100 protein-coding genes, 4 tRNA genes and 1 pseudogene (2 of these 105 running past the window's edge) are annotated in these 115343 nt (G+C 34.6%); 57 read left to right on the top strand and 48 right to left on the bottom strand.

Translation table 11 applies throughout. The annotated features are described in order from the left end of the window. Positions 1–550, bottom strand: the 5' portion of a protein-coding gene (locus tag H3T56_RS02105; protein WP_034901149.1) for a 1-phosphofructokinase family hexose kinase. 371 nt of this gene lie to the left of the window's left edge; only the first 550 of its 921 coding nucleotides appear in the window; the start codon lies at positions 548–550; the stop codon falls past the left edge of the window. Between the two features lie 10 nt (positions 551–560). After that, positions 561–1415 (bottom strand): tagatose bisphosphate family class II aldolase, encoded by an 855-nt coding sequence (locus H3T56_RS02100; protein ID WP_034901151.1) that lies wholly within the window; start codon positions 1413–1415, stop codon positions 561–563. A 335-nt stretch (positions 1416–1750) separates the two neighbouring features. On the opposite strand from H3T56_RS02100, the gene H3T56_RS02095 reads away from it, so the two are divergent. Further along, positions 1751–2569, top strand: a complete 819-nt coding sequence (locus H3T56_RS02095; RefSeq protein WP_065578138.1) for a DeoR/GlpR family DNA-binding transcription regulator — start codon at positions 1751–1753, stop codon at positions 2567–2569. A 5-nt stretch (positions 2570–2574) separates the two neighbouring features. After that, positions 2575–3543 carry a sugar kinase gene (locus tag H3T56_RS02090; RefSeq protein WP_034901154.1) on the top strand — a complete coding sequence of 323 codons (969 nt, stop codon included), beginning with the start codon at positions 2575–2577 and terminating at the stop codon, positions 3541–3543. A 229-nt stretch (positions 3544–3772) separates the two neighbouring features. Here the strand turns inward: H3T56_RS02090 and hemW are convergent, their stop codons facing one another. Further along, the gene (gene hemW, locus H3T56_RS02085; RefSeq protein WP_198191892.1) at positions 3773–4906 is read right to left on the bottom strand and encodes a radical SAM family heme chaperone HemW; all 1134 of its coding nucleotides are present in this window, start codon (positions 4904–4906) and stop codon (positions 3773–3775) included. 189 nt (positions 4907–5095) lie between these two features. Here hemW and H3T56_RS02080 point away from each other — a divergent pair, with 189 nt between their 5' ends. The 21 genes from H3T56_RS02080 to yfbR all read left to right on the top strand — a co-directional run bounded on the left by H3T56_RS02080 (position 5096) and on the right by yfbR (position 27811). Further along, a complete protein-coding gene (locus H3T56_RS02080) occupies positions 5096–5968 on the top strand; it encodes a D-hexose-6-phosphate mutarotase (RefSeq protein WP_065578136.1) in 873 nt (290 codons plus the stop codon). A gap of 186 nt (positions 5969–6154) precedes the next feature. After that, complete coding sequence (rplY, locus tag H3T56_RS02075) at positions 6155–6439, top strand: 50S ribosomal protein L25 (RefSeq protein ID WP_034901157.1); 285 nt, start codon at positions 6155–6157, stop codon at positions 6437–6439. Between the two features lie 191 nt (positions 6440–6630). After that, positions 6631–8091 (top strand): glucose-6-phosphate dehydrogenase, encoded by a 1461-nt coding sequence (gene zwf / locus H3T56_RS02070; RefSeq protein WP_065578135.1) that lies wholly within the window; start codon positions 6631–6633, stop codon positions 8089–8091. A gap of 13 nt (positions 8092–8104) precedes the next feature. Next, positions 8105–8803 carry a 6-phosphogluconolactonase gene (gene pgl / locus H3T56_RS02065; RefSeq protein ID WP_065578134.1) on the top strand — a complete coding sequence of 233 codons (699 nt, stop codon included), beginning with the start codon at positions 8105–8107 and terminating at the stop codon, positions 8801–8803. A gap of 384 nt (positions 8804–9187) precedes the next feature. Beyond that, positions 9188–9634, top strand: a complete 447-nt coding sequence (gene mraZ / locus H3T56_RS02060; protein WP_065578133.1) for a division/cell wall cluster transcriptional repressor MraZ — start codon at positions 9188–9190, stop codon at positions 9632–9634. A gap of 15 nt (positions 9635–9649) precedes the next feature. After that, a complete protein-coding gene (rsmH, locus tag H3T56_RS02055) occupies positions 9650–10585 on the top strand; it encodes a 16S rRNA (cytosine(1402)-N(4))-methyltransferase RsmH (protein WP_199283261.1) in 936 nt (311 codons plus the stop codon). Next, a complete protein-coding gene (ftsL, locus tag H3T56_RS02050; RefSeq protein WP_065578131.1) occupies positions 10578–10958 on the top strand; it encodes a cell division protein FtsL in 381 nt (126 codons plus the stop codon). Before rsmH ends, ftsL begins: the two co-directional genes overlap by 8 nt. Beyond that, positions 10958–12736, top strand: coding sequence for a peptidoglycan glycosyltransferase FtsI (ftsI, locus tag H3T56_RS02045; RefSeq protein ID WP_034901166.1), 1779 nt, complete (start codon positions 10958–10960; stop codon positions 12734–12736). The genes ftsL and ftsI overlap by 1 nt, the downstream gene beginning before the upstream one ends. 13 nt (positions 12737–12749) lie before the next feature. After that, on the top strand, positions 12750–14297 hold the full coding sequence (murE, locus tag H3T56_RS02040) for a UDP-N-acetylmuramoyl-L-alanyl-D-glutamate--2,6-diaminopimelate ligase (RefSeq protein ID WP_065578130.1): 1548 nt from the start codon (positions 12750–12752) through the stop codon (positions 14295–14297). After that, a complete protein-coding gene (murF, locus tag H3T56_RS02035; RefSeq protein ID WP_065578129.1) occupies positions 14294–15658 on the top strand; it encodes a UDP-N-acetylmuramoyl-tripeptide--D-alanyl-D-alanine ligase in 1365 nt (454 codons plus the stop codon). The genes murE and murF overlap by 4 nt, the downstream gene beginning before the upstream one ends. Positions 15659–15662: 4 nt before the next feature. Then, positions 15663–16745 (top strand): phospho-N-acetylmuramoyl-pentapeptide-transferase, encoded by a 1083-nt coding sequence (gene mraY / locus H3T56_RS02030; protein ID WP_065578128.1) that lies wholly within the window; start codon positions 15663–15665, stop codon positions 16743–16745. Positions 16746–16769: 24 nt separating this feature from the next. Continuing rightward, entirely contained in the window at positions 16770–18104 is a 1335-nt protein-coding gene (gene murD / locus H3T56_RS02025) for a UDP-N-acetylmuramoyl-L-alanine--D-glutamate ligase (RefSeq protein ID WP_198191891.1), read from the top strand. After that, on the top strand, positions 18101–19252 hold the full coding sequence (gene ftsW / locus H3T56_RS02020; RefSeq protein WP_081298822.1) for a cell division protein FtsW: 1152 nt from the start codon (positions 18101–18103) through the stop codon (positions 19250–19252). The genes murD and ftsW overlap by 4 nt, the downstream gene beginning before the upstream one ends. After that, positions 19252–20304 carry an undecaprenyldiphospho-muramoylpentapeptide beta-N-acetylglucosaminyltransferase gene (gene murG / locus H3T56_RS02015; protein ID WP_198191890.1) on the top strand — a complete coding sequence of 351 codons (1053 nt, stop codon included), beginning with the start codon at positions 19252–19254 and terminating at the stop codon, positions 20302–20304. Before ftsW ends, murG begins: the two co-directional genes overlap by 1 nt. A 142-nt stretch (positions 20305–20446) precedes the next feature. Continuing rightward, positions 20447–21895, top strand: a complete 1449-nt coding sequence (murC, locus tag H3T56_RS02010; RefSeq protein WP_065578125.1) for a UDP-N-acetylmuramate--L-alanine ligase — start codon at positions 20447–20449, stop codon at positions 21893–21895. Positions 21896–21897: 2 nt separating this feature from the next. Further along, complete coding sequence (locus H3T56_RS02005; RefSeq protein WP_065651599.1) at positions 21898–22806, top strand: D-alanine--D-alanine ligase; 909 nt, start codon at positions 21898–21900, stop codon at positions 22804–22806. A gap of 14 nt (positions 22807–22820) precedes the next feature. Next, the gene (locus tag H3T56_RS02000; protein ID WP_086320946.1) at positions 22821–23654 is read left to right on the top strand and encodes an FtsQ-type POTRA domain-containing protein; all 834 of its coding nucleotides are present in this window, start codon (positions 22821–22823) and stop codon (positions 23652–23654) included. Between the two features lie 21 nt (positions 23655–23675). Further along, a complete protein-coding gene (gene ftsA, locus H3T56_RS01995; protein WP_034901190.1) occupies positions 23676–24929 on the top strand; it encodes a cell division protein FtsA in 1254 nt (417 codons plus the stop codon). Positions 24930–25009: 80 nt separating this feature from the next. Continuing rightward, complete coding sequence (gene ftsZ, locus H3T56_RS01990; protein WP_034901192.1) at positions 25010–26158, top strand: cell division protein FtsZ; 1149 nt, start codon at positions 25010–25012, stop codon at positions 26156–26158. Between the two features lie 64 nt (positions 26159–26222). Continuing rightward, the gene (gene lpxC / locus H3T56_RS01985; RefSeq protein WP_198191889.1) at positions 26223–27137 is read left to right on the top strand and encodes a UDP-3-O-acyl-N-acetylglucosamine deacetylase; all 915 of its coding nucleotides are present in this window, start codon (positions 26223–26225) and stop codon (positions 27135–27137) included. Between the two features lie 80 nt (positions 27138–27217). Further along, complete coding sequence (gene yfbR, locus H3T56_RS01980; protein ID WP_198191888.1) at positions 27218–27811, top strand: 5'-deoxynucleotidase; 594 nt, start codon at positions 27218–27220, stop codon at positions 27809–27811. A 63-nt stretch (positions 27812–27874) separates the two neighbouring features. Here the strand turns inward: yfbR and H3T56_RS01975 are convergent, their stop codons facing one another. The 7 genes and pseudogenes from H3T56_RS01975 to H3T56_RS01945 all read right to left on the bottom strand — a co-directional run bounded on the left by H3T56_RS01975 (position 27875) and on the right by H3T56_RS01945 (position 35385). Continuing rightward, positions 27875–28546 (bottom strand): response regulator, encoded by a 672-nt coding sequence (locus tag H3T56_RS01975; protein ID WP_065578122.1) that lies wholly within the window; start codon positions 28544–28546, stop codon positions 27875–27877. 4 nt (positions 28547–28550) lie between these two features. Continuing rightward, on the bottom strand, positions 28551–30167 hold the full coding sequence (gene dcuS / locus H3T56_RS01970) for a DcuS/MalK family sensor histidine kinase (protein ID WP_255542216.1): 1617 nt from the start codon (positions 30165–30167) through the stop codon (positions 28551–28553). Between the two features lie 118 nt (positions 30168–30285). Continuing rightward, a complete protein-coding gene (locus H3T56_RS01965) occupies positions 30286–31443 on the bottom strand; it encodes an NADP-dependent malic enzyme (RefSeq protein ID WP_198191886.1) in 1158 nt (385 codons plus the stop codon). A 120-nt stretch (positions 31444–31563) separates the two neighbouring features. Continuing rightward, positions 31564–32859, bottom strand: a complete 1296-nt coding sequence (locus H3T56_RS01960) for a 2-hydroxycarboxylate transporter family protein (protein ID WP_065651595.1) — start codon at positions 32857–32859, stop codon at positions 31564–31566. Positions 32860–33322: 463 nt separating this feature from the next. Beyond that, positions 33323–33772: pseudogene (locus tag H3T56_RS01955) on the bottom strand (GNA1162 family protein); the annotation flags it as partial. A 133-nt stretch (positions 33773–33905) separates the two neighbouring features. Then, the gene (locus tag H3T56_RS01950; RefSeq protein ID WP_086320944.1) at positions 33906–34490 is read right to left on the bottom strand and encodes a hypothetical protein; all 585 of its coding nucleotides are present in this window, start codon (positions 34488–34490) and stop codon (positions 33906–33908) included. 190 nt (positions 34491–34680) lie between these two features. Next, positions 34681–35385 (bottom strand): lipopolysaccharide core heptose(II) kinase RfaY, encoded by a 705-nt coding sequence (locus H3T56_RS01945; RefSeq protein ID WP_034902956.1) that lies wholly within the window; start codon positions 35383–35385, stop codon positions 34681–34683. A gap of 271 nt (positions 35386–35656) precedes the next feature. On the opposite strand from H3T56_RS01945, the gene H3T56_RS01940 reads away from it, so the two are divergent. After that, the gene (locus tag H3T56_RS01940; protein ID WP_198191885.1) at positions 35657–35962 is read left to right on the top strand and encodes a GIY-YIG nuclease family protein; all 306 of its coding nucleotides are present in this window, start codon (positions 35657–35659) and stop codon (positions 35960–35962) included. Between the two features lie 13 nt (positions 35963–35975). On the opposite strand, the gene H3T56_RS01935 is transcribed toward H3T56_RS01940, so the two are convergent. The 3 genes from H3T56_RS01935 to H3T56_RS01925 form a co-directional block, all read right to left on the bottom strand. Beyond that, positions 35976–36962 carry a serine/threonine protein kinase gene (locus H3T56_RS01935; protein WP_198191884.1) on the bottom strand — a complete coding sequence of 329 codons (987 nt, stop codon included), beginning with the start codon at positions 36960–36962 and terminating at the stop codon, positions 35976–35978. Between the two features lie 9 nt (positions 36963–36971). Further along, the gene (gene yihA, locus H3T56_RS01930; RefSeq protein WP_198191958.1) at positions 36972–37574 is read right to left on the bottom strand and encodes a ribosome biogenesis GTP-binding protein YihA/YsxC; all 603 of its coding nucleotides are present in this window, start codon (positions 37572–37574) and stop codon (positions 36972–36974) included. Positions 37575–37650: 76 nt separating this feature from the next. Further along, entirely contained in the window at positions 37651–38862 is a 1212-nt protein-coding gene (locus tag H3T56_RS01925) for an aspartate aminotransferase family protein (RefSeq protein WP_198191883.1), read from the bottom strand. A 193-nt stretch (positions 38863–39055) separates the two neighbouring features. Here H3T56_RS01925 and H3T56_RS01920 point away from each other — a divergent pair, with 193 nt between their 5' ends. From H3T56_RS01920 to pflA, 5 genes are all read left to right on the top strand, one after another. Beyond that, complete coding sequence (locus H3T56_RS01920) at positions 39056–39325, top strand: oxidative damage protection protein (RefSeq protein WP_034902970.1); 270 nt, start codon at positions 39056–39058, stop codon at positions 39323–39325. 8 nt (positions 39326–39333) lie between these two features. Further along, positions 39334–40404 (top strand): membrane-bound lytic murein transglycosylase MltC, encoded by a 1071-nt coding sequence (gene mltC / locus H3T56_RS01915; RefSeq protein ID WP_086356858.1) that lies wholly within the window; start codon positions 39334–39336, stop codon positions 40402–40404. 200 nt (positions 40405–40604) lie between these two features. Beyond that, complete coding sequence (gene focA, locus H3T56_RS01910; protein WP_034902976.1) at positions 40605–41453, top strand: formate transporter FocA; 849 nt, start codon at positions 40605–40607, stop codon at positions 41451–41453. A gap of 64 nt (positions 41454–41517) precedes the next feature. Then, positions 41518–43800 carry a formate C-acetyltransferase gene (gene pflB / locus H3T56_RS01905; protein WP_065578112.1) on the top strand — a complete coding sequence of 761 codons (2283 nt, stop codon included), beginning with the start codon at positions 41518–41520 and terminating at the stop codon, positions 43798–43800. A 244-nt stretch (positions 43801–44044) separates the two neighbouring features. Continuing rightward, complete coding sequence (gene pflA / locus H3T56_RS01900) at positions 44045–44821, top strand: pyruvate formate lyase 1-activating protein (RefSeq protein ID WP_232343745.1); 777 nt, start codon at positions 44045–44047, stop codon at positions 44819–44821. A gap of 47 nt (positions 44822–44868) precedes the next feature. Here the strand turns inward: pflA and rarD are convergent, their stop codons facing one another. Both rarD and serS read right to left on the bottom strand, forming a co-directional pair. Beyond that, positions 44869–45765, bottom strand: a complete 897-nt coding sequence (gene rarD / locus H3T56_RS01895) for an EamA family transporter RarD (protein WP_198191882.1) — start codon at positions 45763–45765, stop codon at positions 44869–44871. Between the two features lie 71 nt (positions 45766–45836). Beyond that, complete coding sequence (gene serS / locus H3T56_RS01890) at positions 45837–47129, bottom strand: serine--tRNA ligase (protein ID WP_198191881.1); 1293 nt, start codon at positions 47127–47129, stop codon at positions 45837–45839. Positions 47130–47909: 780 nt separating this feature from the next. On the opposite strand from serS, the gene H3T56_RS01885 reads away from it, so the two are divergent. Continuing rightward, positions 47910–48179, top strand: a complete 270-nt coding sequence (locus H3T56_RS01885; RefSeq protein ID WP_086360210.1) for a DUF4190 domain-containing protein — start codon at positions 47910–47912, stop codon at positions 48177–48179. Positions 48180–48806: 627 nt separating this feature from the next. On the opposite strand, the gene H3T56_RS01880 is transcribed toward H3T56_RS01885, so the two are convergent. From H3T56_RS01880 to recA, 8 genes are all read right to left on the bottom strand, one after another. Then, a tRNA-Arg gene (locus H3T56_RS01880) sits at positions 48807–48883 on the bottom strand. A gap of 19 nt (positions 48884–48902) precedes the next feature. Then, a tRNA-Arg gene (locus H3T56_RS01875) sits at positions 48903–48979 on the bottom strand. 18 nt (positions 48980–48997) lie between these two features. Next, positions 48998–49074: transfer RNA gene (locus tag H3T56_RS01870), tRNA-Arg, on the bottom strand. 17 nt (positions 49075–49091) lie between these two features. Then, positions 49092–49184, bottom strand: a tRNA-Ser gene (locus H3T56_RS01865). A gap of 123 nt (positions 49185–49307) precedes the next feature. Further along, a complete protein-coding gene (gene csrA / locus H3T56_RS01860; protein ID WP_065578109.1) occupies positions 49308–49508 on the bottom strand; it encodes a carbon storage regulator CsrA in 201 nt (66 codons plus the stop codon). A gap of 142 nt (positions 49509–49650) precedes the next feature. Then, positions 49651–52284 (bottom strand): alanine--tRNA ligase, encoded by a 2634-nt coding sequence (gene alaS / locus H3T56_RS01855; protein ID WP_198191880.1) that lies wholly within the window; start codon positions 52282–52284, stop codon positions 49651–49653. A gap of 192 nt (positions 52285–52476) precedes the next feature. After that, complete coding sequence (locus H3T56_RS01850; protein WP_086360208.1) at positions 52477–52977, bottom strand: regulatory protein RecX; 501 nt, start codon at positions 52975–52977, stop codon at positions 52477–52479. Next, positions 52977–54023, bottom strand: coding sequence for a recombinase RecA (gene recA / locus H3T56_RS01845; protein ID WP_034903468.1), 1047 nt, complete (start codon positions 54021–54023; stop codon positions 52977–52979). The genes H3T56_RS01850 and recA overlap by 1 nt, the downstream gene beginning before the upstream one ends. A gap of 435 nt (positions 54024–54458) precedes the next feature. On the opposite strand from recA, the gene H3T56_RS01840 reads away from it, so the two are divergent. From H3T56_RS01840 to H3T56_RS01830, 3 genes are read left to right on the top strand one after another with little or no spacing between them, the layout of a single operon-like run. After that, a complete protein-coding gene (locus H3T56_RS01840; protein WP_198191879.1) occupies positions 54459–55703 on the top strand; it encodes a PqiA/YebS family transporter subunit in 1245 nt (414 codons plus the stop codon). A 15-nt stretch (positions 55704–55718) separates the two neighbouring features. Next, positions 55719–57356, top strand: coding sequence for an intermembrane transport protein PqiB (pqiB, locus tag H3T56_RS01835; RefSeq protein ID WP_198191878.1), 1638 nt, complete (start codon positions 55719–55721; stop codon positions 57354–57356). Next, positions 57356–57940, top strand: coding sequence for a membrane integrity-associated transporter subunit PqiC (locus tag H3T56_RS01830; RefSeq protein ID WP_198191877.1), 585 nt, complete (start codon positions 57356–57358; stop codon positions 57938–57940). Before pqiB ends, H3T56_RS01830 begins: the two co-directional genes overlap by 1 nt. Before the next feature lie 61 nt (positions 57941–58001). Here the strand turns inward: H3T56_RS01830 and pabB are convergent, their stop codons facing one another. Next, on the bottom strand, positions 58002–59741 hold the full coding sequence (pabB, locus tag H3T56_RS01825) for an aminodeoxychorismate synthase component I (protein WP_198191876.1): 1740 nt from the start codon (positions 59739–59741) through the stop codon (positions 58002–58004). A gap of 1 nt (position 59742) precedes the next feature. Continuing rightward, positions 59743–60315, bottom strand: a complete 573-nt coding sequence (locus tag H3T56_RS01820) for an aminodeoxychorismate/anthranilate synthase component II (RefSeq protein WP_065651581.1) — start codon at positions 60313–60315, stop codon at positions 59743–59745. 309 nt (positions 60316–60624) lie between these two features. On the opposite strand from H3T56_RS01820, the gene manD reads away from it, so the two are divergent. The 6 genes from manD (at position 60625) to yccX (ending at position 67002) form a co-directional block, all read left to right on the top strand. Beyond that, positions 60625–61839: a D-mannonate dehydratase ManD gene (manD, locus tag H3T56_RS01815; RefSeq protein ID WP_034902860.1), complete on the top strand. Its 1215-nt coding sequence runs from the start codon at positions 60625–60627 to the stop codon at positions 61837–61839. Positions 61840–61854: 15 nt separating this feature from the next. After that, on the top strand, positions 61855–62871 hold the full coding sequence (locus H3T56_RS01810) for a Zn-dependent oxidoreductase (RefSeq protein WP_198191875.1): 1017 nt from the start codon (positions 61855–61857) through the stop codon (positions 62869–62871). Positions 62872–62923: 52 nt separating this feature from the next. After that, positions 62924–64276, top strand: a complete 1353-nt coding sequence (locus H3T56_RS01805) for an MFS transporter (protein ID WP_198191874.1) — start codon at positions 62924–62926, stop codon at positions 64274–64276. Between the two features lie 12 nt (positions 64277–64288). Continuing rightward, positions 64289–65770, top strand: a complete 1482-nt coding sequence (locus tag H3T56_RS01800) for a mannitol dehydrogenase family protein (RefSeq protein ID WP_198191873.1) — start codon at positions 64289–64291, stop codon at positions 65768–65770. 183 nt (positions 65771–65953) lie between these two features. Beyond that, on the top strand, positions 65954–66637 hold the full coding sequence (locus tag H3T56_RS01795; RefSeq protein WP_198191872.1) for a GntR family transcriptional regulator: 684 nt from the start codon (positions 65954–65956) through the stop codon (positions 66635–66637). Between the two features lie 86 nt (positions 66638–66723). Beyond that, positions 66724–67002 (top strand): acylphosphatase, encoded by a 279-nt coding sequence (gene yccX / locus H3T56_RS01790; RefSeq protein ID WP_065578099.1) that lies wholly within the window; start codon positions 66724–66726, stop codon positions 67000–67002. A gap of 96 nt (positions 67003–67098) precedes the next feature. On the opposite strand, the gene H3T56_RS01785 is transcribed toward yccX, so the two are convergent. After that, positions 67099–67692 carry a CHAP domain-containing protein gene (locus tag H3T56_RS01785; RefSeq protein ID WP_198191871.1) on the bottom strand — a complete coding sequence of 198 codons (594 nt, stop codon included), beginning with the start codon at positions 67690–67692 and terminating at the stop codon, positions 67099–67101. Between the two features lie 412 nt (positions 67693–68104). On the opposite strand from H3T56_RS01785, the gene lptC reads away from it, so the two are divergent. From lptC to H3T56_RS01765, 4 genes are read left to right on the top strand one after another with little or no spacing between them, the layout of a single operon-like run. Next, the gene (lptC, locus tag H3T56_RS01780; protein WP_198191870.1) at positions 68105–68671 is read left to right on the top strand and encodes an LPS export ABC transporter periplasmic protein LptC; all 567 of its coding nucleotides are present in this window, start codon (positions 68105–68107) and stop codon (positions 68669–68671) included. A 3-nt stretch (positions 68672–68674) separates the two neighbouring features. Further along, on the top strand, positions 68675–69229 hold the full coding sequence (gene lptA, locus H3T56_RS01775; RefSeq protein WP_081300035.1) for a lipopolysaccharide transport periplasmic protein LptA: 555 nt from the start codon (positions 68675–68677) through the stop codon (positions 69227–69229). Continuing rightward, complete coding sequence (lptB, locus tag H3T56_RS01770; protein WP_065651575.1) at positions 69230–69955, top strand: LPS export ABC transporter ATP-binding protein; 726 nt, start codon at positions 69230–69232, stop codon at positions 69953–69955. Positions 69956–69961: 6 nt separating this feature from the next. Next, a complete protein-coding gene (locus H3T56_RS01765; protein WP_198191957.1) occupies positions 69962–71377 on the top strand; it encodes an RNA polymerase factor sigma-54 in 1416 nt (471 codons plus the stop codon). Positions 71378–71415: 38 nt separating this feature from the next. Here the strand turns inward: H3T56_RS01765 and H3T56_RS01760 are convergent, their stop codons facing one another. The 6 genes from H3T56_RS01760 to H3T56_RS01735 all read right to left on the bottom strand — a co-directional run bounded on the left by H3T56_RS01760 (position 71416) and on the right by H3T56_RS01735 (position 78954). Further along, positions 71416–72180 carry a class I SAM-dependent methyltransferase gene (locus tag H3T56_RS01760; RefSeq protein ID WP_198191869.1) on the bottom strand — a complete coding sequence of 255 codons (765 nt, stop codon included), beginning with the start codon at positions 72178–72180 and terminating at the stop codon, positions 71416–71418. Between the two features lie 39 nt (positions 72181–72219). Then, positions 72220–72822: a 3-isopropylmalate dehydratase small subunit gene (leuD, locus tag H3T56_RS01755; protein WP_198191868.1), complete on the bottom strand. Its 603-nt coding sequence runs from the start codon at positions 72820–72822 to the stop codon at positions 72220–72222. An 11-nt stretch (positions 72823–72833) separates the two neighbouring features. After that, positions 72834–74243 (bottom strand): 3-isopropylmalate dehydratase large subunit, encoded by a 1410-nt coding sequence (leuC, locus tag H3T56_RS01750; RefSeq protein ID WP_034884246.1) that lies wholly within the window; start codon positions 74241–74243, stop codon positions 72834–72836. Between the two features lie 65 nt (positions 74244–74308). Then, positions 74309–75388: a 3-isopropylmalate dehydrogenase gene (leuB, locus tag H3T56_RS01745; protein WP_198191867.1), complete on the bottom strand. Its 1080-nt coding sequence runs from the start codon at positions 75386–75388 to the stop codon at positions 74309–74311. A 69-nt stretch (positions 75389–75457) separates the two neighbouring features. Next, positions 75458–77005, bottom strand: coding sequence for a 2-isopropylmalate synthase (gene leuA, locus H3T56_RS01740; protein WP_198191866.1), 1548 nt, complete (start codon positions 77003–77005; stop codon positions 75458–75460). A gap of 335 nt (positions 77006–77340) precedes the next feature. Then, complete coding sequence (locus H3T56_RS01735) at positions 77341–78954, bottom strand: hypothetical protein (RefSeq protein ID WP_198191865.1); 1614 nt, start codon at positions 78952–78954, stop codon at positions 77341–77343. A 369-nt stretch (positions 78955–79323) separates the two neighbouring features. Between H3T56_RS01735 and nfsB the strand changes: the two genes are divergently transcribed. Beyond that, positions 79324–79968, top strand: a complete 645-nt coding sequence (gene nfsB / locus H3T56_RS01730; RefSeq protein WP_034902671.1) for an oxygen-insensitive NAD(P)H nitroreductase — start codon at positions 79324–79326, stop codon at positions 79966–79968. Positions 79969–80024: 56 nt separating this feature from the next. On the opposite strand, the gene H3T56_RS01725 is transcribed toward nfsB, so the two are convergent. Then, a complete protein-coding gene (locus H3T56_RS01725; RefSeq protein ID WP_198191864.1) occupies positions 80025–80894 on the bottom strand; it encodes a hypothetical protein in 870 nt (289 codons plus the stop codon). 221 nt (positions 80895–81115) lie between these two features. Here H3T56_RS01725 and ettA point away from each other — a divergent pair, with 221 nt between their 5' ends. Continuing rightward, positions 81116–82783 (top strand): energy-dependent translational throttle protein EttA, encoded by a 1668-nt coding sequence (gene ettA / locus H3T56_RS01720; protein WP_034902677.1) that lies wholly within the window; start codon positions 81116–81118, stop codon positions 82781–82783. 59 nt (positions 82784–82842) lie between these two features. On the opposite strand, the gene H3T56_RS01715 is transcribed toward ettA, so the two are convergent. From H3T56_RS01715 to H3T56_RS01700, 4 genes are all read right to left on the bottom strand, one after another. After that, complete coding sequence (locus H3T56_RS01715) at positions 82843–84465, bottom strand: DUF2813 domain-containing protein (protein ID WP_198191863.1); 1623 nt, start codon at positions 84463–84465, stop codon at positions 82843–82845. A gap of 15 nt (positions 84466–84480) precedes the next feature. Continuing rightward, positions 84481–85284, bottom strand: a complete 804-nt coding sequence (gene rfaP, locus H3T56_RS01710) for a lipopolysaccharide core heptose(I) kinase RfaP (protein WP_198191862.1) — start codon at positions 85282–85284, stop codon at positions 84481–84483. Further along, entirely contained in the window at positions 85277–86398 is a 1122-nt protein-coding gene (locus H3T56_RS01705; protein WP_198191861.1) for a glycosyltransferase family 4 protein, read from the bottom strand. Before H3T56_RS01705 ends, rfaP begins: the two co-directional genes overlap by 8 nt. 386 nt (positions 86399–86784) lie before the next feature. Next, entirely contained in the window at positions 86785–87711 is a 927-nt protein-coding gene (locus H3T56_RS01700) for a TIGR01212 family radical SAM protein (protein ID WP_198191860.1), read from the bottom strand. A gap of 238 nt (positions 87712–87949) precedes the next feature. Between H3T56_RS01700 and glyA the strand changes: the two genes are divergently transcribed. After that, on the top strand, positions 87950–89206 hold the full coding sequence (glyA, locus tag H3T56_RS01695) for a serine hydroxymethyltransferase (protein ID WP_198191859.1): 1257 nt from the start codon (positions 87950–87952) through the stop codon (positions 89204–89206). Between the two features lie 59 nt (positions 89207–89265). Here glyA and H3T56_RS01690 read toward each other — a convergent pair whose 3' ends face one another. Continuing rightward, the gene (locus H3T56_RS01690) at positions 89266–91437 is read right to left on the bottom strand and encodes a MerC domain-containing protein (protein ID WP_198191858.1); all 2172 of its coding nucleotides are present in this window, start codon (positions 91435–91437) and stop codon (positions 89266–89268) included. Between the two features lie 199 nt (positions 91438–91636). Between H3T56_RS01690 and H3T56_RS01685 the strand changes: the two genes are divergently transcribed. Next, positions 91637–93559 (top strand): ABC transporter ATP-binding protein, encoded by a 1923-nt coding sequence (locus H3T56_RS01685; RefSeq protein ID WP_198191857.1) that lies wholly within the window; start codon positions 91637–91639, stop codon positions 93557–93559. Between the two features lie 21 nt (positions 93560–93580). On the opposite strand, the gene H3T56_RS01680 is transcribed toward H3T56_RS01685, so the two are convergent. Beyond that, positions 93581–94744: a sugar transporter gene (locus H3T56_RS01680; RefSeq protein ID WP_198191856.1), complete on the bottom strand. Its 1164-nt coding sequence runs from the start codon at positions 94742–94744 to the stop codon at positions 93581–93583. Positions 94745–95041: 297 nt separating this feature from the next. On the opposite strand from H3T56_RS01680, the gene H3T56_RS01675 reads away from it, so the two are divergent. Next, the gene (locus H3T56_RS01675; RefSeq protein WP_198191855.1) at positions 95042–95782 is read left to right on the top strand and encodes a phosphatase PAP2 family protein; all 741 of its coding nucleotides are present in this window, start codon (positions 95042–95044) and stop codon (positions 95780–95782) included. Between the two features lie 76 nt (positions 95783–95858). Here H3T56_RS01675 and apbC read toward each other — a convergent pair whose 3' ends face one another. Further along, positions 95859–96926 (bottom strand): iron-sulfur cluster carrier protein ApbC, encoded by a 1068-nt coding sequence (gene apbC, locus H3T56_RS01670; protein WP_086357466.1) that lies wholly within the window; start codon positions 96924–96926, stop codon positions 95859–95861. A 253-nt stretch (positions 96927–97179) separates the two neighbouring features. Here apbC and metG point away from each other — a divergent pair, with 253 nt between their 5' ends. Beyond that, positions 97180–99207, top strand: a complete 2028-nt coding sequence (gene metG / locus H3T56_RS01665) for a methionine--tRNA ligase (RefSeq protein WP_198191854.1) — start codon at positions 97180–97182, stop codon at positions 99205–99207. A 1300-nt stretch (positions 99208–100507) separates the two neighbouring features. Here the strand turns inward: metG and H3T56_RS11670 are convergent. Continuing rightward, a complete protein-coding gene (locus H3T56_RS11670; protein ID WP_255542213.1) occupies positions 100508–100633 on the bottom strand; it encodes a hypothetical protein in 126 nt (41 codons plus the stop codon). Positions 100634–100670: 37 nt separating this feature from the next. On the opposite strand from H3T56_RS11670, the gene H3T56_RS01660 reads away from it, so the two are divergent. Then, complete coding sequence (locus tag H3T56_RS01660; RefSeq protein WP_198191853.1) at positions 100671–101807, top strand: hypothetical protein; 1137 nt, start codon at positions 100671–100673, stop codon at positions 101805–101807. Between the two features lie 448 nt (positions 101808–102255). Here H3T56_RS01660 and H3T56_RS01655 read toward each other — a convergent pair whose 3' ends face one another. Then, positions 102256–103035: an SDR family oxidoreductase gene (locus H3T56_RS01655; RefSeq protein WP_198191852.1), complete on the bottom strand. Its 780-nt coding sequence runs from the start codon at positions 103033–103035 to the stop codon at positions 102256–102258. A 232-nt stretch (positions 103036–103267) separates the two neighbouring features. Here H3T56_RS01655 and H3T56_RS01650 point away from each other — a divergent pair, with 232 nt between their 5' ends. Beyond that, positions 103268–104158, top strand: a complete 891-nt coding sequence (locus tag H3T56_RS01650; protein ID WP_086354381.1) for a LysR substrate-binding domain-containing protein — start codon at positions 103268–103270, stop codon at positions 104156–104158. A gap of 112 nt (positions 104159–104270) precedes the next feature. Here the strand turns inward: H3T56_RS01650 and tolC are convergent, their stop codons facing one another. Then, positions 104271–105617, bottom strand: a complete 1347-nt coding sequence (gene tolC, locus H3T56_RS01645) for an outer membrane channel protein TolC (RefSeq protein WP_065650751.1) — start codon at positions 105615–105617, stop codon at positions 104271–104273. 140 nt (positions 105618–105757) lie between these two features. On the opposite strand from tolC, the gene nudF reads away from it, so the two are divergent. Further along, entirely contained in the window at positions 105758–106387 is a 630-nt protein-coding gene (gene nudF / locus H3T56_RS01640) for an ADP-ribose diphosphatase (RefSeq protein ID WP_034902117.1), read from the top strand. 161 nt (positions 106388–106548) lie between these two features. Further along, positions 106549–107379, top strand: coding sequence for a 3',5'-cyclic-AMP phosphodiesterase (gene cpdA, locus H3T56_RS01635; RefSeq protein ID WP_198191851.1), 831 nt, complete (start codon positions 106549–106551; stop codon positions 107377–107379). Between the two features lie 33 nt (positions 107380–107412). Here cpdA and cls read toward each other — a convergent pair whose 3' ends face one another. The 5 genes from cls to fldA all read right to left on the bottom strand — a co-directional run bounded on the left by cls (position 107413) and on the right by fldA (position 111028). Beyond that, entirely contained in the window at positions 107413–108876 is a 1464-nt protein-coding gene (gene cls, locus H3T56_RS01630) for a cardiolipin synthase (protein WP_086361804.1), read from the bottom strand. A 5-nt stretch (positions 108877–108881) separates the two neighbouring features. Further along, the gene (gene yciA, locus H3T56_RS01625; RefSeq protein ID WP_065578536.1) at positions 108882–109340 is read right to left on the bottom strand and encodes an acyl-CoA thioester hydrolase YciA; all 459 of its coding nucleotides are present in this window, start codon (positions 109338–109340) and stop codon (positions 108882–108884) included. 27 nt (positions 109341–109367) lie between these two features. Further along, complete coding sequence (locus tag H3T56_RS01620; RefSeq protein ID WP_034902113.1) at positions 109368–109910, bottom strand: inner membrane-spanning protein YciB; 543 nt, start codon at positions 109908–109910, stop codon at positions 109368–109370. Between the two features lie 68 nt (positions 109911–109978). Next, positions 109979–110437 carry a ferric iron uptake transcriptional regulator gene (fur, locus tag H3T56_RS01615; protein ID WP_034902110.1) on the bottom strand — a complete coding sequence of 153 codons (459 nt, stop codon included), beginning with the start codon at positions 110435–110437 and terminating at the stop codon, positions 109979–109981. Positions 110438–110515: 78 nt separating this feature from the next. Further along, positions 110516–111028, bottom strand: a complete 513-nt coding sequence (fldA, locus tag H3T56_RS01610; protein ID WP_034902105.1) for a flavodoxin FldA — start codon at positions 111026–111028, stop codon at positions 110516–110518. A gap of 177 nt (positions 111029–111205) precedes the next feature. Here fldA and sucC point away from each other — a divergent pair, with 177 nt between their 5' ends. The 4 genes from sucC to cydB all read left to right on the top strand — a co-directional run. Next, the gene (gene sucC, locus H3T56_RS01605; protein WP_198191850.1) at positions 111206–112378 is read left to right on the top strand and encodes an ADP-forming succinate--CoA ligase subunit beta; all 1173 of its coding nucleotides are present in this window, start codon (positions 111206–111208) and stop codon (positions 112376–112378) included. 24 nt (positions 112379–112402) lie between these two features. After that, positions 112403–113269 carry a succinate--CoA ligase subunit alpha gene (gene sucD / locus H3T56_RS01600; RefSeq protein WP_065578539.1) on the top strand — a complete coding sequence of 289 codons (867 nt, stop codon included), beginning with the start codon at positions 112403–112405 and terminating at the stop codon, positions 113267–113269. Between the two features lie 117 nt (positions 113270–113386). After that, positions 113387–114958 (top strand): cytochrome ubiquinol oxidase subunit I, encoded by a 1572-nt coding sequence (locus tag H3T56_RS01595; RefSeq protein ID WP_034902098.1) that lies wholly within the window; start codon positions 113387–113389, stop codon positions 114956–114958. 19 nt (positions 114959–114977) lie between these two features. Beyond that, positions 114978–115343, top strand: partial view of a cytochrome d ubiquinol oxidase subunit II gene (gene cydB / locus H3T56_RS01590; RefSeq protein ID WP_198191849.1) — the beginning only. 771 nt of this gene lie beyond the right edge of the window; the window shows 366 of its 1137 coding nt (coding positions 1–366); it begins with the start codon at positions 114978–114980; its stop codon lies beyond the right edge, outside the window.

The raw sequence follows: 115343 nt of genomic DNA, 5'->3' as shown, positions 1-115343 counted from the left end.
CATTATTAGGTTTGATAAGTAAAGGTTTATAAATTAATAAATCTTTTAATTTAGTATGACTAATATCTAAAATTATTTTGATATTTTTGCTTATGCAAATTTTTAAAATTAATTCCAAATAATCAGGTTCAATGTTATTTGGCAAACTACCACTTATAACTAAATAACTGTTATTGTTGAGTGACTCAATAATAGTTAGCATTTCAGCTTTTTTGTTATCAGGAATAAAAGGTCCCTTAGAGACCAATTTAAATTCATTTTGTTCATCATTAATAAAAACATTAATTCTGGTAATATCATCGATCAAACAAGGGATAGTTTGAATTTGCATCTTAGTTAGTTCATCAATAATATATTTTCCCGAGAAACCACCAAAAAAGCCTAATGCACAAGTAGGTTTATCAAATTTATTTAATACAATTGAAACATTAACTGCTTTACCGTTAGGGCTATATTCTGTATCTAGTGTTCTATTTACTGAATTGGGTTTTAGCCCTTGGCAATGAATATTCATATCAATTGCAGTATTAAGTGTTAAAGTGTAAATCATATGATTTCCTTTATAACTTACCTGCACAGCCACAAGTTGTAATGATTTTTTTGACAATCTCTTTCATTGCTGCTTTAGCTGGTTTCATATAGTGTCGAGGATCATTAGCATCTGGATTTTCAATAAAGTATTGTTTTAGGGCATCAGAAAAAGCAATTTTTAATTCAGTTGCAACATTTACTTTACAAATACCACGTTTGATACATTCGCGAACATCTTTATCTGGAACACCTGAAGCGCCATGTAAAACTAATGGTATATCTACTACTGAACGAATTTCGGATAAGCGGTCAAAATCAAGTTTTGGTTCTGATTTATACATTCCATGTGCTGTACCTATCGCAATAGCCAGAGAGTCTATATTTGTTTTCTTAACAAATTCTATAGCTTGTTGTGGATTTGTATATAATGCATCTTTAGCATCGACAACAAGATCATCTTCAACACCACCAAGGCGGCCAAGTTCTGCTTCAACACTTACGTCATATCGGTGAGCATAATCAACAACACGTTTTACGAGGGCAATATTTTCATCGAAAGGAAAGTGTGAACCGTCAATCATTACTGATCTAACACCAGCATTAATTTTGTTAGTTATATCATTGAATTCTTCATGGTGATCTAAGTGTACTGCTAATGGAACATTATGTTTTCTTGATAATTCATTGGCAATAGCAATGATATTTTCAGTTCCTGCATAGCTATATGTTCCTGGTGTACCAGCCAAAATGACAGGAGATTGACATTCTGCCACGGTTTCAACAATTACTTGCATTGTCTCTAAATTATGAATATTAAAGGCGGGAATAGCATACTGCTCTTTTTGGGCTTTTTTTAACATATTATGACTTGAGATAATACTCATTTTACTGCTCCTTAACTGTAGTGAACCTCATAACCTTAAGTTACTTTCAAATTGGAATTATTTTTTATCAATTATGATTGCAAAATGAAAGTTATACTAGTGTAAATTTTGTGAGATGGATCACAAATACTAACTTTTGTCGCTGAATAAGAAATGTAATTGAGTATTTTTTTTGTCAAAAATTTTTTCCTAACCTAGAATAAGAAATAACGGATCATATATATGAAAATTATATAGTTACAGTTTGAAACAGTTATGGTTCGTTACTAAATATTTATATGACCTGTTTTATGTGTCTTGTACAAAGTATTTACCATTAACATAGGAAGTGAAAATTGGCTAAAGCATCTTCAGCGCTATTGAAACGTCGATTAGATATCGCAAAAATTGTACGCCAAAATGGTGAAGTAAAAGTTGATGAGTTGTCTGATCAGTTAAAGGTTTCTCATGTTACTATCCGACAAGATTTAACTTACCTTGAGCAACAAGGATATTTAAAACGTTCATTTGGCGGCGCTATTTATATTTCTCCAGAAGGGCAAGTGCATAATTCTGCTACAATTAATTCAAGTCAATCCAAAGGCAATTCTGATATTGATTTAGCAAAAGCTTGTTTAAGCTATATTAATGATGGTGATACTATTTTTTTAGGACATGGTTTTTTAACTCGGAAACTAATCCCTTTTTTGCATAAAAAAAAATCGTTACGTATTATCATGAATGACCTAAGAAATGCACAATTAGTACGTGAATTTTCCGATGCAGAAGTCATTTTAATTGGTGGCGTTTTATGTGAAGGAAATATTATTAAAAACTGTAATGACCTAATCAGTATTCGCAATAACTACGCCATTTCCCATTTCATTATCGAATTGGCAGCAATTGATGAAAATAATGATCTAATTATTGAAAATAGTGAACAAAAAGAAACATATCAACAAATCTTAAAAAACTCTAAACATACTATTGGTCTTTTATTAGAAAGATCTTTGCTTACGGATAATCATAGTATTGGTAAATTAAAACATATAGATGTCACAATTTTATCTAAAGCAGCGGTGACTGAATATCATCACCAATTGTTAAATTCTAATTTTAAACAAATTGCAATTAATAAATATTGTATGACTTATCATAATCTATTGGGGACATAACTAAGATGGAATTTAAAATTTGTACTGTAGGTGAATTGCTGGTTGAATTTTTGGCAAAGGAAAGTAATCAACGCTTTGATCAAACAGGTGAATTTATTGGTCCTTATCCAAGTGGTGCTCCAGCAATATTTGCCGATCAAGTCGCTAAATTAGGTTTTCCTGTCATTTTTTTTAGCTGTGTGGGAAAAGATAGCTTTGGAAAAATGTGTATTAATCGGCTTAAAAAAGATGGTGTGATTATTGACGGTATAACTTCACATAGTATGGCTAATACTGGTAGTGCGTTTGTTAGTTATCAAGACCATAGTGATAGAGATTTCATTTTTAATATTCCCAATAGTGCATGTGGTTTATTATCTTTTAATCATATTGATGAAAAATTGTTAAAAGATTGTACTCATTTGCATGTTATGGGCTCTTCGCTTTACTCTTTTCGAGCCATTGATGCCATGAGAAAAGCATTAGATATCATTAAAAATAAAGGAGGAACAATTTCGTTTGATCCTAATTTACGTAAAGAGATGTTTAACATTCAAGAAATGGAGCAATCTTTTGGTTATATTATGGAGTATACTGATATTTTCTTACCTAGCGAAAATGAGGTTTGTTATTTTGCACAAAATAATGATGAGAGTGAACAACAAACTATGTCAACTTTATTAAACAATGGTATTAAGCATATTGTTGTAAAAGGTGGTGCTAAAGGTGCCAATTATTATGGTTTAGATGAACAAAAAAGCTTAAAAATGATTCATGTTGATGGTTTTAATGTCAATCCAGTCGATCCAACAGGCGCTGGTGATTGTTTTGGTGCAACATTTGTCAGTTTATTATTAGCCGGGTATCCTGTTGAAACAGCATTGCAATTTGCTAATGTGAGTGGTGCATTAGCTGTATCAAAACAAGGGCCAATGGAAGGAACATCTTCACTTGTCGAAATCAAACAGTTTTTATCACAACATACAACTGTTTAACGAGGTAATGAAAACTTAATTTTCCTTATTACAAAAAAATCCCAATAACATTGTTATTGGGAAAACATAAGGAATAGGAAAACAATGAAATAAATGCATTGTCGAATCTAGTATGCTCTTTTTTTTAAAAAATGTAAGTAAAGATCTCTATATGTTTGTTTAAATAGTTAGTATTTTTTTTGTTAATTTAGAGTAAATAAAAATTGTTATCTTATTTTAATTAATTTTGTTATAAGAAAATTTCTAGCAATGAATTTAAGAATAATTTGCCATGGTCTGTTATTTGCCAGTTTTTTTCATCTTCAATTAAATAATTCTTTTTGATAGCAAGTGAAATCGATTGTTCAATAGATTGTATAGGTAAAAATGTTCTTTGCTCAAACTCCATTTTAGGTGTTGGTTCAAATAGTCTGAATCTATTCATAAAAAATTCAAAGGCTAATTCATCTTTAGCTACAGTATAAGATCGCTCTAAATAACGTCCTTGCATATATCCCTGCGGGTGTTTTGTTTTTACCGTCCGAATAATGGTACCGTCATTTTGTGTTAGTTTGCCATGAGCACCACAACCAATACCGATATAATCGCCGAATCGCCAATAATTTAAATTATGTTGGCATTGATAATTTGGTTTTGCATAAGCTGATGTTTCATATTGCTGATATCCATGGTTAGTTAGCAATTGGTTGCCTTGTTGATAAATATCCCAGAGCATATCATCATCAGGTAAAACAGGAGGTTTAGAACCAAACAAGGTATTCGGTTCAATTGTTAGTTGATACCAAGATAGATGTGGTGGAGCGATTGCAATCGCCTGTTTAAGATCATGCAATGCATCCTGAATTGTTTGTTTTGGCAAGCCATGCATTAAGTCTAAATTAAAGCTTTTTAAATTTAAATCATGGGCTAATTTTCCTGCATCTATCGCTTCTTGTGGATTATGAACTCGTCCTAATTTCTGAAGTTTATCTGATTGAAAGCTTTGTACTCCAATCGATATACGGTTGATACCAGCTTGCTGATATCCTTTGAATCTTTCCACATCAACGGAATTAGGATTTGCTTCGATAGTAATTTCTGCATCATGATTAATTGGTATTATTTTGTTTATATTTGCCAATAATTTATTAATTAATTCTGCAGAAAATAGGCTTGGAGTTCCACCGCCGATGAAAATTGAATGAATGGAACGATCATGAGTAAGCAATACATCTTGTTTTAAATCATTAATTAGATGATCAATATATGCAGAGTAATCCGGCGCACTCTTCATTTTGTGTGAATTAAAATCGCAATATGGACATTTTTGCACGCACCATGGCATATGTATATATAAACTCAGCGGAATTTTATATTGAAACATATGCCTTTCCTCAAATTTTTTTTACAAAGCGTGAGTAACTGATAAGAAATAGCTGGCTATATTACTCCAATTTAGTAAAAAAAGCTTTTATTGTCTGTATTCCGTTTTTATAATTCGAGTAATATGCGTACAATTAGATCTAGATTATAGGCAGTATTCGCCAAGCAAATTAAATAGTTAGGAGTAAATATGAGTATTATTAAGCAGATTTTAGATAGTTATGCTACCGGTTCGTCATTGAGTTTATCAGTCCATCAAAATATATTTGGTGAATTACCTGTCTTAGTGATTAAACATCCAACATGTTCAGCAGCAGTATCGTTACAAGGTGCTCATTTACTATTTTGGCAACCTTCAACAGAAACTACTCCTGTTATTTGGTTGAGTCAAAAAGCGAATTTTAAAAAAGAAATGGCAATTAGAGGTGGCGTGCCAATTTGTTGGCCATGGTTTGGTAAATTGGGTGATCCTATGCATGGTTTTGCTCGTTTAGTTGAATGGCAATTAGATTCTTGTAAAGAAGACAATAATGGTGTGGATTTAACTCTATCATTAACCAATAACCAACAGACAGAACGTTTTTTCACAAAACCTTTTCAGGCATGGTTAACCATCCATGTGGGACAAACTTGTGAAGTGACATTATCTTGCCAAGGAGATTTTGAAGCAACAAGTGCATTACATACTTATTTTGGTATTAATAATATTGATAATGTTACTGTTAAAGGTTTAGGGGATTTATATCAAGATCGCTTACCAGTTGAAAATAAACCGGCTATTTTAGGACAACTAACCTTTAATCAAGAAGTTGATCGTGTTTATACTAATGCTGATGAAGCAATCACCATTTTTGATGGAAAACGAACCATAAAATTAACTAATACTAATGCAAGTGATGTCGTTACTTGGAATCCTTGGATAGATAAGGCCAAAGCAATGGCTGATTTCGCTGATCAAGAATATCAATCTATGGTATGCGTTGAGACCTGTCGTATTAATAAACCGTTAAAATTATCGACAACACAAAAATCAGTATATGGGTTTAAGATTGAAGTGATTTAAGCATTATATTTTGCTTATTATAAATGCAATCAATATGTGACTTTATCTTTGTAGAGTTGATTATTTGATTGCGTTTACTAACATAACACTTTATAATCCCTAGCGCTTTTTAGAGCACTAATTTTATAACCAACTACTGGGTCGCCTGTAATTGGTTTTTATTTTGAATAAATAAGAGAAATCAATATGTTTACATTTAAAGCTGAAGTAAGAAAAGAGCATGGTAAGGGTGCGAGCCGCCGCCTGCGTCACGCTGGTCAGTTCCCGGCTATTGTTTATGGTGGAACAGAACCTGCAGTTTCTATCGTGTTAGATCACAACCAAGTATTCAATATGCAAGAAAAACCGGAATTTTATTCTGAAGTATTAACTATTGAAATTGATGGTAAAGCAGTTAAAGTTAAAGTACAAGCGGTACAACGTCATCCATTTAAACCAAAATTAGTTCATATGGATTTCGTACGCGCATAATTGCTGATTGTTGAAGTATTATTCAACATATTTTTAGATAAAAGGTCACCATATAGGTGACCTTTTATTTTTTTATTTGAGTCTAAAAAAGACAAATACCTATTATTATGATTTATTCTATTAACTTGATGTATACTGGTAATCAAACATAATAAAATAAATTGTAGATGACACCATTTTAGGAGAACTTCATGTCTGATATCCCAGCTTGCGATTTAGTTATTTTTGGCGCTAAAGGGGATTTAACGAGGCGTAAACTTTTACCGTCTCTATATCAATTAGAAAAATATGGAAAGTTACCAAAACAGACAAAAATTCTAGGTGTAGGCCGTGCTGATTGGGATCAAAAGGCTTATGCTGAAGTAGCTAAAGATGCGTTGACCTCATTTATGTCCGAGCCTTTAGATGAAAGTGTTTGGCAACGATTTAGTCAGCGTCTTAACTTTCATAAATTAGATGTTAATGATATATCCGGGTTTGATTCTTTGAAAAATAAACTTGAAAAATCACATCCTGCTATTTTTTATTTTGCTATGCATCCTAATGCATTTGGAACTATTTGCCAGGGATTAGCCGCAGCAGGTTTGAACCAATCTCAAAGTCGAATTGTCATGGAAAAGCCATTAGGTTTTGATTTACAATCATCGAAAGAAATTAATGATTCAGTTGCAAAATTTTTTAGTGAGTCACAAGTTTATCGTATTGACCACTATTTAGGTAAAGAGTCAGTTTTAAATTTACTTGCATTACGCTTTGCTAATCCAGTTTTTGCTGCATTTTGGGATAGAAATTCAATCGATCATGTTGAAATAACTGTCGCTGAACAAGTTGGAATTGAGGGACGTTGGGGGTATTTTGATAAAGCTGGACAAATGCGTGATATGGTGCAAAATCATTTATTGCAAATTCTTACTATGATAGCCATGTCTCCTCCAGCAAATCTTGACGATAATAGTTTGCGTAGAGAAAAGATTGCAGTACTGAATGCATTACGTCCAATTAATAAAGCTAATATTCGTGAAAAAGTAGTTAGAGGCCAATATACGGCTGGATTTGTTAATGGTATTAATGTGCCTGGTTATTTAGAAGAAGATGGTGCTAATAAACAAAGTAATACGGAAACATTTGTTGCTATTCGTGTGGATATAGATAATTGGCGTTGGGCAGGGGTTCCTTTCTATTTAAGAACGGGTAAACGCTTACCAAGCAAATGTTCTGAAGTTGTGGTTTATTTTAAATCTTTACCGCTTAATTTATTTAGCGAATCTTATTCAGAATTGCCACAAAATAAACTAACTATCCGTTTACAGCCAGATGAAGGTATGGACATTGAAATTTTAAATAAAGTTCCTGGCTTAGATAGTACTCATAATTTACAAACTACTAAGCTAGACTTAAGTTTTAGAGAAACATTTCATCAACATAGTGCTGATGCTTATGAGCGTTTATTATTAGAAGTGATGCGTGGCAGACAAGCTTTATTTGTTCACCGTGATGAAGTTGAAGCAGCATGGAAATGGGTTGATTCAATTATTAGCGCTTGGAATTTAGATAATGAATCACCAAAAACCTATCCTGCAGGTACTTGGGGGCCTGTCGCTTCAGTGGCTTTGATCACCAAAGATGGTCATTCATGGCATGAATTTGAATAGAGGAATTGCGAAAATGTTTACATTAAATAAATATTCAAACAGTCAAATATTGATTGAAGATTTAGCCGCCCATATTGTCAAAGAACTAAAAAAGGCTATTGATAAAAAAGGACATGCTTCTATCGCCGTGTCTGGTGGAAAAACACCTATACCACTATTTAAATTACTAAGCCAACAAGATTTAGATTGGCATAAGGTTTTTATTACATTAGTTGATGATCGATGGGTAGCTGATACTGATGATGCAAGTAATGAGAAGTTAGTATTAACTTATTTACTACAAAATAAGGCTAAATTAGCTAATTTTGTCGGCTTGAAAAATAGTTGTGATAATCCATTCGACGGTGCAGAAATTACCGATAAAATATTAAATAAAATTCCGATGCCATTTGATGTGTTAATTTTGGGAATGGGTGAAGATGGACATACTGCCTCGCTTTTCCCTGGCGCAGCTAATTTAATGGCGGGGTTAGATATGAAATCCGGTCGCAAAGTTATCGGTATGACACCATTAACCGCTCCACTTGATCGTATTACCTTAACATTACCTACTATTTTAGATAGTGAAAATATCTATTTACATTTAGTTGGTGAAAGTAAAATGCAAGTACTTGAGCAAGCAGAACAAGGCGACGATATTAATCAAATGCCTATTCGTGCAGTTTTGCAGCAAAACAAAGTTAATGTTATTGGTTTTTGGACTGCTTCTTAACTAAATCAAGATTGCCAGTTCTGACTGGCAATATTCTAATTTTCAGTCTGGTACTAAAATCTATTGTTACCAAAAATCATTTATCTTTTATATTTATAATGCTCTGATCAACAGCATTTTTTATTAGAAAACATAACGTTTAGTATTTAATAACTACATCCATAATTCCTTTTAATATTTTTTATCACTTTATTCCAGTTGTTAGTATTTACTAGCAGTTATAGACATTTTTTACATTGGTAGAAATAAATTAATTAAACATCTATTATTTTATTAACTTTTGTGGTAAAAAGTGGGGTAAAGTGGTGAAAAATAGGGTTTTAATTAACATATTGATTTTTTTATAAATTAAAAACAATAAAAATTGTTAATTATGGTGCTTTCATGTTTAGTGGTGCAATTTCAATCAATTTAGATAGTAAAGGGCGAATAGCAATTCCTACTCGTTATCGTGATTTTTTGTCTGACGGTTTAGTTTGTACCATTGGTTTGTATCATCCTTGTTTAACGCTCTATTCAATGTCTGAATGGCAAAAAATTGAATTTCAACTGTCAACATTGTCGACTATTGTTGAAGTAGAAAGAAGAATTAAAAGGCTACTATTAGGTTATGCAACGGAATGTAATTTAGATAATGCTGGACGTATTTTACTTCCACCAACTTTACGTACTTATGCAAAACTAGAAAAACATACTATGTTTGTCGGCCAATCTAATAAATTTGAAATTTGGGATGAAGGAATATGGTATCAACAAATTAGTGATGATATTGCTGCGTTACCAACAGATATTGAAAACTTATCAGATAATTTAAAAAATCTAACAATTTAATAAGAGTAAATAACAATGGATTATCAACATAAAACAGTTTTATTAAATGAAGCTGTAGAAGCATTGAATTTAAAAAAAAACGGTATTTATGTTGATGGGACTTTTGGCCGTGGTGGTCATTCTCGTTTGATCCTCGAACAATTAGGTGACAAAGGAAAACTAATAGCAATTGACCGTGATGATAGGGCTGAGCAAGCAGCATGTCAGATAAATGATCCTAGATTTACTTTTGTTAGAGGTGAATTTTCTAATGTATATCAATATATTAATGAATTAGGGTTACTAGGTTGCGTTGATGGTTTTTTGTTAGATTTAGGTGTGTCATCACCTCAATTAGATGATCCAGAAAGAGGATTTTCTTTTATGAAAGATGGACCACTTGATATGCGAATGAATAATCATAAAGGTATAACTGCAAGTGAGTGGTTACTAAATAGTGATGAAAATGATATTGCATGGGTATTAAAAACTTTTGGTGAGGAAAAATTTGCTAAACGTATCGCGCGGGCAATTGTCGAGCAAAATAAGGTAGCACCAATCACTCGTACCTTAGAATTAGCGGGTTTAATTGAAAAAGTGACTCCGAAGAAAGATAAAAATAAACATCCAGCAACACGCTCATTTCAAGCTATTAGGATTTACATAAATAGTGAACTTGAGGAAGTTGAACAAGCATTAAATAGTAGCTTGTCAATACTGGCTAATCAAGGAAGACTTGCTGTGATTAGTTTTCATTCCTTAGAAGATAGAATCGTAAAACAATTTATTAATAAACAGAGTAAAGGTCCAAATTTACCTGCAGGGTTACCATTAACAGAACAACAAATTAAACAATATGGTAATGCTAAATTAAAATCACTTGGCAAAATTAAGCCGAGTAATGATGAAATATATGGTAACCCGCGTTCACGTAGCGCGATATTAAGGATAGCAGAAAGGAAAAATGAATAGTAACCAAAACAATGAAATTTATAACAGAACTAGTGTAGAAATACACAATCAAAAAAGACCAAGCAAAAGTTTATTTGGATTAATCCTTAATGATTTGCTTGGTCATCAAAAGATTTCATTATTGTTATTGTTACTTATTATTATCTCAGCTGGTGCTATATTGATAACAACACAGCAGGTACGTAAACAATTATTTGAACGTGAACAATTACTACTTGAACAAGATGTATTAGAAAGTGAATGGCGTAATTTAGTTATTGAAGAAAACGTGCTTGCAGATCCAAAACGGATTGAAGAAAAAGCTAAAAATCAATTAAGTATGTCGTATGTTACACCTCAAAATGAAACCGTTATTGTGATAAAGAGTAAATAATGAAGTTTGCCAATAAAAATAAAAAAGATAACGTAAGACTTACTACGAAATCGAATAAAGGGAATAAATTAAACAGTAAAAAGCAAGTTTTTACGCTTAATCGATTCTACCTAGTATATGGCTTTATTATTTTAGCCATTATTGGTTTGTTGATTAGATTGGCTATTTTACAAATAATTGAACCCGATAAACTTATTGCTGAAGCCAATAAACGTTCCATTCGTCATCAAGAAATGAGTGCGCCGAGAGCGATGATTACTGATCGTAATGGCAGAGCACTGGCCGTTAGCGTCCCAATGTATGATGTTTGGGCTGATCCGAAAATAGTTGTGCAGAAAGGTGGGGTTGATGCCAATGATATTCGTTGGCAAGGATTAGCGAAAACGTTAAATATTCCAATGTCGACATTAGAACAAAAATTGAGTAATCCATCGATGCGTTTTGTTTATTTATCTAAACAAATTACACCAACTATATCGGATTATTTAAAAAAATTGAAATTACCAGGAATATCGTTTGCTAAGACTTCAAAACGTTATTACCCTGCAGCAGAAAATATCGCCCAATTAATTGGCTTAACAGATACCGATGAAAACGGTACAGAAAAAGGTTCTGAAGGTATCGAAAAAAGTTTTAATAAATGGCTTATTGGTGAATCAGGACAACGTGTAGTAAGACGAGATAGAGTTGGTCGTGTTATTGAGGAGCTAGAAAGAACAGAAAGTGAAATTGCTTCTGATTTAACGTTAAGTATTGATGAGCGTTTACAGTCGCTCGTTTATAGCGAGCTTAGCCAAGCTGTTACTTTTAATAAGGCTGATAGTGGTACAGCTGTTTTAATCGATGTTCATACTGGTGAGATTTTAGCGATGGCAACCAGCCCATCCTATAATCCAAATAATCGTTCTTCAATTGATTATAATTTGTTACGAAATCGAGCCATAACAGATGCATTCGAGCCAGGTTCAACAGTTAAACCTTTAGTTGTTATGGCTGCATTAGAAAAGAAAATAGCTGATTTGAACACTATCATAGATACTAGACCGTTTTTAGTTAACCGCTATGAAATAAAAGATGTTTCTTATCAAAAAGCACTGAATTTGGCTGGTATTTTGGAAAAATCCAGTAATGTAGGGGTAAGTAAATTAGCACTGCAAATGCAATCAGGTGATCTTGTTGAGTTTTATAGTCGTTTTGGCTTAGGCCAACCAACAGAACTTGGTTTAGGCGGTGAAGTTAGTGGTTCTATTGCTGCCGATAGAACAAGAAAATGGGCGGATATAGAGCGTGCAACTTTTTCTTTTGGTTATGGCTTAAGTGTTACCCCATTACAATTAGCTCGAGCTTATGCAACTATAGGTAGTTATGGTGTTTATCGACCGGTTTCAATATTAAAAGTGACAGAACCCGTAGAAGGTAAACGGGTTGTAAGTGAAAAAATAGCTAAAACTGTAGTGCAATTGATGGAAGCTGTGGCAGTAACCGGTGGCGGAACTAAAGCCTCAGTTCCTGGATATAGTGTCGGTGTTAAAACGGGTACAGCTAAAAAACTAGCTGGTGGTCGATATGTCAACCAGTATTTAGCTTATACCGCAGGTATTGCACCGGCAACAGGGCCAAAATATTCACTAGTTGTGGTAATTGATAATCCAAAAGCAGGGCAATATTATGGCGGCTCTGTTTCCGCACCTGTTTTTAGTCGAATTATGGGTGGTGTTCTTAGAACAATGAACGTTAAACCAGACCGCCAAGTAGATGGCCAAATGATCGTATATTAGTAGGTAACAAATAATGGCAACTAACACATTTAAAACGTTATATAAATTATTAGGTGGGAGTGATCTAGAACTAGATGATTTTCCGCTTAATCATTTGATAATTGATAGTCGAAAAGTAAATAAAGATGATGTTTTTATTGCTATTAAAGGTTATACCGTTAATGGTCGGGATTTTATTCCGCAAGCTATCTCATCTGGTGCTGCTGTAGTTTTAATTGAAACAAATAGAAAATCAAATGATTTGAAAATTGATTATCTTAAACAAAAAAATAAGAAAGCTATTCCACAAATAAGTATATTTCAGCTTTCTCAAAAATTATCAAAAATTGCAAACGACTTTTATTGTTCACCATCAAAAAACTTATCGGTTATTGGTGTAACAGGAACTAATGGTAAAACAACAGTAACTCAGCTTATTGCACAATGTGTAACTTTGTTAAATAAAAAAGCCGCATTATTGGGTACGATAGGTAATGGTATTTATAATCAACTTGAGCCTTCATTAAATACGACTTTATCGGCTATTGAAGTTCAATCTGCTTTAGCCGAATTTATCACGCAACAAGTTCAAGTTGTCACCATGGAAATTTCGTCCCATGGTTTAGCGATGAATCGAGTAAAAGCATTAAATTGTGCTGCAACAGTGTTTACTAATTTAAGTCGTGATCACCTTGATTATCATAAAACCATGAATAAATATGCTAAAGCAAAATGGTCATTATTCAGCGGTGATGAACACGAAAAGCAAGTTGCTAGTTCAGGTAAATCAATTATTAATTATGATGATGAATACGGACGGCGTTGGATTGACAAATTATCAAGTGTTACGGTTGTGTCATGTCAACCTAAATCATTGCGCCGTTTAAAAACATTGGATAAGCCTTATGTTGGCGTATCAATGATTGAATATCATGATAAAGGGGCCAAAATTCATATGGAATCGAGTTGGGGTAATGCTATTATTCACAGCCGATTATTAGGTGAATTTAATGTATCAAATGTATTGTTAGCAATTGCGACCTTGTTGACTCTTGATTATCCATTTTTTGCTGTTGTTAATATGGCATCATATCTTAAGCCGATCTGTGGTCGTATGGAAGTGGTACATGTAAAAAATAGTCCAACAGTCATTATTGATTATGCACATACCCCAGATGCATTACAAAAAGCATTACAAGCAAGTCGTATTCATTGCAAAGGCCAATTATGGGTGATTTTTGGTTGTGGTGGCGATAGAGATACAGGTAAAAGACCTTTAATGGCCGAAGTCGCGGAACAATTTGCTGATAAAATTGTATTAACAAATGATAATCCACGTACTGAAGATGAAGCTAAAATTATTCATGATATAGAGCAAGGTTTAAGCAATATTAAAAATACACAAGTTATTACTGATAGAGTTACAGCTATCCGAGAAACGCTTGCTCAGGCTAAAGCTGATGATGTGATCTTAATTGCTGGAAAAGGACATGAAGATTACCAAATTATTGGTAAAACTAAACATCATTATTCAGATCAAGAAACGGTAAAACAGATTTTAGGAGTAGAGAATCTATCATGATTCCTTTAGTTATTAAACAAATTGCAACAATCGTCAATGGTACATCTTATCATCTTCCAGATGAAGAATTGGCTATTAATGAAATATGTACTGATTCACGAAAAATTACTGATCAATCACTATTTATTGCATTGGTAGGTGAAAAATTTGATGGTCATTTATTTGCTAAACAAGCTATTGACGATGGTGCTATTGCGGTAATTGTAAATCGTAAAATCGATGATGATATTCCTCAAATAGTGGTCAATGATACTTATATAGCCTTAGGTCAACTAGCTGAATTTGTAAGAGATAAAAGTTCAGCAAAATTTGTTTCGTTAACTGGTTCATCGGGCAAAACCTCCGTCAAAGAAATGACTGCTAATATTTTACAACAATGTGGTGAGACTCTTTATACTCAAGGTAATTTTAATAATGATATAGGTGTGCCACTAACATTACTACGATTAAAGAAGCAAGACCAATTTGCAGTTGTTGAATTAGGTGCCAATCATATTGGTGAAATTGCTTATACTACACGCTTAGTTAAACCAAACAGTGCGCTGATTAATAATATAGCTTTGGCGCATATTGAGGGATTTGGTTCTCTTGAGGGTGTAGCAACAGCTAAAGGTGAAATTTTTGAAGGATTAGCTGATAACGGAATTGCAATTATTAATTTGGAAAGTTGTTCTGATAAATGGTTAGCTATGCTCAAAAATAAAACTGTCTGGACCTTTTCGATACATAATTCAGCTGCTGATTTTTATGCTAGTAATATTGAAATTATGGATCAGACTACTTTCACATTACATACACCAATTGGTGATAGTGAAATTACCTTACCGTTAGTTGGTGAGCATAATATATCAAATGCCATAGCTTCATCTGCTTTAGCAATATCTGTAGGAGCAACGTTAACACAGGTTAAAAAAGGTTTAGCTGCGTCAAAATCGGTAAAAGGGCGATTATATCCTGTTAGATTAAATCAAACGCAGTTAATTTGGGATGATTCTTATAATGCTAACGTAGGCTCAATGTCTGCTGCTATTCAGGTTTTAGCAACACAGCCCGGATATAAAGTATTAGTCGTTGGTGATATGGCTGAATTGGGTAACGATGCAAACATTTATCATCAACAAATCGGCGAGTTAGCTAAACAACAAAATATTGATTGTGTTGTTAGTGTCGGCCAGTTAAGTGAATTAATCAGTCAATTTAGTGGTGTTGGCCATCATTTTATTGATAAACAAAGTGCTGTAGATTATTTATTAAACTTACTACGTCTACATCCAACTTTAACTATGCTAGTCAAAGGATCACGTAGTGCAAAAATGGAAGATCTTATCGTGGAAATTCAAACAAAAATAGGTCAGGATTAAAATTATGTTGGTGTGGATATCAGAATATTTAGTTAAATATTTTACTTTCTTTAATGTTATTTCTTATCTTACGGTAAGGGCTATTTTAGCGCTATTAACTTCATTGACCATTTCGCTAATTATGGGGCAAAAAGTCATTGATTGGTTGCAAAAATTGCAGATTGGTCAAGTTATCCGTAATGATGGTCCGGAATCTCATTTAAGTAAAAAAGGAACACCAACAATGGGGGGAACGCTTATATTGGCCTCCATTTCAATTTCAGTATTTTTATGGGCTGATCTGCGAAATCCTTATGTTTGGGTAACATTATTTGTATTACTTGGTTATGGTATTGTTGGCTTTGCAGATGATTATTTAAAAGTTATACGTAAAAATACAGCGGGTCTAATTGCTCGATGGAAATATTTTTGGCAGTCAGTTATTGCATTAATTGTTGCTTTTGGTCTTTATGCTTATGGAAAAGATAGTTCTGTTACAGTACTAGTTGTACCATTCTTTAAAGATGTTATGCCGCAATTAGGATTGTGGTTTATCTTATTGACTTATGTCGTCATAGTTGGCGCTGGTAATGCAGTGAATTTGACCGATGGTCTCGATGGATTGGCAATCATGCCAACAGTTTTTGTTGCTGCTGGTTTTGCACTTGTTTCTTGGGCAACTGGTAATGTTAATTTTGCTGCTTATTTACATATTCCATATATTAAATTTAGTGGCGAATTAATGATTGTTTGTACAGCTATTATTGGTGCTGGTCTTGGTTTTTTATGGTTTAACACTTATCCGGCAATGGTCTTTATGGGCGATGTTGGTTCATTAGCTTTAGGTGGTGTGTTTGGGATTATTTCTGTTTTACTCAGACAAGAGTTCTTATTGTTAGTTATGGGTGGTATTTTTGTTATTGAAACCTTATCTGTAATTTTACAAGTAGGATCCTTTAAATTAAGAGGTAAACGAATTTTTCGAATGGCACCAATTCATCATCACTATGAATTAAAAGGTTGGCCAGAACCAAGAGTTATTGTTCGGTTTTGGATTATTTCACTGATGTTAGTGGTAATTGGTTTATTAACTTTGAAATTACGCTAAATAATATTAGAGCAGGATTAAATCATGGTTGATTATCAAGGTAAAAAAATTGTTATTATCGGATTAGGTATTACAGGACTTTCCTGCGTTAACTATTTTCTTGCTCAAAATGTTATACCGAAAGTAATTGATACTCGTTCATCTCCTCCAGGATTAGAGCAATTAGATAAGCGAGTTATTTATCATTTAGGTAATTTAAATACAGATTGGCTATTTGAGTCTGACTTGATTATTGCTAGTCCAGGTATTGCTTTATCAACACCTGAATTACAAAAAGCTGCTGAACTCGGTATTGAGATTATTGGGGATATTGAACTTTTTTGCCGTGAAATTAATCAACAAACAAATAAAAAAGTTATTGCCATTACCGGGGCAAACGGTAAAACGACTGTCACTACTTTGGTTGGCGATATTATAAAAGCAGCTAGTATAAAAGTTGGTGTAGGTGGCAATATAGGTGAACCCGCTTTATCATTATTGCAACAAGACTGTGATGTTTATGTCCTTGAACTATCAAGTTTTCAATTAGAAACAACATCAAGTTTACAAGCTTCAGTGGCAACAATTTTGAATATTTCTGAAGACCATATGGATCGTTATCCACTAGGATTGTTGCAATATACTGAAGCGAAACAACGCATTTATCATAATGCAAAATGTTGTGTTATTAACTATGATGATAAATTGACTAAACCGTTTGGTAAACAACAACATTGTGTCTCTTTTGGATTAAACAATGGAGACTATCATTTAGATGAGAAGTATGAACATTTAATTGCACAAAATCAGCCTGTTTTATCAACTAAATCAATGAAACTAATCGGCTGTCATAATTATCTGAATGCTTTGGCTGCTTTAGCTATTGCTGATAATTTACAGATCCCACGAGATTCAAGCTTACAAACAATTTCTAATTTTCAAGGTTTACCTCATCGTTTTGAATTAGTATTTGATAACAATAATGTCAAATGGATTAATGATTCTAAAGCCACTAATGTCGGTAGTACTGAAGCGGCATTGAAAAGTGTTATATGTAATGGAAAACTATTTTTATTGTTAGGTGGTGATGGTAAATCGGCAGACTTTACCCCTTTGATTCCTTATTTAAAAAGTAGAAATATTGAAATTTTCTGTTTTGGCCGAGATCGAGATTTGCTTGCTAATTTAGCCCCTGAAATCACAACTGTTACGTTAACTATGTCTGAAGCCATTCAGTGTATAGCTAAAAAAGTAGTCGCAAATGATGTCGTGTTGCTCTCTCCAGCTTGTGCGAGTTTAGACCAATTTAAAAACTATATTGAGCGTGGAAATCTATTTGCACAACTTGCCAAACAGTATGGTTCAAGGAGTGATACATGACATTCTTCTGGATAAAAAAACAAGTTAATCCCAATATTCCATTTGATAATCAACTACTTTGGACTGTAATTGGTTTAATAGTATTTGGTTTAATTATGGTGACATCTTCATCAATGGCGTTTAATGAGAGTGATCCATTTTTCTATACGCAACGAGAGTTGATTCAAATCGGAATGTCGCTCTTTTTAATGGGTATCACGTTATATATTCCGATGCAACGTTGGCAACAATTTGGATCAGTTTTATTAATCCTTTCAATTATTATGTTGATAGTGGTTTTAGGGATTGGTTCTTCAATCAACGGTGCGTCTCGTTGGATCCCATTAGGTGTTTTTAATTTTCAGCCAGCTGAACTTTCTAAATTATCGTTATTTTTATTTTTAGCAGGTTATTTAGCCCGTAAGTCAGAAGAAGTCCAAAGCGGCTTTTGGGGCTTTTTCAAACCTATGGTGGTTATGGCAGTTTTGTCAATTTTGTTACTTAAACAGCCTGACTTAGGTACTGTAATTGTATTATTTATGGTAACAATAGGTATTTTATTTATTGCTGGCGCTCAATTATGGCAATTTATTGCGATTTTACTAACTGGAGTCGGTGCTGTAGTTTGTCTTATTTTATATGAGTCTTATCGTTTAACGCGTTTAATGACATTCCTTGATCCGTGGCAAGATGCAACTGGTGCTGGTTATCAGCTCGTTGCATCATTAATGGCAATTGGTAATGGTGGTATTACTGGACAAGGAATTGGTAATTCTATTTTTAAATTACGCTATTTACCTGAATGTCATACCGACTTTATTTTCTCAATTATTTCAGAAGAGTATGGATATATTGGTGTTGCTGCGTTATTGCTATTACTCTTCTTTCTAACTTTCAAAGCATTAGCAATCGGCTATCGAGCTTTGAATGAAGGTTCTCAATTTTCGGGCTATTTGGCTTGTGAAATTGGTATTTGGTTTGGATTTCAAACTTTTGTTAATGTTGGTGTCACCTCCGGTATGTTACCGACAAAAGGTTTAACTTTGCCATTTATTAGTTATGGAGGCTCAAGCCTTATTGTGATGAGTATTGCGGTTGCAATATTACTGAGAATAGATTTTGAGTTTAGACAACAACAAACTCAAGCAAGAATAAGGTCGATAAAATAATGAAAAAATTATTAGTCATGGCTGGTGGAACCGGTGGTCATGTATTTCCAGGTATTGCCGTTGCTCATTATTTAATGAAGCAAGGTTGGCAAGTGAGATGGCTAGGCACTGCAGACCGTATGGAAGCACATTTAGTGCCAGAAAATGGTATTGATATTGATTTTATCCAAATATCAGGTTTGCGAGGTAAAGGTAAAATGGCGTTATTAAAAGCGCCTTACAAAATATTAAAAGCGGTTTTGCAAGCAAGAAAAATCTTAAAAAATTATCGTCCTGATGTCGTTTTAGGTATGGGAGGATATGTTTCCGGACCGGGTGGTATTGCTGCTAAATCTTTAGGCATTCCGGTTGTATTACATGAACAAAATGGTATAGCAGGTTTAACTAACAAATCTTTAGCTAAAATTGCGACCAGAGTTTTACAAGCTTTTCCAACAGCATTTCCTAATGCAGAAGTTGTTGGAAATCCTGTTCGTAGTGATTTATTAACGATTAAAGAACCAAGCGAAAGATTTAAAGATCGACAAGGCCCAATTAGAGTCTTGATTATGGGCGGAAGTCAAGGAGCCAAAGTCATTAATGATGTTGTACCTCAAGTAATTACAAGATTGTCTGATAAGTATGTTGTTTGGCATCAAACAGGCAAAGGTATGTTAGATGATGTACTTAAATCATATCAGCATTGTGATATGACAAATAATCGTGTGACAGAATTTATAACAGATGTCAAAGAAGCTTATGATTGGGCTGATATCGTAATTTGCCGTAGTGGGGCATTAACTGTAAGTGAGATTGAAGTTGTTGGTATTGGAGCTATTTTCGTACCATTTATGCATAAAGATCGCCAACAATTTTGGAATGCGAAATCTTTAGCAGATATTGGTGCAGCAAAGATAATTGAACAACCAGATTTCAATATTGACTCACTATTTACGTTACTTGAAAATTTGAGTCGCGAAGATTTAGTTGAAATGGCTATTAAAGCAAAAAGTTTATCAATTATAAATTCGACGGAAAGAGTAGCCGAAACGCTTATTTCGGTGGTAAAATAGTGAATTTTATATATAATTTTAAGTAATGGTCTTATTGATGTGTTTGATATTTAATCTTAATTTGTTTGACAAATGATTGTCCAATAAATTTTTAAATACCGAATACTAAATAAGAAGTAACTAACTAGCTAGGGGTTTAAGTGTGAATACTAAGGAATTAGCTGAATTAAGAGCAATCATTCCAGAAATGAAACGAGTCAAACATATCCATTTTGTTGGTATTGGTGGCGCGGGCATGGGCGGTATTGCCGAAGTTCTTGCTAATGAAGGATATCAAATTAGCGGTTCAGATATTGCTGAAAATCCTGTAACTCAGCATTTAGAAACATTAGGTGCTAAAATTGTTATTGGTCATGCTGCTGAAAACGTCCTGAGTGCTAGTGTTGTGGTTATCTCTTCGGCTATTTCTCAGGATAATATAGAAGTTATTGCAGCTAGAGAGGCTCGGATACCAGTGATTCAAAGAGCTGAAATGTTAGCTGAGTTAATGCGTTTTCGATATGGTATTGCTATCGCTGGTACCCATGGTAAAACAACCACTACAGCAATGGTTACTTCTATATATGCTGAAGCTAAACTTGATCCAACTTTTGTTAATGGTGGATTAGTAAAAGCGGCAGGAACACATGCTAGATTAGGTAGTAGCCGTTATTTTATTGCTGAAGCAGATGAAAGTGATGCTTCATTTTTACATCTACAGCCTATGGTCTCTATAGTCACTAATATCGAACCTGACCATATGGATACCTATCAAGGAAGTGTAGAAAATCTTAAACAAACCTTTATCTCTTTTTTACGCAATCTTCCTTTTTATGGTTTAGCCGTCATGTGTTATGACGATCCGATTAATCGCGAGTTGTTACCGGTTGTTGGTCGTAAAATTATAACCTATGGGTTTAGCGAAGAAGCCGATGTTGTGATTAAAAATTATCGCCAAGAAAGAGGTGTTAGCTATTATACAGTTTGCCGTCCAGATAGAGATGATTTACAAATTGAATTGAATGCTCCAGGTAAACATAATGCTTTAAATTCCGCAGCAGCGATTATTGCAGCAACAGAGGATGGTATTGATGATGATTCAATTGTACGCGCGCTGGCAAAATTTGCAGGTACTAGTCGACGTTTCGATCTTCTAGGTATTTTCCCTTACGGCAATGATAAAGATATAATGATGGTTGATGATTATGGGCATCATCCTAGTGAAGTCAATGCTACAATTCAAGCGGCTAGAAATGGTTGGCCAGATCGGCGTTTAGTTATGTTATTTCAACCACATAGATATACGCGAACTAGAGATTTATTTGATGATTTTGCCCAAGTACTTTCTCAAGTTGATGCATTAGTTATGTTAGATGTTTATTCTGCTGGAGAACAACCTATTGCTGGTGCTGATAGTCGTTCACTTTGTCGTTCAATTCGTAATCGAGGAAAAGTGGATCCAATTTATGTTTCAGATTTAGATCTGGTACCGGAAATTATGAAAGAAATATTACAAGGTGGAGATTTGTTATTAACACAAGGCGCTGGTAGTGTTGGTCGGATTGCCCGTCAATTAGCTGGTAGTCAATTATTTTCAAAAGGGGTTTTATAATAATGGTTGATAAAGTTGCTGTATTGTATGGTGGAACCTCTGCTGAACGTGAAGTATCACTAAAATCAGGACAAGCTGTTCTAGCAGGATTAAAAGAAAATGGTATTGATGCCCATCTTGTTGATACAAAAGAGTATTGTATAACTAATCTAAAACAAGATGGTTTTTCAAAAGCATTTATTATTTTGCATGGGCGTGGTGGTGAAGATGGTATTACTCAAGCCATTTTAACTTATCAAAATATTCCTTATACCGGAAGTGATGTTTTATCGTCAGCATTAACTATGGATAAGTTAAAAACCAAACTAGTGTGGAAATCTCTTGGTTTACCTGTTGCTGATTATGTAATGGTTGATAAATCACAATCAATTGATGTTGATAATATTATTAAACAACTTGGCTTACCATTGTTTGTTAAACCTAGCCATGAAGGTTCAAGTGTCGGTATGTCTAGGGTTAATCAAGCAGACGAATTAAAAGCAGCTGTTGATATTGCCTTTAAATATGATAATACCGTGATGATCGAGTCATTTTTAGCTGGACCAGAGTTTACTGTAGCTATTGTTGGTGAAGATGTTTTACCTGCAATTTACATTAAACCTGCTACCAATTTTTATGATTATGATGCAAAGTATTTGTCAGATAAAACCCAATATTTTTGCCCTAGTGGATTAAGTGATGCTAAAGAACAAGAAATTCGTAAGTTAGCTCTAGATGCTTATAAAGCTGTAGGATGTAGAGGTTGGGGAAGAGTCGATATTATGTTTGATGAAAATGAAAAGCCATATTTACTTGAGGTAAATACTGCCCCTGGAATGACAGATCACAGCTTGGTACCAATGGCGGCAAAAGAATATGGCTGGTCATTTAGTGAATTGGTTAAACGTATTTTACAATTAGCAACCATATAATTGGCTTTATTTTTATGAAAAAAGTCCGACAAGCAGCGCATAAACATCAAAACCAGAATAAAAGAAAGTTGCTTGTTTTTCGCAATGCAGAACAAATGTTAGGTTTTTTGTTCTTAGTAGTAATAGTTGTTATTTGTGGATGGGTCGTCAATTCTATTCGAGACTGGATGGAAGATCCCGATCAGATGGTATTATCACAATTGACCTTAAGTGGTGATTATACTTATACGACTGAAGATGATCTTAGACAAGCAATTCTAGGATTAGGTTTGCCAAATACCTATATTGGACAAGATGTGGATGATATTCAGCAAGAAATTATGCGATATCCTTGGGTAAAACAAGCAAGTGTTCGTAAACAATGGCCCGACAGATTGATTGTAAACATTGAAGAATATAAACCTGCATTTTACTGGAATGATTTATATTTACTTGATAAAAATGGCAATACTTTCAGTGTGCCATTGGATCGTTTGAACGATTTATCATTGCCAAGGCTTTATAGCCCTGAAGGTAAAGCCAAGTCAATGTTAGAAACTTATTTTAGATTAGAGGAACTCTCTAAAAAATGGGCTAACAATAAGTCTACTTTGATAATTCAGGCAGCAATATCGGATGAACGTAATGCATGGCAATTAATGGTAAAGCAATGTAAAGTTGATTTGTGTTCTGAAAATGAGGAAATAAAATTGATATTAGGTAGCGAAAAAATAGAACAACGTTATCAACAATTTATCAAATTATTTCCAGAAATTCAGTCAAGAATACCGGATGGTGAAAAAATAACGGCTGCTGATTTACGTTATGAAAATGGTATTTCAGTGCAACGAGAAAAAATCTCTCAATAAGGAATAAATAAAGGCTGAAGTATGAAAGCAACAGAGAAAAAATTGGTTGTTGGACTTGAAGTTGGCACCTCGAAAGTTCTTGCCCTCGTTGGTGAAGTTCTTCCTGATGGTATTGTCAATATTATTGGTGTTGGCCATTGTCCATCAAAAGGTGTTGATAAAGGTGGTGTGAACGATCTTGAATCAGTGGTTAAATCAATCCAACGAGCTGTTGATCAAGCTGAATTAATGGCTGATTGCCAAATATCTTCTGTTTATTTAAGCCTGTCAGGTAAACATATTCGTTGTCAGAATGAAATTGGAATGGTGCCGATTGCAGATGAAGAAGTGACAGCAGAAGATGTTGAAAATGTTGTTCATACTGCTAAATCTGTACGTATTTTAGATGAACATAGAATCTTACATGTTATTGCCCAAGAGTACTCTATTGATCTACAAGAAGGTATTAAAAACCCAATTGGATTATCTGGTGTAAGAATGAAAGCGAAAGTTCATTTGATCACCTGCCATAATGATATGGCGAGAAATATAGTTAAAGCAGTAGAGCGTTGTGGATTGAAAGTTGATCAGCTTATTTTTTCTGGTTTGGCATCGAGTTATGCTGTATTAACTGATGATGAAAAAGAGTTAGGTGTTTGCGTCATAGATATTGGTGGCGGAACAATGGATGTCTCAGTTTATACTGGTGGAGCATTACGTCATTCTGTGGTTATTCCTTATGCTGGTAATGTTGTTACCAGTGATATTGCTTACGCATTTGGCGCACCACCAATGGATGCAGAAAATATTAAAATTCGTTATGGATGTGCTGTTGGTTCACTAGTCGGTAAAGATGAAGTTATTGATGTTCCAAGTGTAGGTGGACGTCCGTCTCGTTCATTACAGCGACAAACATTAGCTGATGTTATTGAACCTCGTTACTCAGAGCTTTTATCGTTAGTTCAAAAAGAGCTATTAGTATTACAAGACGAGCTTAAAAGACAAAATGTTAAATATCAATTGGCAGCAGGGATTGTGTTAACAGGCGGCGCTGCGCAAATTAAAGGTATGGTTGAATGTGCTGAGAAAGTGTTTCAAAATCAAGTACGTATCGGTCAGCCTTTAAATATTTCAGGATTAACTGATTATGTACAAAAACCATATTGTTCAACAACTGTAGGGTTATTGCATTATGGTAAACAAAGTTTATTACATGATGATGCTAAAGACAGCAATAAATCATCATTAAAAGGGATAGCTAAACGTTTGACCGGTTGGTTCAAAAAAGAATTTTAGCTAATATATTTAATAACTTCGTAGACATTGTAGCTGGTTATCTGTACAATGTCCTTAGATCGTAAATTTGGAGATAAGTTATGTTTGAGCCTATGGTTGCGGATGATGAGCCAGCAGCTGTCATTAAAGTTATTGGTGTCGGTGGCGGCGGCGGTAATGCTGTTGAGCATATGATTGCTGAACATATTGAAGGCGTTGAGTTTTTTGCAGCAAATACTGATGCACAAGCATTGAAAAGAATAAAAGTTGGTCAAACTATCCAAATCGGAAATAATGTTACCAAAGGACTTGGTGCTGGTGCTAATCCAGAAGTTGGCAGAAATTCAGCAGAAGAGGATCGTGATGTTATTCGTAGTGCGATTGAAGGTGCCGATATGGTCTTCATTGCAGCCGGAATGGGTGGCGGAACAGGTACTGGTGCTGCACCAGTTGTTGCTGAAATTGCGAAAGAATTAGGTATTTTAACTGTAGCTGTAGTTACAAAACCTTTTGGATTTGAAGGTAAAAAACGCATGGCTTTTGCTGAGCAAGGTATTGCTGAATTAGCTAAACATGTTGATTCACTTATCACAATTCCAAATGATAAATTATTAAAAGTTTTAGGGCGTGGCGTTAAATTATTAGATGCTTTTGCTGCAGCAAATGGTGTATTAAAAGGTGCAGTACAAGGTATCGCCGAACTAATTACAAAACCAGGTCACATCAACGTTGACTTTGCTGACGTTAGAACTGTAATGTCTGAGATGGGTTATGCGATGATGGGTTCTGGTCGTGCAACTGGTGATAATCGAGCTGAAGAAGCAGCTGAAATGGCGATTTCAAGTCCTTTACTTGAAGATATTGATTTATCAGGTGCTCGTGGCGTATTAGTTAATGTTACCGCAGGTCTTGACCTTGGTCTTGAAGAGTTCGAAACAGTAGGTAGCACCGTAAGAGCGTTTGCATCTGATAATGCTACTGTTGTTGTGGGTACGACTTTTGACCCAGATATGTCAGATGAGATTAGAGTGACTGTGGTTGCTACAGGTATTGGAATGGATAAACGTCCAGAAGTTAAGATAACTAAACCTGCCGCTCATCACGGCTCGTTGTTTGGCCAAACAAGTCATTTGCCGTTACAACAAGAAGAATCATCAATATCTAAGGTTGTGAATGAACCTGATGTGTCTCCTATTGAAGAGCGTAAAATTTTAGATATTCCTGCGTTTATTCGTAAGCAGGCTAATTAATATTGAACTTATTTGATTTATTATTGTCTAATGGCATAGTAACAAATAAAAAAGTAGGTGCGAAGTGAAACAAAGAACATTAAAAAAGACAATTCAAGCAACTGGTGTCGGTTTACATACTGGTAAAAAAGTTACTTTGACATTACGTCCTGCACCGGAAAATACAGGTATTATTTATCGTCGTACAGATTTAAATCCGTATGTTGATTTCCCTGTGGATGCAAAATCAGTGCGAGATACAATGCTTTGTACCTGTTTGGTTAATGAAGATAATGTTCGTATTTCAACTGTCGAACATATTAATTCAGCATTAGCTGGACTTGGTATCGATAATATTATTATTGAAGTAAATGCTCCGGAAATTCCAATTATGGATGGTAGTGCAAGTCCGTTTATCTATTTATTACTAGATGCTGGAATTGCTGAACAAAATGCGTTGAAAAAGTTCTTACGAGTAAAAGAAACTGTTCGTGTTGAAAATGGTGATAAGTGGGCAGAAGTGCGACCATATAGTGGTTTCCGTTTAGATTTTACTATTGATTTTCGTCATCCGGCTATTGATAGTAGTTCGCAACGTTACCAACTAGATTTTTCTTCTGAATCTTTTATTCGCCAAATTAGTCGTGCAAGAACTTTTGGCTTTATGCGAGATATCGAAGCTCTACAATCCAAAGGATTATGTTTAGGTGGTAGTTTAGATTGCGCGATTGTTGTTGACGATTATAAAGTTCTTAATGAAGACGGTCTTCGTTTTGAAGACGAATTTGTACGTCATAAGATGCTTGATACCATTGGTGACTTATATATGAGTGGTCACAATATGATTGGTGAAGTCGTTTGCTATAAATCAGGTCATGCATTAAATAACCAACTATTGCAAGCTTTATTGGCGAAACAAGATGCTTGGGAATATGTGACATTTACTGAAGAGCAAAGTGTTCCTGTTGCTTTAGGTACTAGACAACTTGTTCTAGCATAAATCCTTAAACGAGAATAATTGCTTTATTAACGCTTCCGAATTGGAAGCGTTTTTTATTTTTATAATTATGAGATATTAACATGAATAATAGCCATTTCTTTGCTCATTTATCACGTTTGAAATTAATTAATCGCTGGCCTTTAATGCGAAATGTGAGAACAGAGAATGTATCTGAGCATAGTCTACAAGTTGCTTTTGTTGCACATGCTTTAGCAGTCATTAAGAATAAAAGATTTAATGGCAATGTTAATCCTGAGCGAATCGCATTATTAGCGATGTACCATGATGCATCAGAAGTATTGACTGGTGACTTACCAACACCAACTAAATATTATAATCCGCAAATTACAACTGAATATAAAAAAATTGAAAAAATAGCTCAAAATAAACTTATTAATATGTTGCCTAAAGAGTTGCAAGATGATTTTAGATCATTAATTGATGATGATTATTATGATGAGTCTGAAAAAAGTATCGTAAAACAAGCAGATGTTTTATGTGCATACCTTAAAACCATTGAAGAACTTAGCGCCGGCAATAATGAATTTAAGTTAGCTGAGCAACGTTTGAAAAAAACATTATCAGAACGAAACAGTCCTGAAATGGATTACTTTTTAGATATATTTGTGCCAAGTTTTAGTTTATCTTTAGATGAAATTACTATGGATAAATAGTTTTATTTATTTTTTAATAACTAATTTATTAAATAGTAAGAAAAAAATTAAAGTGCATCGGATCTATTTTTGATAAATATAACGCTTTACTGGGCGACCAATTGGTAAGTAAGTCAAATGACTTTCTATCTCTCCCTGTTCTTCTAAGTAATCCAGATATTTCTTAACTGATATTCTAGATAGTGAAATTAATTCAACAATATCACTCATTGAAAAATCTTGCTGATAATTAGCGACCACCTCTCGCACTGATTGTAATGTTTGTGAATCAATACCTTTAGGTAACCTAGTTGAGGGATTAACGTGTTTGGTAAAAATCCGATCATCTAATTGATCTTGATTTAGTATTTCTGATGATGATAACAATCGAACACGTTCTTGATAGGAGATTAAGGCTGTGCGAAATCGTTGAAAAGTAAAGGGTTTAACTATGTAATCAATGACTCCTAAACGTAATGCTGTCTGAATGTCGTTGGTATTACATGCAGCTGTTACCATTATGATATCTATTTTCGGATAACTAATGCGAATGTATTTTAATAGTTCAAGACCATTTAATTTTGGCATAAATACATCAAGCAGTAACAGGTCAATGTGGTTATCATGAATAAAATGTAGTGCTTGTTCTCCATTACTAACAACAGATGCCAAATTGAAACCAGGTAACATTTGTAAATATTTTTTATTTAATTGAGCCACCATTGGATCATCTTCAACGATTAAAACTTCTACCATTTTCTTATTTATTCCTATATATCTCTTTTAGTGGTAATAGTACCTTAAAACAAGTCCCTTTTTTATTATTAAGATCACATAATTGTATATGCCCATCTAATTCGTCAATACTAGCCAATACTAAATAGAGTCCAAATCCACGGTTATCCCCTTTAGTTGAATAACCTTTTTGAAAAATATATTGAATATCTTTTTCTGAAATACCTTCTCCATTGTCATTAATTTCTATTTCAAAATTAGAGTTATCTATGACTAAACTTACTTTTATCTGTTTATCATCTAAAAACTGTACAGCATCCAACCCATTATCAATTAAATTACCAAGTATTGTGACTAAACTATGAATAACAGAAGTGTCTGTTATGGGTGCTAAAATACCATCAATATTGAACTCTAAGGTAACATTTAATTCACGGGCTCGGCTAAACTTACTATTTAAAAAACCAGCTATAATTGGATCTTTTATATATTGACTAACAAGTTTTGATTCAGCCTGTTGGTTGCCAATAATTTGTTCAAGGTAGTCCATTAATTCTTGTTTATTATCATTGAAAGCTAAACCATAAATAACATGTAGTTTGTTATTGAATTCATGTGATTGTGAACGTAAGGCATCGGCGTATCGATTTACCCCAGTTAAATTTTCTGCCAATTTACGAACCTCTGTCATATCTCTAAATGAGGCAATGGCCCCGACTAAAGCATCATTAACAAATAAAGGTGTTCGATTGGTGAGTATTACCACTCCATTGATATTTTGTTCACAATCATATTCCGCATTGCCACTCATCATCACTTCATGTAGGCGAGTATTAGGAATGAAATTGTTAATAGGTAAGCCAATAATATTTTCTTTATCATCATCTATACGTAAAATTCTAATCGCTTCATCATTAATTTGAGTTATTAAACCGTTTCGATTGATAACAACAATCCCTTCTTTTACTGTTCTAATAATTGCATTTCGTTCTGCAAATAACTGAGCCATTTGAATTGGTTCAAGACCATATAGGATCTTTTTTATATTATGGGATAACAAGTAGGCTAAAATAATAGCGATAGTTAACGAGGCAAATAAGGATAACCAAATCGGTTGGCTTGTTCTCGATGCTAAATGATTAATTTTCTGCAACGTTTGACCAACCAAAACGGCACCAATTTGTTGATGTTTTTCATTCATGATTGGTTTAAATGCTCGAACAGAATCCCCTAACGTACCCTTTGCAATTGAAGTATAGGACTCACCATTTAACGCTCGTTGTTCATCTCCTCCGACTATAGTTTGGCCGATTTTATTTTTATCTGGATGTGAATATCTAACACCTTGCATATTGAATATAACAATAAAATCGATTTGAGTCAGTGCTCTAGTTTGTTCTGTAGTTGCCTGAATGGCGGTGATATTTTGTAAAGTAGGATTTTGTATTTTATCAATGATCGTCTGAGAAGTTGAGATAATACTGGCAATATTTTCTACACGTTGTCGAGAATTAATAAGATATTCGTTATTGACTACATGAATAATATAGATGTTTTGTGCAATAACTGAGAGTATAAAAACCAAACAAATTAGGCTTATTAGCTTAACTTTCAATGGTAATTTGTTAAATAGGTATCTCATTATCATTTAATATATAAAAAATAAACGTCTAACTATATTAACTGATTAACAGGCAAAACCTACTAATAAATTTATTAGTAGGTTTTTTTAGTTAATCTAATTTATTTTCAAGTTATCATTACAGTTTTGCTGCATTTTTGACACTTTCGGCAACAACTTTCGCTACATTAGGTTCGAAAGCGTTAGGTAATATGCAATCAACTGAAAGTTTTTCTGGTGTAATGATATCCGCTAATCCTTTGGCTGCAGCAAGTTGCATGGCTAATGTAATATTTTTTGCTCTAGCATCTAAGGCTCCTCTGAATATACCTGGGAATGCTAACACGTTATTGATTTGATTTGGATAATCACTACGCCCAGTTCCAACAATATAAGCTCCTGCGGCTTTGGCTTCATCAGGGAATATTTCTGGTGTAGGGTTTGCCATAGCAAAAATAATCGATTTTTCGGCCATCGTTTTAACCCATTCAGCTTTTAGTACTCCCGGTGCCGATACACCAATGAATACATCAGCACCTTTAACTGCATCTTCTAATGTACCTTTTTGTTTAGATTTATTGGTTCTTTTCGCCATTGCTAAATGATGGGGTGGTAACGAAGTGTCATCTTCAGATAATATACCAATTTTATCGACAATTTTAAGATCTTTGACGCCGGCAGCTAATAACATATCGGCGATTGCTAAACCAGCTGCTCCTCCGCCATTAATCACAACTTTGGCTGATTCTATCGATTTGCCAGCAACTTTTAAGGCATTATATAGTGCTGCTAGTACCACAATTGCTGTGCCATGCTGATCATCATGGAACACAGGAATATCTAAAATTTCTTGTAATCTTTTTTCAATTTCAAAACATCTTGGCGCACTAATATCTTCAAGATTTATTCCACCAAATGAAGGAGCCAACGCAGCAATATGTTTCACTAACTCATCTGGATCTTGAGTATTAATTGATAGAGGTATTGCATCAACATTAGCAAATTGTTTGAATAAAATTGCTTTGCCTTCCATTACCGGAATAGCTGCTTCTGGTCCAATATTTCCTAAACCTAATACTGCTGAACCATCAGTAATAACAGCTACTAAATTACGTTTACTGGTATATTCGTAAACTGATTCAGGATTTTTAGCTATTTCAGTACACACTGCGGCAACCCCAGGTGTATAAGCAACACTAAGATCTGCCATTGAATTAACGGGCACTTTAGAATGAGTTTCAAATTTGCCATGCATTTGCTTACTGATTGCTAGCGCTTTTTCTTGTACTGTTGTCATAATATTTACCTTTTTAAATATATTAAATCTATGTTAGATATTTTGTAAGATTAAATTAATGCAATAATTCATCTCAAACTGTTTATAAATTTATTTATTAATTCTTTATGTTATATAAAATTACATATGTAAATAACGCATTAGTGCTGTGGTACATATCACCATCAAAGCCCCTCCTAATCTTGTTGCGACCTGAGCAAAAGGCATTAAGTTCATTCTATTTGCTGTAGAAAGTATGGCTACATCACCAGTCCCGCCCATACCGCTTTGGCAAGACGAAATAATTGATGCTTCAACAGGATACATTTTTAAGAAGAAGCTACAGACAAATCCTGTCATTGAAACAGTGAAGACAATCGCGATAATAGTAATGAAATATGGGATAGTTAATACATTAACTACACTGGCTAAATCAATATAAAGCAGACCTAATCCAGCCATTAATGGGAAAGTAAAATTACCCGAAATAAATTTGTACCATTGTTGGCTACCACGCTCTACACTTTCTGGTAATAAACGGAAATATTTAACTACCGCAGTAGCAATAATCATTAAAACAGGGCCAGGGAAATGAATCATTTTTTCTAGAATCATTCCAAAAATGAATAAAGTGGCTAAAATCATTACTGCACCACTCATTGAGCGAGCATCAAGTGGGGTTTTATCATCTTTTAATGCTTCAGCTAAACCATCAAACTCAATTTTGACCAATTGACCATGACCACTTAAATGAGGTTTAACTTCACCTATTCGGCTCATAACGGCTGTAAAGGTAATTGCAAAAAAGTTACCAACTACTGTAGCAGGAATTAATGCACTAACGAAACTATCATAATCTTGATTTAGGATATTGCTATAAGCATTAGAAAGTTGTAAAACACCTTCACCAATTCCTCCTGCCATTACTGGCGAAACGGTATAGAAAAAGGCGTGTTCCCAAGTATCACCAAAAGCTACAGCGACAGCTACACCAACTAGTGCCGCTAAACACATTCCTAATAACATCGGGATCATCATGCGAATAAAGCCTTGAACTAAAATGACTCGATGCATACCAAGAATACTACCACATACTAAACTGGCGATATAAAAGAGCAGGAAGTTAGATTCTTTCATTAACATTTTGGTCGCCGATAGGGTATTTTCATCAAATACACCATAGTAAACTAATAATGAAGGAACAATTAATGACAGAATAGCAGGGGCCCCAAACTTTTTGAAAAATGGAATATTTTGTCCTACAGTTCCCAAAAACCAACCTAAAGGTAATATTACGGCAAAACCACCAATTAATGTTCTTGGTAGCATGTCCAGTTGGGCGGCAATAATAACTATAATGGAACAAACTAAAAATATAGGAAGGGGGAGTGAACCTATATACATCTTATTTTCTTTTATATCTTGAAGTATGCTCATAACTAAACCTCTTTATGTTTTTTTATATTACATAAGCAGTATAGTTAGGTAGATATAAATCAGAAGATTAAGAAAGTTATCTAACTAATTTTGTAATTAATGTAAGTATGTTATTAACATAATTATTGATTTATAAAGACATTTATATTTAGATCATTTTTAAAATAATAAAATTAGTAATGACTAATTTATTAGGATGCTCTTATAATCATTTGACTAATTAAATCAAACAATCCATTCTTAATTTTTGCCCCTTTTTGAGTATACCAATCCCGGTTCTTGAACTTTTTTATATAGCCATTATTAGCTAAACAGTGTTGTCTTTAGTGTCTAAACAAAAGATGAATAAATGATTCTGTAAGATGATGAGTATGGTTAAAAAAGGTAATAATGATATGTGTAATTATATCAATGAAAAAGCGGTAATTATTACCGCTCTTTTATAAAGAAATTATCAGATCAGTTATTTTTGTTTAGCATAAGGACCATATAAAATCCCGTTACTTTTTACCGGGTTTGGTGTAAATAAACGAGCAGCTGCGACGCTTGAGATTGCTACACTTCGATCCGTAACAGTATCACTTATTTGAGTGATAGCAGCAGAAATTAACATACCTAATAAACTATTATTTGATTGTTGGTTTTCTAGACTAGAAGCTGTAGCACTGCCTGTCCAAATAACTTTTCCAGTTCGAGCATCGAGTAGTTTTGCTTCTAATGTTACACGTGTATCACTTTGGATCACTTGATAATTAGTTCCATAATTTTGCACATTAATATATAAAACTGCATCAGGATCAAAGGTCTGTTGTAATTTAGATAAACTAACTGCGTGAATTTCGTTAGCTACCGTTAAGCCATTTTGTTTAAATACTTCATCAGTAAACATAACAGGGAAAACATAATAACCAGCTTCAGCTAAAGGTTAGGTAAGGCTAGTTGTTCAAGGAAGGATAAGCTTATAGAAACGTTATTCAATTATTAAAAAATAATATATAGTTGCTAAAAACCCTGTTCCTCAAAAACTTTTAAGGAATACGAGGGGATTAGCGTAATAAGCAAGCTTGAATTTTATCGACTTCTTTATTAAGTGCATCAATAACTAAATCAGGATGTGATCTTTCAAGGGTTTTTACGTTTTGAAATCCATCATTAGCAATCGAACCGGTATATTGTTGAGCTTGTTTAATGTTGCTAAATAAGTAATGAATATTTTTAGCTTTTCGCGTAGTTGTTAAGGTATAACTGATAAAGTATTTAGTTTGCGATTGATAATCAGTAAGCGCATTGGCAACAATATTATTTCCTTCAACTAATTTGATGGTATCTCCGCCATTGATGGTAATGGCTTGTTGAGTTGGCATATTGTAATATGGCCACCAAGCTGAACCCAAATAGTTATCGCTATTTAAAACCACTGGGCTGTTATCAAGTTCTTGAGCAATACAAACTGATAATGAAGAATGAAGAACAGTGATAGGACGAGAAGTACTATATTTATTTATTATATCCACACCGACAGGATTTTGGGCAATTTCGACTCCTGGAGTTTGATAGATTGATTGCATTTTGTGAGAAGCACAGCCAGTTAGCAACATTACTAAAACAGTAAAACCAATTAACTTTCTCATATCTCATCCTAGCTTGATTAACTATTTTAATTCTAACTGGTTATAAAAGGATTTACTAGTATTTAGCTGATGAAGTTATAAATTTTTTTAACATAAAGAACTAAACGATTGTTTAGTTCTTTATGAAACCGAATTGGAAATAATTTGGGACAAAAAATGAGAGAAATTAGTTTTTCTCTCAATTTTATTATTAGTCTTCTTTACCGCGAATTTTCCGTGATAATCGTTTAAAACCATGGGTAAATTTCTTTATTGCCATTGCCAAGACCGGTACTTTAATTTTAATATCAAAACGCTCACGCAACTCGATCGCATCATTAGCTTTGGTAAGCCAAATAAAACCAGAGTTGGTTAAATCAATTGCTTTGATTGTTCCTTCAGGTGTTAAAATAAAATTCCCTCCATGAATGTCATTGGAAACTAAATTATAACTATGTAATTTTTCAACGCAGTTTTTTATTTGTTCACCATAGGTTTTCATTTCTTCCCATTTTAACGAGCGACCTTCAATAAAATTAAAAATCATATAATGACGTTTGGTAACTTTATCAAATGCAACTAAATAAAGTTCATAAGCAATATCACATTTTTCCAACGATATTTTAGCTAGCTTATGAATTAAATTGAAATAAAAGTCACCAGTCAATTTGGCTATAATACGGCGTTCTAAACGATGTTCAACACCACCATCAATTTTAAAAATGAATTTAGTTTTCTCATGATTGATTAAATATGTATATCGCTCAATTCTATCACTTGGATCGAGTAATTCATGATGGCCTTCTTCAGCCAAAAATTGGTCAAAAAGGTCTAAATAATTGATTTCATCATTTTGCACATAGGCAAATTTCATATTGCCACGTTCAATTTCAATAATTTTTGCAAAGTTATTCAAATTTTGTAGTCCTAAGAGAGATCAAAAAAATTAAGCTATCTTAAACATTATCCCACCTAAAGTAAATCAATCACTGACAGTTATTAGAACAAACATCAAAAGTATATAAAAAGAATTTTAACTACTTATTGAACTTTTAAGTTAAATTAATACAAAGCTAATATTAGTAAAGATGAGTAATTAAGGTAGTTTAGTGGAAAAGGTAGATTTACTATTTATAAAAATTCACTTAATGATATGATCTGTTTATTATTAACAGCGACTATTTTTTATGCAAACTAAAGCTGCTGTGTGGTTTTTATATATCATAAGAACCGCAAAACAATCTTTATATACTGGTATCACTACTGATGTTGCTCGGAGATTACACCAACATCAAATGGGTAAAGGTGCAAAATATCTAAAAGGACATAAGGATCTTATTATCGTCTATCAACTAAGTGTTGGTGATAGATCAACTGCCTTGAAATTAGAATATCGTATTAAACAGTTAACCAAAATTCAAAAAGAAAAGTTAGTTTCAATATCTCCAAGTCTCAATGAATTATTTATTTTTCTAAATATAAAAAATATTTAACGTTATTTATTGTCTACATAATTGATAATAACTGTAATGGTGGAGCTTTAATTGCTTCAATTTGTTGGTTAAATTGTTTTAATTGTTGTTGCCAAAAATCAATATCAGTCAACCAAGGGAAGGCTCGAGGAAAAGCCGGATCTTGCCAACGTTGAATAATCCATGCCAGATGGTGCACAATTCGCATTGCTCGTAATGGTTCGATTAATTTCAATTGGTTATTATCAAATAGGAAAAATTCCTCATAAAGTTCAATAAAACTGGATAATTGAATTCTCTGCTGTTGTTGATCACCATTGAGTAGCATCCAGATATCTTGAATTGCTGGACCGTTTCTCGCATCATCAAAGTCAACAAAAATGGCTTTATCCCGCCATAAAATATTTCCAGGATGACAATCGGCATGTAGTCGAATTGGTTGCCAATCGTTATGCCAATGTTGTTCAACAGTTTTAATTAAATCGCGGAGGATGATTTTAAGCTCTATTTGGATTTTATTCGGGATGATGGCGTTAGATAACAAAATTTCTTGAGGTTGGTAAAGATATTCTTGCAAACCTATGGTTGGACGGTGTTCAAAAGGTTGTTTTGCGCCAATTTGATGAATTCGACCAAGCATAGTTGCTATGGAATCAAATTGCTCTAAATTATCGGTTTCATACTGCCTTGCGCCAACACTAGGAAATAATGCAAATAGATAGCCCTGATATTCATGCACACTACTGTTGTTAATTACCAGAGGTGCAATAACTGAGATATCTGCCTGTGATAATTGTTGGGTAAATTGATGCTCTTCAATAATTTGTGATCTATTCCAGCGATGTGGCCGATAATATTTAACGACATAACGAGTGCGATTTTCGTCGGAAAATTGATATACGCGGTTTTCATAACTATTTAAAGCCGTAAGGCCTGAATCAACGTAGATACCTATAGTAGCTAAACTATTAAGAATCAGTTCTGGTGTTAATGTTTGAAAAGAAAATGCACTGTTGTTCATAATGTTCAATTATTGTTGGCTAAACCATTCATCTAGTTTTTGTTTTAATGCATCTAAACCAATGCGTTTTGGCGATGAGAAAGGTGCAACAGTAATATCACCTTGAAAAGGTAAAATGGCTTCTTTGACCATATTAACTTGTTTTTTTTGTGCACCAGAAGCCAGTTTATCGGCTTTAGTTAATAATAACATTACAGGAATATTTACAGATACAGCCCATTCAATCATTTGTTGATCCAAATCTTTTAATGGGTGTCTAATATCCATTAAGACAATTAAACCTTTTAAACTTTCTCGTTTTTGCAAATACTCACCCAGTGATTTTTGCCACTTGCGTTTAATCGCTTCAGGTACTTGGGCATAACCATAACCAGGTAAATCAACTAAGCGACAGTTTTCTTCAACTTCGAAAAGGTTAATTAGTTGTGTTCGTCCTGGAGTTTTACTGGTTCTTGCTAGAGCTTTTTGATTGGTTAATGTATTGAGTGCGCTTGATTTACCCGCATTGGAACGGCCTGCAAATGCAATTTCAACGCCAGTATCAATTGGTAAATGTGTAATGTCAGGGGCACTTAAGATAAAATGCGTTTTAGCATAATTTAATGGTCGAATGTCGCTCATAAACAATATCCTTTAAGTGCATTAACGGCACTTAATCACTTAAAATGCCGTTACTGTATAGAAAAACTTAAGAATTGACAACTTTTTCGACTGCTTTTCTAAATCGGTTCATACCTTCTTTTATTTCATCTTCCGAGATAATTAAAGATGGCGTAAAACGTAGTACATTTGGCCCAGCATTAAGTATCATTACTTTATACTCGGTAGCAAAATTTAAAAAATCTCGCGCTTTACTATGAAATTCAGGTTGTAATTCAGCACCTAAAAGCAAGCCTTTACCTCGATACTCTCGAAATACTTTGAATTTATCATTGATGGTTTCAAGTTGTTCAATAAACATTGCCCGACGCTTTTGGACACCTTCAAGTACTTCTGGGTTGTTAATGATATCGAAGGCAGCACAACTAACGGCACAGGCCAGTGGGTTTCCACCATAAGTGGTACCATGAACACCAGGATGCATTACCGATGCAATCTCATTTGTGGTTAGCATTGCACTAATAGGAAAGCCACCACCGAGAGCTTTAGCGGAAGTTAAAATATCAGGAATGACGTCATATTGTTGATAAGTATATAAACTACCAGTTCTCCCCATACCGCATTGTACTTCATCAAAGACTAATAGGGCATTATATTGATCACAAAGTGCTCGAACACCTTTTAAAAACTCTGGTGTGGCAGAGGTTAATCCTCCTTCACCTTGCACTGGTTCTAATACTACAGCACAAGTATGATCATCCATTACTGCTTTAACAGCATCTAAATCATTAAAAGGAACATGAATAATATCGGCAGGTTTAGGCCCAAAACCATCGGAATATTTAGCTTGCCCGCCAACGGAAACGGTAAAAAGGGTGCGACCGTGAAAAGATTGATAAAAAGCGATAATTTTAGTTTTATAGGGACTATATTTTTCAGCCGCATAGTATCTTGCTAATTTAAAAGCAGCCTCATTTGCTTCAGCGCCTGAGTTAGCAAAAAAAACTCGGTCCGCAAATGTATTTTCAATAAGTTTTTGGGCAAGTCGTAGTGAAGGCTCATTGGTAAAAACATTACTAACATGCCATAATTTTTCACTTTGTTGCTGTAGAGCATTGATTAACTCAGGATGGCAATGGCCGAGAGCATTAACCGCTATACCTCCAGCAAAATCGATGTATTCTTCACCATTTTGATCCCATACTCGACTACCTTTCCCTTTCACTGGTATAAAGCTAGCAGGTGAATAAACGGGTAGAATTACTTTATCAAACAGATCTCGTGTAATTTCGGGCTGCATTATTTAATCCTTATTTTAACCAACGGTCATTTTATATTTTATGTTATTTAAAAAGATAGTAAAGTTAATATTTATTCATAATTATTGAATTTATATTCATTTAAAATAAAGTTATATATTTTATTCTTTTCTGTAATTATTTTCGGGTATAATCAACGGTTAATTAATAATCGTCGATAAGATAGGAATAAATATGAGTCGCATTATCTATTGCCATTATTTAAAAGAAGAATCTGAAGGATTAGATTTTCAGCTTTATCCAGGTGAATTGGGTAAACGTATTTATAATGAAATTTCAAAGATTGCCTGGCAAGAATGGCTTAAAAAACAAACAATGTTAATTAATGAAAATAAATTCAATATGATGAATTTAGAACATCGTAAAAAAATAGAAACCGAAATGGTTAAGTTTTTATTTGAAGGTGAAGATGTGGTTATTGATGGGTATAAACCTGAAAATTGAGAGCTAAAATGAAAAATAACTATAAAATTATTACTTTACTCATTTCCGTAACATTATTAACAGCTTGTCCTGGTTCGAAAAACAAAAGTACTGATGAAGATTATTATATAAAAGATACCAATGCTTTTAATATTTTAATCAGTCAGTATGCAAATAATATAGAACAAATTTGGGGGGCCAAAGAAATTCTTATTGCCGGACCAAAAGATTATGTTCAGTATGAAGATAATTTGCAAACACGAGTCCACATTAATTTTGTTTCAGGTGTAATAACAATTGAGACTTTATCTGATACTCCTTTAGCTTATTTAAAAGATGCGATTGTTTCGACATTACTTATGCCAGAGCCAGTTGATATTATTCGCCATGATAAAATAAGTCAGAACTTATCAGGAGAACCATTTTTATATAACCAAGTTCTTGACCAAGAAAGACAGCCAATTCGTTGGAGTGGTAGGGCGAATAGTTTTGCTGATTATTTACTTGCCAATAATCTAAAAGTCCGTTCATCTGGTTCTCATAAAATTACCTATGTTGAAATCAAGCTAGTTCCAAATCATATTAATGAACGAGCAAGAAAATTTTTACCACTTGTTACTGAAGCATCAAATCGTTATTTTATTGATGAACGATTAATTTTAGCTATCATGGAAGTAGAATCTGCATTTAACCCTTATGCAGTCAGTCGTACTGATGCGTTAGGATTAATGCAAGTTCAACAACATACTGCCGGCCGAGATATCTTTAATTCACGAGGAAAATCAGGCGAACCTAGCCGTCAATTTTTACTCGATCCACGTAATAATGTTGATATGGGAACCGCTTATTTATCATTGTTGAAGACTAAGTATTTAGCCGGTATAAATAATCCAATTTCATTAAGATATGCAATGATCACTTCCTATAATGGTGGTGCTGGTAGTGTATTGCGTACTTTTTCTAATGATAGAAATGAAGCTATTAATATTATTAACTCGATGACACCACAACAAGTTTATCGAAAATTAGTGACCTCACATGTTTCTCAAGAATCACGTAATTATTTAGTGAAAGTAAGTAAAATCTTAGATAGCAAATAATTAATTACGCAACGATTATTAGCCACTTTTTTAGTCTAGATAAGAGATACAAAGAGTGGCTATCTTATATACAATTCACATTATTAATAACTAATGATTTTTTAAGTTTTAAAGATTTTTAATAAAAAAAACGTGATCTACGTTAATTTTGGAGTATACTATGCGCCTCATAAAAGCATAGTTTTTTTGAGGATGTCAACTTGAGTAATGATAAGCTTGTGGACTCGTTTTCTCCCGCACAAATGACCCAAATCGCCGAAGAACTTGGCAATTATAAAGTTAATAAACACCCTAGTAGTACTATCTTATCTGCTATTCTTGCAGGTGTTTTTATCTCCATCGCCTTCGTATTCTATATTACTGCAACTACCGGTACAGCAACCGTTGCTTTCGGACTCGCTAAATTAGTTGGCGGTATCTGTTTCTCGCTTGGTTTGATGCTTGTCGTTTGTTGTGGAACGGATCTATTTACTTCAACCATTTTAACTATTTTACCTAAAATGACGCATAGAATAAGTTGGGTAAAAATGTTTCGTAACTGGATTTTTGTCTATATTGGTAACTTTATTGGTGCTATACTGTTTGTAGCAATTATTTGGTTTTCTGGGCAATATATGGTTGCCAATGGTTTGTGGGGATTAAATGTCTTACAAACTGCAGATCATAAATTACACCATACTTTCATCGAAGCGGTGTTCCTTGGTTTATTAGCTAATTTAATGGTGTGTTTAGCTGCTTGGATGAGTTATGCTGGTCGTAGTTTACTTGATAAAATGCTAATTATGGTGCTACCTGTAGCTATGTTTGTCGCCAGTGGGTTTGAACATAGCATTGCAAATATGTTTATGATTCCTATGGGAATTGTAATTAATAATTTTGCGTCACCTGAGTTTTGGGCTGCTGTCGGGGTCGCTCCTGATACCTTTAAAGCACTAACAGTTGAGCATTTTATTGTAAATAATTTAATTCCTGTTACTATCGGGAATATTTTAGGGGGCTTATTAGTCGCCGTTCCTAATTGGGCTTTACATCTACGTAAGCCGCATTGATTTTATAATATTTACCCTTATGTAAGAGTAGATAGATATTTTTGTAAACCTGAGGTTAATAACTATGAGTAATTTAAATGAAGTACAAGCAAAGGCTTGGAAAGGATTTAAAGAGGGTGATTGGCAAAATAATGTCAATGTTCGCGATTTCATTCAAAAAAATTACACACCTTATGAGGGTGATGAATCTTTCTTAGCTGGCGCTACAGAAGCAACCACTAAATTGTGGGATAAAGTGATGGAAGGTATCAAATTTGAAAACTCCACTCATACGCCAGTTGATTTTGATACCAGTGTAATCTCTACTATCACTGCTCATGATGCAGGTTATATCGAAAAGGATTTAGAGAAGATTGTCGGTTTACAAACTGAAAAACCATTAAAACGTGCAATTATCCCGTTTGGTGGTATCAAAATGATCGAAAATTCTTGTAAAGCTTACGATAGAACTTTAGATCCATTAGTTAAAAAAATCTTTACTGAATATCGTAAAACTCACAACCAAGGTGTATTTGATATTTATACTCCAGATATCCTACGTTGTCGTAAATCAGGTGTAATCACTGGTCTTCCTGATGCTTATGGTCGTGGTCGTATCATTGGTGACTACCGTCGTGTTGCGCTTTACGGTATCGATTACTTAATGCAAGATAAATTTGCACAATTTACTTCATTACAAGCTGACTTTGAAAATGGCGTTGATTTACCAATGACTATGCAACGTCGTGAAGAAATTGCTGAACAACATCGTGCACTTGGTCAAATTAAAGAAATGGCAGCGAAATATGGTTTCGATATTTCAGCACCAGCAACTACAGCACAAGAAGCTGTGCAATGGACTTATTTTGGTTATTTAGCTGCTGTTAAATCTCAAAATGGTGCAGCAATGTCTCTTGGTCGTACTTCTACTTTCTTTGATATCTACTTCCAACGTGATTTAGCAGCTGGTTTAATTACCGAAAAAGAAGCGCAAGAAATTGTTGACCACTTCGTTATGAAATTACGTATGGTTCGTTTCTTACGTACTCCTGAATATGATGAATTATTCTCAGGCGACCCAATTTGGGCAACAGAATCTATTGCAGGTATGGGTGTTGATGGTCGTACATTAGTAACTAAGACTTCTTTCCGTTTCTTAAATACTCTATATACAATGGGTCCTTCTCCAGAACCAAACATGACAATTCTTTGGTCTGAACAATTACCTTCTGGATTTAAAGAATTTGCATCTAAAGTATCTATCGATACTTCATCTTTACAATATGAAAATGATGACTTGATGCGTCCTGATTTCAATAACGATGACTATGCTATCGCATGTTGTGTAAGTCCAATGATTGTTGGTAAACAAATGCAATTCTTTGGTGCTCGTGCAAACCTTGCTAAAACCCTTCTATACGCAATCAATGGCGGTGTGGATGAGAAATTAAAAATGCAAGTTGGTCCTAAAGAAGATCCAATCACTGACGAATATCTTGATTTTGACAAAGTGTTCGCTCGTTTAGATCATTTTATGGATTGGTTAGCAAAACAATACGTGACAGCTTTAAATGCAATTCACTATATGCACGATAAATATAGTTATGAAGCATCATTAATGGCGCTACATGACCGTGATATTATTCGTACTATGGCTTGTGGTATAGCTGGTCTTTCTGTTGCAGCTGACTCATTATCTGCAATTAAATATGCGAAAGTAAAAACTATTCGTGATGAAGATGGTTTAGCAACTGATTTTGAAATCGAAGGTGAATATCCACAATTCGGTAACAATGATCCACGTGTTGATGACATTGCTGTTGATTTAGTTGAACGTTTCATGAAGAAAATTCAAAAACTTAAAACTTATCGTAATGCAATTCCTACTCAGTCAGTGTTAACTATTACTTCAAACGTAGTATATGGTAAGAAAACAGGTAACACTCCAGACGGACGTCGTGCTGGTGCGCCATTTGGACCAGGTGCTAACCCAATGCACGGACGTGACCAAAAAGGTGCGGTTGCTTCATTAACTTCTGTGGCTAAATTACCATTTGCTTATGCGAAAGATGGTATTTCATATACTTTCTCAATCGTTCCTAATGCATTAGGTAAAGACGATGACGCACGTAAACGTAACTTAGCTGGCTTAATGGATGGTTATTTCCATCACGAAGCGACAGTTGAAGGTGGTCAACATCTAAATGTTAACGTATTAAATCGTGAAACATTATTAGATGCGATGGAACATCCAGAAAAATATCCACAACTAACTATTCGTGTATCTGGATATGCAGTACGTTTCAACTCATTAACTAAAGAGCAGCAAAAAGACGTTATTACACGTACTTTCACTCAATCAATGTAATTTAGTTAATAATAAACTTAAATTAAATAGCGTCCTTAGGGGCGCTATTTTTTTGTAGTTGAAATTTTTTGCTAAAAAACGTTATTGGATAATGCAACGCTATTTTATTTATTTGTCTTGATATATATTCACTATAATTAAATTAATATCGTTTCTCACTTATTGGTGTAATTGGTGAAAACATTAGTCTAACTGAGTTAAAATAAGAAAAAAGAGCAATGTAAGCAATTATCAGAGAATTGTTATGGAAAAAAATATTATTATGACAACACAACAACCGATTAAAGGTCGTATTCACTCTTTTGAGTCTTTTGGTACAGTTGATGGACCAGGTATTCGCTTCATTGTTTTCTTTCAAGGATGCTTAATGCGATGCTTATATTGTCACAATCGTGATACGTGGGATTTGAAAGCAGGGCGTGAAATTACTGTCGCTGAGCTGATGAAAGAGATCATCACTTATAAAAATTTTATTATGCCTAATGGTGGTGGTGTGACTGCATCTGGTGGTGAAGCAACCTTACAATCAGAATTCATCACAGAATGGTTTAAAGCTTGTCATGCTGAGGGAATTCATACTTGTTTAGATACTAATGGTTATGCAAGACAACTTGATCATACCGTTGAAGAGTTAATGGAAGTAACAGATCTTGTGATGCTTGATTTGAAACAAATAAATGATGAGATACACCAAAAATTGGTAGGTGTTCCAAATAAACGAGTTTTAGAATTTGCTAAATATCTTCAAAAAATAAATAAACGAACTTGGATCCGCTATGTTGTTGTGCCAGGATGGACGGATGATGATAATTCTGCTCATTTACTCGGTCAGTTTATTCAAGGGATGGAAAATATTGAAAGAGTTGAACTACTTCCATACCATAAACTAGGTGCATATAAATGGGATACATTGGGTGATAAATATATGTTAGAAGGTGTGGAAGCACCACCACGAGAAACATTAGATCGAATTCAGGCAATTATTGAAAGTTATGGTCAATATGTGACATTTAGCAAATAAAAAACTTCAACATAAATAAGGCGCTTATAAACGCGCCTGTTAACCTTCTATTTTAATCTTTTCCTTCTCACCGCCCGTAACAGATAGATAGTACCTTCAAGCGCTAGAACACAAACAGATAGCCAAATCAGTCCGTATGACATAATATGTTCGTTAGATACTGATTCATGCAAAAATAACACAGAAACAATGGTAAGTAATACGGGCTCTACATATCCTAGTAATCCAAATAGTCCAAGCGGTAACAGTCGTCTAGCGACGAAATACATAGCAAAGGCGATGGCAGTAATGATACCGAGCATTGGAATAAAAATATGAAAATGAGATAAATCGCTTATAATCTTATTACATGGATAATGTAAAAGAAAATAAATCAAACAGCCGATAAATATAAAAAAGAAGTCCGAAAAGGTTCCAGAAATCCCCTCTATTTGCAGTTTACGGCGTGTCATAAAGTAGATAGGATAACCCAAGGCGATGACCGCCGTTTCCCAAGAGAAAGCGCCAGTAATATAGATTTCTAATATAACACCTATGCTAGCGAGTAGTACCGCAATTTTTTGAAAAATACTTAGCCTTTCTTTATAGAAAATTTGCCCAAAGACCACCATACTTAATGGTAATAAAAAATAGCCAAGAGAAGCTGACAATCCATGACCATTTATTGGTGCCCAAATAAAAATAAGCATTTGAATAGTCAGTAGGAAAGAAGAAAACAATAACCCAACTAAAAGAAATGGCTGATGTTTAATTCGAATAAAGAGGGCAGATATAGATGACCATTGCTTTTCAATCAGAATTAAGACAATAATAGCCGGAAAAGATGTTAATAATCGCCAGCAAAAAATATCTACTACAGATAAAGGTTGCAATAATACTGGATAGTAATACAACAAACCAAAAAGACATGATGCTAGGATTGATAATGCAACACCTTTTATCATCTTATTTACCTTAATTAATAAAAAAATAGCGCTAATGAATAGCGCTACAATGAATATATGAAATTATAAAACTAACCAATAACTTCAAGGCCATTCATATATGGCACTAATACTGATGGTACTTTAATTGTTCCGTCTGCTTGTTGATAATTTTCCATTATAGCAACCAGTGTACGTCCAACAGCTAAACCTGAACCATTTAGTGTATGTACTAAATAGGTTTTATTATCAGCTTTATTGCGGTAACGAGCTTGCATACGACGTGCTTGGAAATCCCACATATTTGAACATGAAGATATCTCACGATAAGTATTTTGTGCTGGTACCCAAACTTCTAAATCATAAGTTTTGCAAGAACCAAAGCCCATATCTCCAGTACAAAGTACAATTTTACGATATGGCAATTCTAATAATTGTAAAACTTTTTCAGCATGTGCAGTTAATTCTTCTAATGCTTGCATTGATTCTTCTGGTTTAACAATTTGTACAAGTTCGACTTTATCAAATTGATGCATACGAATTAAGCCACGGGTATCTTTACCATAAGATCCAGCCTCAGAACGGAAACAAGGTGTATGAGCTGTCATTTTTAATGGTAATACGCTTTCATCAAGAATCTCATCACGCACTAAATTAGTAACTGGTACTTCAGCAGTTGGAATTAATGCATAATTACTGCTTTCTGACTCTTCATCAAGAGGTTTAGTATGGAATAGATCTCCTGCGAATTTAGGTAATTGACCTGTTCCAAAAAGCGTAGCTTGATTCACTAGATATGGTACGTAAATTTCAGCATAGCCATGTTGTTCAGTATGTAGATCTAGCATAAATTGCGTAATTGCACGATGTAAACGGGCTATTTGTGATTTCATTACCACAAAACGAGCACCAGTTAATTTTACACCAGCAGCAAAATCAAGACCACCAAAACGTTCACCTAATGCAACATGATCTTGAATAGGAAAATCGAAGGTTCGTGGGGTACCAAAACGAGAAATTTCAACATTATCATTCTCATCTTTACCATCTGGCACTGAATCATTAGGAATATTGGGAATGTTGGCAGAAATATCTTTAATTTGATTAAGAAGTTTATCTAGCTCTGTTTTTGCGCTATTAAGCTTCTCGCCAAGTTTGTTTACTTCTTCGCGCAGTGTTGAAATATCTTCACCACGTGCTTTTGCTTCACCAATTGCTTTCGAGCGTGCATTGCGCTGTGCTTGTAAGTTTTCTGTTTCAACCTGTAGTGTTTTACGTTTTTCTTCAAGTTGTCGAATTGTCTCAACATCTAATTTAAATCCACGACGTGCTAATTTGCTAGCAACGAGATCTAATTCATTTCGAAGTAAATTTGGGTCCAACATAAAAAGAGTCCATTATTGTTTATTAATGTTATTTATTTAATTTCTTATTTTAGTACAGCTAACAAAACATATAAATAAAAAAGTATGATTAATAACACATATGAAATTCGTGAGTTTAGTATACTAGAATTGTTTTGGGATTCAACCGAAGTGGCAGGCCCGAACAACGCTAAATGATATTCATAAATTTATTTAATTGGATAAGAAAATAATCATTCGTTATATGTCAAAATACTATACATATAAAATTTATTATTTTTTGTGTTTGTTACTGTTGTGTATTTTGCTTAATATTTTCAGGTGACTATTATTAATAAAAGCAAATACAAATACAAGTTATTAACAGTCATTTTTTAGTAAAATATATAATATTAAAAACGTTGTTCAATCTATAAAATTTATTATTCTATTTTTCAAAAGTAATAAAAGTAATAAACCAAATTTTAAATCGTTTATTTACTACTGAAACTATATTTTTCTAATGTAGATATTATTAGAATTTTTAGCTGTTTCATTTGGATTACTATTGTTATCGCCAATTTTCTTTTCATCAAAGTCTTATATAAAAGTTAAAATAATCAATCAAAAAGGTTAAAACACTTTTTAGCTTTCTTTTTCATCCACCATTCTTTATAAGTTTTTTGAGGGATTCAGTGAACTATTTGATAATTGGTGATAGTTCGCATTGAATGGATCTTATGTTGATTTGCAAAAACGATAATATTATACTTAATTGCTATTTATTTTAACTTTTCAAAATTTTTACAGGATAGAAGGTAAATGGAACAACAACAGAATAAACCAACAAGTGGTTTAGCTATAGCAGGAATGATTTGTGGGATTGTATCATTAATTCCTATGGGACTTTTTAGTATTGCTGTGGCTATTGTTGCTATAGTGTTAAGTGCTATTGCTAAGGGTGATATAAGAAATAATAATAAAAATGGTGCTGGTTTTGCTACAGCCGGGATGGTTTGCGGAATTATTGCTATTGCACTATGGGTTTTATTGATAGTTGTGATTGGTGGCGCATTATTATCAATTGCCTAATTATATAACTAAAATATAAAATTATTATTAATTGAAGCTGACAAAGTCAGCTTTTTTTGATCTAAAAGTAAAATATAATAAATTTGTTATTTTTCTATCTTTGCAAATCTATATTTTCATTTATGTCGTATTCTTTTTAAATATAGAATCATTTCTTTTTAATCCATAAAACGTTTCATCTAGATTTTTTCTGCATGTTTAACTATTGCCTTTTGAGTTTTTTATTCATCTCGCGATATTCGAATTTTACAGTAATGATTGGATTGGATAAGGTATAACGAGTACAGTCATAGATTATATGCTTTTTAAAAGGCTATAAATGAGCGTTATTAGCCTTTTTTGAGTCAGGTAAGGGGGTAGGTAGGGTAGTTAATCAAGTTTATTATATTTTGTGTTTTATTAGATTTATATTTAAAAGATTATTCTTATATATTTATCATTTCAATCTATAAACAGGGTTGATGATTATTAACAAAGTAATTGTCTTATTCTTGTCCCTTGTTTTTATCAAAATATGTAAAGAGAAATATCTAATGGAGATCAAGGCATGGCTATCAGTTCAGCTGGAGTTTATATAAATTATAATTTTTTTGAGTGTAAGAAATCGAAATGCTTTTGGATGCTTAATGGCGCACCCGAAGGGATTCGAACCCCTGACCGCTCGGTTCGAAGCCGAGTGCTCTATCCAGCTGAGCTACGGATGCGTGTAAGTTCGTAAAAAAATGGTGCATCCGAAGGGATTCGAACCCCTGACCGCCCGGTTCGTAGCCGGGTACTCTATCCAGCTGAGCTACGGATGCGTATTGAATATTTTAAAATGGTGCATCCGAAGGGATTCGAACCCCTGACCGCCCGGTTCGTAGCCGGGTACTCTATCCAGCTGAGCTACGGATGCATATTTTAATTTATAAATGGCGGTGAGAGAGGGATTCGAACCCTCGATGCAGCTTTTGACCGCATACTCCCTTAGCAGGGGAGCGCCTTCAGCCTCTCGGCCATCTCACCAAAACATTATGACTTTGCTTCAACAACAAAATCATAATGTGTGGCGCACATATTACGTTCTAGAAAAAATAAGTCAAACATTTTTTTAAGAACACGTGCTAGTTGTTTATTTCGTACCCAATATTACTCTTTGGGTTGAACTAATTCATCACTTTTATCTTGCGATTGATGAATTCTGTTGTATATTTCTTCTCTATGAATAGAAACTTCTTTAGGTGCATTAATACCGACTCTGACCTGATTACCTTTCACGCCCAAAACGGTAATAACAACATCGTCACCAATTATAAGTGTTTCACCTACTCTCCGAGTTAAAATTAACATTAGATCTCCTAATATCAGTTAAGTATATATCCAAACAATTTAAGATATAGCTTCGTCAGCCCCCCATCAATAAGATAGAAAGACGGAATTTACAGAAATACTCTAATGTTTAATTAACAAACAAACACTGGAGCACATCTGGCTAACTTGCTTGTAATTTATTACTGATTTCCTTTTTCACAGAAGATAACGCTTCTGGTAACGCTGAAAGATCCATTCCACCTGCTTGGGCGAAATCAGGCCGCCCACCACCTTTACCACCTACTTTTAATGCTAATTGAGATACTAATTCACCAGCTTTAACAATGCTTAATAAATCATTAGTTACACCGGCAGCTAAATTGATTTTGTTACCATTAACAGCTGCTAAAATAATTACGCCGGTTTTTAATTGATTTTTCAAATCATCAATCATAGTGCGTAACATTTTTGCTTCGACATTATCAAGTTTAGCAATTAGCAAGTTCTTATTATTTATTTTTTCGCATTGATCAAGCAATTGCCCACTTTGTTGGCTAGCTTGTTGGGCTTTTAGCTGCTCCATTGCTTTCTCTAATGCTTTAGTTTGATCGAGCAATTGCTCAATTCGTGATAACACCGCTGATTTATCACTTTTGACCAATTGTCCAATTTGATTTAATAAATTGGATTCATGGTGTATATATTCCATCGCATTTTGTCCTGATGTGGCTTCGATGCGACGTACTCCTGAGGCAATACTTGATTCAGAAGTGATTTTAAATAGGCCTATATCTCCAGTTCTATCAACATGTGTGCCACCACAAAGTTCAATAGAGAAATCGCCCATGGTTAATACTCTAACAATATCTTCGTACTTCTCTCCAAATAATGCCATAGCACCTTTATTTTTAGCCTGATCAATAGGCATCAGTTCTATGTCGACTGGCAAGTTACGACGTATCTGTTGATTAACTAGATTTTCAATTTCAACAATTTGTTCTTGCGTAATAGCTTGATTATGCGAGAAATCAAATCGAAGGTAACTGTCATTAACTAGTGATCCTTTTTGATGTACATGATTTCCTAAAATACGTTGTAGAGCAGCTTGCAATAAATGTGTTGCTGAATGGTTACGACGGATACGTTCCCGTAGTTCTACATCTATTGCAGCGGTTACAATATCACCAACTTTTAATGTTCCTTTGGTGACTTTACCAATATGACCGATACTTTTGCCATATTTTTGGCTATCAGTCACATCGAATAATAGATTTGCTGAGCTTAATACACCTTTATCACCAACTTGGCCACCTGATTCACCATAAAATGGTGTTTTATCTAAGATGACAACTGCGGTATCACCGGCATTGATAGCTTCAACTTTATTTCCATCTTGAAAAATTGCAACGACCTTTCCTGATGATTCAGTAAATTTATAACCTAAAAATTCAGTTTTATCATCAAGTTTAATCATATTGCTATAATCAACACTAAATGAACTTGATTCACGAGCTCGTTTTCGTTGTTCTTCCATGCATTGATTAAAGCCGTCTTCATCAATAGTGATATTTTTTTCACGACATACATCAGCAGTAAGATCTAATGGAAAACCGTAAGTATCATACAGTTTAAACGCAACATCTCCAGGTAGTATTGCATTAGTAATCTTACCTAACTCTTGATCAAGTAAAAATAAGCCTCGTTCTAATGTCTTTAAGAACTGTTCTTCTTCTATTTTTAGAGTTTCTTCAACCAATTTTTGGTTATTTGCTAATTCATTAGCGGCGCTTCCCATTACATCAATTAAAGGCTTAACTAACTTATAAAAGAATATATCTTTAGCGCCTAGCATATGTCCATGACGTACAGCTCGGCGAATAATTCGACGTAATACATAGCCTCTTCCTTCGTTGGAAGGTAAAACTCCATCAGAAACTAAAAAAGCACAAGAGCGGATATGGTCAGCAATAACTCGTAATGATTTACTTTCTAAATCTTTAGTTTTGATAATTTGCGCAGCATCTTTTATTAATTTTTTAAACAGATCAATATCATAATTTGAATTGACATGTTGTAATACTGCTGCGATTCGTTCAAGCCCCATGCCTGTATCAACGGAAGGTTTAGGTAATGGTTCCATTGTTCCATCAGCATGGCGATTAAATTGCATGAAAACGATGTTCCAAATTTCAATAAAACGATCACCATCTTCTTCAGGACTTCCTGGAGGACCTCCCCAAATATGATCACCATGATCATAAAAAATTTCAGTACAAGGTCCACAAGGCCCGGTATCGCCCATCTGCCAAAAGTTATCAGATGCATATGGTGCACCTTTATTATCACCTATGCGAATAATACGCTCTTTTGGAATACCAATTTCATTTTCCCAGATTGCATAAGCTTCATCGTCGGTTTCATACACAGTTACTGTCAAACGATCTTTTGGTAGGTTAAACCATTTTTCACTGGTAAGTAATTCCCATGCAAAATGAATCGCGTCATGTTTGAAATAATCGCCAAAACTAAAGTTTCCTAACATTTCAAAAAAAGTATGATGCCGAGCAGTATACCCTACATTGTCAAGGTCATTATGTTTGCCTCCAGCTCGCACACAACGTTGTGATGTCGTTGCTCTGGTATAAGATCGTTTATCAATACCAAGAAAAACATCTTTAAATTGATTCATTCCCGCATTTGTGAATAAAAGTGTTGGGTCATTGTGTGGAACAAGGGAACTACTCGCAACAATTTCGTGTCCTTTGCTATGGAAAAAGTCAAGAAAATTTTGACGAATTTCTGTAGTGCTTTTCATTTATGCTTCCATATTAAACGATAAATTTTTAGACATAGTAATATACCCGTTACAACTTAAGTTGAAAAGTAAATATTCTTAATACAGCGATTGAACTAATTACTATTAGTAAGGAATAAAATTAAAAGATCTTGAGAGCTTTTTTACGCAATGGGCATTCATTCTGTTTAGTATTGTAGGGACTATAATAGTTTAAGTCAACAAACTATACACAGTTTTTATATCACCTGGTGTAAAACCTCTAGAGGTTAAATACTGTGCTACTTTTTGTTTTTGTTGATTATTTTTAGGATCAATAAGTTTGAACTTTTTCAACAATTGTTGATAAGCTATCTCAGACCAATTAATATCAGCTAAATTTAATAGCTTTTTATTAAGATCGGATGATAATCCTCGTTGCTTTAATTCCAAACTAATTTTATATTTTCCATAACCTTTATTCGCACGCATAAATATATATTTTTCAATATATTGCTCATCATCCATCCAATGTTGATGAGTACAATATTTAATAACATGTTCTATTTGTATCTTTAATTGGCTTAATTCTTCTGGATAATCATCTTCTATACATTTTATTTTTTTACTAAAAAATAAAGTTAATTTTCTGGAAAGTTCATATGAAGAGTGATCACGCTGTGCAAGTAATTGCACAGCTTTAGCTAAAATTAATTTATTAAGATTGTGTGACATTATTCGAAATTTTCATCTTCTGTTGTAGATTCTTCATCTTCAGCAGAGAAAACAGCTGGACTATTTAATAATAAATCACGCAATTTGGTTTCAAGTTCGGTAGCGATTTCAGGATGTTCTTGTAAAAACTTAATTGAATTAGCTTTACCTTGTCCAACTTTCTCACCATTATAGCTATACCATGCACCGGCTTTATCAACTAATTTATGTTTAACACCTAAATCAATCAATTCGCCTTCTTTTGATATACCACATCCATAAAGAATTTGGAACTCAGCTTGTCTAAATGGTGCAGCGACTTTGTTTTTAACCACTTTTACACGAGTATCACTACCGATAACATCTTCGCCTTCTTTTACTGCACCAGTACGACGGATATCTAAACGCACTGAAGCATAGAATTTTAATGCGTTACCGCCAGTAGTTGTTTCAGGATTACCAAACATAACACCAATTTTCATACGAATTTGGTTGATGAAAACGACAAGGCAATTCGCATTTTTGATGTTAGCGGTTAATTTACGTAATGCTTGAGACATTAAACGTGCTTGTAATCCCATATGCGAGTCACCCATTTCACCTTCAATTTCTGCTTTCGGTGTTAATGCTGCGACTGAGTCGACAATAATGACATCTACTGCGCCAGAGCGAACCAATGCATCACAAATCTCAAGCGCTTGTTCACCTGTATCTGGTTGTGAAACTAATAAATCATCAACTTGTACCCCTAATTTTGCAGCATAGATTGGATCTAAAGCATGTTCAGCATCGATAAATGCACAGGTTTTACCTTCTTTTTGTGCTTGTGCAATAACTGATAATGTTAACGTTGTTTTACCTGATGACTCAGGTCCAAAGATCTCAACAATTCTGCCCATTGGTAAGCCACCAATACCCAATGCTATATCTAATCCCAAAGAACCAGTTGAAACGGCATCCACATCTAAGGTTTGTGTGTCGCCTAAACGCATTATTGAACCTTTACCAAATTGTTTTTCGATTTGACTTAATGCTGCTGAAAGTGCTCGTTGTTTGTTTTCATTCATATAATTAAATTCCAATAAGTAAGGATATGAAACACATTATACTGTATTGTTATACAGTATCAAGTTTTTTTTATAAACAGCCTTAAATTGATTAATTATGTGAAATTACTCACAAATTTTCTTAATATTTATTAATAAATCCCGTTATGCAATTAATTAAACGTTATCTTAAGCGTTATTTAGAATAACGATCTTCATATTGTCATTTGGAAAAATGATAATAATCAAATTATGCTAATTTAATTAGGTTATACTTTCATAAAAAAGAAGCATTTGGTATGATTAACCTCAAAAGCTGTTGGCCATTATTGATGTATTAAATTAATTACCCCATAACATAATCGTTTAACAAATATTGGCAATTTTTTATACCTAAACGTTATGCTAATCAAAAACATCTTTACTAATTAATACACTATCAAATAAAGGAAAATGATGACTGTTGATAATCAAGATTATGTATTGTGTTCCCATTGTGATTTGGTTATCGAATTAACAGATGTTGCAATTGGTCATAAAGCAACTTGTCCTCGCTGTGGTACGACATTGTTTAAAAATCAGAACAATATGAAGTTTCGTGCGGCAATGTATGCATTTTGTTCATTAATTATGCTTGTTGTCGCTTGTAGTTTTGTATTTATTGATATTAATTTAGTTGGTAATATTAATGGTGTAAGTGTTTTGGATATACCTAAAACACTTTTTTTTGATAGATATAGCTATATTTCCGCACTATTTGTTCTATTTGTGCTCGTTTTTCCATTACTCAATTTATCTATTATTGTATTGCTTTGTTCTAAAATAAAACTGACTAAATATCGAAAAAGAGATCTCTTGATCGTGTATGAAAAATTTCAGCATTGGTGTATGCCTGAAATATTTTTGACAGGAATTTTAGTTAGTTTTGTTAAATTAATGAGTTATGGCAGCCTTGGTGTTACAGGAACATTTTGGGCGTTTTGTTTGTTTGTTTTCTTTTATATCAAGGCATTAGTTATTTTTACACCAGGAAAAATATGGAATGAAATCCACCGTAATAATTTTACCTTAAAACCATTACAAGTGGGTAAAACAGGAATTTATCAAAATATAAAATTGTGTAGTTGTTGTCATGCAATGGTTCCTACTGAGTATGCTAAATGTCCAAGATGTAAACAAAAAAGCCAACTTAGAGGAAGAGATAAAATACAGTGGACGATTGCACTATTAGTCACTTCACTGATTATTTATATACCCGCTAATTTATTTGGCATCATGATTACTGAAGTATTTGGGTCACCTTCAAGTTCGACGATTATGGATGGCGTTATTTATATGTGGCAAGCTGGTGATGTACCGGTAGCGTTAATTATTTTTGCTGCAAGCGTGGTTATCCCCATTTTAAAAATCATTTCACTTAGTTTGCTCTGTTATTTTGCTTTGGCAGTTAAGCATAAGAAAAAACGTAATTGTCTAAAAATGAAGAAATTATATAATGCTGTTGAATTTATTGGTAAATGGTCAATGATTGATATCTTTGTGGTTTCGGTCGTGTGTTCTTTAGTAAGAAATCAACAGATGATGGGCGTATATCCTGATATAGGGGTAAGTTTTTTCGCCACTGTTGTTATCATTACAATGATTGCATCCCAAAAATTTGATCCACGTTTGCTATGGGATCGAATACCAACTAGAAAATAAAATAATAGGAATAATATGGCAAGCTCAAGTAAGTTAGCAAAAATAATTAAAATTAGAGCAATTTCAGCAATATGGATTATTCCCATAGTTACCGCAATTGTTGGTTTATGGATTATCTATGCTCATTTTGCTGATCGAGGTACTTCTTTTACCTTATTAGCTAAAGATGCAAGTGGTATTGTGGCCGGTAAAACAGTTATAAAAAATCGTAGTGTTGATGTTGGTATTGTTGATGAAGTGACATTATCTGATGATTACAAACAAGTCGTAATTAAAGGTAGAATTTATAACGATATGAATCCACTATTGAAAAATGATTCGATTTTTTGGGTAGTTAAACCTGAAATTGGCCGTGATGGTGTAACAGGGCTAGGTACTATTTTATCCGGTGTTTATATTGAACTCGTTTCCGGTAATGATACTCATAGCTTTAAAAACAATCCATTTGTACTGTCTGATACACCTCCATTATCCGATCCAAGCATAAAAGGAATTCGTTTAAATTTAGATAGTGATCAAAGTGGTGTTGTGCCCCGTGGCGCTAAAGTAATGTTTCGCGGCTATCATGTCGGTAATGTTGAGACGTCTCAGTTTGATGTTGAAGCACGAAAAATGAAGTATCAAATTTTCATTACCAAGCCTTATGATGCATTAGTAACTGAAAATGTACGGTTTTGGAAAGAAGGGGGAATCAATTTATCGCTATCTTCTCGTGGTGCCAGCTTAGATGTGCCTTCTTTAGATGTCCTAATGTCAGGCGGTATCAGCTTTGATTTACCTGATGGCGCTAAATTGGGACAACCTGCTAAACAACATGATATATATAAGTTATATGAAGATAGAAAATCAATTCAAGATTCACAATATACTGAATATAAAGAATTCCTACTTATGATTACGGACTCAATATCGGGATTAACCGAAGGTGCACCAGTTGAATATCATGGCATAAGGCTCGGTACAGTAAGTAAAGTACCGTTTTATACCACAGAAATGTTGCAAGAAAGATCAATCCTTAATCAAAGAGTACCGATACTAATCAAAATCGAACCTGACAGATTAGCTGAATTGGTAGAAGATAAGATAGATATTGCTAATTTAATTATAAATGAGCAAAAAAATGGTTTGCGAGCATCATTAAAGACTTCAAATATGTTTACGGGGGCACTCTATATTGATTTAGATTTTTATCCAGAGTTAAAAGATAAATATGATACTAAATTGGCTAAACAATATGGGTACGATACGATTGAAACTACATCAACTGGATTTGCGCAAATTCAAGCAAAAATACTGCAATTATTAGATAATTTTAATAATTTACCAGTTACCAATACTATGGAGCAATTTAATAAATCTTTACAATCTAGTGAACGCTTAATGAATACCATCAATCAAATTATGGCGAGTAAAGAGATGCAAAATATGCCAAAAGATTTACAAAAAGCTATGCGTTCGTTAAATGAAGCGATGAAAGGAATACAACCAGGTTCACAACTTAATACACAAATGAATGAAAGCTTACAAAAAATTCAGCAAATGATGGATGAATTAACACCTTTACTCCATACGCTAAACAATAAAAGTAACTCATTGATCTTTTCTGCACCAAACAAAACAGATCAAGAACCAAAAGCTAGAGGAAACAAATAATGTTGAAATTGATTCGAAGCTTTAAAATTACACTATTGATAGCATTATTAACGGTAATGGTAGGCTGTTCGTCGAATACTCCAGAAAAAAATTATTTTCAATTAACAAGTAATTTAATTAATGCTGATTCAATGACGACTCGCTCGACCAATAAGTTTATTTGGATTGAGTCTATTGAAGTAGCTAGTTTTTTAAATAAATCAGGTATTGTTTTACAAACACAAGATATAAAATATGTCACAGCAACCAATAATTTATGGGCATCGACACTGTCTCAACAATTTGCAGATCGATTATCGCAGGATCTAACCCAACTTTTACCTAATTATTTAGTTTCAACCAAATCTATTACTACACCGACCTTAACAATTAAGCTTTTTATTGATGGTTTCCATGGTAGTTATAATGGAGATGCAGTGATAAAAGGACGCTGGGTAGTGACAGATAATAAAGGACAAATTAGGACTAAATTTATTGATCGCAGTGTTCCGTTGGCAACAAATGGCTATGATGCACTGGTAAAAGCGTTATCGCAAGGTTGGCAAGATGAAGAGTTTGAATTTGCAAATTCAATCAAATATTAGTTATTGTTTTACATTCCGCCGATATAATGGCGGAATGTTATCAGTATTTGATTTCAAATTATCATAACTGTTTTTTCAATTCACTAAATACCTGCTCATCAATCTCAATCCAACCACGAACACTATTAATAAATGCTATTTTATCGGCCTGAAAAATATCTTTTTTGTTAATCGTTTTCTCAATTAATTTATGCTGATTTAAATAATGTTGTCGCATTGTGCCAGCTAGTAATCCTGATGTAATGGCAGGCGTTATCCACTCATCATTAATTAATAAAGCGATATTACCATTAACAAACTCGGTTATTTCATCATGTTGATTATAATTGATAAATTCTTGACCAATCGTCAATTGAGGAAAATGTTGCCGATTGGTTGTTTTATGATAGAGAAAAACATTGTGTTTATCGACACATTTAGGCGCAAAAGCTATATTATCAATCACCATTGAGGTGGTAAGCAAATCTATACTTATTTCTGATTGTCCAGATTTTGATTGCAAAAGTCTAACTTTATATTTTCCTAATGGATAATTTTTTGCTAGCTTGGTTAATGTCTGTTTGATTGTTTCAATATCACATGTAAAATCAAAATATTGCGTTGAGTCGTTCAATCTGTCCAAATGTGCATTAAGTAACAAAAACTCTCCATTTTCTAGCAATAAAGTTTCAATAATATATTCAGGCATAGATAAAGTTCTATGCAAAATAGCTGTTTTCGCTAAGACTTCATTATATTCATCATCGGCGCTTGAATCCCAGGTAATACCTCCACCAACACCATAATTTAACTGTTGATTATTAATGGTTAAGGTACGTATTGGAATATTAAATATCGCCTTTTTCATAAAAGGGTCAATATAACCAATTGAACCACAATACACGCCACGAGCTGAATTTTCAATATTACTAATAATTTGCATGGTACTTGCTTTAGGAGCCCCAGTGATTGAGCCACATGGAAACAATGCTTGCAATAGTTGATACAGGTTAATATTATCTTTCACTATTCCTTGAATAGTCGAGGTTAGTTGCCATACGGTTGGGTATTTTTCTGCGGTAAATAAATGTGGGACGGTGACCGATCCTGGTTTTGAAATTCTGCTCAAATCATTACGCAGTAAATCAACAATCATCATATTCTCTGCAAGATTTTTTTCTGATTTTAACAACTCTACTTGTTGTTTATCTTGTTGTGTCGTCAATCCTCGGGCGGTAGTACCTTTCATTGGTTTTGTTGTGATAGTTTTATCTTCTAATTTAAAAAATAGCTCAGGAGAGATAGATAAGATATGATAATTTTCAAATTCTATATAGGCACAATAATTGGCAAGATTATTTTTTTGTAGAAAGTGATAATAATCTAAAGGATTACTATTAAATGGTGCACTAAATTGAATGGTATAATTGGTTTGGTAAGTATTACCTAATTCAATTTGTGTGCGAATATAGTCAATTTTTTGTTGATATTCGTTAATATCAGTATCACTAGATAAGTTTAAAGATAGTGGTGAAAAGTGATCTGAATCTGGAATTTGCTCACGCGTATACTTATCAAAAATACCAAATAAAAGTAATGGTAAATCATGATTTGAACTTTTTATAATTTTGGTTTTATTGCTTTCACTAAATCCCATAGCACTTTCATAAGCAAGATAGCCACAGGCGTAATAACCTTTATTCGTGAAGTTTTCTATCTCATCAATGAGCTGTTTAATAGATCTATAATCGTTTGATTTTATAATTTTGATTGGATCACAAAAACATTTACGTTCACCTTCAAAATCGATATAAATTTTCATTTTAATTACCATTAACAAAGTTGCTAATTATTTTTAAACCAAATTCTGTCTTAATTGCTTCAGGGTGAAATTGTACCGATTCAATTGGCAGTGTTTTATGGCGTAATCCCATAATTAATCCTTGCCTATTTTTAGCGGTGACTATTAAAGGTAATTCATTTGATGGCAAATTAGTTTGGGCAATTAGGGAATGATACCTTACTACAGATAGTGGATTTTTAATCCCGACAAATAAGCCTTGCTCATCATGAGTAATTTCATCAATTTTACCATGCATTGGTACTGGGGCTTTAACAATGCTATAACCAAAATATTGTGCAATCGCTTGATGACCTAAACAAATGCCAAGGATTGGGCAGTGATTAGCAAAACAATTGATCGCCGATAATGATATTCCGGCATTATCGGGTATTCCCGGCCCCGGAGAAATGACCATTTTGGAAAACGATAATTGCTTTAATTCATCAATAGACTTTTCATCATTTTTGATGACCATAACTTCGGCTCCTGCACGGCAAAGGTAATCATAGATATTAAAAGTAAAAGAATCGTAATTATCAATTAGAAGAATCAAGGTAGTACCCAATGCTTAATAATTATAAAAAAGGAGGTTTTAACGAGTGACTGGTGATTCTATTATAAAAAGCGATGCTATATAAAGTAATTAATTACTTATTAAAAAACTATCTAAGACTATATTAGACATTTAAAAACCCTGTTCCTCAAAAATTTTAAAAAAAATTGAGGAGCGGGGTTTTTTATTACTTATTTCTCATAAAGTTAATATTAATGTGATCCATATCACATTAATAATCTAATCTACTTGTATGGTAGTATTATTCAGATTAAAGTTTGTTCGTTAATCATTTTTCAGAGGTATTAAATGAAAATCGTAAAAGCAGAAGTTTTTGTGTGTAGTCCAGGAAGGAACTTTGTCACATTAAAAATCACTACAGATTCAGGCGTATATGGAGTTGGTGATGCGACACTCAACGGACGAGAGCTATCTGTCGCATCATATCTTAAAGATCATCTTTGCCCACAGTTAATTGGGCGAGATGCTAGTCAAATAGAAGATATATTTCAATATTTCTATAAAGGTGCTTATTGGCGTCGTGGGCCAGTGACCATGTCAGCAATATCAGCAATTGATATGGCGTTATGGGATATCAAAGGTAAAGTAGCCAATATGCCACTTTATCAGTTATTAGGTGGCGCTTCACGTACTGGTGTTATGGTTTATTGCCATACCACAGGTAAAGATATTGAAGAAGCGCTAGATGATTATGCAAAACATAAAGAGATGGGCTTCAAAGCCATTCGCGTTCAATGTGGTATTCCGGGAATGAAGACCACATACGGTCAAAGTAAAGGTAAAAACTTAGCTTACGAACCGGCTACTCGAGGTAACTATCCAGAAGAGCAATTTTGGGCAACCGATAAATATCTTGATTTCACACCCAAATTATTTGAAGCAGTAAGAAATAAATTTGGTTTTAACGAACATCTATTGCATGACATGCATCATCGTTTAACGCCAATAGAAGCAGCTCGATTTGGCAAAAGTATTGAAGACTATCGTCTATTTTGGATGGAAGATCCCACACCAGCGGAAAACCAAGAGTGCTTCCGTTTAATTCGCCAACATACCGTCACGCCAATAGCTGTCGGTGAAGTATTTAATAGTATTTGGGATTGTAAACAGTTAATTGAAGAACAATTGATTGATTATATTCGAACCACCATAACTCATGCTGGTGGTATTACACATATGCGCCGGATTGCTGATTTTGCGGCACTTTATCAAGTTAGAACTGGTTCACATGGTCCATCTGATTTATCGCCAATTTGTCATGCAGCTGCTTTGCATTTTGATATGTGGGTGCCTAATTTTGGTGTCCAAGAATTTATGGGTTATTCCGAACAGATGTTAGAAGTTTTCTCGCCTAATTGGACCTTTAATGATGGTTATATGCATCCAAGTGACAAACCTGGATTAGGAATCGATTTTGATGAAAAACTTGCTGCAAAATATCCATACAATCCTGCTTATTTGCCAATTGCTCGTTTAGAAGATGGCACTTTGTGGAATTGGTAGAATGAAGGAGTTTATATGAAAAGTATTGTAGTCAAAAAGCCGAATGAACTAGAAATTGAGGAACGTGAAGTTCCTCAACCAGCTAAAGGTGAAGTAAGAGTCAAAGTAAAACTAGCCGGTATATGTGGTTCAGATAGTCATATCTATCGAGGACATAACCCATTTGCAAAATATCCAAGAGTCATTGGGCATGAATTTTTTGGCATTATCGACGAAGTTGGTGAAGGGATAGATCCTTCAAGGATTGGTGAACGCGTTTCCGTTGATCCAGTTATTAGTTGTGGATGTTGTTATCCTTGTTCTGTTGGTCGTCCTAATGTTTGTTTATCTTTAACCGTTTTGGGTGTTCACCGTGATGGTGGATTTAGTCAATATGCAACCGTACCAAGTAACAATGCCTATACGATTCCTGATGAAATAAGTGATGAATTTGCTGTGATGATTGAACCATTCACTATTGCAGCCAATGCTACAGGCCACTTAAAACCAACTGCAGATGATATTGCATTAATCTATGGTGCAGGTCCAATGGGACTAACATCAGTACAAGCACTAAAAGGTGTTTATCAAGTTAAACAAGTTATTGTTGTTGATCGAATTGACGAACGTTTAGCTATGGCACAAAAAAGTGGTGCAGATAAAGTTATAAATAATACAGATTTATCATTAAAAGAAGAATTAGAAAAACTTAATATTAAACCAACAGTTATTATTGATGCAGCATGTCATCCTTCGATTTTGCAAGAAGCAATTACCATCGCTTCTCCAGCGGCAAGAATCCTAATAATGGGCTTTTCAAGTGATCCTTGTCAAATTACTCAACAAGGAATAACCAGTAAAGAGTTATCTATTTTTTCTTCTCGATTAAATGCCAATAAATTTCCAGTTGTTATTGATTGGTTAAAGAAAAAATTAATCGACCCTCAGAAGTTAATCACACATCAATTTGATTATACGCAAGTAATTCAAGCAATTGAAACTTTTGAAAAAGATCAGAAAAACTGTTGTAAGGTCCTATTAACCTTTAGTTAGCACTAGAAAAAGTCTTGTGAATTTTAGATAAAATATTAAAAGTGAGAACAGTATGAATAAGATAGGAAATAAGAATGAAAGGGATACTTCGGATTTAGTTAAAGCTGCAGTATCAGGCTGGCTCGGAACAGCTTTAGAATTTATGGATTTTCAATTGTACTCTTTAGGTGCTGCTTTAGTTTTCCATGAAATTTTCTTCCCAGAACAATCAGCTATTATGGCGTTGATTTTAGCAATGGGTACTTATGGTGCTGGTTATGTAGCTCGAATCGTTGGTGCCTTCGTTTTTGGTCGCATGGGTGATGCAATTGGCCGTAAAAAAGTACTATTCATTACTATTACCATGATGGGTGTATGTACCACACTTATTGGAGTATTACCAACTTATGCTCAAGTTGGTATTTTTGCACCATTGATGTTGGTTGTTTTACGTATTATTCAAGGGTTAGGTGCAGGTGCTGAAATTTCAGGCGCTGGAACTATGCTTGCTGAATATGCACCAAAAGGCAAAAGGGGAATCATTTCTTCATTAGTCGCAATGGGGACTAACTGTGGCACACTAAGTGCAACAGCAATATGGGCAATTATGTTCTTTTTATTAGATAAAGATCAATTAGTTGCTTGGGGATGGCGTGTTCCATTTATTGCAAGCGTGGTGGTTATGATTTTTGCAATTTGGTTACGAATGAATTTAAAGGAAAGCCCAGTATTTGATGAAGTCAATGATACGGATGAGCCAAAAAATAATAATAAAGCCACAAAACATATCTCATTAATTGAAATGTTTAAAAGTAAATCATTTTGGTTAGCTACCGGATTACGGTTTGGTCAAGCTGGAAACTCTGGTTTAATCCAAACTTTTTTAGCGGGATATTTAGTACAAGCATTATTATTCAATAAAAGTATTCCGACCGATGCAATCATGTTTAGCTCAATTGTTGGGTTCTTAACAATTCCTTTTTTAGGTTGGTTATCTGATAAGATTGGTCGAAGAATTCCTTATATTGTATTGACTTTGTCGGCAATTGTACTTGCCTATCCAATGTTATCTATTATTGTCGATATAAATCATTCTGTAAATACTATTACATTATGTTTGATTCTCATTCATAATATTGCTGTTTTAGGTTTATTTGCCCTTGAAAACATTACTATGGCCGAAATGTTCGGTGCTCGTAATCGATTTACGCAAATGGCAATATCTAAAGAAGCAGGAGGTTTAATTGCAGTAGGATTTGGCCCAATTTTGGCCGGAATTTTCTGTAAAATGGTTGATGATTGGTGGCCAATTGTGGCTATGATTATTGTTTACTCTTGTATTGGTCTTATTTCGGCGATTCTTATGCCGGAGGTAAAAGATCGGGATTTAGCTGACCTAAATGACGCGGCAGATAGTAAAATTTAAACGGAAAAAATAATGAGATTATCAAATCAAACTTTATCACAACTACCTAAGGAGGTAGTTGTTCCAACTTATGATAGAAGCAAAATTAAAACCAAAATTGTTCATCTTGGTTTTGGCGCTTTTCATCGAGCTCATCAAGCAGTTTATACGGATATACTAGCTGCACAGCATGATAGCGATTGGGGATACTGTGAAGTTAACTTGATTGGTGGTGAAGCTCAAATTCAAGATTTAAAACAACAAGATTGCTTATTTAGTGTTTGTGAAATGTCTTATGATAATTGGAATACTCGCGTTGTTGGTATTGCAAAAGAAGCATTACATGCAGATATTGATGGAATACAAAAAGTCTTAGCGGTGATGACTCGTCCTGAAATTGCGATTGTGTCAATAACGGTAACCGAAAAAGGCTATTGTTATTTGCCATCGACAGCATCAATTGATACCAATAATCCATTAATCAGTCATGATATTGCCAATCCTCATGCGCCAAAATCCGTTCCGGGTGTCATTGTTGAGGCATTACGTTTACGTAAAGAGCAAGGATTAAAACCTTTCACGGTTATGTCTTGTGACAATATGCCTGAAAATGGCCATGTTACTCGTAATGTTGTTTTAGCACTGGCTAAACAGCGAGATCCTAATCTAGCTCAATGGATTGAAGATAATGTGACGTTTCCATCTACAATGGTTGACCGAATCGTACCAGCCGCAACGCCAGAAACTATGGCAAAAATAAATAAACAACTAGGTGGTATTGATGATCCAGCAGGTATTGCAGGTGAACCATTTAGACAATGGGTGATTGAAGACAATTTTGTGGCAGGTCGCCCCCAATGGCATAAAGCTGGGGCAGAACTCGTTGGTGATGTTTTGCCTTATGAAGAGATGAAATTACGCATGTTAAATGGTAGTCATTCATTTTTTGCTTATTTAGGTTATTTAGCCGGTTATTTGCATATTGATGAATGTATGCAGGACCCCAATTATGTTAAAGCAGCTAGACATTTAATGTTAAATGAACAAGCAACTACCTTACGAGTAAAAGATGTTGATTTGTCTGCTTATGCAGATTCATTACTTGATCGTTATCGAAACACGGGTTTAAAACATCGTACATGGCAAATCGCCATGGATGGTACTTTAAAATTGCCACAACGTATGCTTGATTCTATTCGTTATCACTTAGCTGACAATACCTCATTTGATTGTCTTGCTTTAGGGGTAGCTGCTTGGATGCGTTATGTTAGTGGGGTAGATGACGCGGGTAATTCAATTGATGTAAGCGATCCATCAATTAGCAAAATAAAAGAGCTGGTTGCTAATAGTGCCGATGACGAAAATAGAGTAAAAGCACTATTATCTCTAACTCATGTATTTGGTAATGAGTTAGTTAATAATTCGCTTTTCGTTGAAAAAGTTACGACAGCGTATCTTTCTTTACGAGATATCGGCGCTAAAAAGACAGTTGAAAAATTAACGCAATTTTTTTAAAGCTATCAAGATAATTTACTATAGTTAATAACCAAGGTGTAATAGCGCTATTTTGCAATTACACCTTTTTATACGCCCTACTGATGCTATTTTATATATAGACTATTTTTTAAAAATACTTTTCTTATATTTAAAAATCACCTACTATTCACATCAATACAATTGATTATACAAGAATAGGATATGTTTAAACTTATCGAATTAAATATTTCAGAGCCCGTTAATCAACAAGTTTATCGTACATTAAGAAGAGCGATTATTACTTGTCAGGTTTTGCCTGGCATTTTACTTTCTGAAAAAGATATTTCTACGCAATTTAATGTATCACGCCAACCAGTTCGTGAAGCCTTCATCAAATTAGCTGAAGCCGGATTGGTTAAAATTCTTCCGCAACGAGGCACATTTGTAACAAAAATCTCGATTAAAAAAGTGATTGATGGGCAATTTATTCGTGAAGCCGTTGAGTGTGCAATTATCAAACGGGTTGCGCAAGAAATAACTAGTGCTGATCTGGTATTATTGGATAAAAATCTTGCCGAACAGGTAGATGCCAATAACCGTAGTGATATTCGCGCTTTTTTGGAAAAAGATGACGAATTTCACCAAATTATAATGAATGTTGTTGATTGTCCAATGGCGTGGGAAACCGTCGAAAATATTAAAGCAATGATGGATAGAGTGAGATATTTAACTTTAGAAGATATTTCTCCTCCCGAAGACTTGGTTAAACAACATGAGAAAATCGTTATTGCACTAAAAAAACATGATCCTGAAATGGCTGCTCTTGCGCTTCATGAGCATTTATCTAATATTTTACAAACAATAAATATATTGTCACAACAACGTAATGATTGGTTTGTTGATTAGCTTATTAGTAAATAATAAGATTAAGTTATAAAAAATATATTTATAATGAGATTAATCATTATAAATAATAATTGAGACTTTCTATTATGATACGACAAGTTAAAATTCGAGTGTGTGGTCGTGTACAAGGCGTTGGTTTTCGCTTCTTTACCTATCAACAAGCGACCAAATTAGGTTTAGTTGGTTATGTTAAAAATTTAGATAATGGTGATGTAGAAATAGTCATACAAGGGGATAACATATCAATCGCTAAATTAATACAATGGCTTGAACAGGGCGGGCCAGTTTCAGCCCGTATAACTGCAGTGAATGTTATGGAATTAATTCCTGAAAGCCAGTTAGTCGGTTTTCATATCAAATATTAACTTTATAAATTATAGGTTTTTGCAATAATAACTAGTTGGCTAATCAACGCTATGATATATATGGCTAATATTTATAAAGCATTATTTAATTAATATTTAACGTTTACGCAAATAGCCGAAAACACGATAACCTTCGATTTTCCATAATCCATCTTTATAAATTAACGGGAAAGTTACTCTGCTACTTGCGTTAGGGCCAGGATTTTGCTGAACAATTTCAATTTCATTGTCGCTAACTTTACTGATAATAGCAACATGACCATATTGAGACCATCCCAATACGATAATATCTTCTACTTTGGGTTTGGTCGTTGATCCATTATGGAACTGAAGTAAATTACGTCTGGTATTTATTTTACCGTCAGGAATGGAATCATCGAAAAAATCTTTTGCATGGCCATAACTATCTGGCATTTTATGATTGAAACGTTCGTAATAGTAGCGTTTAATGAATTCAACACATTGATATTTAAGACCTAAATTATAACCATCTTTAGCTACATTGCGACTACTAACATGATTGATATTGCCATTATAGTAGACTTTAACACCATTAAACTCGTCGATGACCGTGCCAATTTTCCTCTCATTAACATTTAAATCAGCATAAGCATAATGATAAAAACTACCTACTTCCAGCATGAATAAAACAATTAATAAATAGAGACTGTTTTTTAATCTAAATAACATATTGATTTCCTATTGATATTTTTTTTATCCTTATAAGGTGATTGTGTCTAAATTTTAGCCTTAAAAATTAATTATAATAGTTATTTATTACTAAAAAATGTATATATTAATTGCTATATCTGAGCAATTAATTTTTCAATTAAAAAATAATATTTTATTTAAATTAAAAGAAAAGCTCATCGTTATGTATTCATTATTAAACACTGTAAAACGTATCTATTAAGATGCTTTAAGACCGTTATCTTATTAATACTAATGTTTATTAATCATTATCAGAATGTCATTCAACTTCTTGCAATGTCAGATATTAATTTAATAAAAAATAAAGTAAAATGAGCTAATATTTAGATGATTTGTCATAATAGTGTGCCTGCGTTATTGATTAATCTTATAAAGGTAATTAACGTAAAGTATGAATAAAAAAAATTTAATCTGTTTCTTACTTCTTATTTTGATAATTGGTGTTTATTATAGTTATCAAAAAGATGATGAGGTGTCGAGCTCGCCATCAAATGCAAGTCTGCCCGAAACACCAATTTATCAAAGTGATGATATGGTAACCAATGTCTATGATTTATCAGGTAATATGGTATATAAAATTGAATCTGGCAAAGTAAAGCATTTTGATAATAATGAAAGTACTGATTTTGATTTACCTAATGTGACACTTTACGATCAGGATCATGCGGCTACTTGGCATATTAAAGCAAAACGCGCAACTTTGACTAATGATAAATTGATCTACCTTTATCAAGATGTCGTGTTAACAAATTTAACCCCAGAATCGCAATTACAACAAGTGTTAACTGATAATGCTGTAGTTGATTTAACAACACAACTGGTAACGTCTGATGATCCAGTAAAAATTAAGGGAGTTGGTTTTTTCTCAACTGGTTTGGGGTTAATCGGTAATTTACGAGAAAAAACGGCAAATATACTTGAGAATATAAAAACCTTTTATAATAGTGAGGCTCAATAAAAAATGAGATCCAAAAAACAGAAATTTTTTCCGTTATTTTTTATGCTATGTGCATCATTTGCTTGTTTTGCTGATGAGCCTAATGAAGCCGCTTCATCTGCCTCAAAAGATCAAAAGATGTTTGTCGATAATAAACCTATTACAGTTGATGCAGATAATCAGCAAATAGATATTGAAAAAAATATTATTACTTTTAATGGGAATGTCCAGATTATCCAAGAAGGTTTGACCATATGGGCAGATAAAGTGGTAATTACTGATATGCAAGACACCAGTAAACAAAAAATAACTGCATATGGTAAACCGGTAAAATATAAACAAATTCTTCCACAAAATAATAAAATTGTGACCGGTCATTCACAACAGGTTATCTATAATGTTAAGGAAAATAACATAGTATTACAAGGTAATGCAGAACTATTTCAACAAGATAATCATATCAGTAGCTCAATCATTACTTATGATGTCAAAAAACAGCAAATTGTTGCACAACCAGGCAAAAAAGGTCGGGTTAAAAGTACTATCATTCCAAGTCAAGTAAAAGAGATGAATAAATAAATGGCAATTTTAAAAGCGGAAAATCTTGCTAAAGTTTATAAAAAACGACGAGTTGTTGAAGATGTTAGTTTAACAGTAAACTCAGGTGAAATTGTTGGTTTACTTGGCCCTAACGGTGCTGGTAAAACTACCACTTTTTATATGGTGGTTGGCATTGTGACTTTAAATGCTGGAAAAATCTACCTTGATGAGCATGATATCAGTATCTTGCCATTACATGAGCGAGCGCAAAAAGGAATAGGTTATTTGCCTCAAGAAGCGTCAATATTTAGAAAACTTTCAGTTATTGATAATATTATGGCTATTTTAGAAACGCGTAATGATATTGATAAAAATGAAAAGATAAATCGAGCAGAAGAGCTACTTGAAGAGTTTCATATTACCCATATCCGAGACAATGTTGGTCAATCATTATCTGGTGGCGAACGACGACGAGTTGAGATCGCTAGAGCATTGGCAGCAAACCCTAAATTTATCTTACTTGATGAACCATTTGCTGGTGTAGATCCCATTTCGGTTATTGATATTAAAAATATTATTAAACATCTACGTGATCGTGGTTTAGGAGTACTGATTACCGATCATAATGTTCGTGAAACACTTGATGTTTGTGAACGTGCCTATATAGTGAATAAAGGACATTTAATTGCTGAAGGTACACCAGACAGTATATTAAATAATGAATATGTTAAACGTGTTTATTTAGGACATGAATTTAGATTATAGATTATGATAAAACAAGGCTTACAACTGAAGGTTTCGCAACAGTTGTCAATGACGCCACAATTACAATTAGCTATTCGATTGTTGCAATTGTCGACTTTAGAATTACGTCAAGAAATTCAAACAGTACTTGAAAACAATCCATTATTAGAGATTGCCGATCAGTATGATGAGGTTAATGTTGAACAAGATGAACTAAACGAAAATATTGATACCCGTGAAGCATTGGATAGCCAAGAAATCCCCGAGGATATTCCGTTAGATGCCTCATTAGATGATATTTACACTGCAGGTACACCCTCAGGAACCTATTCAGATTATCGTACTGATGAATTACCAATCTATCAAGGTGAAACACATGAAACCTTGCATGATTATTTAAAATGGCAATTAGATTTAACACCATTTAGTGACATTGATCGTGCAATTGCTGTTTCGATTATTGAAGCTATTGATGACAGAGGTTATCTAACCGTTTCAAGTGAAGAAATTCTAGAAGAACAAGGTAATAGTCAAATTGAACTTGATGAGGTTGAGGCTGTTTTAAAGCGAATTTGGCATTTTGATCCAATCGGAGTTGGAGCCAGATCGTTACAAGAATGTTTATCTATTCAAACTCAGCATCTAACTCCGCCGGTATTAGTTAAACAGATTATTGATAACTATTTAGATTTATTAGCAAATCATGATTATCGAACATTGAAAAAACGCTTAAATGCTACCGATGAACAGTTAAAAGAGGCGATTGATTTTATCCAGCATTTACAACCTTATCCTGGTGACTCGGTTAATACTACGCCACCGGATTATGTTATTCCAGACGTTGTGGTTAAAAAAATTGCCGGTAAATGGATAGCGGAATTGAACAGTGATACAGTTCCAACGCTACGCATCAATCAACAATATGCGGCAATGGAAAAAATTAGTAATGAAAGCGATAGCCAATATATTCGCGCACATTTGCAAGATGCCAATTGGTTTATTAAAAGCGTCGAAAATCGTAATGAGACACTATTAAAAGTGAGTCAATTTATTGTTGAGCATCAACAAGCTTTTTTTGAAAATGGCGCTGAATATATGAAACCAATGATTTTGTCTGATGTTGCAGAGGCAATTGATATGCATGAATCGACAATATCACGAGTAACAACACAAAAGTATTTACAATGCCCAACTGGCATCTTTGAGTTAAAATTCTTTTTCTCAAGCCATGTTAATACTGAATCAGGTGGTGAAGCTTCATCGACAGCAATTCGGGCTTTAATTAAAAAATATATTTCCGAGGAAGATGCAAAAAAACCTTTGAGTGATAGCAAATTAGTTTCAATCCTTGAAAATCAAGGCATAATTATTGCTCGGCGAACGGTAGCAAAATATCGTGAGGCATTGTCGATACCACCGTCAAATCAACGCAAACAGCTTTAATAACAATTGGCTGTTTTCGATTCTTTTACTATTAATTTCTAAATCACTTTTTGCGTTTCAATAATCATCATATCAGAGGTAAAAGATCCATCTGATTGTAATTCGAAGTAAGATTTTGTATCTTGAGATGCACTTATTTGATAAGTCCTTATCGCATCCACTAAATTATTCGGTGTACGCATACGTTTTATCCAACTATCAAAAATCAAGGGTAAGCGATGGCGTTGAATCTTATCAATAGTAAATCCAGCTTCGCTTAAAAATGTCAGCCATTCGCCAGGCGTATAGTCGCGTACGTGAGAAGTATCACGTAGTGCTTCAATCGTTTGTAACCAAATATCTAAAACAGGTTGACCAGGCGAAACCACATCCATAATAATTAATTTACCATTTGGTTTGGTGATACGATGCAGTTCACGCAAACTTTTACCCACATCCTGCCAATGATGGGCAGAATAACGACTGACGACAATATCAAAATAGTTATCGTCAAATGGTTGATGCTCAGCATAACCTTTTACGGTGGTAATATTTTTTAAGTTACGTTCATCCGCAGTTTGTTCAACCACTGCTAACATTTGCTCCGATAGGTCGTAAGCTGTGACATGTTTAACCTGTTTTGCTGCAATAAAACTAACATGGCCTGCGCCACAGCCCATATCTAAAAATTCAGCATTAGGATAATTAGTTAAAAAGCTGGCTAGATATTCAAGATCCGCTCCTTGTGCATGAACTTTACTGGTTAAGTAGGCGTTAGCTTGCTGGCCGAATTGTTGATTTACTTTATCATGATGGGTTGTCATTAACTATTCCTATACAAGGCGCTTACGCGCCTAAATAAACTAATTTAAGAATGTAGGAATTTTATGCTCAAATGAGCTGATAGCATCTTCATGTTGCAGGGTTAAACCAATATTATCTAAACCATTTAATAAACAGTGGCGTTTGAAGGCATCAATTTTAAATGAATATTGTTTATCACCAGCAATGACGACTTCATTAACTAAATCAATAGTGAATTCAATTCCCTCATTGGCTTCAACCAATTTAAACAACTCATCAACTTCTTCTTCAGACAAGTTAACTAATAATAGTTGATTATTGAATGAGTTATTATAAAAGATATCAGCAAAGCTCGAGCCAATAATAGTTTTAAATCCATAGTCGGTTAATGCCCATGGTGCATGTTCACGCGATGATCCACAACCAAAGTTTTCACGAGCTAATAAAATACTCGCGCCTGCATATCGTGGTTTATTTAGTACAAATTCAGGATTAGGTTGTTTACCGGCGTCATCTAAAAATCGCCATTCATGAAATGCATGTTGTCCAAATCCGGTACGAGTAACTTTTTGTAAAAATTGTTTAGGAATAATAGCATCAGTATCAACGTTCGCCGCATCTAAAGGAACGACCAATCCTGTATGTGTTGTAAATTTTGTCATGACAAGTCTCCTTAAAACGGTTTGCGAATATCAGTAAAATGACCAGTAATGGCCGCCGCTGCTGCCATTGCCGGGCTAACTAAATGTGTTCTGGCATCACGACCTTGGCGACCTTCAAAATTACGGTTACTGGTAGATGCACAGCGATCACCCGGTGCTAATTTATCATCATTCATCGCTAAACACATTGAGCATCCTGGTAAGCGCCATTCAAAACCAGCATCAATAAAAATCTTATCTAATCCTTCAGCCTCTGCTTGTTCACGCACCGGACCTGAGCCCGGTACGACAAGGGCTTGAACGCCATCGGCAACTTTACGACCTTTGGCAACTTCAGCAGCGGCACGCAGATCTTCAATACGGGAATTAGTACATGATCCAATAAACACTTTATTGATCTTAATATCAGACATTTTAGTTCCAGCGGTTAACCCCATATAGGCTAATGCTCGTTCAGCTGAATGTTTTTCAATTGGATCGGAAAAATCTTGAGGATTTGGTACTTGAGAATCAATAGCGGTTACTTGACCAGGATTAGTTCCCCAAGTTACTTGCGGAGCAATATCTTTTGCTTCTAAAGTCACAATCGTATCGAAATGTGCTCCTTCATCGGTTTTTAAGGTTTTCCAGTAAGCAACCGCTTGTTCAAAATCTTCTCCTTTAGGTGAGAATTGACGACCTTTTAAATATTCAAATGTGGTTTCATCTGGTGCAACTAATCCAGCTTTGGCACCCATTTCAATGGCCATATTACATAATGTCATTCGGCCTTCCATTGACAAAGAAGTAATTGCTTCGCCACAAAATTCTACGACATGACCTGTACCACCAGCACTGGTTGTTTTACCAATGATCGCTAGAATAATATCTTTGGCGGTAATGCCATCAGCGACTTTACCTTTGACCTCGATTTTCATCGTTTTAGCGCGACCTTGTTTCAATGTTTGGGTAGCTAAAACGTGTTCAACTTCCGATGTCCCAATCCCAAAAGCTAATGCACCAAAAGCGCCATGTGTTGCGGTGTGTGAGTCACCACAAACTATCGTCATACCCGGTAATGTCATCCCTTGCTCAGGACCAACAACATGCACAATACCTCGTAATGGACTTTGTAAACCGTATAAAGAGACGCCAAACTCTTCTGCATTTTTAGCTAATTCGGTTAGCTGAATTCGTGCCATCTCACTACAAGCGCTTAAATCATTACTTTTCGTTGAGGTGTTGTGATCCATGGTGGCGAAGGTTTTATGCGGTTGTCGGACTTTACGATTCATTGCTCGTAAACCATCAAAGGCTTGAGGAGAGGTGACTTCATGAACCAAATGGCGGTCGATATACAAAATAGGGGTTTCATTAGGTGCTTCATAGACAACATGTGCATCATATAATTTTTGATACAATGTTTTTGGTTTTGTAGACATTGCTTATATTCCTTTAATATTCTTGCAAAAGGGTTAATACGATCGATTAACCCTTACTTTAAAAATTAAATTAAACGACAAATGGTATCGCCCATTTCATCGGTAGAAACATAACTACCACCACGAGCAAGATCAATAGTGCGTACGCCTTGTTCTAAAGCATTATTCACGGCATTTTCAATAGCTTTAGCAATATCATCACGTTTTAAACTATAACGAACTAACAGTGCTAATGATAAAATTTGTGCAGCAGGATTAGCAATATTTTTACCTGCAATGTCAGGCGCACTACCACCAGCAGGTTCGTATAAACCAAAGCCATCTTCATTTAAACTGGCAGAAGGTAACATTCCCATTGAGCCGGTAATCATGGCGCATTCATCTGATAGGATATCACCAAATAAGTTAGAACAAAGTAATACATCAAATTGCGCAGGATCTTTCACTAATTGCATAGTGGCATTATCAATATACATATGCTCTAATGTGACATCTGGGTACTGTTTAGCTACTTCACTTACAACTTCACGCCACAAAATAGAAGTTTGTAGAACATTTGCTTTATCTACTGACGTTACTTTCTTGCGACGGATTTTCGCTGCTTCAAATCCCATACGGGCAATTCGTTCAATTTCAAAGCGGTGATAAACTTCAGTATCAAAAGCACGCTCTTGAGGACCAGAACCTTCACGACCTTTTGGCAAACCAAAATAGATACCGCCAGTTAACTCACGCATACACAAAATATCAAAGCCACGTTTAGCGATATCTTCACGTAACGGACATAACTCCTCTAAACCTTGGTATAAACTAGCAGGGCGCATGTTGGCAAATAATTTAAAATGTTTGCGTAATGGTAATAGAGCACCGCGTTCAGGTTGTTGATCGGGTGGTAAATTGGTCCATTTTGGACCGCCAACCGAGCCAAATAAGATAGCATCAGCTTTTTCACATCCTTCTAACGTCTCTTTTGGTAATGGGCAACCGTGAATATCAATTGCTGCACCACCCACATCATATTCACTAGTTGTAATGGCTAGGTCATATTTTTGACGAATAACATCTAACACTTTATAGGCTTGTTTCATCACTTCAGGGCCTATACCGTCACCGGGTAGTACTGCAATATGGTAATTTTGTGACATATCTATTCCTTAACAATCTAATTATATTTTAAATATTTCGTCATTAAGTAACGAAACAATATTTACTTTTTAGTATTGGTGCAATTTTTGTTTTTGTTCTGCAACCTGATTTGCTCTATAAACATTATTTAACACATTAATTAATGCTAATGCTGATGAATGAACAATGTCGGTAGCAAGCCCAACTCCATGGAATTTACGTCCTTTATATTCGGCAACGATATCGACTTGACCCAAGGCATTTTCACCCTGTCCTTTAGATGCTAATTGATATTTCACAATTGAAATAGGTTCGCCAGTAATACGATTTATCGCTTGATAAACAGCATCAACAGGGCCATTACCTGTTGCTGCATCTGAATATTTTTGATCGCCAATAATTAAACTAACTGAAGCGGTTGAAACGACAGTAGAGCCAGATTGTACATTAAAATAATCCAATACATAATGCTCTTCATCATCTTTAATTTGATTAATAAAAATTAATGCTTCTAAATCATAATCAAAAACCTGGCCTTTTTTATCGGCAAGTTCTAAAAAGGCTTGGTAAACTTGATCTAAATTATAATCATTATCCTGATAACCTAATTCAGCTAAACGATGTTTTACTGCAGCTCGGCCTGAACGGGAAGTTAAATTTAATTGGATTTGATTTAAACCGATCGACTCAGGGGTCATGATTTCGTAAGTTTCGCGATTTTTTAATACCCCATCTTGATGGATACCTGATGAGTGCGCAAAGGCATTACTACCAATAACCGCCTTGTTAGACGGTATCGGTGTATTGGTAATTTGGCTGACGATTTGACTGGTACGATAGATCTCTTGATGATTAATATTGGTGTGAACGTTTAAGATATTTTGGCGGACTTTAATCGCCATAATAACCTCTTCTAAAGCTGTATTACCAGCGCGCTCACCTAAACCATTCATCGCCCCTTCAATCTGCCTAGCACCTTCTTGAATCGCGCTAATCGAGTTAGCCACCGACATGCCCAAGTCATCATGACAATGAACAGAGATAATCGCTTTATCAATGTTCGGGACACGTTCAAATAAGGTACGAATAATGCCACCAAATTGATAAGGGACAGTATAACCGACAGTATCTGGTATATTGATCGTGGTTGCCCCTGCTTGAATTGCTGCTTCAACAATCCGACATAAGTTATCAATTGGGGTACGGCCTGCATCTTCACAAGAAAACTCCACATCATCTGTATAATTACGTGCACGTTTAACACAGTGCACAGCCTGTTCAACGACATCTTCAAATGTCATTTTTAATTTATCTTTAACATGTAACGTTGATGTTGCCATAAAAGTATGAATACGAAATTGATCGGCTACTTTTAAAGCTTCGGCTGCAACATCAATGTCTTTATCAATACAACGAGACAATGCACAAACACGACTATTTTTAATGGTTTTAGCAATAGTTTGTACTGATTCAAAATCGCCTGGAGATGAGATAGGGAAACCAACTTCCATTACATCTACTTGCATTCTTTCTAATGCTAAAGCTATTTGAAGTTTTTCTTTAACACTTAAACTTGCTTGTAACGCTTGTTCACCATCACGTAATGTTGTGTCAAAAATAATAATTTGATCGCTCATTGTTATTTCCTTTATATTTTAGCGCTATCTCGGTATTTCAAGTTAAGAAAACAAAAAAACCCGCACTTTAGCGCGGGTTCTTGTTAATTTGTTGAGTTAATTATTAAATGACTTTTACTCCACACACAAGCTATCCGCGCAAACTGATGCGAGGAGGAGGCTGAGTAGGAGGTTAGTAAATTTAATCATTAACTGCTCAATTATTATATTATGAATAAAATATTGACACTATTTCTATCAAAAAAAGGCTCTAATGTCAATAATAAAAATTGATTAAATCAAATAGTCATCTATAACTAATATAGTTATTTTGTTGAAAATAGTTCATTCAAACATTAATCAGAAACGCAAATTACTCTTAAACCTTCAATTTCTTGTGGAAGCTTTTTAATACTACCATCGTTGAAATCAATTGCGTAAAACTGGGTTCCTGTTGGGTATCGATTTACAGGGTCTTCATTGCAATTGTCATCATCATCCCATTCATTCCAACCGTTATAACTAATATTGCGTGATTTTATTTTAAATGATCGATTTTTTTTCATTAAATCATGATACTCATCTTGGTCGTTAACCTTTTTCCATGTCCAAAATACATTTGATATTTCATCGCCTTGAGCATTTTTATTAGGATAAACTTCATTAATTGTATTACCCCATTCAGCTAATAAAAAGTTAACTTCACGGATATAATGATTGTTATTATTTTGACCAAATTTGTAATTATCATAAAGAGCATTGGTCAAAATTTCTGGACCTCCAGGATACATAGCTGTTCCTTTACAAGAACAATATTGTTCTGCATATTTTTGTGCTTTGACGGTCTCATTAGAGATATAAAACCAATATTCTATTTCAAAAGAATAAATTACCCTATCACCTACTTTTAATGAAAATTCAGTGTAATTTGCCAAATCAGCATCATCTTCGCTAACTTCGTTCTCAAAATTTGGTCCACTAAATTCAACTCTAAGCTGATTATTTTTACCACTTAATTTTAATTCAACCGGGGAGTCTGATGGTTTTTTTATATAACTAATGTCCTGCCATTTTGCCCCTGATAATATGACATTAAAATATAATTTATCTGCTGCTGTGGTAGGAAACCTCTCCCAAGAATCAATAATCTCGGTAGCTTTAAACCCTTTATTTGGAATCCAAATTTGGGTATCGTCTTTTTCCCATGGATATTTATTAAAAAAATTATCATATTCTTGCTGTGTGTAAGCAAATGGGGGGGAACCTTTTTCTAATGAAGGTTGTAGCCAACAGACTTTAGGTAAACCAGAACCAGATGATCTAATATAGTAAGTTTTGCTGACGCTAGGATAGTTATTAATATTAGGTAATCCATAAATGGTTGAAAGTTCTGAATCAGTAGTCTCTAAAGTTAATGTATAATAGCCTACACAACTGTCTAATTGATCATTCAGTTTGATCTGATTATTTTTATTATCTTTAATTTCTAGTTTTAAAGTTCCAGTTGCTTTAAATCCATCATCACCATCATTATCTTCAAAATATTGTTTATCAGTTAAAATTGTTTCGAGCTCTACTTGTTCATTTTGATAACCTGAAATTAATGTGACAATTTTATCAAAAGTATCAATAGATTCAGGTAGATCAATTATTTCATCAGGAGAAGAGTTAAAATCAGAGTGATAATAGATTAAGTTTGGGTCTTCAACTGACGTTAGTTCACTATTGGATGGTGTTGTTTGATAATGATCGCCATTTTTTTTAATTGCTATCCAGAGTAGATCAGAGATATCGGAAGGTGTCCTATCTTGATTTGCTGAAATATAGGGCGGTGTACCATTAATGGCTGAAGCGGTTACTTCAGTTAATGCTGGGACTGAAAAGCTATAAAATAGACTTAATATAACAACAAGAGTATATAATTTTACAGTTACAGTTTTAACCGTAAAAATAACGTATTTTCTATCCATGATGACGTCTTTAAATTAGCACATTTTCCATTGCATTGCTTTTAAGTAAATATTCTTTATAAGTATTTATATTATAATAATATTAATTGTTTTTATTGTAAATCATTTGGCGGTTTATTTTGTTTAAATTATGTTCTTAAAAAAACTAAAATGGCTCGTATCTTTTAGCTACAGTGAATTGTTTAAGTTGACAATATTTCTATATAATAATATTTAATTATAGTAACTAAGTTACTACTAATTAAATTTGATTGATGCTATATTCCTATAAGCATTTAGATCGTAATTTTGGCAAAGATATCTGATTAATCAAATTTAAAATTTCTATTAAGTATTATTTACTCACAATTAATAAGATGGGGTCAAAAGATGAACATTGTCGAAATTTCTCAAAAACGCTATACCACCAAACATTATGATAAAACTAAAAAAATTCCTAAAGAAAAAATAGAACAATTACTAACAGTTTTAAGAAACAGTCCGTCTTCAGTTAATTCACAACCTTGGCATTTTTATATTATTGATAATGATGCTGCTAAAGATAAAATTTTACCGGCCATAGCAGAATTTAATCAGCCACGCGTAACCGATTCATCTCATACTATTTTATTTTGTATTAAATCACCTTTAGAAGATGCGCATTTGGTTAATTTGCTTAACCAAGAAGAGAAAGATGGACGATTACCATCATCCGAACTTAAACAAACTCAGGATGAGTCAAGACGTTTCTTTGTCACTAAAAACAGTAAGACAATTGAGTCCCAACAAAGTTGGGAAGGTAAACAAACTTATTTAGCATTAGGACAATTACTTTTTGCCGCCGCTGCTATTGGTGTTGATTCTACCGCTGTGGAAGGCTTTGATTGTGACAAAATGGATGAAATTTTGGAATTAAAACGAAAAGGCCTAAAAAGCCTAGTTATTGCAACATTAGGTTATCGTTCTGAAAATGATGGTAATGCCCATCGTCCAAAATCACGTTTACCAGAAGAACAAATCTTCACTTTTTTATAACAAATTACCGCTATAACTTATCCCACCAGATGAACAGTGGGGTAAGTTTACGAGTGTTATTTTAAATAAAAATTATTATATTGCATTAGTTTATCTTCAAGAACTTGTCGTTGTTGGGATGTAAAATCCTCGTTATAAAATAGATAACCACTATTACAATTTATAATAAACAGATAACCTTTTTTTACCTTTCTTATTTTGTGTAATTGATCATACTTTATAACAGTAGTACTTAATTGGGTTTTAGCTGTCATTGTAAATCTATCTTCATAAAAAATGACCTTTGAACAAATAAAAATTTTATTACTTGTTTTACACCAATTTTCAGCTGAAAATTTCAAACCAGGTTTGATACTGAAGTAGATTGCAATTGAATATATAATTGTAATACAAACGAAAAATAATGCATGGCTAGAATCTTTTATTAAAAAATAGCACGGTAAAAACATTACAAGTATATAAATAGGAGTCATTATAGATTTTTTAAATAGTAAATAATAAAAACAATAATAGATTCTATTAATATCCATTTCATAGGTGTCTATCTCTGCTATTTGCGTTTCTAAATTTTTTCCTAAATAATCACATAAAAAATCATGAATAATTTTTAGTTCATCTGATTTGAAAGACTGTTGACTAACAAAATAAGAATCTTGATTATTGATAAAAAATAAATAGCCGTTTTCAGTTTTATTAATGCAATATAAATCTTGATAGTAGAAAGTGTTGATTTCATTTTTATCTTTATTAAAAATGACTAATTTTTCATTATTAAACGACATAGTAAAGTGTCGCATATTATCAGGTGTTGAATCATTCAATTTTTGCGCGAACTCATGGTCTAATACGCCATATTTTGCATAATAAGCATCTAACCAATACTGGGTATTAACATAATATTCAATAACTACAGTTTGTTTTTCCATTTTATTCCTTATAAATTATTTAGCATGCTTATACAGATTTTTCAATAAACAATCATATATAAATTGAATATTGAATTATATATTAGTTGATAGTTCTTCCATATTTATAACATAATTCATAAATAACCCTAGACCACACAGCTAGAATCATTACAATATACGCCATCAATCACATAGCAATACTACTTGCTAGTTTTAATTAATTAAACGGATAATGATTTATGGCGCAATATGTCTATACCATGAACCGCGTGGGGAAGATTGTTCCTCCTAAACGCTATATTTTAAAAGATATTTCTTTAAGTTTTTTTCCGGGAGCTAAAATTGGTGTTCTCGGTTTAAATGGAGCAGGTAAGTCTACATTATTACGCATTATGGCTGGCGTAGATACCGAGATTGAAGGTGAAGCTCGTCCGCAACCGGGTATTAAAATCGGTTATTTACCTCAAGAACCTAAACTTGATCCTAAACAGACTGTACGTGAAGCAATTGAACAGGCGGTTGGTGATGCTAAAAACGCATTGGCCCGCTTAGATGAAGTCTATGCCGCTTATGCCGATCCTGATGCCGATTTTGATAAATTAGCCAAAGAACAAGCCGAGCTTGAAGCAATAATTCAATCGCAAGATGCTCACAATCTTGATAACCAATTAGAGCGTGCAGCTGATGCCTTACGTTTACCTGATTGGGATGCGAAAATTGAAAATTTATCAGGTGGTGAGCGTCGTCGTGTTGCTATCTGCCAATTATTGCTTGAAAAACCAGATATGTTATTAATTGACGAACCAACCAACCATTTGGATGCTGAATCTGTTGCTTGGTTAGAGCGCTTTTTACATGATTATGAAGGTACAGTGGTTGCTGTTACCCATGACCGTTATTTCTTAGATAATGTTGCTGGTTGGATTTTAGAGTTAGACCGTGGTGAAGGTATTCCATGGGAAGGTAACTACTCATCTTGGCTTGAACAGAAAGATCAGCGATTAGCTCAAGAAGCGGCAACCGAATCGGCGCGTCGTAAATCAATTGAAAAAGAATTAGAGTGGGTACGGCAAAATCCAAAAGGTCGTCAAGCAAAAAGCAAAGCACGGTTAGCGCGTTTTGAAGAATTAAATAGCAATGATTACCAAAAACGTAATGAAACCAACGAGCTCTTCATTCCACCTGGGCAACGTTTAGGTGATAAAGTTATTGAAGTGGCTAATTTAACCAAATCATATGGTGATCGCGTATTGATTGATAACCTCTCATTTAGCATTCCTAAAGGGGCAATCGTTGGTATTATTGGGCCTAATGGTGCCGGTAAATCGACGCTATTTAGAATGTTATCAGGTAAAGAGCAGCCAGATTCAGGTACTATTACTTTAGGTGATACCGTCCAACTTGCTTCTGTCGATCAGTTCCGCGATAGTATGGATGATAAAAAAACCGTTTGGGATGAAATATCCAACGGACAGGATATTATGCGTATCGGTAATTTCGAAATTCCAAGTCGTGCCTATGTCGGACGCTTTAATTTCAAAGGCGTTGATCAGCAAAAACGTGTTGGTGAGCTGTCTGGTGGTGAACGCGGGCGTGTACATTTAGCTAAATTATTACAAGTTGGTGGTAATGTACTATTACTTGATGAACCGACCAATGATCTTGATGTCGAAACCTTGCGTGCACTGGAAAATGCCTTATTAGAGTTTCCGGGCTGTGCGTTAGTCATTTCGCATGACCGCTGGTTCTTAGATCGTATCGCCACTCATATTTTAGATTATCAAGACGAAGGGCATGTTGAGTTCTTTGAAGGTAACTTTACCGAATATGAAGAGTGGAAAAAACGCACTTTAGGGGCAGAAGCGCTTGAACCTAAACGTGCTAAATATAAACGAATTGCCAAATAGCTTTATAAAAAATTCCGCCGATAATTATCGGCGGTTTTTTTTATTACTAAATAAAAAATTTACAGCAAGGATTTGGATGTCTTAACCAACTTAGCAAAAGTATCGGTTAATAATCGAGGAATGGCTGTAATACCACGCGCTTTTGCATCATCACAAACCGCAATCGCTAAATCTGGTTTGGAACTTTTGTGGATTGCTTTTTGAATAATTTTCGGTACCGACATATCAATATGGGCAACGGTATTATAAGCAGCTAACTTATATACGTGACTAAAACCATGTTTAAAAAGAAAATTTTCAATGTCTCGGGCTGGCAATACGGTGATATAATCATTTAAATTTTCATCTGGTGCACATTGTGATTGTACCGTCTCAGCATATTTTTTCCCTGCCATATCACCATCAGTAATGACATACCAGCGGATCCCCATTTTATTAGCATAGTGAATTAATGGTTTTAAACCACATTGAGCAAATTCCAACAATTGAATTCCCTCTGAACTTAGATGATAGCCACTTTGTTCGGCAAGCTCTCTAAGTAACCATACTTCAGTCTCACCTTCAACCAGCAACCAACAACGGGCAAATAGCGCAGTAGGGCGTCGATAAAGAACATGGAACAAAATGCGTCGACTATCGCCAACACTTAATGAATGAGGCGCAATGTACTTACTGACAATTTGATCAGGTTGGCGGATCAATCGGTTAATACTCTCTAATGGAAAGAGAGAAACTAAATCGCTTGAGTTAGAGGTAATAATTTTTTGGGTAGGTAAATTTTTTAATAAACGAAAGCCAACCGATAAAATAATTGGATGTAACTGGCTTTCAGGTTCTTCTAAAACTAAAATTGGTACTGAACTGTGAGAGAGAGGATTATCTCCTTTAGCATTAACAATCGAACCAAATATACCTAAAAGTGCGGTGCGAAGATAATCATTATCTAAATCATCTAAGACATTATTGATTCGTTCGAGCGAATTCCAATCCTCGGTTTTCGGGCTATTTTTTTGTGCTAATTGTTTATATTTAGATCGTTGTTGAGAATCAACAAAATAGTATTCTAATAACGAACGAGCAGCTTGTAAGCCACGATTAAGCTCATCTTGACTTAATTGTGCCGAGTGTGCTTTTAATTGATCAGATAGTTGTTCAATAAAGTATTGTGATAAAGGTTCATTTGTGACAGGTAAATCCTTAGCATTCACTGAATTTTTAAGCGGCATGACCGGATTTAAATTAATCAAAATAGCGATTAATAATTTTGGATTATCTAGATTTAACCTTTCACCATATTCATCCAACAAATTATGTTCAGTGATAATAGTATCACCATTTTTTTGGGCATTAATTTGGTAAGTAATTCGATATAAATTGTCTGCTGGTAAGCGATAACTAACGGCTGTCAGAGGCTGATAAGCTTGTTCAGTTAATTGAGTTGCATAAGATTCACAATAAACAACATTTATTGAAATGTGATTACCATCATCCTTATCATAATAGAAATCTGATTCGACAAATTGATAAAATTTATTATCTAGAGTTAGCAATTTTAATGCACTGATTAAACTCGATTTACCCCATTGGTTTTCACCAATCAGCACGCTAGATTTAGCATTAAGCTTTAACGAAAGTTGCTTAATCCCCCTAAACCCTTTGATATCAATTTGTTCAATAAACATGCCATTTCCTTATGATTAAAGATGATACTTTTCAGTTCTTTTAGCGATGCGCTCAGCTTTTCGCTTAGCACTAGCAATTAATTTATGTTCATCGCGCAAAATGGTTTTAATTGGTTTATTAAAATAGTTTCTTAAAAAACGCCAAATATCTCGTTGGTTAAGTCCAATATTGATTGATGAAAAGTAAAGTCCAATTAAATCTTTATCACGCCAACGGGTAGGAACTTTATCGCGAGTTTGAGCTCGATGAAGATCAATTACCGAGAGTTTTATTTGCTGATTATTTTCAAATAAAGGTAAATCCAATAAAAAATGACATAAATAACAATCACGATGATTCACGCCTGCGCCATGCATTTTTGCGGTCATATTTGCTAAATAAATAGTTAATGATCGTTTTAAATGGTAGCTAGGTGGGTTAGTTAGCCATGGTTTAGTAAAATCTTCTAAACTAATAGTTGGATTAAGGTCTTTGGTAATAATAAATGAATGTCGAGTAAGTGGATTTAATCCTTTACGTCCAAAAGCTCGCCCATCCATGGTATTGACACCAGCTTGCTCTAAACGATGAATCGCATCCCACTCTTGTTTTGCATCTAAAACCGGTAAACGTAGCGAAATCAGATTTTTTACAATTTCTTTAACCGTTGTGCCACGATGAATTTTAATAAAATAGGATTGGCCATCTAATTGAAAATTCAAAGTCTTTCGTTGTTTAACAGCACGGTAAACTTTACCGGAAATTAATTCAACTTCGGTAAAGGGATCTTTGCCTTGCCATAATTGTTGAAAGGGTGATTTAAGTTTAATCTCATTCATAATGACATCCTAAAATAATGTCTGCTGCTCGTTGGGCTAAATGATATAAATCTTCACTATTACCATAAGCAATGGCATTGTTATGCCAATTAAGCCATTGCTCTTTATCTCTAATTGATTGTTCTAACGCTTGATCTAAAATGTTTTGCTTATAAGGTTCTGATAATACAATACCGGCATTAGCTTGGCTAATGTGATAAGCATATCCGGAAATACCTGATACGATCACTGGCACGCCTGCTGCTAACGCTTCAATCAAAACCATGCCGGCCGCTTCTTGCCTTGCAGGATGTAGTAATAAATCAGCTGAAAATAAGAAATCAGGAATATCATTACGACCAGAAAAGAATCTCACCTGTTTAGCAATAGCTAATTCATCGGCTAACTTTTGATATGCCTCTGATTTATCTTGCCCAACCACCAAATAAGTAACTTTTTGTTTTAGTTCATCAGGTAAGGTTGCGATCGCTCTCAAAGAGCGATCAACGCCTTTACGTTTAAAATCGGAGCCAATTTGCACAATCACAAAATCATCTTGGCCAATTTGATTAGATTGTCGAAATTGTTGACGTTTTTGAGGTGAATCAACGCTATATTTTCGATCTAACGCAATGCCGGGCGGTAATAAAAAGAATCGTTCATCTTGAGTATGATAATGATTTTTAAAATCTTGAATTTGTTGCTTTGTTAACACCATGATTTTGGTGGACGAACTAGGAGCAAATACCGCTTGTTCAAATGCTAAATAATGTTTACAACGTTTCGACAGTTTATAAAAAAAGCCTTTATGGGCGGCTTTTTCAGCAAAACATGTATCGCCAGCAAAATAGACATCCAAGCCCGGCATTTTGTTAAAGCCTACCACACAATCTACAGGATTGCTTTGTAAGTGAGCCTTTACCCAATGATAATAAGCTTGATTACGGCTATGGTTAGATAATCCTTTTTTAGGAACGATTATGATATCAAAATTAGCTGGTTTATCGCCTTGCCAATCCAATACATAAACACGGATTTGATGTCCTCGAGCTTGGCAAGCAGTAGCAATTTGCAAAAAATCGCGTTGCAAACCACCAAAAGGGAAAAATTTATAAATACAAAAAGCTAGTTGCATGCAGATTATCTCAAATAATAAAACATCATTATATACTTGTTGTTAACAAAGGTACAAAAATACCCAGATGTTAATGATTATTTCAAACATATTGCTATGTAGCAATATACAATAAACCTATTGTTTTAACAGCAACGAAACGAAAAAACACTAGATTAAATAGCCTATTATTCCTAATACATAGCTATATTTTAATTTATTAAAACGTGTTCAGATGAATTTATAAGTTCAAAATCTAATGAGTAAATATATTGGCTAAAAAATTTGAGGAAAGGGGTTTTTGAAGCGGAAATTTATATAATTTAATTAACAAATTCAGTTTTTATCGCAACTATCAGTATTAAAAATAGGCGTTCCTCAAAATTTTTTAAAATATTAATTATACTTTATTGTTTGAAAGAATAGGTATCACCAATAGCACTACCTTGAGCACCAAATTGGCGTAAATTATGATCAACTGCATTCATTGATTGCCAATGGTTTTCACACCAATCAGGTGCCAGTAAGGTTGGTTTTCTGGCATTGGCTGAGATTCGATGATATAAAATATTGGCAGGCGTTTGTCGAATAATATCACCGGCAATATCGACATAATCTTCAAGAGATAACACATTGATCCGCCCAGCTCGCCATGCTTTGGCCATAATACTGCCTTCAACAATATGTAACGGATGAATTTTTAAACCATCAACGCCACTGTCTAATACTTTGTTTAAAGTGATGAGATTGTCGGTTTTATTTTCTTTGGGTAAGCCAATAATAAGGTGAGTACACACTTTAATACCTAATTGTCGTGCTTTTTGTACCGTTTGGTGATAATCCGCAAAGGTATGACCTCGATTAATATGGTGTAATGTATTGTCATGAGCGGTCTGTAATCCAAGTTCTAACCAAACTTCGTAACCTTGATTTTGATAATCAGCAAGCAAATCTAATGCTTCTTGGGGTACACAATCAGGACGTGTACCAACACAAAGACCAACAATGTCGGCACTGTTCAGCGCTTCTTGATACATATTTTTAAGAATTTCAACTTCAGCATAGGTACTAGTATAAGCCTGAAAATAAGCAAGATAACGTTTAGATTTTTTCATCTGTTGCGCTTGGGACAAAAGCTGATCTGAAATTGATTTAATCTGAATAGACTCATCAATGATTGACGCTACATTGCAAAAGGTACAGCCACCCTGACCAATGGTACCATCACGATTGGGACAGCTAAAACCACCGTGTAAAGTGAGCTTATAGATTTTTTCGCCATAGCGACGTTGCAAATCGGAACCAAATGTATTAACGACTAAATGAAGTTGCATGCGATACCAAATAAAATTTTTGCTTATTCTACCAATATATTTCAGATACTCAATTGCAATTAAGCTAGCGATTATGATTGATAAAATTATTATTCTAACTATATAAATATTATTTATAACTTCAAAAAAAGATTGAAATTAAAGGTCGATTAAGTAAGGATAATAGCTCATGATGTTTTTTTGTGCTAATTAAATACTGAAGTCGTTACGTTGATGTAATTGCTTACAAGGAGCCAATATGTTTAGTAAACAAATGACCATTGCTGAATATGATCAAGAATTGTGGAATGCCATTAAAGGCGAAGAACATCGCCAAGAAGATCACTTAGAACTTATCGCATCGGAAAACTATACCAGCCCAAGAGTGATGCAGGCGCAAGGTACGCAATTAACTAACAAATATGCGGAAGGTTATCCCGGTAAGCGTTATTACGGTGGTTGTGAATATGTTGATATTGTTGAGCAATTAGCGATTGAACGTGCTAAACAGTTATTTGCTGCAGATTATGCCAATGTGCAACCACACTCAGGCTCACAAGCTAACTTTGCTGTTTATATGGCATTGTTAAAACCGGGTGATACGGTGCTAGGCATGAACTTGTCACAAGGAGGGCATTTAACCCATGGTTCACCGGTCAGTTTTTCAGGTAAGCTGTATAATGTTGTTGCTTATGGCGTCGACGAAACGGGACATATTGATTATGACCAATTAGCCCAGATAGCCTTAGATTCAAAACCAAAAATGATTATAGGTGGTTTTTCTGCTTATTCTGGCGTAGTTGATTGGCAACGGATGCGCGAAATAGCTGATAGTGTAGGAGCCTTCTTATTTGTCGATATGGCGCATGTGGCTGGTTTAGTGGCAGCCGGTGTTTATCCAAACCCTGTACCATTTGCTCATGTCGTGACAACAACAACGCATAAAACCCTCGGCGGACCACGTGGTGGACTTATTTTAGCCAAAGGTGGTAGTGAAGAACTGTATAAAAAATTAAATTCTGCTGTCTTTCCTGGTGCGCAAGGTGGTCCGTTGATGCATGTCATTGCTGCCAAAGCTGTTGCCTTAAAAGAGGCGATGGAGCCAGCTTATAAAGAATATCAACAACAAGTCGTGAAAAATGCTCAAGCGATGGTTGATGTGATCATCAAACGCGGTTATAAAGTGGTATCTGGTGAAACAAAAAATCACCTATTCTTGATAGATTTAGTTGATAAAAATATCACCGGTAAAGAAGCTGATGCTGCTTTAGGTAGCGCTAATATTACCGTGAATAAAAATAGTGTGCCAAATGATCCGCAAAGTCCATTTGTAACATCTGGTGTGCGGATTGGTACCCCAGCAGTGACTCGTCGTGGTTTCAAAGAAGAAGAGTCTCGTGAATTAGCTAATTGGATTTGTGATGTGTTAGATAACATTGATGACGAACAAGCTATTCAAGCGGTTAAACAAAAAGTATTGGCGATTTGCCGACGATTACCGGTTTATCAACATTAATAAGAAAATTTCGCCGACGTTATGTCGGCGAAAAATTATTAAGCATAATTCAACAGTTGTTATTGTTTTTCAGTAGTATTATTTTGTTGCTGACTTAACATCTGTTGTTGCTGTTTAAAATAATTGGCAATATCATTTTTAAACCAAAAAGCCGTAGCGACGATTACTACGCCTAGTAAAATTGCTGACCAGAATATTATTCGGGCTTTTTTATTACGTTTTTTTAAAGGGTCAGTTAAATTACGTTTTGCATTGGCAGGTAATTCGGCTTTACTGGTAAGTAAACCACCAAGCAGTAAATTGATTTTAACTTGTCCATTTATCGCCCAACCAGAAGCTTCAAGTAATGGCCCAAGTGTTCTCCTGCGTAATTTTAACCAAGCCAATATTACTGATGGTCCAGATATAATCAAGAACAAACCTAAAATCACTAATGGGAATTGCCACCAAGTGAGCGAGAAGATAGCTTGAAAAATAGTCGCTAAAGCGGTACCAATGGCGCCAATAGCTAAGCCAATAGCTGCAAAGATACCAACACTTTTACCAATATCAAATTTGCTTTCTGGATTTTGCACCGCTTGTGTACTGGTTTTCTCAAGGTTAGCATCTTTATTGCTGGCCCATTTATTTATTTGTTCAGTAATTAAACGGCCAATACGTTGATAAGGTGCCCAAATGGCTTGTTGGATACTAATTGGTTTAGTAATCATCTTAACCACATTTGCATCCCAATCATTGCCTTCATTATCAATAAAGACGCCGTTGCGGCCTTCGATTAATAAATCACCTTGTCCAGCGGTAATTGCTGCAGCAATTGTCTGTTTTTGACCGTGTCTTGTGCATTCACAATAAAGTAAACAAAGTTCAGAGTAATTTGCCATGGTTGAATGTTTGGCGATATTATCTACGGCAACACAGAGGGTAGCACAACGACCGTCAATATAAAGTTTACCTAATTGAAATGCCGCATAATGGTCAAGTGAGAAGAATTCAGCAAACGAAGCAAAGTTAATCAATAAACGATAGAGATGTTTTTGAAATAAGACTAGTTTTTCTAATACAAAAACATCTGAGGCTGAAATAGGTGTTTGGTTATCCTGTTCGACCATTTTTTCAAATTCGTTTAGTAAATTATCATCAACTAAATTAGCAATTTGATTGCCAGTAAGATCCTCAATACTCGCAGTAGGTTTAGTTGCTACGTTTAATTGCTGCATCTCAGGTTTAGAACTAATTAACGTGGCATAGGCATTAAGACCCGTTTGAATATCTTGCCATTCTTGTGCAGTTAGTTGTTTGGGATCGGCTAAGTGTGAAGCGACTAAATCTCTGAATCGAATGATTTTAGTTTTCCACAGTGGATTAAGGCCATTAACCAGATCTAATGCGTTATTGGTATCAATTCTAGATAGAGGTAGCTCAGATAAAGCTTCATCAGAAAGTAATCCATTTTGGGTTGGGACAATATATTTCTCGTCAACATTTAACGCTGTTTGTGCCTGAGGTGCGTATTGTGCTAATTCAACCCGCAAAAAGTAGTCATCAATTTTCGGCTTTAATTCTTGAACCAATTTCCATATTTCTGAGCGGTTTTCGCCAAAAGGTGTTTCGGTATTACTGATATCAGTTTGCCATTTTTGCCAACTTTTTAAGTTCTTAACAAAAGTTTGCGCAATCTCTAAATTAATTCCATCCTGACCACTCATATCTTTTTCCGCACCAGTTGTTTTTATTGCTGCCTGAATAAAATTTTGCATTTCTGGTGATAATTCGGCTGAAGGTGGAAAAATTAAATCGCCATTGTAGAGTTTGCTGGCATTAATTTTAAGTGATTGCTGGACATCATCTTGCGTTAAATAATCAGCTTGGCTTTTATTTAAATTCGCCAAAATACTATGTGCAGTGACTAATAATTTTTTACCTTGTTCTGTTGAATCATCGATTTGCGATAGTGGCAATGTTTCTGAGGATTGTACTATATTATCGAAAGAGACGATTTTATCTTTTGCCCAACTGATTGCATCTAAAATATCGGGAATACGAATGCGGCCATCGTTATCAGAATCTAACAATTGTAATGTTCTTTGATCAAAATCTAAACCGGTTGTCGGGCAACTAAGTGCAACCCATAATTTAGGATCTAAATTGGCTAAGTTGATAATGTCATCGGCATTTTTTAATACGACTTGATCTAATCCACCAACACGTTGAAATGTCCAAGTATGACTCATAATCACCTCCATACCGAAATATTATTAATATATTCAATTATTAATAAGTATAACAGTATTCATTTTTTTAGAAGAGAATTGGAATGCTCACGTTTTAAGAGCCGTTAATTGTATCTTTGATAATTGATTTTGGTTGCCAACCGCAACTTTATGATAGAATACCGCCTTATTATTTAATATCCAAATAAAAACCACAAATATGTCATTAATTAATCTTACCAATGCCTATTTATCATTTAGTGATGCGCCACTTCTTGACCATATCGATATGTCGATAGAAACTAACGAGCGCGTTTGTCTTGTTGGTCGTAACGGAGCCGGTAAATCAACTCTACTAAAAGTGCTGAATAAAGAAATACCACTTGATGAAGGACAAATTGTTTATGAAAACAACGTAATTGTCTCTCGATTACAGCAAGATCCACCTCGCGATATTCAAGGAAATGTGTTTGACTTTGTGGCGGAAGGTTTAAAAGAACAAGCGCAATTATTAAAAGATTACTATGCATTGTCACACTTGGTTGAAACTGATCCAAGTGAGGGTAATCTATCTAAATTGGCTAAAATGCAAGAACAGCTTGATCACCAAAATGGTTGGCAATTGGATAATCGTATTCGTAATGTCATTTCTTCACTGTCATTAGATGGCGATGCGTTGCTCTCATCATTATCGGGTGGTTGGTTGCGTAAAGCGGCATTAGCCAAAGCACTCGTTTGCCAACCATCAGTACTATTATTGGATGAACCAACTAACCATTTAGACATCGATACCATTAAATGGCTGGAAGAGTTTTTAAAAAGCTTTAATGGCAGTATTGTTTTTATATCGCATGACCGATCCTTTATTCGGCAAATGGCGACGCGGATTATTGATTTAGATCGCGGTAAGGTTGCTTCTTGGGGCGGTGATTATGACAGTTATTTGCTAGGTAAAGAAGAAGCGCTGCGTGTTGAAGAGTTACAAAATGCCGAATTTGATAAGAAGTTAGCACAAGAAGAAGTCTGGATCCGTCAAGGTATTAAAGCTCGTCGAACACGTAACGAGGGGCGAGTAAGAGCATTAAAAGCGATGCGGCAAGAATATTCACAGCGTCGTCAAGTTATGGGCAATGCAAAAATGCAGATCGAAGAAGCACTGCGTTCAGGTAAAATTGTCTTTGAGCTAGATAATGTCAGTTATCAAATCGATGATAAAGTGTTGGTTAAGGACTTCACGGTACAAGTGTTACGTGGTGATAAAATTGCCCTAATTGGCCCCAATGGTATTGGTAAAACCACATTATTAAAACTGATGCTAGGTAGTTTAGCACCGACCTCAGGAAGTGTTCATTGCGGTACCAAACTTGAAGTGGCTTATTTTGATCAGTATCGATTAGAGCTTGATCCAGAAAAAACCGTTATGGATAACCTTGCAGAAGGTAAGCAAGAGGTGATGGTAAATGGTCGCTCAAGACATGTACTTGGTTATTTGCAAGATTTCCTCTTTCCACCAAAACGCGCTCGAACACCGGTCAGAGCACTCTCGGGTGGTGAACGAAATCGCTTATTATTGGCAAAACTCTTTTTAAAACCAAGTAATTTATTGGTGCTTGATGAACCAACTAATGACCTTGATATTGAAACGTTGGAACTATTAGAAGAACTTGTTAACGATTATCAAGGAACGGTTTTACTTGTTAGCCATGATCGGCAATTTGTCGATAACGTAGTTACCCAATGCTGGTTTTTTGAAGAGCAGGGGCGAATTGGTATTTATGCTGGTGGTTATACCGATGCATTGCAGCAGCAACAGCAAGCTAAACCGGTTAATAAGCAAGTAGCTACTAACAAAATCAATGAATCGGCTAAAACTGACACCATAAATAGCGCAAGCGCCACGCCAGTAATTAAAAAGAAGGTAAAGTTAAGCTATAACGAACAACGCGAACTTACTCAGTTACCGCATAAAATCGAGGAGCTTGAAACCGCTATTGCCGATTTACAAGCACAAATTGGTCGTAGTGACTTTTTCAATCAACCTCATGAAGTAACCAGTCCAATACTGCAATCTTTAACTGATAAAGAAGCGGAACTTGAAGCCGTCTTTGAACGCTGGGAACAGCTTGAAGCATTAAGTCAATAAGCGCTCAATGTGAGCGCTTATTTACCAAGTTCTTCTGGAAAGAAGGTAAAAGAGCATTAGGGCAATAGTCACAAAAACAGAACCGACAAAGCCAATGTAATGTGTGGATAAATAAACCAATACTTGGCTACCAACAAAAGCTCCCCCACCGATACCGATATTATAAATGCCCGAATAAACCGAGGTTGCAATATCGGCAGCGTCAGGGGCAGCATCAATGACTTTACTTTGCATCACCATACTAATGATAGTAATGGCTAGCCCCCAAGCCATACCTTGTAATATTGCGGTAATTAGGCTGAAAGAACAAACATAAAGTGATAACAAGCAGGTCAATAATAATAATGCCGGAATCACAAATATTGCGATAGGATGTGAATCAGCATATTTGGCAAAAATGACACTGCCAATCATACCTGAGAAACCAACAGCTAATAACAGACTAACGACAACATGCTCACTAAAACCGCCAACATTGAGCATAAATGGCGTAATATAAGTATAAGCTGTGAAATGACCAGTTATTATAATTGCGGTTAGCAAATAGATATTTAGTAATACTGGGCGTTTGAGTACTTTAGGAATATCTTTGATTAAAATCTTATTCAAACTTGGTACTGATGGTAACAAATAAAGTAGCGACAACATGACACAAAAGGCGATAAAACCAATACATAAAAAGGTTATTCGCCAGCCAACAAGTTGTCCGATCATGGTTCCAATTGGAATCCCTAAAACAGTTGCCATAGAAGTACCAACCACGATAAAGCCCATAGCTTTAGCTTTTTTGCCATTGGGTGCTAAACGAACAGCTAAAGGTGTGGTAATGGCCCAAAATACCGCATGCGCGCAAGCGATACCAAGTCTTGCCACCATTAAACTGTAAAAACTCCAAGCAAAACCTGCAAGGATATGACTACCGATAAATAGACAAAACAAAAATATCAGTAGTTTTCGCCGATCCATTTTTGAAGTTAATACCGTTAACGGTAAAGATAATAACGATACCGCCCAAGCATAAATAGTTAATAATAGCCCGGCATGTGCGACATCCATCGAAAAACTTTCAGCAATATTCGGCAGTAATCCAACTGGTACAAACTCTGTGGTATTGAATATAAACGCAGCAAGGGCAAGGCAGAGAATCGACGACCAGATTCGAGACCGTTTATTAGCATTATTCATGATTAATGTTATAGAAGGGATTGAGATTCAATAAGCTGATTATAGCTGAATATTAGCGACTATTAAACATTCATCGCCATAAATTATGCGGTTATCAAAAATCTTCAGCAATCAATAGTAATGTGCTGTTCTTCATAAAAAAATTTTGCTAACTAGTGTTTACTGTTTTATTATCAAACTGTACTGTATTTATAATAATTATTGCTAATCCCATTACATATAAAACTTGCCGTTTCTTTATTGGTTCTATTAAGTTGCGTTGTTATCATTAATTAAAATAGTACTTAGGAGATATCTATGCGTAAAAAGTTTTTATATTCATTAGTAGTATCTATTTTATTTTGTTTTAGTGTCCATGCCATTGAGGTTAAAGATGTAACCACAAATCCGAATGATTTTTATCTTACCCAAGAACAAGCGCCAGATAGTTTACATTTATTACCGCCACCACCAGCATTTAATAGCGTTGATTTTTTAAGAGATAAAGCAATGTATGATTGGGGAAAATCCATGCGAAATACAGAGCGAGGTAAACAAGCTTATCTTGATGCTGATTCGAGTAAAAATAACGTTACTAAACAGTTTTCAGCCGCTTTTGGATATGATATTTCAATTGATAGCTCGCCTGAGATTTATAAACTTATTACCACAATGAAAGAAGATGCTGGCGATCTAGCAACTCGATCGGCTAAACAATATTACAACCGCATTAGACCATTCTCATTCTTTAATGAAGCCACTTGTCGCCCTGAAGACGAAAAAACATTATCGACTAATGGCTCATATCCTTCCGGACATACCACAATGGGATTTGCTATAGCCTTAGTTTTAGCTGAAATACATCCAGAACGGCAAAATGAAATTTTAAAACGAGGTTACGAAGTTGGTGAAAGCCGAGTTATTTGTGGTTATCATTGGCAAAGTGACATTGATGCGGCAAGAGTCATGGCGGCGGCAGTAGTTGCACAGTTACATACTAATTCTGCATTTATTGAACAATTAGCTAAAGCAAAAGCTGAACTGAATCAATTTCAATAGCTATAGGGTGTTTGTAGGTAACTAAATCATTTTCTTATATTGGTTGTTATCCTTTAACAACCAATATTAATTTCCGTTATAGCGCCTTAAATGATATATCCGGCAAAATTGTTTCTCCTTGCCAATACAGTTGACTAGCAACTTGTGCGGCAATATTACAATATAATTGCGTAAATTCACTATCAGGATGACTGACTACCGTTGGTTGTCCAGAATCAAGATCTTGGCGTAATAAACGGTGCAGCGGCATTTGACCAAGTAATTTTGTTTGGTATTTTTCAGCTAGACGCTTAGCACCATCCTCACCAAAAATCGCTTCATGGTGACCACAATTTTCACAGATGTGATAACTCATATTTTCAATAATACCAAGAGTTGGAATATTCACTTTATTAAACATCGTGATGCCTTTTTGCGCATCAATTAATGCAATATCTTGTGGTGTGGTAACAATAACCGCTGCTGTAACAGGAATGTTTTGTGCTAATGTTAATTGGATATCACCAGTACCTGGTGGCATATCAATAACCAAATAATCAAGTTCAGGCCACAGTGTGTCTTGTAAAATTTGTAAAAGCGCTTTACTTGCCATTGGTCCGCGCCAGACCATCGCACCATCGGCAGCAACTAAATAGCCAATTGAATTACTAGCAAGGCCATAAGCCATAATCGCTGACATATGTTTATTGTCAGGCGTTAATGGTTGTTCTTTTTCAGTGCCAAGCATGGTTGGGATTGACGGGCCATAAATATCAGCATCTAAAATACCCACTTTAGCCCCTTGTTTTTGTAAAGCTAAAGCTAAATTAACTGCAGTTGAGGATTTACCAACTCCTCCTTTACCGGAACTTATCGCAATAATATTTTTGATATTATTAATAGCATGGTGACTATTGGCTCGCTTCAATGTGGCAATATTATAGTTAATATTCCAATTCACTTTTTCAACACCATCTAATTCAAGTAATAATGGCGTCACTGTTGTTTTCAGATCTTCAAAACCAGTTTGCCAAGCAAAAGGCATGGTCAAGCTAATCATTAGTTCTTGATTAACCCGTTCACATTGGGAAATAGCCCCAAGTTCAATCAAATTTTTCTGTAAAGTAGGGTGACGAAAATTCTCAAGAATTTTTTTTGCTTCCATGTTAATAAACCTTGTATCTAGCTCGTTGGTATATATTTAGTTATTTTACTTTAATTTGTTATCGATATTATCAATAACTTTAATGGACAATAAATTACAAAATTATCTTTTTTACATTCCAATAAAAATACAACCAGTTCAAAATTGATTGGTTTTATAAAGAAATTTAGGCAAATTATGGCATAAATCTAGCGATAATCACACGATTGTTGTACTATTTCTGCCATTATGAAATTAAAGGTAATAATTTAACATGACAACTCAACGCAAAATATTGGTGACTTGTGCGCTTCCATACGCAAACGGTTCAATTCACTTAGGCCATATGCTTGAACATATTCAAGCTGATGTATGGGTTCGCTACCAGCGCATGCGTGGCAATGAAATCTATTTTATTTGTGCCGATGATGCGCATGGAACGCCGATTATGTTGAAAGCTCAGCAATTAGGCATTACTCCTGAGCAGATGATCGCGGAAGTAAAAGTCGAACACCAACGTGATTTTGCCGGATTTAACATTAGTTTTGATAACTATCATTCAACCCATAGCCCTGAAAATCGTGAAATATCAGAACAAATATATAAACGTTTAAAAGCGAATGGTTATATTAAAACTAAGGTTATTTCACAACTGTTTGACCCTGAAAAACAGATGTTTTTACCTGATCGTTTTGTAAAAGGTACTTGCCCTCGTTGTAAAGCACCAGACCAATATGGTGACAATTGTGAAGTATGTAGTGCGACTTATAATCCTACTGATTTAATTGATCCTAAATCGGTTGTTTCTGGTGCGACGCCAATTTTGAAACAATCTGAGCATTTCTTCTTTGATTTACCTGAGTTTGCCACAATGTTACAAACTTGGATACGTTCAGGTACATTACAAGAACAAGTTGCTAATAAGATGCAAGAATGGTTTGAAGCAGGTCTACAACCGTGGGATATCAGCCGTGATGCCCCTTATTTTGGTTTTGAAATTCCAGACGCACCGGGTAAATATTTTTATGTTTGGTTAGATGCGCCAATTGGTTATATGGGCTCTTTCCTTAACTATTGCAACAAAAATAATAAAGCGATTTTTGATGAATTCTGGAATAAAGATTCAACCACCGAGCTTTATCATTTTATTGGTAAAGATATTGTTTATTTCCATAGTTTGTTTTGGCCAGCAATGCTAGATGGTAGTCAACATCGCAAACCATCAAATATTTTTGTACACGGTTATGTAACCGTTGATGGCGCTAAAATGTCAAAATCTCGTGGTACTTTTATTCAAGCAAGTACCTATCTAAAACATCTGGATCCAGATTGTTTACGTTACTATTATGCCGCTAAATTGTCGCCACATATTGATGATATTGATCTTAATCTTGAAGATTTTGTTCAACGAGTTAATAGCGATTTGGTAAATAAAGTGGTTAACATCGCATCACGTTCGGCTGGATTTATTAGTAAAAGATTCGACGGCAAATTATCTGATAATATTGCTGCACCAGAACTTTACGCCTTATTTGTCGAAAAATCGCAAGTTATTGCTGATGCTTTTGAAAAACGAGAATCAGGTAAAGCGGTACGTGAAATTATGGCTTTAGCTGACGAAGCTAACCGCTACATTGATGAAAAAGCACCATGGGTGGTTGCTAAACAAGAAGGGCAAGATCAGCAATTACAAGATATTTGTTCAATGGGGATCCATTTATTCCGTATTTTAATGACCTATTTAAAACCTATCGTACCTTCATTAGCTGAACGTAGTGAAGCATTTTTAAATAGTCAATTAGAATGGCATACAATTGATAAAGCCTTAACCGGTCATAAAATTAACAGTTTCAAAGCATTATTCAACCGAATTGATATGGATAAAATCACAGCCATGATTGAAGAAACTAAACAGCAAGCGGCAGCAACCACACCAGCAAAAGAAAAGGTAGCCGAACCAATAGCTGAAACCATAAATTTTGATGATTTTGCTAAAGTAGATATGCGCGTTGCCTTAATCAAAAACGCCAGTTTTGTTGAAGGTTCAGATAAATTATTGCAATTAACGCTAGATATTGGCGATGAAACCCGTAATGTTTTTTCAGGTATCAAACAATACTATCCTGAACCTGAAGTATTAATCGGCCGTTTAACCATTATGATTGCTAACTTGGCACCTCGTAAAATGCGTTTTGGTATTTCAGAGGGTATGGTGCTTTGTGCTAGTGGTAAAGATGACAATGAAGGTGTTTATCTATTATCACCAGATAGTGGTGCTAAACCGGGGATGCGAATCTCGTAAAGATATGTAATCAATTCTTTAATCTGCATCTTAACAAGCTATTAGGCTTGTTAAGATGCTTAAGTAAAATAATATTACAAATAGAAGTTTGTTCTGTTGCTCAATTGATCGTTTGCTAAACCCAATAATAAACGTTTATTTTGGCAAATAAGTATGGTGTATTTAATTTAGCGACATTAGCAATGTGCTGACAACTGAGTGAGGTTAGCATGGCAAACAGGGATGTTTGGCAAGGCGGTGCTTTGTCAGGAACAAATCACAGCCGGTGCGTTAAGAGCGAACGAAGGCGGAAGGCAGTCACCCAGTGACCACTTGCGTAGTCGCCGCGGGAGATTGTAAAGAGGGTTCGCGCCAACCCTCTTAACTCGGACGTAATCGCCGTATAGAAACAACCGCAAAACAACAAAACGTCCGAAACTCAAACAACCAAAAAAAGTTGAGGAACGGGGTTTTTGAACCTTAAATTCCTACTTATTGCTAACCCTTTTTTTTAACTTAAAATAAAGTATTTAAAAATCAATATGTTGAAAAATGGCTCAAAAAAAGGGTTTTTATTGGTAAAAATGGACTTTGCCTTTTTGCCAACTGCATTTATAGTATATTGGATTCTAGTTCACTACCGTGTAGGTAGCTTAGAAAGAATGTTCTTCAGCAGTAAAAGACTTTTTTAGGTTCACTACCGTGTAGGTAGTATAGAAATATATAAGTGGCGGTATAGGTAATATCAAGTAGTACACCGCTTATTGAGTAGGTTAAAAATAGTGATTTTTAAAGAGGGGGAATAAAGGGTCTATTATTTCTAATAAACAACAAATAACCGATGCTGTTTTCGGGCTAGCAGTATTCATCTTTACAAAAGTTAACAATAAAACCATCAAAAAAAGTTGCATGGTTTTTTGCAATCACTATACTTTTATAGCATATTTATACGAATGGATAAATTTTATGCCATTAGGCTTAAAATTTTAAATAAATCATAAAATTGGATTGACAAGGATATCTGATATGGATTATAATTTTCAACACACAACACACAACACACAACCTGCCCAACCTATAATTTCATCTCTCTAAAGTTAAGCTCACACCGTTTATTATTTAACCGCAGTTTATTATTTCAGCAATTTCCAAAATTTCCAAAATTTCCGAAATTTAAGCAAAATTTTTCAAAATTTCTTGGTTTAGCTTGTTTATCTCGGCAGATTGTTTTCGCGTTAATCTTAGTTGTTTTACTTTCTACCTCTTTTGCTAATTATGCATTAACCACAAAAACAACCAATATTATTTATGGCTCAGCCCCTTATTTAACCTTTGATGGAGGTCGTACCCGGGTAACAAATACCGCAGCGCTACTGGGGATATCCCTTTCTGATGGTAGAGCATTTACTCCGACAACCAATAATTCGAGTGAAACTAATCCTATCATTTTACCTGTTATTGGTCAGAGTTTTAATGATATTGGTATGTTAGTACCAAGGAATACTGATTCTATTGCATTAAGTTCACTTATTGGCGCACCGTATAATTATTGGGGGGATGATGATGGCGATGGTCAGGGGATTGATGGTGTCACCGCTACCGGTAGTTTAAAATTATCTATTGTCAATAAATGGAATCTAGTTGTTGCCCGTAATGAAGTGCTGGATATTTGTAGAGCGCCATATAAATTAACCTTATCTAATGATGGCGGTATATTAAAAACACGTTATGGAGTACCTAATGAAAGTCGTTTTAGTGCAGGTAATGCCACTTATTATATTAATCCTAATCCTAATATATCATCGCCAGTGATTTGTTTTGCAATACCTCTCTCACACAATAATAATGGATATATTGTTCCTGCTTCCATTTGGGACTGGCATAAGAGGGGGTTTCTAACACAGTCAGTCACGCCGTCGTCTTATGGTTCAAACTTCCCGACTACGGGTGCTAATAATTTGTATTTTGATTTAGATATTGTTGGTAATAATCAGGCCTTATCTTGGGCGCCGGTTTCGCATGGTGGTATTACGGCGACGATGACCGATTCAACAAGTACCAGCGTTCGAGTCACCCTAACGGGTCCTGTTGCTACACCATCGCAATGGCAATCAGAAAATCCATATAGCATCGGTAGACTATCTTTACCGCAGACATTTGAGTTAGTTGGTCGAGATAGCAGTGGTAATGCGGTGGTCAAATATGGATTTAAGTTAAAGCAGTGGTTTGTTAATCGTGGTCCTGATAAATATACCTATTCTAGTATGAACTCTTGGTGTAATAATATTGGATACTACCGTGTTCCAAAGGTCAAGGATTTAACTAATGCGAATTGTGATTCACCATGTCAAAGTGCAAGGCCTTCGCCTTGGGTAAATTATTCCTCGCATCACATTGGTGCAGGATTTTTCACGGAATGGGGGAGGATGGACTCTTACAGGGGGGCTAACTTCAAAGAAAGAAAGTACTATTGGACGCGTGATAATACTTCTTATAATGCGCTCTATACGGTTGATTCGTTCGACGGTAATATATACTACGCTTATAGGGATAACAGCAATAACAGCAGTAGCAACGATTTCAACAAACCATACCAATATGGACTCTGTGTCTATCCTTAGCTATTATTTCTTAGTTCTTAGGTATTGAAGCCGAGGATAAGAAAAATAACGTTAGGACGTTAAACAATCATTGCCCTGCCAAGGCAATGGCGTTGACGAAGTAGGCGTTAAAAAGCGATTTTGTGGCGCGACATTCGCAATGTGCTGACAACTGAGAGAGGTTAGCATGGCAAACAGGGATGTTTGCCAAGGCTGTGCTTTGTCAGGAACAAATCACAGCCGGTGCGTTAAAAGCGAACGAAGGCGGAAGGCAGTCACATCGTGACCACTTGCGTGGTCGTCGCGGGAGATTGTAAAGAGGGTTGGCGGCAACCCTCTTAACTCGGACGTAATCGCCGTATAGAAACAACCGCAAAACAACAAACGTCCGAAACGAAAAGAATAAAAAATTTTGAGGAACGGGGTTTTTAAAGCCCCAAAATCACTTTAATCGCTTATGTTCGATTGTTTATTTCTGATTTTCTGCTGGATTACCAGAATAAGGAAAGATACTATCTTTTAAACTGAATGAAAAATCCTTCGTACTGATCTCGCCAATGATTTTGTTGCTATCATAAAGGGCTAATAAAAATTCAGCCATTTGATCGGCAGAATGATATTTAGCAAAACTTTTATCATAATCATATTCATCAACATTATTGGCTTTTTTGCCAAATTCCGTTTGTGTTGCCGCCGGAGCAAGTACTTTTGCTCTTAATTGGGCTTTAGCTTGTATTAGTTCTTGAGCAAGCCCTTCAGTGAATGCATTAACATAAAATTTTGTTGCGCAATAGGTAACAGCATTTGGCACAATGGTATAGCCGCCGCGAGATGATATATTAATCAACTGAGTATTTGCTTGATCTTTATATTTACGTACATAAAGTGTTGATAGAATGGTTAATGCTTCAATATTTAAATGCAACATTGATTCAATCTTTGTTAAATCTTGATCATTTACACTGCCATAATGACCAAAACCAGCATTATTAATCCAAGTTTCGATAAAATAATTCTCTAATTGATTGAATAAATGATAATTAGACTGTGTATTGGTTAAATCACAAACTTTTATAATAACTTCAACTTTGGAATTTATTTCTGCTATTTGTTGTTTTAATGATTCTAAATTTTCTTTTCTTCGAGCAATCACTATCAGATTTTTGTTTCTTTTGGCAAATGCGATTGCCGTTGCATAACCTATTCCCGAGCTAGCACCAGTGATAACGGTATATCTTTTGTTTTCCATTTTTAATCCTTTTGTTACTTAGATTGGTACCAAACTTTTAATAAGTTGATATCACTAAAATATTTAACTGACATAAAAATCGTTAGGCAAACTTAATCAACAAAATTTTGTTTAATGATGATTATATACTGATTAAATTTCCGTATTTAATTAAAGATCTATATTATATTGATTGATAAAATGACAATAAATAATATCAAAATTGATTTATTAACAACTGAGGATTGCTAATGTGGATTTAGTTAAATGTATGGAAGCATTTGTTATAACCGTAAAAACAGGCTCTTTTGCTGCGACGTCTATTTCGTTAAATACCTCCCCACAGATGATTGCTAAATATATTCTTTTTTTAGAAAATTATTTGGGGCTGAAATTGCTTAATCGAACGACAAGATCACAACATTTAACAGAGTTTGGTAAACAGTATTATGAACGATGTTTGTTTATTCTAAGTGAAATTAAAAGTACAAAAACATTAGCGCAGCAATTTAGTCAAGAACCCAAGGGAAGATTAAGGATTAGTGCCCCAATTAGTTATGGTCAATTTAATTTGATTCCTGTGATAAGTCGCTTTATGAAATGTTATCCGAAAGTGAATATTGATATGCAATTAAGTGATCGTTATGTCGATTTAGTTAAAGATGATTTTGATGTGGTATTTCGAATTGGCTCATTAAATGATTCAAGTTTAATTGCTCGTAAACTAAGTGATTTACAGCTGATTTTTGCTGCGTCACCAAGCTATTTAGCTCAAAATGGCGTACCAGCAATACCTGACGATTTGAAAAAGCATCAATGCTTAATTTATCAATATGTCAATCCGACCAAAAAGGATAATTTGTGGCCATTTACTATCAATGGCAAATTAACTAATATCGCTATTTCAGGTGCATTTCAAAGTAATAATACCACTGCATTGGCTGCAGCCGCTATTGAGGGATTAGGCGTCACAATGTTACCCGAGTCAGTACTGAATGAGTCGATTAAACAAAGTAAATTAATTCCTATTCTGCAAGATTTTTTGCCCCCGCCCAGAGAAGCTCATCTTTTGTATACAGCAGATAAGCAAAGATTACCTAAACTTAATACTTTTATTGAGTTTATGGTTAATGCTATGTCTTGATATATTTTGCAATACACTTGGTAATAGAGTTAAATTAGAAAAATTAATCACCCAAAATAGAAAAAGCGATCTGATGATCGCTTTTTTATGTCTGATTTAACTTTATAGTTGATTATTTTATCGTTGCAATGGTACTAACTTCTTTACCTAACATGTTGTTTAAGTAAACTAAATCACTTGCAGTTAAAGTACCAACAGCATATTTCAACTGTAATAAGCTAGTTAAATAGTTGTATTTAGCATCGGATAGATTGCGTTTTGAGCTATAAAGTTGTGTGGTGGCATTAAGTACATCAACAATAGTTCGCGTACCTACTTGATAACCAGAAGATGTGGCTTCTAATGAACTTTGTGCAGAAACCACCGCTTGTTGATAAGCTTTAATCGCACTAATTGATGATGAAATATTGTTATAAGATGAGCGAACTTGGTTAATCACACTACGATTAGTACTTTCAAGTTTTTCACTAAAACTGACAAAATTATGTTGTGCTTGTTGCACTTGTGATACGGTCGCCCCACCAGAGAAAAGCGGTAAACTTACACTCACACCAACCCTATTATCCCCTGAATATTTTTTGCCAGCGGTATGACGTTGATAATTGGTGTTACCATAGCTATCAGATTTATTTAAGTTAGTGGAGGCATCAAGACTTGCCGTAGGCATAAAACCTGATTGTGCCATTTTTATTTGATCACGAGCTATCTCTTGATTTAACTTCATAGTTAGTAAGTTAAGATTGGCGGTTTCAGATTGTTTTAACAGTGTGTTAATTTGTGTTGGTGCTTGAGTTTTAAACGTTTTAGTATCAACACTGGCTAGCTTAGAATAAAAGCGACCACTTACTTGACGCAATGATTCAATAGCGTTATTTAAATCATTTAATGCGTTAACTTGTTGCGCTACTGTTAAATCGTAATTTGCTTGTGCGTTTTGTACATCGGTAATAGCCACTAAACCGACTTGATGTTGTTGACGAGTTTGCTCTAATTGACGACCAATTGCTTTTTTCTGAGCATCGATAAAGCTTAACGCATCAAGGCATTTAAGTACATTGAAGTAAGCAACAGAAGTGTTTAAAATTAATGTTTGGCCTTGGTATTGGTAAGAAATATCTGCAATAGTTGCTTGTTTTTTCGTGATATCTAAAGCTTTCCAATTAGAAAAATTGAAGATACTTTGCGATACGGCGACTTGATACAAGCTACCGCTTTTAGTTTTAATTCCGCTATTGTCTCGACGTCCATGGGCTACTCCATAAGAAGCACTTAAGCCTACTTGTGGCAATAAGCTTGCACGAGAACCTGAAATTGCTGAATAAGCTTTATCTTTTTCAGCCAATGAACTGCGTAAATCTGGATTGGTTTCTTTTGCTTGTTCATAAACCTGAACTAAGTTTTCAGCAAATACAGATTGACTTAATGCTAAGCCAATTAAAAAGGTTAAAGTTTTTTTCATCAATCTTTCTCTTTAAAAGCAATAAAATAGAATAATATTTTTCAATTGCATAATTTTAACAGATAATTAGCATATAGAAAGTGTCCATATTAGTTATTCGCACTTTTTATTAAAATTTAGCTTAAAATCGAGAACTTAATATGAAATATAAACCTACTCCAGTAATTTTTAACAAAAAAGATGTGTTTAATTTAACTAAACGAATTTTATATAAAGGTTTTTTTTCGTTGTTTGAATATCGTTTTCAATATCGTAAATTTGATGGTTCAGTGAGTGAAATGGTTTCGCGTGAAATTTTAGAACGTGGTCATGCGGTGGTACTTTTAGCTTATGATGATAAACGAGATGAAGTTGTCCTTATTGAACAAATTCGTATTGCAGCGATTGATACCCAAGCTAGTCCATGGATATTAGAGTTGATTGCCGGCATGATGGATCATGAGAATGAATCGACAGAAGAAGTTGCAAGACGAGAAGCTATGGAAGAAGCGGGTATAGTTATTGGACAATGTAAGCCGATCATAAGTTATTTGGCCTCACCAGGTGGCTTAACTGAGCAGTTGCATATTCTGGTTGGTCAAGTTGATTCTTCGACCGCAAAAGGTGTACACGGTTTGGCCGAAGAAAACGAAGATATTAAGGTTCATGTGGTGAGTCGTGAACAAGCGTATAAATGGGTTGAAGAAGGGGTAATAAATAATGCCGCCTCAATTATTGCGCTACAGTGGTTACAACTTAATCATCTGACATTAAAGAATGAATGGAAATAAGCAGTTTTTTGTTAAACTAAGCAATTATTACTTTCCTAAAAATAGAATTTATTTTACAATTTAAGTTAACATCATGATTTAAAAATAGAAATTGTGATGTTGATCACAATATCAATTCTATTGCTGACATGATTTCATATAATAAATGATAGAGGTAGATTTTGGAGTCACTTTTAAAGCTTCAAATACGTAATAAGCATTGTGCAAAAATACTGCATATTACCGATACGCATCTGTTTGCTGATGATAATGGTGCATTGCTAGGCGTTAAGTCAAATGCCAGTTTTTTATCAGTTATTGCTGAAATTGAGCGCAGCAATAAGAAGTTTGATTTGATTGTTGCAACAGGTGATTTTGTCCAAGATGGTGCTAAAAAATCATATGCACGCTTTGCTGAGCAAATTCAAAAATTTGCTACACCATGTGTTTGGTTAGCCGGTAATCATGATAACTATAGTTATATGCAAGAGGTATTTTCGAATTATCAACTTGCTGAAAATAAAAGTATATTACTCGGTGATAACTGGCTAATTGTATTACTAAATAGTCAAGTGGTGGGTAAGGCTTATGGAATGTTGCCTGAATCTGAATTGCAGTTTTTACAAAATACTTTAACTGCGCATGCCGATAAAAATGCCCTTGTATTTTTACATCATCATCCGATTCCTTCGGGTTGTGATTGGCTGGATGAACATATTTTAAAAAATAGTTATAAACTTGAAGAAATTATCAAACGTTTCCCTAATATAAAAGGAGTAGGTTGGGGACATATTCACCAACAACAAGATCATATTTGGCATAATTGTCTTGCATTTTCGACGCCTTCTACATGTTTTCAATTTAAACCTAATTGTTATGATTTTCAGTTATCTAATGCAGATGCACCTGGGTGGCGAGAAATTATTCTTAATCAAGATGGAGTGATTGAATCTGACGTTTTTCGTATTGCGGATAATCAATTTTTACCCGATATATCACAAAAAGGTTATTAGGGTATTTTTTGTACGTTAATTTTTTAAAATTAATTAGAGTAAAGGGGCAAAAAAGTAAAATAATCGTTCAATAACTCGTTGCCAGATCGGTCGCTTTTTCCATTTTTGGATATTAATTTCTTCTGACTGTGATAAATATTGTTTTAGTAGCTGTGATAGTGATTTGGCAAATTGAGCGTCATCAATTACAGTAGTAATTTCAAAATTCAACCATAAACTGCGCATATCTAAATTAACCGTTCCAACTAGACTAAGTTGATTATCAATTAGAACACTTTTTGTATGTAATAAATTATCATTAAATTGATAAAGTTTAACGCCACTACTTAATAATTCCGAAAAGAAAGCGCGACTGGCCCATTTTACCATTAATGAATCGTTCTTTTTCGGCGTAATGATGATGACCTCAACACCACGTTGGGCGGCAGTACATATTGCATGTAAAATATCATCACTAGGTACTAAATAAGGTGTAGTAAAAATAATTTGTTCTTGAGCAGAATAAATTGCTGTCAATAACACTTGATGGATCATGTTTTCGGTATAACCAGGGCCAGAAGGAATAAGTTGCATAATATGTTTCTTTTCTTCTGGTGGTTCGGCAAAATCAGTGATTTGTGGAAGGGCTAAATATTTACCTGTTTCAAGTTCCCAATCACTAGCGTATATAGCCCCCATTAAGGTGGTAACCGGTCCATTCATTCTAATCATGATATCAACCCATTCTCCAACATGCTTATTTTGTTTGAAGAATCTAGGGTCAACAATATTCATACTTCCGGTATAGGAGATATAGTTATCTATAATGGCTACCTTACGGTGTTGACGCAAATCAAGTCGTCTAAACATAAATCTCAACAGATTAACTTGTAACGCCTCTATAATGATAATACCTGCAGCACGCATTCTTTGACAGGCTTTCGATCTAATAAAATGTCTACTTCCTGCTGAATCAATCATTAATCGACAGGTAACGCCTCTTTGTGTGGCTTGTATTAGTGCTTGTTCAACATCATCCGCTTTACCGCCTTCATTCCAGATATAAAATACCATTTCTATGTTGGAGTTGGCATTATTGATATCGTCAATAAGACGATTAAAAATCGTGTCGGTATCACTTAATAATTCAATATGATTACCTTTTATACCATCAAGTCCTGTTTGATGTTTACAAAGTTGAAAAATAGGCTTACTGACCTGGCTTACTTTAGCAGTAAAAATGTCTGGGAAAGCGCTTAATTGATTAATAAATTTGGCGATAGTTGGGCGCATTTTTTGCGCACGCTTAGCTCGCTGTTGCCCTAAGTGGGTTTCGCCTAAGGCGAAGTAAAGAATAATGCCAATAATAGGTAATATATAAATGACCAACATCCATGCAATCACATAAGTAGTTGGTCTTCTTTTGAAGACAATACGTAGCGTGGTCGACACAATAAGCAACCAGTAAACGAGAATAATTAATGTACTTATTAATGCATGGAATGATGTAAATTGCATATTTATCAGCTATAAGTTAAGTTTAATTTGCTAATAGGATCTTTAGTACAATCATAATGTTGAAATATTTCTGGCAAAGGTTTTGGATTATTGTGTTTATCTACAGAAACATAGGTAAAAGTAGCATCAGTGATACGAAAACGCTGCGTAGCAATTTCTGAATCGGTTACTTTTTTAATCCAAACTTCAATTTCGATGGTAATCGAGGTAGTGCCAGTTTTTATACAATGAGCATAACAACATACTACGTCGCCAACCATTGCCGGTTTGTAAAAAGTAATACTACTGGCATTAACTGTCACTACTCTTCTTTTGGCAATTTCTTTAGCTAAAATACCACCAGCTAAGTCCATTTGCGACATGATCCATCCACCAAAAATATGGCCATGTGGATTAGTGTCTGCCGGCATAGCTAAGGTTCGTAATACTAATTGTCCTTTAGGGTTGTTATCATTTTGTGTCATGTTGTTAATACTCCTACCTGTATCATCTTATCTATTTTCAGTAGTCTTACTCATATTTCGGTAAATATAAATTCCCGATATTAAAGACATTATTAATGATGCTGCCGGTAAAATAAATACTTTAAAAATCCAGAAGAAGTCATCTGTTGCATAATATGTTGCAATTAAACTGAAAGTCCCACAAGCGATAAAAAATACAATCCACATCAGATTTAACTTATTCCAGACTGTTATATCAAGCTGTATCTCTTTAGCTAATATTTTTTGTATTAGATTTTTCTTGAAAATAAACTGACTAACAGATAAAGCAGTAGCAAATAAAAAGTTAATAATAGTCACTTTCCATTTGATGATATTAGGTTCACGAGTTAACAATGTCACGCCACCAAAAATCATTACCATCAGATAAGATATCAGCTCAACTTTATCAATTTTTTTATACATAACAAGAATAATTAAAAAGGATATTGTTGAGGCAATCATTAATGCTTGGACGCCGACAAAAATATCGTAAATTGTTAAAAATATAAAAAATACGATAAGTGGGATAAAATTTAAAAGCTGCTTCATGTGATTATTAACCTGACAGATAAAAGTATGTATTATTCTTAATAAGTAAAAAAGCCTATAAAATAGGCTTATTTTTTAGTATGAAGTTCCGGATGAGCTTTACAGTTACCAGCCTTACAATGTCCGTAAAGGTATAAGCTATGAAAAGTGAGGGTAACGCCATATTGTTCTGCGATTTCTTTTTGACGTTGATTAATTATTTCGTCTCGAAATTCAAACACTTCGCCACAATCTAAACAAATTAAATGATCGTGGTGTTTTTGTGAGGCAAGTTCAAAAACAGCTCTGCCACCTTCAAAATTATGACGAGTTACAATTCCGGCATCGTCAAATTGATTTAATACTCGATAAACCGTTGCAAGGCCAATTTCTTCGCCCATATCAAGTAGTTTTTTATAAAGATCTTCTACAGTAATATGTTGGCATGAAGGGTCTCGTAATAATTCTAAAATTTTTAATCGTGGTAAGGTAACCTTTAAGCCGGCACTTTTCAGTGCTGCATTATTATCTTTATCATGATTCGTCATATTACATTCCAGTTGAGTTGTTTAATAAAACATATTATAAAAATATGTACGGAAAATAAAATAAATCACTTTGATAGATCAAATATTCATTTCGGTTTTTACTTGTTTTACCCAATTATTAATGCGTTCTTCGGTTAATTCTGGTTGACGATCTTCATCAATGGCTAAACCAACAAAATGATTATCATCAACTAAACTTTTCGATGCTTCAAAGCTGTATCCTTCTGTCGACCAATGACCAACAATTTTTGCCCCTTTAGGTTCGATAATATCGCGAATTGTTCCCATCGCATCACAAAAATATTCAGCGTAATCTTCTTGATCACCACAGCCAAAAATTGCTACAGTTTTACCATTAAAATTAATTTGTTCTAAATTAGGAAAAAAATCGTCCCAATCAGCTTGAGATTCACCGTAATACCAAGTTGGGATACCAAAAAACAAGCAATCATATTTTTCGATATGTTCTTTAGTAGTTTTTGCAATATCGAAAAGATCTGCTTTATCTGTACCTAAAATTTGTTGGATTTGTTTAGCTACGTTCTCTGTATTACCGGTGTCACTACCAAAAAAGATTCCAACTTGTGTCATATTTTTACCTTTACTGTTTTTACAATATCAATATATTTTTTGAGTATATCATTGTCGGTAGTTATCAGCAATAATTCTCAATTACTATAAACATAAGTAATTATTTACTACACAATTTTTACATCTTGCATTAAAATTAGCCACTATTTTTGGCAATCAGAGCTTTGGGATTTATTTATGAACCTGCATGAGTATCAATCAAAACACCTATTTAAACAGTATAATTTGCCAGTGCCAGAAGGTTATGTATGTAACTCTATCGATGAAATACAAGATACATTGGCTGAAATTTCCTCGCAAACAACGACTAACGCTTGGGTGGCAAAATGCCAAGTACATGCAGGGGGACGAGGCAAATCTGGCGGGGTCATTTGTACTAAGGATTTTAATGAAATAAAACTGTTTGCTGAAAAATGGTTAGGTCAGTATTTAGTTACTTATCAAACAACATCCAAAGGCCAACCTGTTAATCAGATTTTAATTGAGAAGGCTTCAAATATAGCTAAAGAGCTTTATTTAGGTGCAGTAATTGATCGTGGTAGCAAACGTATTGTGGTGATGGCGTCAACTGAAGGTGGCGTTGAGATTGAAAAGGTTGCTGAAACTTCACCACATTTAATTCATAAAATATCGCTAGATCCATTAACTGGGCCATGTGGCTATCAAGGTCGTGAGCTTGCTTTCAAACTCGGTCTTACTGGTAAACTCGTCAATCAATTTGCCAAATTATTTGTCAATTTTGCTAATCTTTTTATCAATAATGATGTTTCATTAGCTGAAGTAAATCCTTTAGTTATTACTGATTCACAGGAATTAATTTGTTTAGATGCTAAAGTGGTTTTAGATGATAATGCCATGTTCAGACATCCTGATTTAGCAATATTAAGAGATACAACCCAAGAAGACGAACGTGAATCAATTGCAGCTAAACAAGGTATTAGCTATGTTTCACTGGAAGGTAATATTGGTTGTATGGTCAATGGTGCCGGCCTTGCGATGGCAACAATGGATATGATCAAACTTTATGGTGGTGAGCCAGCGAACTTTTTAGATGTAGGTGGTGGTACAACCAAAGAGCGCGTAGCGGAAGCATTCAAATTAATTTTATCAGACAAAAATGTCAAAGCTATTTTAGTCAATATTTTTGGTGGTATTGTTCGTTGTGATCTTATTGCTAATGGCATTATTGATGCCATTAAAGAGATTGGTTTGACAGTGCCTGTTGTTGTTCGTCTTGAGGGTAATAATGCTGAGCTAGCAAGAGAGATTTTGGCTAAAAGCGAATTGAATGTTATTACAGCAAAAGGTTTAGTCGATGCAGCCCAACAAATTGTTGCTGTTGCACAATAATAGTATGGGTGGAGAATAATTACTATGTCAATTTTGATTAATAAAGAAACAAAAGTGATTTGTCAGGGATTCACTGGTAGTCAGGGGACTTTCCATTGTGAGCAAGCAATTGCTTATGGAACAAAAGTCGTCGGAGGTGTAACACCCGGTAAAGGCGGTACCACGCATTTAGGTTTACCTGTATTTAACACGGTTAAAGAAGCTGTAGCAGCAACAGGTGCAACAGCAACAGTAATTTATGTTCCTGCTGCATTTGGTAAAGACTCGATTTTAGAGGCAATTGATGCAGGTATCAAACTGATAGTATGTATTACAGAAGGTATTCCAACTCTGGATATGCTTATCGTTAAACAAAAATTAGTCGAACATGATGTTGTTATGATAGGCCCTAATTGTCCTGGAATTATTGTTCCTGATGAGTGTAAAATAGGTATTATGCCTGGACATATTCATTTGGCAGGAAAAGTAGGTATTGTTTCTCGTTCTGGTACTTTGACTTATGAAGCAGTCAAACAGACTACCGATATCGGATTAGGCCAATCAGTGTGTGTTGGAATTGGCGGTGATGCTATTCCGGGTAGTGATTTTATCTCCATTCTAAAATTACTTCAGCAAGATCCTAAGACTGAAGCTATTGTTATGATAGGTGAAATTGGTGGTAGTGCTGAAGAAGAAGCCGCTAATTACATCAAACAAAATGTTACCAAACCTGTTATTGCTTATATTGCTGGTGTTTCGGCACCTGCAGGTAAACGTATGGGCCATGCAGGGGCAATTATTTCTGGAAACAAAGGAACTGCTGCCGATAAAACCAAAGCACTACAGGCAGCTGGAATCATTGTTGTGAATAGTTTAGCGGAAATCGGTGAAACGGTAAAAATGCACCTTTAATTTTATTTAATTTCATTTTTTTGACATTCATCAATTTTTATTCTTAAAATAATATTGTAAAATACAATAAATAACGATAAAAAATTTGTGGGTATTTAAGGATAAAGGGAGCACGTTATGTTTGATATTGTAGAATTATCAAGACTTCAGTTTGCACTCACCGCAATGTATCATTTTATTTTTGTTCCATTAACGCTAGGTATGGCGTTTATGCTTGCAATTATGGAAACAGTATATGTGGTTAGTGGCAAGCAAGTTTGGAAAGATATGACTAAATTCTGGGGTAAACTATTCGGTATTAATTTCGCCGTTGGTGTTGCTACCGGTTTAACCATGGAGTTCCAATTTGGGACTAACTGGTCTTATTACTCGCATTATGTAGGTGATATATTTGGTGCACCTCTTGCGATTGAAGGACTAATGGCATTTTTCTTGGAATCAACTATGGTTGGTTTATTCTTTTTTGGCTGGGATAGACTAAGTCGTGGTAAACATCTAATGGTTACTTGGTGTGTAGCCTTTGGTTCCAATTTCTCTGCACTTTGGATTTTAGTTGCCAATGGTTGGATGCAATTTCCTATCGGTTCTGACTTTAACCCGATTACCTCTCGCATGGAAATGGCCAATTTCTTTGAATTAATTACTAATACTGTAGCACAATACAAGTTTGTTCACACTGTTGCTGCAGGGTATTTGACTGGTTCAATCTTTGTTTTAAGTATTAGTTCCTATTATCTATTAAAAAAACGAGATTTGCCTTTTGCTAAACGTTCTTTTGCTGTAGCAGCTGTGTTTGGTTTTATTATGTCAATTGTTGTTGCAATTATGGGCGATGAAGCCGGTCATGAGTTGACAACTGTACAACCAGTAAAACTAGCGGCAATTGAAGGTGAATGGGAAACTCAACCAGCGCCAGCATCATTTAATGTTATAGCGTTCCCGTCGCAAGATAAGAAAGAAAATGTATTCGCTTTGGAAATCCCTTACATAATGGGGATCATGACAACTCGTTCATTCGATACTCAAGTTACTGGTTTACGAGATATTTTAACTAACAATGAATCTCGAATTCGTAATGGTATTTTAGCTTATACTAATTTGGAAAAAATTCAGAAAGGTGATCAGGACCCAGCTGTTTTAAAAGCCTTTGAAGATAATAAAGTGGACTTAGGTTACGGTTATTTAGTTAAACGCTATACCGATCGTGATAACTTAACAATTCCTGAAGCGACTGAACAACATATTAAAGCGGCAACTGAAGATTCAATCCCTACTGTATGGCCACTGTTCTGGGCATTTAGAGGTATGGTTGGTTTGGGCTTATTAATGATTTTAGGCACTGGGCTTGCTTTATGGACAACCTATAAAGGTCGAATTGGTGAAAAACGATGGTTATATCGTTTACTACTGTTATCTTTACCATTCCCATGGCTTGCATGTGAATGCGGTTGGTTTGTTGCCGAATATGGTCGTCAACCTTGGGCAATTCAAGATATTTTACCAACAGGTGTAGCTAATTCATCATTAACTCCAGGTGAAGTATTATTTACCATGGTTCTTATTTGTGGACTTTATACTTTGTTCTTGGTTGCTGAATTGTTCTTAATGTTTAAATTTGCACGATTAGGGCCAAGTTCATTAGGTACTGGCAGCTACCATTATGAAAAAACACAATCAATATCGGAATAAGGCATAGGGAGTATATACAATGATTGATTACGAAATTGTACGCGTCATCTGGTGGGTGTTGATTAGTGTTGTTTTAATCGCTTTTGTTATCACAGATGGCTTCGATATGGGTGTCGGAATTTTATTACCTTTTATTGGTAAAACCGATACTGAACGCCGAATCATGATAAATGCAATCGCACCACACTGGGATGGTAACCAAGTTTGGTTAATTACTGGTGGTGCAGGTATTTTTGCTGCATGGCCTACGGCTTATGCGGTATCTTTTTCCGGTTTTTATATTGCGATGGTTTTAGTGCTCTGTGCGCTATTTTTTAGACCAATTGGTTTTGATTACCGTAGTAAACTGGAAAATACTAAATGGCGTAATATGTGGGACCTCGCG

The organism is Gilliamella sp. W8123 (assembly GCF_016101085.1).
GTDB classification, from domain to species: Bacteria; Pseudomonadota; Gammaproteobacteria; order Enterobacterales; family Orbaceae; genus Gilliamella; species Gilliamella apis.
Note: the sequence above shows the minus strand (reverse complement) of the source record. Positions and strands in the feature narration are given on the sequence as shown.

Excerpts from the sequence above, each read along its gene's own strand:
- rsmH (WP_199283261.1), top strand. The coding sequence starts at position 9,650 with ATGGATTATCAACATAAAACAGTTTTATTAAATGAAGCTGTAGAAGCA.
- fur (WP_034902110.1), bottom strand. The coding sequence starts at position 110,437 with ATGACGAATCATGATAAAGATAATAATGCAGCACTGAAAAGTGCCGGC.
- murG (WP_198191890.1), top strand. The coding sequence starts at position 19,252 with ATGAAAAAATTATTAGTCATGGCTGGTGGAACCGGTGGTCATGTATTT.
- zwf (WP_065578135.1), top strand. The coding sequence starts at position 6,631 with ATGTCTGATATCCCAGCTTGCGATTTAGTTATTTTTGGCGCTAAAGGG.
- H3T56_RS01660 (WP_198191853.1), top strand. The coding sequence starts at position 100,671 with ATGTTAGTACCAAGGAATACTGATTCTATTGCATTAAGTTCACTTATT.
- H3T56_RS01680 (WP_198191856.1), bottom strand. The coding sequence starts at position 94,744 with ATGAATAATGCTAATAAACGGTCTCGAATCTGGTCGTCGATTCTCTGC.
- H3T56_RS01735 (WP_198191865.1), bottom strand. The coding sequence starts at position 78,954 with ATGGATAGAAAATACGTTATTTTTACGGTTAAAACTGTAACTGTAAAA.
- hemW (WP_198191892.1), bottom strand. The coding sequence starts at position 4,906 with ATGTTTCAATATAAAATTCCGCTGAGTTTATATATACATATGCCATGG.
- H3T56_RS01885 (WP_086360210.1), top strand. The coding sequence starts at position 47,910 with ATGGAACAACAACAGAATAAACCAACAAGTGGTTTAGCTATAGCAGGA.
- alaS (WP_198191880.1), bottom strand. The coding sequence starts at position 52,284 with ATGAAAAGCACTACAGAAATTCGTCAAAATTTTCTTGACTTTTTCCAT.
- H3T56_RS01960 (WP_065651595.1), bottom strand. The coding sequence starts at position 32,859 with ATGAGCATACTTCAAGATATAAAAGAAAATAAGATGTATATAGGTTCA.
- H3T56_RS01685 (WP_198191857.1), top strand. The coding sequence starts at position 91,637 with ATGTCATTAATTAATCTTACCAATGCCTATTTATCATTTAGTGATGCG.
- tolC (WP_065650751.1), bottom strand. The coding sequence starts at position 105,617 with ATGAAAAAAACTTTAACCTTTTTAATTGGCTTAGCATTAAGTCAATCT.
- H3T56_RS01620 (WP_034902113.1), bottom strand. The coding sequence starts at position 109,910 with ATGAAGCAGCTTTTAAATTTTATCCCACTTATCGTATTTTTTATATTT.
- leuD (WP_198191868.1), bottom strand. The coding sequence starts at position 72,822 with ATGACAAAATTTACAACACATACAGGATTGGTCGTTCCTTTAGATGCG.
- H3T56_RS11670 (WP_255542213.1), bottom strand. The coding sequence starts at position 100,633 with ATGATAGGATTAGTTTCACTCGAATTATTGGTTGTCGGAGTAAATGCT.
- H3T56_RS01920 (WP_034902970.1), top strand. The coding sequence starts at position 39,056 with ATGAGTCGCATTATCTATTGCCATTATTTAAAAGAAGAATCTGAAGGA.
- csrA (WP_065578109.1), bottom strand. The coding sequence starts at position 49,508 with ATGTTAATTTTAACTCGGAGAGTAGGTGAAACACTTATAATTGGTGAC.
- pflB (WP_065578112.1), top strand. The coding sequence starts at position 41,518 with ATGAGTAATTTAAATGAAGTACAAGCAAAGGCTTGGAAAGGATTTAAA.
- cls (WP_086361804.1), bottom strand. The coding sequence starts at position 108,876 with ATGCAATTTACATCATTCCATGCATTAATAAGTACATTAATTATTCTC.
- mltC (WP_086356858.1), top strand. The coding sequence starts at position 39,334 with ATGAAAAATAACTATAAAATTATTACTTTACTCATTTCCGTAACATTA.
- H3T56_RS02100 (WP_034901151.1), bottom strand. The coding sequence starts at position 1,415 with ATGAGTATTATCTCAAGTCATAATATGTTAAAAAAAGCCCAAAAAGAG.
- pgl (WP_065578134.1), top strand. The coding sequence starts at position 8,105 with ATGTTTACATTAAATAAATATTCAAACAGTCAAATATTGATTGAAGAT.
- H3T56_RS01655 (WP_198191852.1), bottom strand. The coding sequence starts at position 103,035 with ATGGAAAACAAAAGATATACCGTTATCACTGGTGCTAGCTCGGGAATA.
- H3T56_RS01675 (WP_198191855.1), top strand. The coding sequence starts at position 95,042 with ATGCGTAAAAAGTTTTTATATTCATTAGTAGTATCTATTTTATTTTGT.
- lptB (WP_065651575.1), top strand. The coding sequence starts at position 69,230 with ATGGCAATTTTAAAAGCGGAAAATCTTGCTAAAGTTTATAAAAAACGA.
- H3T56_RS01940 (WP_198191885.1), top strand. The coding sequence starts at position 35,657 with ATGCAAACTAAAGCTGCTGTGTGGTTTTTATATATCATAAGAACCGCA.
- H3T56_RS01830 (WP_198191877.1), top strand. The coding sequence starts at position 57,356 with ATGTTGAAATTGATTCGAAGCTTTAAAATTACACTATTGATAGCATTA.
- H3T56_RS01715 (WP_198191863.1), bottom strand. The coding sequence starts at position 84,465 with ATGTTTATTGAACAAATTGATATCAAAGGGTTTAGGGGGATTAAGCAA.
- ettA (WP_034902677.1), top strand. The coding sequence starts at position 81,116 with ATGGCGCAATATGTCTATACCATGAACCGCGTGGGGAAGATTGTTCCT.
- yfbR (WP_198191888.1), top strand. The coding sequence starts at position 27,218 with ATGAATAATAGCCATTTCTTTGCTCATTTATCACGTTTGAAATTAATT.
- murE (WP_065578130.1), top strand. The coding sequence starts at position 12,750 with ATGGCAACTAACACATTTAAAACGTTATATAAATTATTAGGTGGGAGT.
- sucD (WP_065578539.1), top strand. The coding sequence starts at position 112,403 with ATGTCAATTTTGATTAATAAAGAAACAAAAGTGATTTGTCAGGGATTC.
- leuA (WP_198191866.1), bottom strand. The coding sequence starts at position 77,005 with ATGAGCGATCAAATTATTATTTTTGACACAACATTACGTGATGGTGAA.
- H3T56_RS01595 (WP_034902098.1), top strand. The coding sequence starts at position 113,387 with ATGTTTGATATTGTAGAATTATCAAGACTTCAGTTTGCACTCACCGCA.
- apbC (WP_086357466.1), bottom strand. The coding sequence starts at position 96,926 with ATGGAAGCAAAAAAAATTCTTGAGAATTTTCGTCACCCTACTTTACAG.
- ftsA (WP_034901190.1), top strand. The coding sequence starts at position 23,676 with ATGAAAGCAACAGAGAAAAAATTGGTTGTTGGACTTGAAGTTGGCACC.
- nfsB (WP_034902671.1), top strand. The coding sequence starts at position 79,324 with ATGAACATTGTCGAAATTTCTCAAAAACGCTATACCACCAAACATTAT.
- H3T56_RS01800 (WP_198191873.1), top strand. The coding sequence starts at position 64,289 with ATGAGATTATCAAATCAAACTTTATCACAACTACCTAAGGAGGTAGTT.
- H3T56_RS01810 (WP_198191875.1), top strand. The coding sequence starts at position 61,855 with ATGAAAAGTATTGTAGTCAAAAAGCCGAATGAACTAGAAATTGAGGAA.
- ftsW (WP_081298822.1), top strand. The coding sequence starts at position 18,101 with ATGACATTCTTCTGGATAAAAAAACAAGTTAATCCCAATATTCCATTT.
- H3T56_RS01950 (WP_086320944.1), bottom strand. The coding sequence starts at position 34,490 with ATGAGAAAGTTAATTGGTTTTACTGTTTTAGTAATGTTGCTAACTGGC.
- murD (WP_198191891.1), top strand. The coding sequence starts at position 16,770 with ATGGTTGATTATCAAGGTAAAAAAATTGTTATTATCGGATTAGGTATT.
- leuB (WP_198191867.1), bottom strand. The coding sequence starts at position 75,388 with ATGTCACAAAATTACCATATTGCAGTACTACCCGGTGACGGTATAGGC.
- rarD (WP_198191882.1), bottom strand. The coding sequence starts at position 45,765 with ATGATAAAAGGTGTTGCATTATCAATCCTAGCATCATGTCTTTTTGGT.
- mraY (WP_065578128.1), top strand. The coding sequence starts at position 15,663 with ATGTTGGTGTGGATATCAGAATATTTAGTTAAATATTTTACTTTCTTT.
- lptA (WP_081300035.1), top strand. The coding sequence starts at position 68,675 with ATGAGATCCAAAAAACAGAAATTTTTTCCGTTATTTTTTATGCTATGT.
- H3T56_RS01975 (WP_065578122.1), bottom strand. The coding sequence starts at position 28,546 with ATGGTAGAAGTTTTAATCGTTGAAGATGATCCAATGGTGGCTCAATTA.
- pabB (WP_198191876.1), bottom strand. The coding sequence starts at position 59,741 with ATGAAAATTTATATCGATTTTGAAGGTGAACGTAAATGTTTTTGTGAT.
- H3T56_RS01690 (WP_198191858.1), bottom strand. The coding sequence starts at position 91,437 with ATGAGTCATACTTGGACATTTCAACGTGTTGGTGGATTAGATCAAGTC.
- nudF (WP_034902117.1), top strand. The coding sequence starts at position 105,758 with ATGAAATATAAACCTACTCCAGTAATTTTTAACAAAAAAGATGTGTTT.
- ftsZ (WP_034901192.1), top strand. The coding sequence starts at position 25,010 with ATGTTTGAGCCTATGGTTGCGGATGATGAGCCAGCAGCTGTCATTAAA.
- H3T56_RS01925 (WP_198191883.1), bottom strand. The coding sequence starts at position 38,862 with ATGCAGCCCGAAATTACACGAGATCTGTTTGATAAAGTAATTCTACCC.
- H3T56_RS01700 (WP_198191860.1), bottom strand. The coding sequence starts at position 87,711 with ATGCAACTTCATTTAGTCGTTAATACATTTGGTTCCGATTTGCAACGT.
- fldA (WP_034902105.1), bottom strand. The coding sequence starts at position 111,028 with ATGACACAAGTTGGAATCTTTTTTGGTAGTGACACCGGTAATACAGAG.
- murF (WP_065578129.1), top strand. The coding sequence starts at position 14,294 with ATGATTCCTTTAGTTATTAAACAAATTGCAACAATCGTCAATGGTACA.
- H3T56_RS01725 (WP_198191864.1), bottom strand. The coding sequence starts at position 80,894 with ATGGAAAAACAAACTGTAGTTATTGAATATTATGTTAATACCCAGTAT.
- lptC (WP_198191870.1), top strand. The coding sequence starts at position 68,105 with ATGAATAAAAAAAATTTAATCTGTTTCTTACTTCTTATTTTGATAATT.
- ftsL (WP_065578131.1), top strand. The coding sequence starts at position 10,578 with ATGAATAGTAACCAAAACAATGAAATTTATAACAGAACTAGTGTAGAA.
- yccX (WP_065578099.1), top strand. The coding sequence starts at position 66,724 with ATGATACGACAAGTTAAAATTCGAGTGTGTGGTCGTGTACAAGGCGTT.
- recA (WP_034903468.1), bottom strand. The coding sequence starts at position 54,023 with ATGAATGAAAACAAACAACGAGCACTTTCAGCAGCATTAAGTCAAATC.
- metG (WP_198191854.1), top strand. The coding sequence starts at position 97,180 with ATGACAACTCAACGCAAAATATTGGTGACTTGTGCGCTTCCATACGCA.
- H3T56_RS01805 (WP_198191874.1), top strand. The coding sequence starts at position 62,924 with ATGAATAAGATAGGAAATAAGAATGAAAGGGATACTTCGGATTTAGTT.
- H3T56_RS02090 (WP_034901154.1), top strand. The coding sequence starts at position 2,575 with ATGGAATTTAAAATTTGTACTGTAGGTGAATTGCTGGTTGAATTTTTG.
- mraZ (WP_065578133.1), top strand. The coding sequence starts at position 9,188 with ATGTTTAGTGGTGCAATTTCAATCAATTTAGATAGTAAAGGGCGAATA.
- H3T56_RS01795 (WP_198191872.1), top strand. The coding sequence starts at position 65,954 with ATGTTTAAACTTATCGAATTAAATATTTCAGAGCCCGTTAATCAACAA.
- sucC (WP_198191850.1), top strand. The coding sequence starts at position 111,206 with ATGAACCTGCATGAGTATCAATCAAAACACCTATTTAAACAGTATAAT.
- dcuS (WP_255542216.1), bottom strand. The coding sequence starts at position 30,167 with ATGAGATACCTATTTAACAAATTACCATTGAAAGTTAAGCTAATAAGC.
- rfaP (WP_198191862.1), bottom strand. The coding sequence starts at position 85,284 with ATGAATGAGATTAAACTTAAATCACCCTTTCAACAATTATGGCAAGGC.
- serS (WP_198191881.1), bottom strand. The coding sequence starts at position 47,129 with ATGTTGGACCCAAATTTACTTCGAAATGAATTAGATCTCGTTGCTAGC.
- manD (WP_034902860.1), top strand. The coding sequence starts at position 60,625 with ATGAAAATCGTAAAAGCAGAAGTTTTTGTGTGTAGTCCAGGAAGGAAC.
- H3T56_RS01850 (WP_086360208.1), bottom strand. The coding sequence starts at position 52,977 with ATGTCACACAATCTTAATAAATTAATTTTAGCTAAAGCTGTGCAATTA.
- H3T56_RS02000 (WP_086320946.1), top strand. The coding sequence starts at position 22,821 with ATGAAAAAAGTCCGACAAGCAGCGCATAAACATCAAAACCAGAATAAA.
- glyA (WP_198191859.1), top strand. The coding sequence starts at position 87,950 with ATGTTTAGTAAACAAATGACCATTGCTGAATATGATCAAGAATTGTGG.
- H3T56_RS01705 (WP_198191861.1), bottom strand. The coding sequence starts at position 86,398 with ATGCAACTAGCTTTTTGTATTTATAAATTTTTCCCTTTTGGTGGTTTG.
- H3T56_RS01935 (WP_198191884.1), bottom strand. The coding sequence starts at position 36,962 with ATGAACAACAGTGCATTTTCTTTTCAAACATTAACACCAGAACTGATT.
- H3T56_RS02005 (WP_065651599.1), top strand. The coding sequence starts at position 21,898 with ATGGTTGATAAAGTTGCTGTATTGTATGGTGGAACCTCTGCTGAACGT.
- H3T56_RS01785 (WP_198191871.1), bottom strand. The coding sequence starts at position 67,692 with ATGTTATTTAGATTAAAAAACAGTCTCTATTTATTAATTGTTTTATTC.
- H3T56_RS02080 (WP_065578136.1), top strand. The coding sequence starts at position 5,096 with ATGAGTATTATTAAGCAGATTTTAGATAGTTATGCTACCGGTTCGTCA.
- H3T56_RS01965 (WP_198191886.1), bottom strand. The coding sequence starts at position 31,443 with ATGACAACAGTACAAGAAAAAGCGCTAGCAATCAGTAAGCAAATGCAT.
- H3T56_RS01840 (WP_198191879.1), top strand. The coding sequence starts at position 54,459 with ATGACTGTTGATAATCAAGATTATGTATTGTGTTCCCATTGTGATTTG.
- pflA (WP_232343745.1), top strand. The coding sequence starts at position 44,045 with ATGGAAAAAAATATTATTATGACAACACAACAACCGATTAAAGGTCGT.
- leuC (WP_034884246.1), bottom strand. The coding sequence starts at position 74,243 with ATGTCTACAAAACCAAAAACATTGTATCAAAAATTATATGATGCACAT.
- H3T56_RS01760 (WP_198191869.1), bottom strand. The coding sequence starts at position 72,180 with ATGACAACCCATCATGATAAAGTAAATCAACAATTCGGCCAGCAAGCT.
- ftsI (WP_034901166.1), top strand. The coding sequence starts at position 10,958 with ATGAAGTTTGCCAATAAAAATAAAAAAGATAACGTAAGACTTACTACG.
- rplY (WP_034901157.1), top strand. The coding sequence starts at position 6,155 with ATGTTTACATTTAAAGCTGAAGTAAGAAAAGAGCATGGTAAGGGTGCG.
- pqiB (WP_198191878.1), top strand. The coding sequence starts at position 55,719 with ATGGCAAGCTCAAGTAAGTTAGCAAAAATAATTAAAATTAGAGCAATT.
- yciA (WP_065578536.1), bottom strand. The coding sequence starts at position 109,340 with ATGACACAAAATGATAACAACCCTAAAGGACAATTAGTATTACGAACC.